Source organism: Leptolyngbya sp. 7M, from assembly GCF_018128485.1.
Window position 1 is genome coordinate 115,344 of record NZ_CP070897.1, and the last position, 115,343, is coordinate 230,686.

Below are 115,343 nucleotides of genomic sequence, written 5' to 3' on the forward strand. Positions count from 1 at the left end.
CGTGTTTATAAGGCGATGAAGCTGAATCAAAAGCGGCGAGCCAAGCGTCGCCTGCCTTATCGGGAGGCCGCACCGCTTGGCACGCCTGCCGCGGTCAACAACACATGGTCGTTCGATTTTATGAGCGACACGCTGTATTCGGGTACCCGATACCGCGTTCTGAACATCCTCGACGAAGGTGTCCGCGAGGCACTCGACATCGTCGTCGATACGTCGATCACCGCACAAAGGGTGGTTAGAACGCTCGAACAGTTAAAAAGCGAACGAGGAGCGCCGCAAGCGATCAGAGTAGATAACGGACCGGAGATGACTGCCAACGTCTTTGCCGAGTGGTGCTGCGAGAACAATGTCCGGATCGACTATATCCAGCCCGGCAAGCCCAACCAGAACGCTTACATCGAACGGTTCAACAGAAGCTTTCGTGAAGAGGTGCTCGATCCGCACATCTTCTCGACGCTCTCGCAGGTGCGAGACATCAGCTGGGCCTGGATGCTCAGCTACAACGAAGAACGTCCCCACAGCTCGTTGGGGAATATCCCGCCGGCCGAATTCAAACGCCGGCTCTTAACCGAAAACTCCAGTTTTAAGTTGTGACATTGACGGTGAGCTTACTGTGCCAGCACCGAAGAGCAGCCGCTTATTGGCGTGGAAGTTCAGGCCAACCGGATCAGTCGGCTAGTTAGTGATCTTTTGCTAACTGAGTTGTGCACAGATCGAACGTTTCAAAAATTTCGCTCTACTTACGAGCGTTTCGTCCAATCTTTGACGAATTCCGAATCTCGGAATCAGTCGATCCGATGAAGCGTATCAGAGCGCATTGACTTGGACTTGAAGTTTCTCCGCCGGGGAACGAGATCGATCCGATGAAACATGCTGAAGCAAATTGCAACGATCGTCGGCATGCGGGAGTCGGATTCATACAGAGCAGCAATGATATGAGGTATCTTTCCTCAGAAGCCGGCAAGGGAGAATCCCGGTTCTCTTTCAGGAAGCAGGATCCTCAATTTACCGAGCTAAACAGACCAGGGTATTCCCGATGAATATTCATCTGCTGTTGGCCGAGCATGAGTTTAAACTCATGCGGGCGATATAACCCACCTGACGGCTTTTGCACAATTCCCTAGCGGTGTTTGCAGCCCAGGATATTTTGATTATGGAAGGTACTGGTAAAATCGAGAACACGCTCCTTTTGAGCATAGCCGGGAAAGCCGTTTTTGAGTTCCGGATCGAGCTTGACAACGACAATCTTCAAAAAGCCGTTGAAGACAGTTTCCGGAGATTTGAACATATACATGAGCTGTATAAGATCCGGGTTTATAAGACGTCGGAATCGTTGACGGGAGACGGCGAGAGTGGCGAGATTTCCTTTTTAACGATTAGGATCGAGGCTCAGTCCTTTCGGGTTGCGGCTTTGAGAATGTCATGGGTTTTTAATTATCTTATGTTGCTTGACTATGGAAGCAGAACTGGACAGACCTTTGAGATTGCATCGGACGCCCGATCTCTTCGTCTTTTGGAAACCGGCGAGGTGATTCCTGTAAAGGGCCTACTTCGACGGCCTATGCCTGGTTTTTCTCCTGACGACGATTCGTAAAATTGTTCAAAACCACGTATAAGACGGTTAACCTGGTGTGTGGATTTTTTATCGCAACGCGATTACGTTATGTGAATAAAACAGTTGATTTAACTACCTTTCCACGAAAACGAGTTTCCTGAGAGAAGAGGCGAAATTTTCATGCACGATTTTATCGATAAGCTGAGAGAAACACTGGAGGAGCCAGTCAAACAGGCGGTCTTGGTCACATGTATCGCTGAGCGCACGGCTAGTTCCGGTTTTCACCATTTTCATAAGCCACCGGCTTGGGGAATCGTGTTTGAGGAGGTCCCTTCCCGACTGGTCAAAGAGATCGGTGAATCGCTGGGCTTGGTTTTTAGAGTGCGAGAATTGCCGGAAAAATACTGGCCTGAACACGGATTGTTAAAGACAGATCTCTATCTGCCTCACGTGCCGGAGAGTGAACCTGAAACTGCTAAGAATGTCTTTGATGAATTTGCAAGACGCTATGCTAAAGCCGTAGAGATGGAACCCGATTCATATGACGCACGGTTCAGGAAGGCCGCTGTAAAGTTGCCATATGCCGAAGAACCCGATTATCGGTATTACCTTATGCACCGGGACTATTATGAGAAAGGTATGAATGGCAAAATTGAGGTTGTTTGCTGTGAACTTGACCAGGCGATTGAATGTGCCGGAAGCAAGTTCATTGTTGTTGAATATAAGAAAGGTGAGATCGAAACGGTCGTCTTTGATCCTCAAAAGAATGCAGGTGTCGGGTCAGCCTCAGAATTTCGCTGATACGGTATTTTCAAAGCGTACCTGCGGCAGTTCTTTGTTCTGAAACAGGAGAAGCAATTCAGAGATATTTACTTCATCAGTAAGGAAGCATTTATGATCGTTACAATTAAAGGAACTGATACAAAAGATCGCTCTTTGCATGAGCCGATCTTTGACAAACTTTTGACTTTCGCAGTCGAGAAAGGATTTGAGAAGCCTGACGTAGCTTTACCAGTTATTGCTGACGGCCCTCTTGATGGCTGGACTATTGAAAAGTACGGTCCGGCGTATGGAAATGCTGAATTTGTTCTCGCTGTTACATCGCCCAAAGTACCGGGTATTTCGCCTATCTTCCCCGTCAGGAAGAGTATTGAAGGGCCGCTTTTTGCAGTAGTTGTCTTAGATTCTGCATTTGTGATTTATCGTGAAGATGCTGGTGATGTTATTGAGGTGCATGACATTGATTCCGTTTTGCAGAACTTTAAGTTATTTCTTGACAATTCTAGATTTTTTGGACAGTGAACGCATGAGCCAAACTCATCATGTACTACAACAAGAATATAGGCTGCGGCCTAATGATGGGCGAGAAATGAAATTTGGACAAAAACGTAGGCACTCACATCCGAGAATGACAGACACATTTGATCTAAAACGATTCATCGAAGCGCAAGTTGGCATATACGATGCGGCGCTTAGCGAACTGCGTACAGGGCGGAAGAGAAGTCATTGGATGTGGTTCATTTTTCCTCAGATTGATGGGTTGGGGACGAGTGACACGTCTCGCAGGTTTGCCATCAAATCTTTAGAAGAGGCTCGTGAATATCTGGGACATCCGATTCTCGGCAATCGTCTCAGAGAATGCGCCCAGGTAATGATTGACCTAGAGGGAAAATCCGCCTCCGAAATATTCGGTTACCCTGACGATTTGAAATTTCGATCTTCGATGACTTTGTTCTCATTCCTGGAAGGTAACGGGTCTATTTTCCGGTCGGTCATTGATAAGTATTTTGGAGGCGAGGCAGATAATCGTACGTTAGAGATCTTGAATCGTCTCGGGGCGGCAAGAATAAACACTGCACCCAGACTACCGGAATCACTTGATTTCAGGGTCTTTGCTGAACGTGTTGCTAAAGGAGGCAGGGAAAAGTGCGGTGACTCTTTCGCCGTCGAGTTCCTGGAACAAGATCAGATTCTCGTTCTTGCAGTCGCGGATGGCGTCAGTTCAAGTCCTTGTGATTGGAAGGCTTCTGAAACAGCTTGTGAAGCCATACTGGGACGCTTCAAATCGGCCGGCGGATCGATTGCTCAAAGAATGGAGAATGCTGCGTTAAAAGCCCACAATGCCGTTCTACAGGTGGGTGGCCGGTGTGCTGGTTCGATCACATCTTTAACCTTTGTTGTTTGGCCGATAACATCGGACGAGATTTACGTGCTTAATGTCGGGGATTCGCGGGTTTACGCTGGGCCTGATAATGCTCTTGAGCAAATCACATCCGACGATGTGCAGCCGGTTGTTCTTAAAAGAAATGGAGAGGTCGTTCTTCAAGCCGGCGTTCCGGTCTTTATGCGAGGCGTGACCCGAAGTGTTGGTCAAATCGAAGCGCTTGAATTTTCCGTACAAACTCATCCTTTTCGAAGCAACGATGTGCTTTTGCTTGTCTCAGACGGCATCAGCAAGAATGAAGCATTCACGTCGGGGTTCCCCAGAGTTTTTGGCTCGGCGAGCATCGGCCAGGGATTGTCGCAGTTAGTTGCCGAATCTGCTCAAAGAAACAAAGACGACGCAACCATGATAGCTGTCTGGCGTTCGCACGGAAACACAGCGGTCGGTTCTATCTACGAGGATTGTTTAGTTTCTAACTCCGATTTCAGATCAGCCGGTGTTTCGGCAACCCATATCGTTGAAATTATCAAATCTGACCTGTTAAACAAGATCGGTAAGAATAAAAATGACGAAGTGAATGTAGCCCTGGATTATGCCAGTAACTTTGGAATCCGGTTTGACCGAGATTTTCTCAGCGACCTTTTGAGAAAGGTGATCAGACAAGGAACTGATAGACCACTGATCGCCCGGCTTCGAGACTTGATCCGGAGGGCCCATACCGCTTGAAAGAGAGTAATCTCAAACTTGTCTTCTTCATTCTGGCAGCTTTGGTGTTGGGTTGCGCCGAGACATCACGTCAGAACACCGACGATGGTGTGATCCTGGGCGATTATCCAGAGGTGGAGACCACACTGAAACCTGCAAAGGTTGGCAAAGGCCGTACAGCCGATGAAAAGATCTACGAGTTTGATCTTCCGGCATCGCGGTGGATCGAAACCAGCGTAAAAGTGAAACCAAACCAGGAATTACTGGTTCATCATTTTACGTCCAGCGAACAAGTTAAGGTCAACTTCGGAGGAGTTACGGACACAAGACTTCGGGAACCGGGAAAGGTCATTCCTATATTCGTAGCCAGAAGTTGTGACGGATATCGGGGTATCAACGACAAAGTTGCTTATAGATGTATCGGCGTATCCGAGCCACAGGGCGTTAAACTTTACTCGGCAAAACCACAAAGAGTGGCGATAGCGGTTAAGGATCACTGAGGATTATCGGCGAAGGAAAATCTGCGACGTTCGCTGATCACTAAAGGTGATTTTTTCCTGTTCAACAAGTCCAAGTAAGCCAAGTTGACCCAGTGAAGGAGTGGCTGCCAATTTGCTAACATCGTCAAGATCGATTGGTGCGCCCTTCCACCTGCGACATGCAAATGGTGACCCTGCAAGGAACCAGGTTGAAGTTTCCTCGCGAAACCTCCCCATAGGAATTGCCCAAAGCGTAAATCGGTGATTTGTTACCCTTGTGTATAGGTAATAGTAATTACGATGATTCAGGGCGCGATTACCAGATACGAATTCACGGGTCCTCTTTTCCCAAACTACGCCTTCGAGTTGCTTCAGGGTTTCAGGGAAGACTCCCCGTTTCTCGTGGAAACTGAGGAGGTCTCGCATCATCGCTCCGATCGCCTCCACGGGAATGTCACTGGCTTTTTGTCGTTCGGCCGCCCATAAGGAATAAATATAGACCCCAATGACGAGTAGCAGAGCCAGCGGAGCCAATCCGAGAGAAAGTTTTAGTCGGTTTATCATCGCGGGTTAAATCATACTTCGGTTCATTTGGGAGACCGAATGATCGTATTGTTCAGCTAATATCAAGCGTAAATCAGCCGTCAGGTCGTCGAGAGCACCTGCAAAAGATGGATTCGATTCAGCGGAATGTTGATTTAACGGATCGCGCCGAGTTGAAAGGTTTTCCGGCACTGCTCCGAGCGCTTCGATGAGTGCCTGATCGTGAAATATTCGATCCACTTCCTCAGAGACCATCCTTTGAAGATCACGGTCACGATCTGCATTCTGCTCGTTGTTACAAAGCGAGCTTTTGAACTGAAATACGGGATCGATATCTCCGAGATGAATCTCACGCGGATCTCCTTTTCGTCCATTCATTTCTGAAGCCATCTCAGTTTCGATCAGCCCGAGAGCCAGTGCGTTCACTGTGATATTTCGACTTGCCAGCTCTTTTGCGAGAGCTTTTGTAAGGCCGATCATCCCCGCCTTTGATGCCGAATAATTCGATTGGCCAAGCATTCCGACGACTCCAGATATTGAGGCGATGTTCAATATCGAACCGCCCTTTCCGCTTTTCATCAATGGCCGTGCCGCCGCCTTACAGAAATTCCACGCGCCTTTCAAATTGGTATTGATGACCGCGTCCCACTCATCTTCCTTCATCCGCATTATCAACTGGTCGCGGGTTATGCCGGCATTGTTAACAAGAAAGTCGAGCGAGCCAAAGTCCGCAACGACTTGCTTCACAAACTCGGCACTAGCTTCAGTATTTGCGACATCACACAGAGCAGAATGAGCCTTTACACCAAGACTTTCCACCTCTGCTCTAAGCTTGTCTGCTTCTTCGGCACTTTTCGAATAATTGAAAGCTACATTCGCACCGCGGCGGGCAAGTTCCAGAACGATAGCTTTTCCTATCCCACGCGTTCCGCCGGTCACTATCGCCGATCTTCCCTCAAAGTCCTTATTCTGCATAATTCTCTAGCCTAAGATGCCCCGCTGAACCGCGAAAAGTTGATTTATACCTTTCTCGGCAAGCTCCATCATCGCGTCCATCTGCTCGCGCGTGAACGGCTCTCTTTCTGCGGTTCCCTGAATCTCAATAAATCGTCCGGCACCCGTACAAACGATATTCATATCTACCTCGGCCGTTGAATCCTCAGCATACGCCAGGTCAAGGATAGGGGTGCCATCGACCATACCGACGCTGACCGCAGCCACTTCACTAACGATCGGGTAGTTTTTGATCACGCCATTTTTTACGAGTTTTTGGCAGGCAAGAGCGAGAGCCACAAAGCCGCCCGTGATCGACGCACACCTTGTTCCGCCGTCTGCCTGTATCACATCGCAGTCAATATAGATCTGCCTCTCGCCCAATTCTTCCATATTCACCACGGCGCGAAGGCTTCTTCCGATCAAGCGCTGAATCTCTTGGGTGCGGCCCGAAGGTCTTTGAGTTTCACGCTGTGTTCGTGTGTTCGTAGCCCTCGGCAGCATTGCATATTCGGCGGTGACCCAGCCCGTTCCCTTATTTCTCAAAAATAAAGGAACACGATCTTCCACTGATGCGGTGCAGATCACCTTTGTTCCTCCCACCTCTATAAGCGCGGAGCCTTCGGCATAAGGGGAGATCTTTGGTGTGATCTTCACATTCCGCATCTGACTGAAAGTCCTATTATCTGTTCTGATATAAGTCATTGAAATTCATTGATTATGTTTATTTAAATCCGCTTTTCTGTTTCCAGCCAATCGGTCTGAACCGTAAACCTCGATCGCTTCCAGCTTAGAAGGTTTTGATCCAAGAAATCGTTCGGCAATATGAGCAAACCTTTCGGCGGCATCCGTTACATAAAAGTGATCAAGGTCGTCACAAAGCTTTCGTTCACCGTGTACGACATTTGGATTGGCAAGTCCCTTTTCTGCCAGCAGGGTCGCAACCTCATCTGCCGTCGCTTCTCCCGAATCGATTAGCTTAACATCTTTACCTACTGTCTGCTGAATCGTGTTCCTTAAGATCGGATAGTGTGTACAGCCAAGGACAAGCGCATCTGGTCTGAATTTACGCATCTCTGCCAGATACCGCTTTGCGATAGAGAATGTTTCCGGTTCATCGGTCCAACCCTCCTCTGCCAACGGAACGAAGAGCGGACATGCCGATTGAAGGACGACCGCAGATGCGCAGCTACGATGGATCGCCTCCGCGTAAGCATTGCTTTGGACGGTCGCCTCAGTCGCAATTACGCCAATGCGGGGATCATTGCACTTTGCTTCCTCTATCGCTTTCCGTCCTCCCGGGCCAATTACGCCGACAACGTCCAACCCTATGTGTGCGCGCATCGCGGGAAGGGCAAGGGCTGATGCGGTATTGCATGCAACGACAAGCATCTTTATACCTAGCGAAGCAAGAAATGCAGAATTTTCCAAGGCGTATCGCTCTATTGTCGCAAGTGATTTTGTCCCGTACGGAACACGGGCCGTATCACCGAGATATACGAAATGCTCGTTCGGCAAACGGTCATGCAAAGCTCGATAAACCGTCAGTCCACCCACACCAGAATCAAAGATACCTATCGGTAATGTGTTGAATTCGTCTTTTTCCATCAAAGGTAATAAATGCTACAAAAGTCTTGAAAGAACGGCAATTTACAAGGCCAAAAGTGTCAAACAATGGTGTTAGACCAATTGATAAATTCTGTATATGCACGGGTTATGATAATTTCTGGATTATGTGAATAATTATGGCTTTAATTAATCGTTGACTTTCTAAGTCAATTTGACAGACAATGTTCGTTACCGGTGGCCTCACCGCCAACAAATCAGCCGGTATTGATCTTTAACAATCTGCTTATTTAGGTTGCGGTAACGACATACGGTTACCAGAAACCGTTGTTCAAAGCCGGCTCCCAAATAAGCTTTTTCGGACAATTGCCCAGAACCAAAGGAGGATACTTCCATGATGCGTGCATCTATTCTTACTTTGTCGGGTAGGAGCGAAATAGTTTGCGGTCTATCTCTCATTCCTTCACCCACAAAAACACTAAACATTAGTCTTTTTCCGGTACTTTTACTAGTAGCCCTTTTTTGTGTTAATTCACAAGCCCAAACTTATAGTGGGCAATCGTATGCGGTAAAAGTAACTGAGACCAAAGTCGGCCAGCCTGTCCTTACCACTTCCATCGCTGACACGGGTGACTTGGCAACCACAGGTGGAAATATTAATTTGACAAGCGTCGGAGTGTCGCTGTTAGCTGGAGCAGTTTCCATTGGCAGTTCTACCACTTCAACCTCTGGTTCTGGGGCAGTCAGTCAGTCCGCAGCCAGCATAAACAGTATAAATATAGGCGTGTTGAGCAATACGATATCGGCCGGGGTTGTTTCGGCAAATACTACAGCCGGATGTCCAGGCCAGACCCTGCATGGGACCTCGAACGTCGCTAGTTTACAGATAAATGGCTCTGGGGTAACAATTCTTGGCACTCCGAATCAGACCGTCCAGATATTGCTCGGAGGTAATCCAGTAGGGACTCTGATCATTAATGAGGAGATAATTCATCCGCGAAGCATAACACGAAATGCCCTGCATTTGATCGTACAAGATCCTCTTGATCTTACGGTTACTGAGGTAATTGTGTCATCTGCCAGGTCGGGTATCAACTGTGCAATAGCTCCACAGTTCGACATTTATAGCGGTCGTGGCACAGCGCTTCAGGTTACCCAAGACGATAGATTATTAACGGGGCATATCACTACGCTAGTCTCGGATACTGGATGGCTACCATCGAGTGGGGGTTCTATCTCTGCAACTACTACCGGAGCGGGTGTTCTCGGTCTTGTGTCTACAGGTGTAACGACAGCTAACAGTATTGGCGGCAGCCCTGTAGGAACTACTGCTTCACAATCTCGTGTGGATAATCTTGGTGTAAATCTCCTAGGCGCCGTATCGATAACAGCGAATGTGCTGGAAGCGAATACATTTTGTTCATGTTCACTTTCGATCGGAACCTGTGGAGGTAATTCAAGTGTGGCGGGATTGGCCGTGAACGTTTTAGGCTTGCCGGTCATTATTAATATAACGGGTGCTCCAAACCAGGTTGTGAATATTCCAGTCCTCGGCTTGGGAAACGTGACGCTCGTGATCAATGAGCAATTTGGATCGCCAAACGGCAATCCGGCCCACTACAATGTGAATGCACTTCGCATCAATACTAACCTTTTAGGTCTGATTTCAACGCAAGTGATCGCAGCCAAGTCTCATTCTGGTATTGTCTGCGGAATAGCCCCCAGTTCGGCGAATGTGTCGATTGCTGGTAAGGTAAGTGATAGTCATGGCAATGGTATGGTAGGAGCGTATATTCGTGTAACTGACGCTGAGTCTAATATAATGACTGGAACTACCAACAATTTGGTAACTACTATATTGAAGGACTTCGAGCAGGAGAGACTTACATAGTCGAGGTCTTCGCCAGAGGTCTTCAGTTTCATCCTCGCAGCATTACTGCCGAGGACGACCTCAGGAATGTAGATTTTGTGCCGATCGCTTCCGGAAAACGGTAGGTGGATCAATATATTTATACTTCCTGATGAGAGAGCGGCTTGAAGAAGACGCTCTCTTTTTCATAAGCATCTTTCTCTTCGAAGAGAAAGTATAAACAATAAAAGCAGAGCAACAGCCTGACAGCTAATACGATTCTATCATTAGTTAACGGCGGTTCTAGGACGCCCCGCATATGATGTTTCCTTGCTCTGAGGCTTTTGGTAAGTTTCAATTTTCTCGCGTATTTTTCAATACGGCGGCAATGCGTTCCCTCTCCTCTGATTCAATCAGTAAACTTCAGAGTTGTCCCAGCTGACCTCCGCACGCGATCGGTCTTCGAAGGCTGGATGATTTGTAAAGAGAAGGTGGTGGAGGCGGCGGGAATCGAACCCGCATCCAAAGGTTGCGACCAGTGAACTCTACACGCTTAGCCCGTTTGCTCAGATCTTGTTTCCGGCAAGTAAGCAAACGAGCGAACCTTGCCGAAAACCAGCCTGACTAACGATTCAAGCCCGTCCGCAGGCGGTGGACGTGCCCTAGCCCAAACTGGGTTATGCCTTTACCGGTCGCATTGGGCAGACTTCCGGCAAGACATCGCTGTAGCTAAAGTTAATTAGGCAGCGAGAGCTAATTCTTGATTAGCATTTGTGTTTCTTTCAACGTTTTAACGAGCCGTCGAAAGCAAGCCCGGCGTGCATCCAAAGATCTATACAAGCCCCTGTCGAAGCCTGTCGCCCCCGTTGAGAGGAAAAGTCCACCTCGCGAGCGGACCGCTAGTTTACGAAATTTCGATGAAAATTGAAAGGTGTGCGTTGCAGCAAAAGGTAAGCAGGGTCTTGAGGTGGTCCGGGGAAAGAAGTTACCGGACCCCTCAAAAACTGATCAAAACTGCCTAACGAGAATAGAGTGTAATGGTTTCCTGAAACACTTTCGTTGCGGGCGGTATGTCCGCGATCGCCACCTTATTCACCCCGGTAAGGAGGTCTTTTGCGTTGAATCCGTATAACGCTTGATTTCGGTCGTTATCCGGGCTGATGACCGCTCCGGTAAGTGACACTCCGGCAAACAGGCCCCGGCTTCTTGAATAAGAAAGTATCGCTGCCTTTAACTGAGCGTCGGTAGTTGCTTTTGCTGTTCGCCCGACGGGCCCCGCAGCCGCCGATGCTTCACCGCCGATCTCAAATCTGTCCTCTAAAAGACTTTTAAGGCTGTCATCTGTCATAAACAGCATTACGTAATCCGTGGAAGATGCACCGATTTGGAATCCCACGCTTCCGCCGGCGATCTTGAACATAGCAGGTGCGCTCCAGCCGCTCTGCAATCGGCGGGAGATGAGTCCTTGCCCGCCACTGCCGCCGATGCCGAATGCTGCCTTGACCACACCGGGAAAAACAGCGATGGCTTTTGCGTCTTTTAGTAGTGCTTCAGGGATAGCATTCGCCGGAATACGCATTAGCTCATTCATTACCTTGCTGGCTTTCTGTGCCGTATCACCGGCACGCTTTACCTGGCGCTGCTTCTCTTTGTCGGACATCTGTGCGCGGGCTGTGAGTCCAGCACCAGTTACCACCAAGAACGATACTAATAAGAACGTCAAGATCTTTGGTTGTTCAAATCTCATAAAACCTCCTTGAAGATTCTCAATATGATCTGATCGATCAGCGAGTCGGGCACGTCATTAGGTGAAATATATCGCCAATATCTGTAGCAATAGACTGAGACTAGTTCAGCGAGGGGAGGGATGTCAATCGGTTGTTCCCGGCAAAACTAACAAACATTTAGGACTCAACGGGATGCGAATAAGTCATTTCAGGTGTTTATGTAGGAAACGTATTATTTTATAACCATCCAGATAAACCCAGGGCTTTTCTCCGAGTGTGTAGTGTCCGCACGGTATAGCGGCTTTGCTGTGCTTTATCTTGTAACTCCGAAGAGCATTCATTACGTCGCGTGACAAATTTATCGGGAAACTTAGATCGTAGATGGTGTAGATATACCGCTGAGGTCGCGAAGGCTGCGCGGCAAGTTTCTTCAAGTAAGCCATTGGAGAGACCGGAAGCCAAAATTCACGTAGATCGTCAAGTGTGATGCCTTGCTCCAAACCGGAACGAACATGGTAGGTCGAAAGTCCATGCCAGACCACGTCTGCCATATAGCCCGAAACGTGGTTGAAAACGGCAGCATTAATCCTTGCGTCGTGAACGAAGGCGAGAAACGCCACACAGGAGCCGATACTTGTACCGACGATGCCGACGCGTTCGTAGCCCTGCCGTTTCAACCAGCTAACAGCAGCTCTTGTGTCCAAAACTGCTTGACGGATCGATTGCAGCGAGCGGCCTATGTTCGGGGAAACCAGATGATCAGCGCGCTCTAGCTCAGGCGGCATCCTTTCTTCGTGATACGGAAGTGTGAGGCGAAGTGCGGAAAAACCAATTTTGTTGAAGAACCGACAAAGGTCAAAATATGTTCCTGCCTTCGCATTCCAATGCGGCAATACTATCACCGCAGCCCTTTTACTTTGGTACGGAAAATACGTCGCAACCGCCGTGTTATTTTCCAAGGATGGCGTGATCACACCGCTTTGCCATGTAAGCACGGGTATCTCGGTCTGTTCGATCGGCAGTTCATTCCCGGGAGGATTTATCGACGCAATTGCGGGATATAGGCGATCTTCAAGCGAGAACTCCGGTTCTGTTTCAAGAGAAAAATAAGAGTCAGTGTCTGCGAGTACGTCCTTGCTGTATCTGGAAAGAGCCTCTGCCGCGGTTTCTCCGGTCCGCCTTTCTGTGACAAACTCGTCCCCCCATTCGAACGGGCGGACGATCCGGTTGTCATTGAGCATCGCGAAGTGCCGTTCGCGATTGTGCATATAGCGTTTTAGCATTGCTAGGCGGCGGCTGAACTGGACTTATTCAAAACCCGTTCATAGTAAGCGATATATTGAGGGATTATCTTTTCAGTACTGTATCTTTCAACGGCGAGCTCACGACCACGTTTTCCGAATGCGAGCCGCATTTCCTTGTCGAGAACCAACTTCAAAGTATCTTCGGCCATTTTCGCGACATCGCCGATCTCGCTAAGAAATCCGCTTTCGCCGTCGTTGACCACCTCGGGAATGCCGCCTATCCGAGTGGCGATGACAGGCAACTCACACGCTTGGGCTTCCAGCGCGGCAAGGCCGAATGATTCCAGTTCGGAAGGAAGAAGAAAAATGTCTGAAACACCTAGATAATCCGGGATACGAGCCTGCTTGCCAACGAAAAGAGCCTTATCTTTTACGCCTAGTTGTTCCGCGCGGTAGGCGACGGCAGAACGCTCAGGGCCGTCCCCGACCATTATCAATCTTACGTTCTTCTCAGTTTCCAGCACCTTGGCCAATATCTCTACGCAGTCTGCCGGACGCTTGACTGACCGAAAGTTTGAAACATGTATTAACAGCGTTTCGCCATTCGGCGCAAGTTCGTTCCGCAACGGGGCATCAGGTGTTCTTTGGTAGTGTTGTGGACAGATAAAATTCGGTATTACCTCTACCTCATCAAAATCAAACGTTTCTATGGTTGCCTTTTTCAGAAATTTCGATACAGCGGTAACGCCGTCTGACTGCTGCAAAGCGTACCGCGTGATCGGCAAATAGCTTCGATCCGCCCCAACGAGCGTTATATCTGTTCCGTGCAGGGTAGTTATCACCGGAACATAGCGCTTTTCCTTGATCGATTCGCGGGCGAGGATCGCAGAAATCGAGTGCGGTATCGCATAGTGCACGTGCAGAAGATCTAGTTTCTCGGCCCGGGCAACCGTGGCCATCTTTGTCGCGAGCGCGAGGTCATAAGGCTGATGCTCGAATAATGCGTATGACATCATCTCGACCTCGTGAAAATGTACGCGTTCATTTAGCTCAGTTACACGGGTCGGCAGGACCGAAGAGATGAAGTGAACGTTGTGTCCACGCTCGGCAAGGTCGCGCCCTAATTCAGAGCCGACAATACCCGAACCGCCGTAAGTTGGGTAAACCGTTATCCCAATATTCATTAAATAAATGGTAGTTTTTGGCTGTTAAATAGTAAAGGCGATATTTGCAATTAGTTCAGTTACAAATAAGGTAAAATTAAAGCCGCTCAAAAGATCTGAGCGGCTCAGGCGAGTTCACCGACACAAATTATCCGCACATTCTTCAATCCAAAAGTTTTCATCGAAAACATTATCGACGGCGGTAATTACCCTAGTCGATTGTGGGATCGAGTATTTTGGATGAGATGCAGATAAAATATATGTACCTCCAGCAGGAACGCCACTGAAACTATAGTTTCCCAGGGAATTGGTAAAAGAATGTATAGTTGTGCCGTCAAAGCTCTGCAGCTGTATCCTAACTCTGCCTACGCCTGTATTTTCACCCTGCAATACGCGTCCTGAGATAGTTACAGTTGCCGCAGTCGGCCCCACCAGCGGTATTGTGGTGTCAACAAAATTTGTCGTCAGAGCCTGTGCGAGCCCATTCACTATCTCACGACGTACGGGAGCGTTGCCGAATGAAATAAGAGCGGTCGAAGGCATTGAAGGTGATACATCGAAATCTATCGTGAGGAGCCTAACCGTTCCGGCCGGAAATGGCTGTGTCGGGTCTCGGTCGATCACGATCCCTAACCTGCCGCTATTACTTTGATTTGCATTAATGGTCAGCGCGGAACCCGAGGCTCCCGTACCAAGAGTTACATTGCTGGGGTTCGATATCACATTCGGATCGAAACCAAGCGTGAATCCAACCGCAACCTCGTCACCTTGCGCCTCAAGATCGATCCCGACCGTTATCCTGCTTCCAGTCCGCACAACACGGACAGGGCGGATATCTCGGCTGCCATTCGTATGCATTTCTCCATAGATCGTCTTAATATTCAAAGGTGCCGACGCTTCATTGGGTCCGGATGCGAAAGCGACCTCATCGAGCCCGGCTGCATAACGACGTGTCTGAATAATGTCTGCTATCGAGAGAGAACCATCGCCGCCGGTGATGGCGGGAGCGGTATCGGCACGCTGAAATTCGTTGTATTCAAAATTCGTATCGAGTTCAGCTACAAAACGGCGGATCTGTGTCAGATCAGCAACCGAAATCGCTCCATCATTGTCGCCATTTGGCCGTGGTGCGACATCGCCCTCAAAGGCCCCGCCAAGAACAATGGTTTCGGCATCCCATGTTTCAGGTGCAGGCTCGATATTTCCTGCGTTATCAGCCGCAATTGAATAGAATCGATAACTTCGCCCCCAATTTCCGGTAAACTGGATCGAACCCGGTCCGGTGCTGCTCGTTAGAGTCCTGAATGTCCCGCCATCTTCAGAATAATAAATATCAATGCGTTCCAGGCCAGCACCACCGGCGGCGTCAGAACCAGTCCAACTCAAGTTGATCGTCGGTTCATTCGATGTAAGAGGCAATGCCAAGACACTACTCTCAGGAATATCTGCATCAAGAAGATTTGTTGTCGTGTTTGTAACGATCGGTTCATTCTCATCAAAGAAGATGGTTGCGAAATTAGCAAGGTCAGTTCCGGTTGGCTGCGTGGCTCGTGGCTTGATGGTAAACGTAACATATCCTTCGCCGTCTCCTTGCTCATTGTTTGGCGGAAGCAAACCAACTAGCGGATCTAACGGACGCTCATTCGTTTGCGGATCGATGGCTGTAAGGTTCCACGTTACTGTTCCATCCGTAATGTTCAAACCGGCTGAGATCTCGGCCTGGAGATTTCCCAGGTCCTCACCGAGCTGCAAACGGGTTTGATAAAATGCTCGGTTTTCCGGAACGACAATTCGGTATTGTTTAAAGCCGATCTCACGAAGCCTTAATGTGCGCGGATCAAGCGTAGGCGGCAATTGATCTACGATCCTGATCACTTGTGCCGGAGCCTCAGCCGATGCGAGATTCTCAAAGTTTATTCTGTATTCGATAGGCTGTTGAATACCCACAAATTTTTCTGGCCCAAATCCATCAGGTCCAAGTTTCTCATTAGGATCAAACGATGTTGGTTGGCGGAAAAGTACTGTGGTCTTGAAGTTTCCGTTAGTTAAACAGTCATCTAGCTGGGAAAGGATCTGAACTAATGTTACTGCAAGTGAAAACGCCTTGATCCATGGGATGGATTTGCCGGCGCACTCCACAGAGCTGATCGCAGCACTCGAAAACTTTTGGGCAAATGCCGATATGATCCCCCATGTGTTAAGACTGCCGGTTGCGGCGCCCAGAAACAGTCCAGACGCAGCATCTGCTAATCCGGTAACGGCAAGCCATCCGGCCTTGAGGCAATCACGGCCAAGCACTTCGCTCAATACAGCGAAGAATACTTGCCTGAAAAGCTCTACATAGCATGACGGATCTACAGGGGTTGGCGGGTTGAGAAAAGCACTTGCCGCTATCAATCCTTCAGGTACCTCACCAGGTCTGGGATCGAGCCCGTTCGCAAACTCGCTCATCGGCCGAAGTATCTGGACCGAAAGCGGAAATGCACCAAAGTTGAATGGGATATCAATGTCCAGCTGTATGTTTGTTGTCGAGCGGCTTCGTATTATAGGCGCATATAGCATTATCGTCCGGACGCCGTCAATATCAATGTGCAGCGGCACTTGTGATGGCGTGATATCCGGCGGAAGCTGTTCCTGAGGCAGATCAAGATAATTGGAACGATCCAGCTGATAGCCATAGATCGGCATCTGAATAAAGATCGGAACATTGAGTGCGTCGTTCAATCCATCATTTGCCACCGAAAAAACCACTCGTTTTTTTACACCACCGCGGGTTGCTGTCGGCGGAACAATGGAGACCCGCAGGTCATGACCTCCGCCCGCGACTATCTCAAAACCGTCGTCAAGAATCGCTGATTGCTGGTCGGGATTCGTTACGACAACGTTATAGCGACCGACCGGCTTATCAGTAAGATCAAAGATCGCCGCTATTCTGGAACTGCTGACTGATGAACCCGCCGGAACGATCTCAACCCCGCCTCCCCCGACAAGTTTTACGGATGCACCTGGTGCGAACTTTGCCCCATCTATTTGGATCCCGGCAACCCCCCGATTTCCAGCAGTTTCGGGTGAAACGCTCTGTATTGAGAACGGCAGTATATCGGCACGAATAGTAACTGTTTCAACTACTGATGAGTCACTGGTGCTTTTCGCCGCAACATCGTTTTTGCGTAGATCCTCGGCAAATGATCCAGGGACAAGGTCGCCGCGAATCATTGTGAAATAATCGCCTTCGGATGTTTCCCTTATGATGCTTCGCTGGTTTGCTTCCCCTGGGCGATCTCCCTGAAATTCAAAGTTCGCTCTCGAAACCATCGAACCGAACCGGGTGAACAGCTCGTTGCTGTTACCGATCTGGCCAAATAGCGACACTAGCATCGTTTCGTCGCCGCTTACATCTGAAATTCTATAGAAGCGTTCTTGCCCTGTGACCAAGGTAGTATCGATGGGCACACCTAGTGTAAGTTCCTGAACGGTTACGGTCGAAATACCTGCTGATGAAGCCACATTGTTAGTTTCATCCGACTCCCGAACCGTGTTACGTGAATCCGTTCTGATGATGATGTAATAGTTGCCCGGATCTACAGGAGGTATCACGGTTGTAATGTGTTCAGTGTATGTTGCAAAGGCCGCTAGGGTGCCGCTTCGCTGCTTTGAGGCAACAAAAATGTCCCCGCTGTCCCAGACCTGATCCGTTGAAAGATAGATCGAATCCTGCCATATGCCTGATGCGCTATTTGGGCTTGCATTTTGTACGGTCCATTCAAAAGTGGTGGGTTCGCCAAGCGATATCGTTGATGGCGGTGATATGTTTGTAATGTTCAGCTCAGCTGGCGGTGGCAACTGGAGGTTGAAATGCGCAGAGGAGATATTATTTGTCTCATTATTTTCGAAAACTTCATTATGCCGATCCGTTATCAGGAGTATTCGATAGTCGCCCGTCAGTCCGGAAGGCAATGGTACGATCCGGTTGTCGGAATAGCTCTCACCGGGACCTAGAGCCCCGTTGCGTCTTTGAAATGCGAGTACTACGTCAGTCGGATCAAACACCCCATCTCGCGAAAGCACAAGCCAATCTGTCCAGGCGGCGGACGCAGTGGCCTGTGAGCCGAGATTAGTGACGGTCCAGGAGATATTCGCAAACTGGCCGGAGAAGAGTATTTGGTCTGCAGTAAGGCTGGTTACTTGCAGATCGACCGGTGGCGTTGAGAGCAAGATCGGAATAGAGGCTGCATTGTTGTTTTCGTTCAGTCCTTCACTGACGTGCCCATTAGCGTCTGCAAGCACGATAAGAAAATAATTCCCGATCGGAACACTAGGGACCACAGCTTCGATCTGAGTCGAATAAGTTCCGTTGGTTGAAAGGGACTGATTTAGTATCACGCTGCCGAGAGGAGTATCGTGGGGTTCGAAAGTCGAGTTCGTAGAAAGATAAGCGCGGTCGATCCAACTGGTTTGCGGCATCGCTGACCCGAAATTCTGTCCGGTCCAACCGATATTTATTCTCGCTCCAAGGACAGCGGTTGACGGAGCTGAGATGGAGTTTATCCTCAGATCTGGGAGATCGCTTTGCAGTTGCGTGATCGCATTGTTTTGATTGTTTTCTTCAAAACTGCATTCGGGCACTACGTTTGTAGCATCGGTTTGAACATAGATCGTCACATCTCCTTGCAGAAAAAGTGGCACATTGACTACCTGATTCTGTGTGTATTCACCGTCAATAGATAGGCTTCCCTGCCTTTGGAAATTACCGAGGGTAATAATCTGGTTGTTGTTTATCAGATAGATTCGATCGGTCCATGAGGTCTGTATCGTCGCTGTCGTGCCGAAATTCCTGACCGTCCACGAGATCGGCATTGCGCCGTTTATCACAACTGGCGGAACGACAATGTTCGTTACACGCAGATCAGGAGCAAAAGTGCTGATCGCAATGGCTTTCGGCTGGCCTAGGTTATTGGCTTCGCCGTCGCCTTTCGGATCGAATTCAAAGATATTGTTGAAGGCGTCAGTAGCAGCGATGAGAAAGAAATTTCCATCTAAACAATTTGGGACCGTGACGTTCATCGAGGCTGCATAGCTTTGCCCTGCGCCTAGATTTGTTCTGGCCGCCGAACCTAGGAACAGATCGTTCAACGGATCAAGGTTTTGATCCGTCGAAAGATAAAGGGCATCACGCCACGTGCCCACAGCGTCAAAAGCACCTTGGTTTCGTACCGTGAAATTTGCGGTCAGTGGCTGTCCCGCGTTGATTGTTGAAGGGGCTGATATAGGAAAAGGTATGGTTAGATCGGGTGGGGTTCCTAAGACATTCATTGGCGAGCCAGGTTCGACCCGGTCGTGATCACTGTTATTGTTCTCGTTAGTGAATTCATAAACCTGATCTAGTGCATCAGTAACAACGAAAACATAGTATTCTCCGAAAGAGTCATGCGGTAGTTCAATTGAATAGTTGGAGACGGTATAAGATGAGCCTGGGGCTAAGGTGCCGGTTCGCTGGCGAATGCCGATAGCCCGATCAGAGCCATCAAATACAGCATCACGTGATATAAAGATGCGGTCGTTCCAAACTGATTCTCCCGGAGGCACAGCACCATCACCGTGATTCGTAACAGTCCACGAGACTTGGATCGGCGCTCCGGCAAAACCTTCGTCTGGTGCCTGTACGTTTGAGACCCTAAGATCGGGAAGGAGAGGAACGTTTAGCATTATTGGTCGCGTTGCGAAATTATTTGATTCATTTTCTTCGTTTACGGTATTGCCGGTATCCGTGCGTATGATCAAGAAGTAAGAGCCTGTGAACCCCCTAGGGATCTTCACGGTTGCTGAGGCAATATAGCTCTCACCGGCATTCAGAAAACTAACATTCGAACCGCTGGCCAGCCTCACACCTCCGGCTATGGTCTGGTTTGCGTTTAGCCAAACGTCATCTGTCCAATTGGGGGAATTTGTCGGACCGGTCCCATAATTCGTTACTGTCCACTGAACTTGGATCTCTTGATCGAAAAAAGCTGAAGCCGGAGCGGTGGTGTTAGTTACTTGAAGATCGGGTCTGAGCAGTCGGCGAACCTGTACGGGGGCGAAAGTTATATTGTTATTTTCATTCTCACCCTCGTTGATCTGATTGAATGCGTCTGTCTGAACGTATATGAAGTAGTTACCTGTCGCAGGGATCGAATTGGTCGGGATGGTTACATTTTGTATCCTGGTAATACTGGCTCCCGGCTGTATTGGGCTGTTGTAAATGAATTCGCCTAACTGCACATCATTACCAACCTGAGCATCGGTCGAGAAGAAGACGCGTTCCCACATAGGGCCTGACGCGCGCAGTCCCGCATTGGTAGTGGTCCATTCAATTGGGAACGAGGTGTCAGAATCAACCTCGGCAGGTGGCGTCACGCTTTGGACCTGAAGGTCGGGGACGCGATACTCAAATCGTGTTTGGATGCTTGTGGTATTGTTGGTTTCGGCCGGCCCACCTGGATCATCCTCGAACACTTGTCCGGCGGTATCGACAACGACATAGATCAACGCATCGCTCGAAGCACGAACCGGGAGCGTAGGAACGGTGTATTGCTGAGAAAAGGACTGGGTTTGGCCCGCTGCCATTGCGGCTGTATTTCTCTGTGTTATCGCAATGTCGTCTGCGTTTCCGATCGTTTGATCGAAAGAAATATAAACGATGTGACTAAAGCCAGACAGTGTCGCCGCATTTCCTGCGTTCCTTACGTCCCAGTTAATTGTGAATTGAACACCTGGTTCGATCTCAGTCGGGATCTGGACATTTTCGGCGATCAGGTCAGGCAGGTTTCGGCTTACCTGAATTGGAACGAACGCGTAATTATCCTGAAAATTGCCGTTACGCTCGGGAATATTTCGCCCGACACGATAAAAAAGGTAGTAGGTGCCATCAGTTGGGATCGCGGAGGATGGGATGTTGATATTCGTTGCCGCAAATACTTTTGATTGGCCCGGAGCGAGAATGCCAGAATTGTCGAACTTCAATCCAATGAAGGAATCGCCGGGATCATTGAATAGGATCGGGTCTTGCGAGATCCATATCTCATCTTCGCGGTAACTGCCGGTCGCGACCTGGCCGTTATTTGTAACCGTGATGTCCGCACTGAAGTTTTGACGTATGTTAACGGTTGCTGGAGCGATCAGATCCGATGCGGCGAGGTCTGCTGATGCCGGAGCTATAACGACTGTGGTTCTGGCCGTATGCGACCCCTCTGTGGCGATGATATCAGCACTGGAATAGGCTGTGGATGGCGGAACCGAGAGCATCGTCGTCGCATCAAAAAATGTGTTCATTTCTCCTTCTGGGATAATGACGCTTGCCGGAACGGTCATCTCTCCCGGATCTGTGGAGCTAAGCGAGATCGTGGTGCCCCCGACGGGTGCCGGATCGGACAAGCGGATCTCTACCTGAACTGAGCGTCCCTGCGCGACCGGCCAAAGGAACGGGCCGCCGATGGATATCCGCGATTTCTCAACAGTTGGGCAGTTCGACGAACCAAGCATCGCAGCGGACATATTGACGAGTGCCTGTATTTCAGATTGCGAAAGCGCTCGGTTGTAAAGCACGATCTCGTCGGCCATCCCAAATGCCGTCAGCTCCGGCGCGGTAACACCATCGCCTTTTCCGATGGTGAAAGGTGCGTCGTTCGTTCCGATGGGTTGGTTTTCGGTATGGGTTACGACGTGTTGGCCGTTCTTGTAGAGCCTGAACTCGTTGCCCTCTCTCCTGAGCGCAAGATGCGTCCAGGTGTAAAGATCCAGTTCGTGGCCAAAGGCCGTAATGCGGGAGCCGCCGGATTCGTGGCTGATATCAATGAATGGTCGATCGTTTTCGTCAACGCCGACGTAAAAATTCGATCCGGTGCAGCAGGCCCCTTTTCCGAAGAAATAATGCTCTCGTTGATCCGCTTGAATGTTCACCCAGCCGGCCAATGTGTAATTGCTGTTTTGAATATCCAGGGAGCTGTTGTCGGGAACCTCAACAAAATTGTCCTCGCCATTCCCATTAAAGTAAAAGGCATTCCCAACTCGCCCTTCTGTAACATAGGCAGGCTCGGCAAAACCTCCGTCGTTATCACCGGCCGAATCCAGAGGGTTGAACTCACCCCGCCACCAAGAAACGAGCCCATCCGTAATGATAGGTGGCTCGCTCGGTCCTCCGGTCTCGTTACACTCGGGCTGCCAAGCGAGTCGTCCGATGAACTGCGATGGGCTTTCGGTGTTAAACACCTCGAAGCGAGTGGTTCCGTTCGAACTCGCAATGGCGATCCGTTGGCGCCCATCTTGGCCGGTGCGAATATAAGCGATCTGCGAACCGTTCGGAGACCACACGGGTTTCTTAAGCGTTTCCCCTGGCTCCTCGATCAGGTCCAGCATGTTCGACCCGTCAGTCGGTGCAACGCAAATGCCAGACGTGGAAAAGCGTTCACACTCAAAGAGCAGTTTCTGTCCGTCAGGCGACAGGGTCGCTCCTCTGAAGTTGTCGTAGGAGCCATTGCTGCCATCAACCAACGTTTCTTCGTTTGAACCGTCAGGATCAGCACGATAGATTGCGGCTCCATTGATCCAATAGACCTTTTGACCGTCGTGTGAAAAGAACGGATATTCGCCCCCGCCTTGTGTTAGTTCTTGAATGTTTGTTCCGTCTGTATTGGCGATCCAAATGGTATAGTTGCGTTCGAACATGACCTTCGATCCATCAGGCGAGAGCGCCGGTCGTGAGGTCAGATCCTCTGATGGATTCGGGATCTCAGTCAGACCGGTTCCGTCGGAGTTAATAACCCAGATGCGATCTTCAAACATATGCTGAAACGTGATCTTCTGACCGTTGCGAGAGATCGAGAAATTTCCTTCCGTCGATGAATTAAAGGTTAAGCGGCGTTGGTTGAACCCCGTCGGGTCCATTATCCAAAGCTCACCCGGATTGCCCGGAGGAAAGTCTGCTGCACGCTGCGTCCGGAATAGGATCTTTGAACCATCAGGAGAAAATACGGGTTCAGAATCGGCGAGATACGTGAAGTTCGAAACATTGTTAGATGTGCCGATGTTCTCGAGTTTCTGGAGAGTATTATCCAACTCGAAAAGAAACAGGCCGGAAACGTCCTGTAGTTTGTATTCCTCACCTGCATTCTTCTCTCCTCCGGATGGCGAGAGTTCTGCTGCCGCAACACTGCTTTTTCCTACAACGAAGGCAACACCTGCACTGATACTGGATCGGACAACTCCCGAAACGACAAGCGTAAGCGAAGCAGCTGCGAATATTGAAAGTGCAGCATAGCGTAATATGGCACGATACCGACGATTCCTGAGGGACATCATTTGGTTTTCTCCTGAGTAATTCGATCTCTGGCCAATAAGGCGAAATTGAATGCAGATTTGGACCAAGAAGGCAAAATATTTTCGATTCCGCGGAGATTGGCTGTATAATCTTGGGAATCCTCCACCTATGCCTGAGACAAAGGACGTTACCGAACTCTTGAACCGGATACGGAGTGGGGACGAATATGCCCCAGATGAACTATTGCCGGTCGTTTATGACGATCTCAGGAGGCTTGCACGTGCCTATTTCACGAGGGAAAGACCGGAGCATACTCTTCAAGCGACCGCTCTGGTACACGAGGCGTATATCCGATTGGTCAATTGGGAACAAGTTAGTTGGCAGAATCGTGCACATTTCTTTGCGGTCGCTGCCGAAGTGATGAGGAAGGTGTTGATCGACCACGCACGTGCTCGAAAGGCTGAAAAACGCGAGGGCGGCGAACGCATTTTCCTTGAGGAGACAGTTAGTATCGCTGCTGAAAAGCCGATCGACCTGTTGAATCTTGAGGATGCTCTTTCTTCACTTGAGAGACTCGATCCGCGACAGGCAAAGATCGTCGAACTTCGTTTCTTCGGCGGGTTATCTATTGAAGAAACAGCGTATCTTCTAGGCGTATCGTCAACAACGGTCAAGCGTGAGTGGAGCTTTGCCAAAGCATGGCTACAGAGAGAATTGACCAGCAACTAGAGGGCGATATGAATTGGGAAAAATGGTCACAGATCAAGGCGATCTTTGCTGACGCTGAGGACCTTGAACCCGTGGAACGCGAAGACTTCGTCCGGAAGGCTGCCGGTGGTGATGCTGAGCTTGAAGCGGAGATAATGTCGCTCCTTGGCTCTCGAGACGTGACGGGAAATATTCTTGAAGCAAATGCCTTTGACCTGACAAGAAAGCTGTTCGAAGAAACGTCGCCGAAGGCCGGACGCACGTTCGGAAACTACCGCATCGTTAGCGAACTAGGCAGAGGTGGAATGGGTTCAGTTTTTTTAGTAGAACGGATCGACGGCGAGTTCAAGCAAAATGCAGCCCTTAAGGTGATACGAAACACCGTTGCCGATGCTGAAACCGAACGCCGATTTCGCATGGAACGGGAGATCCTCGCAACACTTCATCACCCTAATATTGCCCAACTTTATGACGGAGGTCTTTCTGATAATGGAGAGCCATTCTTTGTGATGGAGCACGTCGAAGGCCTTACTTTAAGCGAGTATGTCCGCACCGCGAACAGCCCGTTGAATGAGAGGCTTGGTCTTTTCCTCAAAATATGTTCCGCTGTAGATTACGCCCACCGGAACCTCACTGTTCACCGTGACCTAAAACCTAGCAACATCCTGATAACACCCGATGGCGAGCCAAAACTGCTGGACTTTGGCTTGGCGAAACTTCTTGATGAGCAGGGCGGCGAGAAGGATCAGACTGAGACAATGTTCCGAGCGTTTACACCGGCCTATGCTTCGCCGGAGCAGATCCTTGGCAAGCGGGTCACGATCGCATCTGACATTTATAGCCTTGGAGTGATACTGTACGAACTCTTGACCGATTCGAAGCCATTCGTATTTGACGGGATGAGCCTTGAGGAGATAGTTCGCACGATCACCGCTTCCGATCCCGTGCGTCCAAGTTCCGTCGGCCAAAAGGGAAGTTCGTCCGCTGTCTTGCGGCCGTCAGTTGCTTCCGATCTTGATACTATCGCAATGAAATGCCTTGAGAAGGAGCCCGAGCGGCGATATGCGACCGCGGCAGATCTCGCGGCTGATATTCAGCGTTTTCTTGACGGCATGCCGATCCTCGCCCGACCGAGCACTTTCTCATATCGAGCGTCGAAGTTCGTGCGTCGCAACTGGAAGTCTGTCGCGGCTGGAACGCTTGCGGCCGTCAGCTTGATTACGGGCCTTGGGGTGTCTATCTGGCAGGCGGAGGTCGCGCGGGCCGAACGCGACCGGGCCGAGCAGCGATTTCAGGACGTAAGAAAGCTCTCAAATTCACTTCTTTTCGAGATTACGCCGAAAATAGAGACCCTTGAAGGTTCCACCGAAGCCCGAGAGATCTTGGTAAAACGTGCTCTAGAATATCTGGATAGCCTCGCCGCAGAAGCCGCTGGCGATAATGAGCTTCAAAAAGAGCTTGCGGCTGCTTATGAGAAGATCGGTGAGCTTCAAGGCCATCCAAGCAAGCCGAATCTCGGCGATCTTGCAGGATCCCTTTCTAGCTATGAAAAGGCAAATGCCATCAGGCTTGCACAACCTGAAACACCAGAAAATCTTAAGTTGCTTGCTGAGAACTTCCGGCACCTGTCTGATGCCCGTTATTGGCAGGGTGACACTCAAGGGACACTTGCCGCGCTTGAGCGATCGAAGCAGATATATGAAGAGCTCCTGAATTCCCAGCCCGGCGAAGTTTCGTTTCGGCTGGCTTATCTTCGGATCCTGACCGAGCTTTCGCAATATCATCAAGCAAACAATCAGTATCCTGAGGCGATCTTATATGCCGAGAAAGCGATCGCTGGGACCGCGGATCTTTATGCCGACGCACGCGAAACCCGCGAGGTGTTTTTTGTTACGCATGCCGACCTTGGAAACTCTCTTTCATGGAATGGCGAGCAGGAGCGGGCCGAAGCGATGATGGCCGTCGCGGTTGGCGGAATGGAAAAGCTTCTTTCAGAGAAGCCGAATGATGCCCGAACGCGGCATTTGATGTGGCGGGTATATATGCTTGCCAGCGGGATTTTTGAGGAGATATCTAACGAACGTTCGCTCGAGTTTGCAGAAAAGGCGCGGGGGACTGCTCAAAAAGGCGTTGAGATCGACCCGGCTGACATTCAATTTCGGTATAACCTGGCCCGGACTAATTATCGGGTCGCGGTCGCTGCCGCAAACCTCAAGCGAAGCGACGAAGCATTGAACACGCTCAAGGTCGCCGAGACGCAGTTCCTTGCTCTGATCCAGCGCGAGCCGCGAAATAGGTTTTATCGAACGGATCTCGGCCGCATTTACACTCGTGCCGGACTTGCACGACGCTTAACTAACGACTTGGCAGGTTCGAATGCCGATCTTTTTCGGTCCATCGAAATTTGGCGGCAGGTGGCCGAAGCCGACCCAGGAAACAAGAATGCTCGCCGTGACATTGCCTTGTCGCATCGTTATCTTGCCGAAAACCTAATAAAGCTCGGTGAAAAAGTTCAGGCCCGCGAGCATTATCGGCTGGCTGTTGATATGCTGAACAGGCTAAAAAACGAGAATTCGCTGCCGGAGGTTGATCTAAAGCTGATCGCCGAACTTGAGACCGTAATGGCAAAACTTTAATTGCAGATAACGATTCAGATGAACACAGATCAATTCAGAATAGATTTCGGCAAAAAGGTTGACCTCTCAAAGTACTCTGCGAATTTCACCGATGGCTACACCGACAAAGATCAGGCCAAAGATGACCTTGCGAAGAACATCGAGCGGATGACGGAACTGCAGGATATGCTTTATGCGCAGGATGTTTATTCGCTGCTGATAATTTTTCAGGCGATGGATGCGGCCGGGAAGGATGGAGCGATAGAGCATGTAATGAGCGGGATAAATCCTCAGGGTTGCCACGTTACTTCATTCAAACAGCCTTCGTCGGAAGAGCGTGATCATGATTATCTCTGGAGGCATCAGAAAGCGCTGCCGGAACGCGGCAAGATCGGTATTTTCAACCGCTCACATTATGAAGAAGTGCTTGTTGTTCGCGTTCATCCGGAGATCCTGAAAAGCTCACAATTACCTTCCTCGGTCAAGAATGATCCGCAGATCTGGGCAAAGCGCTTCAAACACATCCGCGATTGGGAAACCCACCTTGCCGAAAATGGCACTCATATACTTAAGTTCTTCTTAAACGTATCAAAGGAGGAACAGAAGAAGCGATTTCTGTCGCGGATAGATGAGCCAGAAAAGAATTGGAAATTCTCAATGGCCGACGTAAAGGAACGCGAGCATTGGGATGAGTATATGAAAGCCTATGAAGAAGCTATCTCCGCAACCTCTACCGATCACGCTCCGTGGTATATAATCCCAGCGGACAAAAAATGGTTTACGCGGCTTGCGATCTCTGAGGTAATTGTAAATAAGCTTGGATCGATGGGCCTTCACTATCCGTCCATTAGCGATGAGCAGCGGACTCAATTGGCTGAAGCGAGAATTGCACTGGAAAACGAGGATCGAACTTCTGCACAGTAGATCACGTATGTGTAAGTTATCTTGAGAGGAACCATCTGATGTATTGTCCCAGTTGTGGTATCGAAGACACACAGGCGAATCAGTTTTGCCGTTCGTGCGGAACGGATATGCGGCCGGTCAGGACCGTGCTTTCGCGGCCGGACACGTTGACAGAAGCGGGAGCTCTTGCCCGCCATGAGATAAGCCGGGCGATCGCTGATAAGATCCGCGAGGCTCGTTCACCTGCCGAATTGGCGGTCGTTGCCGAAGATGTCGTTCCTGAGATCGAAAAATTCCTTGAATCGCCGGAAGAAAAGCGCTTACGCAGAATGCGCGTGGGTATGATCGTTACTGCCGCCGGATCTGGCGCTTTTTTGGCGATGCTTTTCGTCAGCGTTATTGCAAGGTTGTGGGATGAAGATATCGTCTATCTTCTTGGTATTGGCGGAATCATTACGATGTTCATTGGGATCGGGTTGTTCCTTAACGGTCAATTTTTAACCGTTCCTAAATTAGACATCTCCGATGAGACCAAAGAGGCAGATCGTCAACGCGAACTTGATTCCGGATATATTTCTCCTGCGGAGATCGGTCTCGCTGATGACAAAAGCCTGTTTCCTTCGGTTACCGAGAACACGACCCGTAGCCTGGATCGCGAGTCGTGAGCGTTTACCTTCACTCTATATCTTGGTGTATTCGCATTGGACCATTCCGCTCGGAAATTCTTTTACCCGTCCGAGTTTCCAGCGAATATCCTTTTCCGTCGGCCCGAAAAGCGGAATTCCCTCACCGATCAGGATCGGCAGTCGTGAAATGATCATTCGATCGATCAAACCCGCCCTCAGAAAACCCTGTACCGTTAGGCCGCCGTCCACATAGATGTGACGCCGGTCACGGGTTCCGAGTTCGGCCATGATCTCAGCTGGATCCCCCGACATTCGTTCAACATTCGCTCCTTTAGGTACTTTCTCAAGCTCGTGTGAACTTAGAACTATCACCGGCATTTCACATAGAACCAACCTCCGAATCCTAGTACCGTTGCGTATGTTTTTCGGCCAATGACTAAACAATCCACCGAAGCAACAAAATCGTTGTATCCATGGTCCTCAGGTGGTCCCCCATCCATCAACCAATCCAGGTCGCCATTTGGTCTGGCTATGTACCCATCCAAACTAACCCCGCAAAAAACCGAGCATCTTGGCATTTTTATTTCTCCTCAGACTGTCCTCTTAGCATTACATTTTTCTGTGTGGTCATCTAGCAAGCAGAACGTTAGAATATATGCACAAGCAAAAGTTTTCAGGGGAGCCATTGCGGCTGAGAGTTATGAATCGATCTTCATATTACCCTAAAAACCTGATGCGGATAATGCCGACGAAGGGAGAAAAACAATGAAAGAAAACACAGAAGCCAGAAGTCAGATCGCAGAAACAGGTAATGGACATTCGCATTTACCGGCTTCGAAAAAGATCTACGTAGAGAATAATGGTCTAAGCATACCGTTTCGCGAGATATCGCTGTCACCGTCGCGCGAGATGGACGGCACGCTCGTCGAGAACGCGCCCGTTCGCGTTTATGATACCAGCGGCCCGTGGACCGATCCGCAGTTCAAGGGCAGCGTCACCGAAGGTTTGCCCGCGCATCGCCGCGATTGGATACTCGCTCGCGGCGACGTTGAGGAATATGAAGGCCGCGAGGTTCTACCCCAGGACAACGGCTATCTGACGAAAGGCGCCGAGGAACTTGCCCGCGTAAAAGACAACGGTGCTTTAGAAGAGTTTCCGGGCTTGAAACGCAAACCGCTTCGCGCCAAACCCGGCCATTGCGTTACGCAGATGCACTACGCCCGTAAAGGCATCATCACGCCCGAGATGGAGTTCGTCGCGATCCGCGAGAATCTTGGCCGACAAGCCGGGATGCTTATGGAGCGATCGTCGCTGATTGACGTTACTTAGCCGCAAATGAGGCAGATAAGAAATTAAGTAGCCTCTTGGGGTCAGCTTTTTCCGCTTTACCTGCGGTTTCACTCGTGTATGACGAAAGAATTTTGCACACCTTTAGACGTCACACAGATCGAGCGCAACTTTGCCGAGATAGAGCCGCTGATGACGCCAGCGGAAGCTCTGGCCGAGGCAAATCGATGTCTTTATTGCTACGATGCGCCTTGCACGCGGGCGTGTCCGACACATATCGACGTGCCTTCGTTCATAAAGAAGATCGCGAGCGGAAATCTGACGGGTTCGGCGCGCGTGATATTTGATGCAAACCCGATAGGCTCAACCTGTGCGCGCGTTTGTCCCGTAGAAGTTTTGTGCGAAGGCTCCTGCGTTGAGAAGACACTTGTTCAGAAGCCAATTGAGATAGGCCGTTTGCAGCGGTATGCGACACAGCATGCTATTGACAACGGCAAACATATATTTGAAAGGGCCGAGCCAACCGGCAAGTCCGTCGGCATTATTGGTTCCGGCCCGGCGGGGCTCTCGTGCGCCGCATACCTTGCACGGCTCGGCTATGAAGTGACCGTTTACGAGCGCCGCGAAAAAGCCGGTGGCCTCGATACATACGGCATGGCCGAATACAAGATGACACAGGCTGATTCACTTGCCGAGGTACGATACATCACATCTCTCGGGATCGATCTAAAGCTTGGCGTCTCGATCATCGGTGATGAGCATCAAACTAATTCCTCAGAGCAGGGCGCTAACGGCCTTTCTACAAAACGATTTGCACAGCTGCAAAAAGCTCACGATGCGATCTTCCTCGCCATTGGTCTCGGCAGAACAAGGAAACTCAGTATCCCCGGCGAGGATCTCGACGGCGTGTTCGACGCTCTTTCATTTATCGAACGGGTGAAGACGCGAAACTGGGACCTGATTCCAGTTGGTAAACGGACGGTAGTCGTCGGCGCTGGAAATACTGCGATAGATGCGGTGACGCAGGCAAAACGCCTTGGAGCCGCACGGTCTATTTTGATGTACCGCCGAACCGAAAAAGATGCGTCAGCATATGATTACGAGATCGAACTTGCAAAGGCCGACGGCATTGAGTTTCATTGGCAGACAACGCCGGTCGAGATAATTGGCGAAGGACGCGTCCAGGCGATTCGATGTACCTCACCGGAGGGCGAGAAGATCATCGATTGTGAAATGATCATCATAGCTATAGGCCAGGATAGACAAAAATCGTTTCTGACCGATGTTGCAGGGATCGCAACCGATGATCAAGGCCGGGCCGTCGTGAGTGAGAATATGCAGACATCAAAGCCAAATATCTTCGCTGGCGGCGACTGCGTCAATGGTGGGGCCGAAGCAGTTGATGCCGCACAGATGGGCAAGCTAGCTGCAATAGGCATCCATCAACACCTATCAGGTGAGCGAATTGAGTTTGCGGGCTCGGCATTTCCAAAGTAAACTCTTCGAAAAGCTTTTCTCAAAACCAACCCCGCATTTGCAGACGTAAAGGAAACATTATGGACGAAAAAGATCCTATAACTGAAGCTCAACCTGAAGGATTCGTTGAAAAGGCTCTGAATCTCATAGAACGCGTCGGCAATAAGTTGCCTGACCCAGCAGCGCTTTTTCTGATCCTACTTTTTGTCGTTTGGATAATTTCGTGGATGCTGTCCGGAATTTCCTTTGCTGAGATCGATCCGCGGACCAGCAAACCGATAGTGATCAATAATCTGCTTTCCGGTACGGCGATCGCCTCGTTCCTCTCGACAATGGTAACGACCTTTACGTCCTTCCCTCCCCTAGGTGTCGTTCTGGTCGCGTTGTTGGGCGTAGGTGTTGCAGAACATACGGGGTTTATCAATGCGGCATTAAAAGCGTTATTGAACATAACAGCACCTTCGCTGCTGACTCCGATGGTGATCTTCGTGGGTATTATCAGCCATACGGCCGTAGATGCCGGTTATGTGCTGGTTATCCCGCTCGGCGGCGTGATCTTCTACACCGCAGGTCGTCATCCGTTAGCAGGCATCGCGGCAGCATTCGCCGGGGTTTCGGGCGGATTCAGCGCCAACTTTATCCCATCGAGTCTTGATCCGCTGCTTGCCGGCCTGACCCAATCGGGCGCTCAGATAATCGACGCAACGCGGGTCGTGAACCCGCTCTCAAACTGGTACTTTACCGCCGCATCAACTATCTTTCTCGTCGTCCTCGGCTGGTTCGTCACCGACAGGATTGTTGAACCACGATTGAACAAAACTACTGAGGTAGATGGCGACCCGGAAGAAATGCCCAAGATGGAAACGCTCGGGCCGAAAGAAAAAAAGGGTTTGATCGCAGGACTGGCATCTATGGCTCTTGGCATTGCGATACTCGTTGCCTTGTCCATCCCTGAAAATTCAATGTTTCGTTCACCGGCGGGGTTCAAGATAACTCAGGCGACCGTCCAGCAACTTAAAGCTGAAGGTATGCCGGAAGAGGGCGCGGCCAAACTTGGCCCCATTCTTGAACAGGAACTTTTTGGCAAGACGGCATTGGAAAACGCGCTCAAGGCAAGGCTCGGCGACGAGAACGCCAAAAAATTTGGCGAAGCGGTCGCAAAAAGCGCTGAACCGGTCGCACCGCAGCTGACTGCGAATACGGCGCCGCTTATGCTTTCGATCGTGCCGCTCATCTTTCTGCTTTTCATTATTCCGGGCATAGTTTACGGGTACGTTGCGGGGACGGTATCCAGTCATCGCGAGATCATTGCCGGGATGAGTAAATCAATGAGCACGATGGGCTATTACATCGTCCTTGCTTTTTTTGCAGCCTTGTTCATAGCTGCATTCGGGCAATCGAACCTCGGAGCTTTGATCGCGATCAAAGGTGCCAACGCTCTGCAGGCGATGGCCCTGCCGCCCCAGATCACGATCATCGGGATCATTTTTCTCACAGGTTTTGTCAACCTTCTGATCGGTTCTGCCTCGGCAAAATGGGCATTGCTGGCTCCCATTTTCGTTCCGCTGCTGATGCAGCTTGGACTGTCACCGGAACTCGCTCAAGCTGCCTACCGTATCGGCGATTCGACGACGAATATCGTTACGCCGCTTATGCCTTACTTCCCGCTCGTTGTCGTATTCGCTCAGCGCTATGTCAAGGGAACGGGCATTGGCACGCTGATCTCCGTTATGCTGCCCTTCACTGTCGTGTTCATGATCGGCTGGATCATTTTTCTGATCGTTTACTGGGCACTTGGTATTCCGCTCGGCCTGCAGGCTCCTTATACTTATCCGTAGTCGATGGCTGATCTGAGCATTAACTTCGCAGGGATATCGTCCCCGAATCCATTTTGGTTGGCGAGTGCACCGCCGACGAACATGGGTTCGATGATCGAGCGCGCGTTTGACGCGGGCTGGGGTGGTGCTGTTTGGAAGACGCTTGACAAGCCTATCTTTGAACCTGGATCACGCGGGCTGTGACGGATTTGTTTGAACTTTGGTTACCCCTGCAGGGTATGAGCGCAGCCCGAATCCAGTGTGACGAACCTCAAAAATATAAGAGACTTGGCAAAGACTGAATGAACTCCTTCCAAATTTGAAAAACACCTCCGTTGGGGTGAGAATACTTTTTATGTCTTCGCCAAACACTTCTTATCCTAAGTCCAAGATCAAGATACTGCTGCTTGAGAATATTTCTGATGCCGCCGTAAGAGAGTTTGGGGCAGGCGGGTATATGCAGGTCGAGCGGCTGGGTGGGGCTGTAAGCGAGGCTGAGCTGATTAAAGCGATCAAAGGCGTGCACGTGCTTGGGATAAGGTCGAAGACGCAGGTTACGCGAAATGTTCTCGATGCAGCCGACAAGCTACTAGCCATCGGGGCCTTTTGCATCGGTGTGAATCAGGTTGACCTAAAAGCAGCGACTGAACGGGGCGTTGCGGTCTTTAATGCACCTCACGCTAATACTCGGTCAGTTGCTGAACTGATCATCGGCCTATGCGTAATGCTTATACGTAAGATCGCCGATAAGAATTCGGCTGCCCACCGCGGCGAATGGTTGAAGGATGCGAAAGGTTCATTTGAGCTTCGAGGCAAAACGCTTGGCATCATAGGCTATGGCAACATTGGGTCGCAGGTATCGAACATGGCAGAAGCTCTCGGGCTTAATGTCGTTTATTACGATATCGCAACTAAATTGCCGCATGGCAATGCGAAGCAGATCCGTGATCTAAAAGAATTGTTGAAACGTTCTCACATCGTAACGCTTCATGTGCCTTCGGATGCCACCACGCGAAACATGATCGATACCGAAGCTATCAGGGCAATGCGTCGAGGTGCGATCTTGATCAATCACAGCCGAGGTGATGTTGTTGACCTTACGGCGGTGAAAAAAGCGTTGAAAACAGGCAAGCTCTCCGGTGCGGCTATAGACGTATTTCCGGAAGAGCCGGAGAATAACGGCGATGTTTTTGAGTGTCCGCTGCAGGGAATGTCCAATGTCATCCTAACGCCGCATATCGGCGGCTCAACCGAAGAGGCACAATCTAATATCGGTCTCGACGTAACGTCGAAGCTCATCAAATATCTCGATTACGGAACGAGCGAAGGGTCGCATACCGTGCCGCCCGTATCGCTTCCGCCGCAGGCCAGCACACATCGTATCTTGCACATCCACCAGAACATTCCCGGAGTTCTCGGTGAGATAAACTCGCGGCTTTCAAAGCGAGGCATCAACATCGTCGGTCAGTATCTGAACACAAACCCGGATATCGGATACGTAATACTTGATGTTGAATCACGCATCTCAAAAGAGGCATTTGAGATACTAAAGGGCATAAAAGGGACTATACGGGCACGCCTGGTTTACTAACTGGCATAATATCAACCGTTCAAAGTTGTAATAAATGTTTGTTGAACTAAACAGAAAAGGCTGCCACTGGTCAAAGCCGTAAGCAGCCTTTTGTACTCTAATTAACGAACAAACCAGTTCAGTTCAAATTGAAATTTTCTATCGGGCGAACCTTGATCTGTTCATCGACGGCATCAACAATGAAGCCGATTCCGGTCTTCCATTGATTTGTTAGCGGAAGCTTGACCTGTTGATCGATGTGCCTTTTAAGAAATCGTGCTCCATAAGCAGGGCTGTAGCCCTTTTCGGTCAAAAGATCTATGGCGGAGTCAGTAACCTCAACCTTCTTGCCCTGAAGTTCCATATGCCGCTGCATCTTTCGGATATAAAGCCTTGCTATCTCACGCACTTCGTCCATTGTCAGAGGCGAAAATACGATTATCTCATCAATACGATTCCTAAACTCCGGAGTAAATCGCGTTTCTGCAGCTTTCATTACATCGCTCTTGATCGCGGACATATCTCCGACCGATTTCATTCCAAATCCAAGAGGTTTTTCGTATTTCTTGAAGTTCTCAGAACCAAGATTTGAAGTCATTATGACTATCGCATCCGAAAGATAGACTTTCTTACCACGGCCATCTGTTATCCAGCCCTCATCGAATGCCTGAAGGAATATATTCATTAGATAAGGCGATGCTTTTTCTACTTCATCAAGCAAAAGCACCGTATAAGGATTGTCACGAAGCTGCTCGGTCAATATGCCGCCGCGTTCCGATCCGACGATTCCGCGCGGCATTCCTATGAGTTTCTCAATGCCAACGGTTCCGTCGCCGTATTCGGACATATCTATCCGGACCATTTTGCTTTCATCACCGAACATGAATTCGGCGACGGCCTTTGCAAGCTCTGTTTTTCCTACTCCCGTCGGGCCGAGGAATAGCAAAACCCCATCAGGGGCATAGTGATTTTCCTTTAGCGGGCCCTTATTAAGCCGAAGCCGTTCGGCAACTGCCCTGACGGCATCCCTTTGCCCAATGACACGTCGGCCAAGTTCATCCTCCATCGTCGCAAAACGATCCGAAGTGTCACGGTAGATCATATCTTTCGGGATCCGAGATTCCTGAGAAATGACATCAATGATGTGCTCCGGCATCACCACCAGGTGCTCCGGTTCATTGATCTCCACCTTGACCGAGGCTGTGTCCAACCAGCCGATCGCCTTATCAGGCAAGTGCAAATTCCTGATATATTTCGGAGACATCTCAAGAGCGGTGTTTATCGCCTCCTCAGAGATCGTAACCGAGTAATTCTTTTCCAAACGGGGCTTAAGGCCCATCAGTATCTGTCGTGTTTCGTCGATCGAAGGTTCTTCCACCTTTACGAGCCTGAAGCGTCTGGCAAGAGCCTCATCTTCACCGATGTATTCCTTATACTCGGTCATTGTTGTGGCACCGATGATCCTAAGCTCTCCACGTGCAAGTGCGGATTTGAACATATTCGCCGCGTCCGAAGTTGTTCCCATCGCTGCCCCGGCACCAATGATCGTATGGGCTTCATCGATGAAAAGGATGATATTGTCCTTCTCTTTTACTTCATCGATAATTCCCTTGATCCGCTCTTCAAACATCCCACGCAGCATCGTGCCGGCGACAAGTCCGCCCATCTGTAATTGGACAATGTGAGAGTCACGAAGGCGCGCCGGTATGTTTTCGGGTTCGAGTTCGATCAAACGTGCCAGACCTTCGACGACGGCCGTTTTGCCAACACCCGGTTCACCGACGAGCATCGGAGAATTTGACCTTTCGCGGTGTGAAAGTATCTCGATCATCTGCCGGATCTCTTTCTCACGGCCAATTGTAGGAGGAATCTTATCCTGGCGCGCAAGTTTGTTTAGCGAGACACCAAAATGGCGGAGAAAGCTGGGAAGCTCATATTTCTGGCGAACACGCTCCTCCTCTTTCTCACGCTTCCGTATTCTTGTTCGAGCGGTTTGTGCAACCTCGTCGGATGGAACGCCCAAATTCTGGAGAACGTCATTCAGTACGCTTCTCTCATCGTTTGAAAGTACGTAGAAGATATCGCTGGAATCGATAACGCGGCGACCCTGGGAACGAGCGCGGTCCATTGCTCGTTTAAAGAGTTCTGTTGTTTCCGGAGCGATTCGGAAACCCTTACCCGTATGCTGACGGCCAGATTCCATTCGCTTTTCGATCAATAATTTCACCGAACGCGGATCGACCGAAAGATCCCGCATTGTTGAACTAAAAAGATCGTCCTCTTCCTGAGCGATCGCATGAAGAACGTGTTCAATGGAAACGTAATTCTGATCACGTCTGCGCGAAGCATCCAGTGCCGTCTGGAGCACTCTTTGCCCGCTTTCGCTGAATTTATCTTTATAAGCGTCTATGTCTGCCATAATACCTGCCTGACCTTGAAGAGCTTAGGAGAGCGACCGATCCGGAAACCGCCAACTCCTATAATATCATTTACACATACGGAGCGTAAAAATATTATTATCTTAACCACGATCCGCAGTAACTACTCACCGGCCGAATGAGACATCGCCTTTCCGACTTGGACGCGGGCCGGACGGAGAAGTCGATCACCAAATTTATAACCCCGCTGATACTCGGCCACTATCTTCCCATCCTGTTCTTTATCGACCGAAACCATATCAACAGCCTCGTGAAGTTCGGGGTCGAATTCTGCTCCTATCGCCGCGACCGGCTCAACACCGACACTCGTTAAGGCGTGTTCAAAAGACCGTGCTACGCCTTTTACACCCTCTCGAAGATTTTCGACAGATGCATCATTCTCACTTGCCGAGACCGCAAGGTTTAGATTATCCAACACAGGCAAAAGCGTTTGTAGAAAATTGAACTTGCTCTGGCTTGCACGGTCTTCTAAGGTCCTGATCAATCTGGCACGCATCTCCGAAGTCTCTTTCTCCAGTTCTGCCTTAGCCTCGTCAAACTTCGCCTGAACGCCGACAAGCTTAGATTCGGCAGCTTCACGACGTTCAGTTTCAGCTTTTAATTTGGTCTCAAGCTCGATTTCTCTGGCGGAACGAACAGATTCGCTATTCTGCTCCCCTAAATCAGCATCGTCTCCGATACGCTCACCGTTTTCATTAAACCGGCGTTTGTCCTTAACATGAAAATCTTCGTTTTGGATATTTTTGGCCATGTAAATATTTAAAGCAGTAATAATGATAGTTGTAGGCTATAAAAAGTGCCCACCAAAATTATACATTTCCCTCAGTACTAATTGTAAGTGAAGAAGCCCCAAACAAACACGCTTGAAACAAAGCTGAGGTTATTTGCTAAGAAAATACTGGCCTGGCTGTTGCTCTCAGCAATTAAAACCAACTCCTTAATGCGGTCAACAAGTTAGCCAAACATATCTATCATTTGTCATACAAACTCGGCAGCACTTAATATCTGTGATACACAGTAAACATTCGCTTCCACTATCACACCGCTAATCGATATTTCTTTCGTTTCGGGACTATAGATGAGCTTGTGTATGCCGTGAGATTTGTATTTAATAGAGTATTTTGTGATATTTATAGCCTCGATTCTGCACTTAGAACCAATTCGATTTATTCCCTTTTATGTTAAGAAGGATTGATCACAATTATGATAATAGTAATTATTGGTGCCCAGTGGGGCGATGAGGGAAAGGGAAAAGTTGTTGATCTTCTTGCCGACCGCTTTGATGTGGTGTCGCGGTATCAAGGCGGTCATAATGCTGGGCACAGCGTATATGTTGGCGATAAGTCTTTTGTGCTTAGGCTTTTACCGTCAGGGATCATTCATCCCGACAAAACCTGTGTTTTGGGCAACGGCATGGTCATCGATCCGAAAGCTTTCTTTGAAGAGGTCGATCAGATCGCGGAACAAGGCGTATCTGTAAGCCCTGAGCGCTTAAAAGTGTCGTCGCGGGCTCATCTTATAATGCCCTATCACCGCGCACTTGACCATACGTCCGAAGAACGTCTCGGTAACGAAAAGATAGGCACCACGCTTCGCGGCATTGGCCCGGCGTATGAAGACAAGGCTGGCCGCCGTGGGATTAGAGTTGCCGACGCCCTTTCACCGGAGCTTTTGAAGCTTCGCGTTGAACGGAACCTTGAGGAAGCGAACAGAATCATTGTGCTATTCGGCAATCAGCCGCTTAGGGCCAATGAGATCCTGGAAGAAGTAAGTCCGCTTGTCGAGCGTTTGCGTCCGTTTGTTTGCGAGACGTCTAAATTTCTGGCCGACGCGCGTAGATCTGGAAAAAAAATACTTCTTGAAGGAGCTCAAGCTACCCTTTTGGACGTAGATCACGGCACGTATCCGTACGTTACCTCCTCGAATCCCACCGCCGGCGGAGCTTCCGTCGGGGCCGGCATCCCGCCACATCACATTACGGGAGTTCTCGGTATCGTACGTACTTATGCGACGCGAGTCGGCGAAGGACCCTTTCCGACTGAGATGTTGGATGAAGAAGAGAGCATCGCGCACCTGATCCGAGAACGCGGGAACGAATACGGCTCGGTAACTCGTAGGCCCCGCCGGTGTGGGTGGTTCGATGCTGTTTCAACACGATATGCCGCGGAGTTAAACGGCTTTGATTCGATAGCATTAACAAAACTCGACGTGCTCGATGAACTCGACGAGATCAAGGTCTGCATCGGTTACGAAGCGAATGGACAGCGAATAGACACCTTCCCGGCCGTTTCACACGATCTGCGGGCGATCAAGGCGATCTACCAAACGCTTCCGGGCTGGAAGACGGATACCGTCGGCACAACGGAATTCGATAAACTTCCGGAAAACGCACAGAAGTACGTGCGGTTTCTTTCAGAGCAGGTCGGCGTTGAGATCGGCCTGATATCAACCGGCCCGGAACGCGACCAAACGATAGTTTTGAAGAATTCGGTAATGGAGAAATGGTTCTCGGTTTAGCGATGCAATGCATGACGAGCTTAAGATAGTTTCCTTCGATCCTACATACGCAGCCGATTTTGCCCAACTGAATTATGCATGGATCGAAAAATACTTTGAGATAGAGCCCCACGATCGAGAGGTTCTTGATAACCCACAGCAAGTTATCATCGATACTGGCGGAGAAGTATTCTTTGCATTGATCTCAGGTCAGGCTGTCGGAACTACCGCAATGATACGCTCTGACCAAGCAACATTTGAACTTACGAAGATGGCGGTCGATCCAGACTATCAGGGCAACGGTATAGCGAATCATTTGATGGACGCCTGCATCAAATTCGCAAGATCGCAGAAGGCATCAACGATCTTTTTGGAAACGAATTCGAAGCTTTCCACGGCGATCGGGCTCTATCGAAAGTTTGGCTTTGTTGAAACTCCGCTTGACCCAAATTCTCAGTATTCACGAGCAGATTTACGTATGGAGCTTGCGCTTAAAGGAACCAATCTGTAGAATAGCGAATTCGGCCTAAGTCCGCTTAGGCAATGTGGTCCGATAGCTCAGTTGGTAGAGCAAATGGCTTTTAACCATTGGGTCCCAGGTTCGAGTCCTGGTCGGATCACCAATTTTACCTTATGTATGGAAATGACACCTGAATGGTGTCATTTTCTGTATAGGTCCGGTTTTGCTTGATAGTATTTTTACAATGCATTAAAGAAGCAGAGCTTATTGTTTCATAATACTAGCCTTTGTTGATTAATAACCTTACCGAACTTAGTATTAGGACGCTGAGACGCATCTCTGGTCTGTTTGGCTCCTTGACCGGAGTTTGTTGAAAATCTCGGACAGAGCTATGTTCTTTTCTGAGAGAAGGACAAGAAAATGATATAAAAAATCAGCCGTCTCGTCTGTAAACGCATTATCATCCGAATTGATTCCCTCGATCACAAGTTCAACCGCCTCCTCGCCAACTTTTTGAACGATACGGTTCAGGCCGGCGGCGAACAACTTAGATGTATAAGACCCTTCGACCGGATGTATTTTGCGGTCTTTTATGATCTCTTCAAGCTCGAACAAAAAATATGCCGATTCATTCTTCTCACCAAAACAAGTATAAGCTCCAGTATGACAGATCGGCCCGGAAGGAGTGGCCTTGATAAGGATCGTATCAGAATCGCAATCAGTGATGACTTCGCTTACTTCAAGCAAATTGCCGCTTGTCTCCCCTTTTGTCCAGAGACTCTGCCTGGATCGTGAAAAGAATGTCACTCTGCCCGTTTTTACAGTTTTCTCATAAGCCGCTTCGTTCATAAAGCCGAGCATCAGTACCGTCCGGGTCTTCGCATCTTGTACGACAGCGGGTATGAGACCATCTGAATATTTATTGAAGTCTAATTCCATATCTGTTCCAGCCTCATCGGTATATCGTGTTTGCCAAGCCATTTCTTAAGCTCCGGGATCTCGATCCTCTTAAAGTGAAATACGCTGGCCGCCAAAGCAGCATCAGCATCACATTCTTTGAATAGTTGCAGAAAATGCTTCTTAGATCCGGCTCCACCGGATGCGATCACAGGTACGGAAACCGCCTCGGCAATCGCCTGATAAAGTTCCAGGTCAAAGCCCTTATTTGTTCCGTCAGCATCCATCGATGTTAAGAGGATCTCGCCTGCGCCTGCACGGACCCCCAACTTTGCCCAATCGATAGCGTCAAGCCCGGTATTGGTACGCCCGCCGTTCTCGAACGCGATCCAGCCTTTTTCTGTTCGCTTTGCGTCGATCGCGAGAACGATGCATTGCGATCCGAATCGTTCTGCCGCTTCATTGAGTAGCTTAGGGTTCGTAATAGCGGCGGAGTTTATGGAGACCTTGTCCGCTCCAGCTTCCAAAAGTGCCGCGACATCCGCGACAGATCTTATGCCACCTCCAACTGTGAAAGGAATGTCTATTTCCTCGGCCACGGCAGCGACCAGGCTTATCAGCGTCGTTCGTTTTTCGTTCGTTGCCGTGATGTCGAGGAAGACAAGTTCGTCGGCCCCCTGATCACGGTAGATACGGGCAAGTTCGACGGGATCGCCGGCATCCCGAAGATCAACGAAGCCCGTCCCCTTGACCGTACGGCCATCCTTTACGTCAAGACATGGAATTATTCGTTTAGCGAGCATATCTATTCTGTGTTCTCTACAAATGCGGCAAGTTGACTTATGGCGATCTTTTCTTCATATATTGCCTTTCCAACTATCACGCCATGGCAGCCGATCTCTTCGAGTTGGTGTATATCGTCAATAGCGCTTACGCCGCCACTGGCGATCAACTTGAGACCTGGAAGCGATTCAAGAATGTGACGGTAGAGTTCAGTAGCCGGCCCCTTCAGAAGACCGTCTTTGGCTATATCCGTCACGAAAGCAGTGCTGACACCTTTGCCCAGATATTCTTGGAGAAAACTTGTTATTTCGACTTCGGTTACGGTCTGCCAACCATTGATAGCAAGGACACGTCCGCGAACGTCTGCTCCCAAGAGAAACCGGGCCGCGCCATATTTTTCGGTCCAGGAAAAGAACTTATCCGGTGATTTGACCGCGATGCTTCCAATGCTGGCCATCGAAGCACCCGCATCTAACACGGCCTTAACATCTTTTGAGGTTGTGATCCCGCCACCGAAATCGATCACCAGATCGCTACTGGAAGCTATTTCTTCTAGCACTCTCAGATTGACGATCCGCCCCTGTTTCGCTCCCTCAAGATCGACGATGTGAAGGCGACGCAGACCGGCATCCTCGAACCGGCATGCAATGTCAACAGGATCGTCGCTGTAGATCCTGATTTTAGAGAAATCTCCCTGGGAAAGCCGGACGCATTTCCCGTCGATCAGATCTATTGCCGGTATTATTTCGATCATAAAAAGGGGCAAAAAAGCTTATATGTTCAAAAAATTCTCAAGTATCCTCGCTCCTACCGTCCCAGATTTTTCGGGATGAAACTGTACGCCATAGAAATTGTCTTTATTGACAGCCGCGCTGAATTGCGATCCGTATGGTGTCTGGGCCACCGTATGATCGCCATTATCAAGAAAATAACTATGCACAAAATAGACACGCGCACCTTCCGGAATATTCTTGAAAAGATCCGATCCTAATCCTTCGATCGTGTTCCAGCCTATATGCGGAACTTTGAGTTCTTTGCCGAAAAATCGGCGCACACGGTATGGCAGGATCCCCAGACATTTCGTGTCGTTCTCATCGGAGAACTTTGCCATTAGCTGCATTCCGAGACAGATCGCCAGAAGAGGCTGTTTCAAGTTTTTTATTACGGAATCCAGTCCTCTTTTCTGTAGATGGTTCATTGCCGACGAGGCCTCGCCGACACCGGGAAAAATGACCTTGTCGGCCGTCTTAATAGTATTGGCATCATCTGTGATCTGCGGCTCAATGCCGAGGCGTTTCAGAGCATTTGCGACCGAAGCAACGTTACCTGCGTTATATTTGACGATAGCAACTTTCATAAAATTCCCTTTGTACTCGGAACGCTTTTATCTTCCACATTTCGTTTAACAGCCATTCTTATTGCCTTCGCAACTGCCTTAAAGATCGATTCGATCTTGTGATGTTCGTTCGTCCCTTCAGCCTTGATATTCAGATTGCATTTCGCATGGTCGGTGAACGACTTAAAGAAATGAAAAAACATCTCTGTCGGCATATCGCCGATCTTTTCCCGTTTGAATTCCACATCCCATACGATCCAGCTCCTTCCACCGAAATCCAAGGCCACCTGAGCGAGGCAGTCGTCCATCGGCAGCATGAATCCATATCGCTCGATCCCGGTTTTCCCCCCGAGGGCTTCGCTGAAAGCCTCTCCGAGCGTGATCGAAACATCCTCAATTGTGTGATGTTCGTCAATATGCAGATCTCCGTCAGCACGGATCATCAAATCAAGTGAGCTGTGACGGGCAAGTTGTTCCAGCATATGATCAAAAAAGGGTATGCCGGTCTTGATATCTGCGTAACCGGTCCCGTCAAGATTTAGTTCTATCCGAATATCTGTCTCTGAGGTCTTTCGGTGCTGGGACACGATCCGCGGTGTTAGCTTTAGAAACTTGTAGATATCCCACCAGCCATCGGCAATAAGCGACACTGAACGAGATATAGGTGGAAAAAAATTCTTGTTCTTGATAAAGATCGCTCTCGAACCAAGATTCTCTGCCAGCTCAATATCCGTCGCGCGGTCGCCTATTACGAACGAGTTTTCAAGATCATATTCCCCATTTAGATATTTGGTCAGCATTCCGGTATTCGGTTTTCTTGTGGACTTATTCTCATATTCAAACGAGCGGTCAATACAAACCTCTGAGAACCTGATACCCTCGTTTGCAAGCAGATCGAGCAGGAAATTATGCACAGGATAAAAAGTCTCTTCCGGCAGCGATCCAGTACCCAGTCCGTCCTGATTGGAAACCATCACAAGCTCGTAATCAGTCTCGGCGGCAATACGACCGAGACTTGTTATGACGCCGGGCAGCAGCTTCAGCTTTGCGAAACTGTCCACCTGAAAGTCCTCGGGTTCTTCAATAAGCGTCCCGTCCCGGTCAATGAATAAAACTCTTTTCATATATCCCAACAGCTCGGATTAGGTCTTGGTTTTCCTCCGGCGTACCAATAGTTATTCGCAGGCATTCTTCACACAACACCACATTGCTGCGATTTCTTACGACAATCCGCTCTGACAAAAGATAGCTGTACATATCAGCAGCGTTTGTAACCTTTACCAGCAGAAAATTTGCATCAGAAGGGTATATCTTCCTAACACACCGGAAACCTTTCAGGGCGGTTTCAAGTTTTTTTCGCTCAAAGATCGTTAGCTCTATCGTCTTCTGAACCATCTCTTTGTTTTGAAGAGCTTCAGCAACTGCGAGCTGAGCGAACTCACTCACGTTGTACGGTGGCTTCACCTTGTTTAAAAACGCCACTATCTCTTCGCTTGCGAAAGCGACTCCGACACGTAAGCCTGCCAGTCCCCAGGCTTTGGAAAATGTCTGGAGAACAACCAGATTCTGAAGATCCTTCAATTTCTCGGTCAGCGATGGCTTGCCGGAATACTGTATATAGGCTTCGTCAACAGCCACGATGCCCTGGAAGTTTTCGGTTAGTGCCAGGATCGCTTCGCGTTTCAGTAAATTTCCGGTTGGGTTGTTTGGCGAACATAGAAAAATAACCTTTGTGTTTTCGTCAATATGTCCAGTTATCGTCTCTGGATGCAGCTGGAAATCAGCTGTCAGATTTGCTTTTTTGACAGCGATATTGTTGATCCCGGCCGCAACCTCGTACATTCCGTATGTCGGCGGACATATAAGGATGTTGTCGATTCCCGGGCGGCAGAATATGCGGATCAACAGATCGATCGCTTCGTCGCTGCCGTTTCCGATGAATATTTGCGACGGCATTATATTGTTTGCCTCCGCAAGTCGATCCTTTATCCCGGTTTGCAGAGGGTCAGGATACCGATTGTAAAGATTGCCAAGGGGCGAGCCGAATGCATTCTCATTGGCGTCGAGAAAAATACGAGCATCCCCGCCGTACTCACCACGGGCAGATGAATACGGGATGAGCGACCGGATATTCTTGCGAACAAGGCTATAGAGTTCAAATGCCATTCAGTTCCTCCAGCCGAACGGATATTGCCCGTTTATGTGCATCAAGGCCTTCGGCAGCTGCCATGACTTCCACGGCGGGGCCGATATTGCGTATTCCTTCAGGGGTCAACTTTTGAAAAGTGATCTTCTTTACGAAGCTGTCCAAGGAAACACCACTAAATACCTTTGAAAACCCTCCAGTCGGCAGCGTGTGATTAGTTCCTGAAGCATAATCGCCGGCACTCTCACAGGAGTAATTTCCTATAAATACCGACCCTGCGTTTACAATGCGGTCGGCAAGTTCGTCCGCATTTCGAGCTGCAAGGATTAGATGCTCAGCCGCATAGTTATTCAGAAATTCGATCCCTTCATCAATACTGCCTACAAGGATTGTCTTAGAGTTTGCCAGAGATTTTTCGATAATCTCACGCCGAGATAAGCCAGAAATTTGTCTCTCGATCTCGTTAAGTGTTTTTTCTATGACTTCTTCATCCGGGCTGACAAGTACAGCCTGACTGTCCGGGCCATGTTCGGCCTGTGAAAGTAGATCTGTAGCAACAAAGATCGGATTACAAGATTTGTCAGCAAGAATAGCCACTTCCGAAGGCCCGGCGGGCATGTCTATCGCGACATCCATTGAGACGATCTGCTTTGCACAGGTAACATAATTGTTTCCCGGGCCGAATATCTTATTGACCGCAGGAACCGTCTCGGTTCCGTAAGCCATTGCAGCGATCGCCTGTGCGCCACCGACCTTGTAAACCGTAGAAATTCCGCAGATCTTCGCCGCGTAGAGGATCACATCCGCGGCCGAACCGTCTCGTAACGGCGGTGTACAGATGACAACCTCACCACATCCCGCGAGAACAGCCGGAACACCAAGCATAAGAACAGTGGAGAATAGGGGAGCGGTTCCCGCAGGTATATACAGCCCGACGCGTTCGATGGGTAGCGATTTTCGCCAACAGGTCACGCCTGGAGATGTTTCTATGACCTGAACGTGCTCACGCTGCATGGCGTGGAACTTCTTGATATTGACGTGGGCCAGATCTATCGCATTCGCAAGGTCGGGAGAAATACGTCGCTCAGCCGCCGCAAACTCCTCTCTGCTTACCCTAAGATCACCGATCTCAACACCATCGAACTGTTTCGTATACAGCCGCAAGGCGGCATCGCTCCGGGTACGTACGTCTTCAATGATCGACCTTACCAACGCTTCCATCTCTTTTGAGTTACTCGCCGGCCGTTTGATTATCTGCGGCCAGATGTCTCTTTTCGGATTACGAAATACTTGCATATATTTATTGAGTACTAAATGATGCGATATCTATCGGATCATCTGATCTATTGAAATAACCAAGATCCCTTCAGCCCCTGACGCCTTTAATTTTTCAACGACCGGCCAGTGATCGTCGTCGGCTATAACTGAATGAATCGAACTCCAGCCTTCCTGAGCTAGAGGCATTACGGTGGGGCTTTTCATTCCCGGTATCAAGTTCCTTATCTCACCGAGTCTTTCGTTTGGTGCATTTAGAAGGATGTATTTGTTTTTCCGAGCTTCACTTACAGCCTTTATCCGAAAAGTCAATGATTCAAAGATCTTCTTCAAAGGTCTCGAAAGGTCAGAACGAACAACAAGAACGGCTTCGGAGTTCATAACCGTCTCGACTTCCTCAAGGCCATTCGTAAAAAGCGTGCTGCCCGAACTCACGAGATCGCATATAGCATCAGAAAGGCCGACCCCAGGAGCTATCTCGACCGAGCCGCTAATTGTGTGAACATCGGCGAAAACGCCTCTTTCTTTTAAGAATCTCCCAAGTAAAAGTGGATAACTGGTTGCAATACGTTTACCCGCGAGGTTCTCGATGTTTCTGTATCTGAAGCCGCGAGGAACCGCTATCGACAACCGGCATCGTCCGAATCCAAGCCTCTCGACAATCATGAGATCCGATTCCGCCTCAGCAAGCACGTTCTCGCCGACGATGCCGCAATCGGCTACACCATCCTCCACATATTGCGGAATATCGTCATCTCTCAGAAAAAGCATCTCGAGCGGAAAATTGAAGGCGAGTGATCGCAACTTTCCATGCCCATTATCGAACCCGATGTCACATTTCTTTAGCAGTTCAACAGTCGCTTCGCTCAAACGCCCGGCTTTTTGGACAGCTATTTTCAAATTTCTGTTAAACATAAAAATAAATAGACGAGTACCTGAAAACTTGATTCTCAAGTTCGCGCCCTTTGTAGATCTATTGATTTTTTGAGACTTAAAGTGTCAGATCAGCAATCATGCGCGACTCGAGTGGTGCCAAGCATGATGATGGTGGTGGAAATTGTGGACAAAGAGTGTCATCGATAATCTCTATCATCCACAGATACGATAATTTTGCAAGTAAAAAGACCATAAAATGTGTCTATGACACCCGGGCCTTTGCTATAATGTTTGATCAATACTCTCCTCTATCCACAGTGAATGAAGGTAAACCCCTTATATCTTTGAATAATCGCTTGAATAGTCCCCACACAAGGTTTGTTGGTTCCAAAGGCGAATCGCTTGCGGCTGAATATCTGACGAGAGTTGGTTATCGACTTGTGATGAGCAATTTCAAAACACCGCTAGGCCGGAATGCAAATGGTGCAGAGATAACCGGCGAGATCGACATAATTGCTCTAGATGGAGATAATCTCTGCTTCATTGAGGTTAAAACTCGAATGCAAAATGATATTGCATCTCCCGCACAAGCAGTTACGCTGAGAAAACAGCGGCAGATAATCCGCACCGCAAAGATATATCGCCAGATCTTTGGTGTCCAGCAAATGCCTATTCGCTATGACGTGGTCAGTGTTGTCCTCGGACATTTCGATTCCCCGTCTATAGAGCTTATGAAAGGCTTTTTTGATGAATCCAAATTCAAGAAACGTTCCTGGTAATTTGAGGCATGGTATTGAACTTGGCCGGCGGATTATTTATTATCCGGACTTAGGAGCAACCTAACATACCTATGAAGAATACAAGATATCTAGCTTTCGCTTCAGCGATAATTATGGTTTTTGCCGCTTCGACGTCAACCACGGCAATGCCGGTAAGCATTGCCGATCGGGCTAATAACGATCCGATTTCTGCGGTGCTTGATGTAAGCATTGATGGTAAGTGGATCATCAACGTGGATGCCGGCGGCCAGACGGTCTCGCTCGCAGTCGAATTCAAGCAGAACGGTACGGAGTTTACTGGAACAATGGCATCGGAAGTAGGAAGCGGCTCATTTGAAAATGGGAAGATAAATGGGGATAAAGTAACCGCGAAGCTGAACGCCGATGTTCAGGGCAGTCCAACGACCATAGAATTTGAAGGCAAGGTTGATGGCGACAAAATGACGGGAACGATGAATGTCCCGGGATTTGGGCTTCTCTCATTTGCCGGGACACGTTCAAAATAAATTAGGCGGCGGTCATACATTAAGGGCCGCCCATTTACTGAATCGACGCGTCTGTCGAAAATTCCAAATCACCTGATCGTCCAGGTCGTACCGATGATCAATGAGCGCCCCCGTGCCGGAGCAAAAACAAATTGTTCTGAATAAAGTCGGTTCCCGATATTCGAAACGGCAACATTAATACCGAAATTAAACCTCTCACGACGGAACCGATATCCCCCCGACATATTATGTGTCACAAATCCAGGCTCAGGCCCCCCATTACCGCCCTGATTAACAGGAAGCAGAAAAGCGGGTGATAATCTTCGTTGCGTCACGACTATCCTGGTCGAATAATCAAAATAATAATTCTTCAAAAAATTTTCCCACCGCAATCCTGCATTGGTTCGGAACGGGCTGATTGTATCAAGTGGCACATCCCTGTCAATATCATCCCCCCGAAGATAGCTAAAGTTTCCATATGATGTTAGATACCCAAGTCTGATCTTGATCGGAACTTCTAATTCAGCCTCAAATCCTTGTATCTGAGCCCGACGAACATTCTGCGTTTGGAAGACCTGGATCCGATTTGCGGGAGAGCTCCCAGGCAGCGTTATCGGAACACCATTACGATCCATGGCAGTCTGTGTTGACAAAAAATTTCTGTAGTAATTGTTGAAATAGTTGGTCACCAGGCTAAATCTATCCGATCTGTATTTTGCGCTCATATCAAAATTCACACCGGTCTCAGGTTCAAGCCTCGGATTTCCCACCACAAATCCCGCAACAGAACCAAAATCCGTAAAAAATCGTTCAAAAATGTTCGGCGTTCGGAAAGAATTTCCGATACGTGCGGATAGTGTGAATTTATCAGTCATGCTCACGATCATGCCTGCCTCACCAGTTAGAGATGTGCTTTTTACATCAAGCCCAGACGTTAAGCCGGTCAAACCAAGATCCTCTATCTGACTTGGGGTCAGGGAAGGAGGTAAACCAAATTGAGTGGTAGGTTCAGCTTTCGTATAGAACCGATCAGCACGAAGCCCGCCCACCAATCTCACACGGGAGCTTATGCGAAATCCAGCTTGGGCGAATACGGCAATATTTGACAAGGTCGCATTGGGAACACTGCGTGAATTAGAGGTTCTTCGATTCGGATCCCACGGTGTGGTTGACGTAATGAGCAAGCGCTCATCCTGATTCTTGTCCCGGAAAAGACTTGCTCCTGCGATCAAATTCAGTCGTTTCCCAAGAATCCAATCTGTCTGTAAATCAAAACCAGTGGTATTGGTTCGCGTAATAGTTTCACTGAATTGATATTGCCCGGGGAAAAAAGGAAGGATAGGCTGTACCGTCAGAACATTGGTAAAGTTCCGATCTTGACCTTGATGAAATCCTGATACAGAAACACGAGCAAGTGTGTTTGTGATCGCTGCTGAATCAAATCGAACACTAAATTTATCACGGTTAGAAAACGGAAAAAATCCATTGAATACTCCTACCAGTGTCGGTGAACCTATGTTGGCTGCACGCCGACGCTCATAGCCTATTTTCAGTGTATTCTTGTCGTTGAGGAAAAATCTTCCGATGGCCTGTGTATTGCCACCATGGTGTTGTGAGTTCAAAACTTCCCCGTCCGAAGTAATTCCATCAATAATAGTTCCTTTAAGTTCTCCTATCTTATAGTTCCCAAACCGTTCAAGAGACTGCATCAAACGAAATGCAAATGATCTGCCCGCTCCGGTAAAGGCCAAATTTCCGCGACGGCCATGTTCATTCGTGCTAAAAAATGTATCGAGCGAACCCCCGAATCTAAAACCTTGATCGTGCCTTGGGGGCACATCCCTGGTAATTATGTTTATCGTCCCTGCCAATGCATCGGTACCGTAAAGCACCGAGCCGCTACCGCGGATCACTTCAACAGACTCTATCTGAGATATCTCAACCAGACCGAGTTCAATACCTGATTGCTGGGTGGAAGTACGCGAATGGTTCAGCCGCTCACCATCAACTAAAACAAGAACACGGTTGCTATCCAGCCCGCGAATTCGCGGACGAACCTGAAATCCACCCTCATTCACAGTCGAGGCTCCCGGTAGGGTCCGGAACAGATCTCCAACAGAACTGACAGCTTTGCGCTCCAGTTCTTCCCTGCCGACAACTGATACAGGTTTAGCCGTATCTACTGTGGAGACCTGCGTTCGTTCGGCCGTTACCGTAACTTTTTCTGCAATGTTTCCCGCCAATAAAACGACCGTGACCGCTGAATTGTTTTCAGTATTTGACACGATCACACTTTGGGAAGTGAAGCCTGGAGCGTCAATACGGACCCATAGCTCACCTTGCGGTATCCCAATCAAAGATGCCTCTCCATTTTCATTCGTAATAACAACCCGCTCAAGCAGATTGCGAGCGGATACGCGAACACTTGCCCCAGCGACAACGGATCCACTGGGATCGGTAACACTAATGATAAATCTGCCATTCACTTGTGCCTGTAGGCTATGCACTAAAACAAAAAGAAATGTGATTAGGAGGACCGCTCCTACAGCCTCTCCCCTGATAAAAGATGAATTAGTCATTAAACACCTCTGATGTTTATTCACACTGGTGATTGATTGTAGGGTAGATCCCTGCCCGTCCTACTTGAAGATAAAACCAACATCTCCGTTCTCTTCAACGTATCTCATACCGAGAGAATATGATGAATAAGATTTATTAAATAATAATTCTTCATTTAATAAGTAGTAATTATATTAGGTCTTGAAGCAGGCCTTTCCAAAAATTGACGAAATGAATCAAAGGTCGCTTTCGCGGCATCAACTATTTCGTCATCGACCGAATTTCTCTCAGCAAATATTGTGATAGCAGTCCCAAATTCCCTCCACATTTTTCCTACATTTGGGCCATAGCTGCTAAAAAAAGCGGCACCGGATTCCGTATCCACACTGAGTGTTGAGCGCAAATGTCTTAGGATGATTTGTCCGCCTAATGTTGAGCCCTCAAGAACATAAGCCGCGCCAAAGCCCTTTCCGGCCGTGTTAAGTAGTGGAATGTCTGGGGAGCCTATACCTGTTTCCGCTTTAGGATCAAAAACACCTAAAACCTGCATATCCTTCTCCAGGGCAGGCAATTTACGCCGCTCACATAGCTCAAGCCCATTCCTTCGCAGAAGTTCCTCAGGTAGAGCGGCTTCGATCGCAGCATAAAATATATAGAACTTGGTAAGTAGTCGCCGGTACTGTGCCAGCGTCAGATCAGGCCGCATTATATCTACAACAAATTCAAGGGCTTTATGTTGCTCTTTGGTCGATTCTTTCAGTTTAGTAAGTATCATTATATTAAAAATGAAATTCGTTTTCAATTGCAAGAATAAATCAAAAACACATTGTGGTCAAATATGGAATTTTATTGGCTTATTCATCTATCGAGCACTTCGGGGCTGTGTGGAATCCGTGAGGATTACAAAATCTCCGAGGCCTTTGTGTTTCTGAGCATCGAATGACATGAAATCCTTTTCATAACGCATTGTTACGACTAGGATCCGGGCATCCGGTTTATATTTTTGAAGGTGTTCCACCGTACCCAGTCGCTGTTCTGTGTGAAAGCCGCCATTCAAATGTACTACTAGGGAGCCTTTGTTTCGTTTGAGGCTGTCAGCGACCCAATAAGCCATTGTCGCATCCCACAAGGATTGCGAACTCAGGATATTATCCAGGCCCATTGCAGCCTCAGTTTCCTTCGGCATTTCGTTTGAGACAACCGAGACCAGCCCATCGCCGCCGAGCGAGATAAACGGCACGGCGGTCGCATCGTCACCGGAGAATACCTTAAAATTCTTCGGCCGCTTAGCCAATATCTCCATAACCTGCGATAGGTTCCCCGAAGCTTCTTTGGTCGCGACAATATTCTCGTGTTTATCGGCCAATCGCAATGTCGTTTCCGCCGAAATGTTCGAAGCTGTCCGCCCGGGCACGTTGTAGAGCATTATCGGAAAACCCTTAACGCTTTTCGCGATCTCGCCAAAATGTGCGAAAAGCCCTTCCTGGGTCGGTTTATTGTAGTACGGAGCAACGATCAAGGCCGCATCTGCACCTGCCTCGCGTGCTTTGCGTGTAAAGTCGATCGTCGCTGCGGTGTTGTTGCTTCCCGTCCCAGCAATGACCTTGGCACCTAGTTTGTGTGCAACTTCGACGGTCATCCTGATCAAGTGCAGTCGCTCTGCCTCGCTCATCGTAACGCTCTCACCTGTCGTCCCGCACGGCACCAATATTTTAACGCCGCCTTTTATCTGCCGCTCTGCCAAATGCCGAAAGCATTCTCTATCAACAGACCCATCCCGCAAGAATGGGGTAACAAGTGCCGTCCCCACCCCGCTCATCCAATCCACTCGCATTGTCATATGAATATCTTATAATATCCATCATTCGGAGATAGCTATCAAGGTATTCTGTATATATTTATTATGTTCGACAAAAGAGCGTCGAACCTTAGGTCTTAACGCGGATCCATTCCGACGCCCGATTGAGAATTTCAGTGTCCGAACTCTCCTGCTCTAATTGAACTCCTCGACTCTAACAGTAAGAGTCCACTTCCGTAACACAGACATATGAATTCTTATTATGAGTACAAAAATTTAGTCATCCATGAATGACATTTTCTGTCCTAGATCTAGATCATCTTTAGTGTTGAGCTTATAAAATAGCTGCATTGGCCTTCATCTCCATTTAGCAAACAATGTATGGCTGACAGATCAGACTTAAATGAAAGATTGATAATTAAAATTATTTGACAATATATGCATATAGCGATATAGTTATATACATGGAACATGAGATGTCCTACGAAGCACTTGTGATGATCGCGGAAAGATTCAGGGTATTGGGTGAGCCGATCAGGCTGCGTCTTATAAACCTGCTTAGGGATGGTGAAATGAGCGTGACGGAACTGACTCGGGCGGCAAACACTAGCCAGCCAAATGTAAGCAAGCATTTGCGTCTTTTGACCGATGCCGGTGTGCTTCGTCGCGATCAAAGAGGAAATACCGTGTTTTATTCAATAGCGGATCAGAGCATTTTTCGGCTTTGCGAAGTAGTTTGCGATTCGCTCGACGAACAGTTGAGGACTAAGGCGAGTATTTTTGCCGGTATTTAAGGGAGATATTTATGAGTGAATGTACAGTTTTAGGACTTAGAGAACAGTTAGAGAATGGTGAGATACATTTGGTCGACGTACGAGAAAAGATGGAATTTGCCGGCGGAAGGGTTTCGGGAGCCAGTCTTATCCCGCTCGGTGAATTGGAGAAACGACACAAAGAATTGGATCATTCCAAACCGATCTATGTTATGTGCCGAACAGGCCGTCGTTCCTCAGAAGCTCAGCGGAAACTTCAAGCTTTGGGATTCACGAACGTCGTTAACGTATCAGGCGGCATTGAGGCCTGGAAAAAAGAGAGTTTGCCGCTCGAAAAAGACGAATATGCACCGTGGTCGATTGAGCGTCAGGTCAGGTTCACAGCCGGCCTGTTGGTCTTGACCGGAGTCTTGCTGAGCCTTTTCGTTCATCCGTATTTCATTGCCATACCCGGTTTTATCGGATTTGGCCTTGCATTCACGGCAACTATTGATTGGTGCGGAATGGGGCTGCTTATAGCGAAAATGCCCTGGAACAAGAGAGTGGCTTAACGAAGTGAAAGAGAGGATAAGAAAATGATATTCAAACAGTTTTACCTAGGCTGTTTGGCCCATGCGTCATACTACATCGGCTCCGGCGAGGAAGCTGCGATCATCGATCCGCAGCGCGATGTCCAACAGTATATCGATGAGGCTGAGGCCAACGGCCAGAAGATCAAGTATGTAATTGAGACTCACTCACACGCCGATTTTGTTAGCGGGCATCTGGAGCTGGCTGCAAAGACCGGAGCTCAGATAATCTATGGCCAGCGGGCAGATACCGAGTTTCCTACCCTAAAGGTAAAGGATGGCGACACACTGAGCGTTGGCTCGATCGAGCTAAAGTTCCTTGAAACTCCGGGTCACACCCCCGAGGGAATAACGATCCTCGCAAAGAACACGGACGCCCCCGATGCTCCGATAAAGATGTTCACCGGTGACACGCTATTTATAGGCGATGTTGGACGCCCTGACCTGATCGGTTCAAAAGGCTTCACTGCCGAGCAAATGGGAGGAATGCTTTACGATTCCCTTTACGAAAAGATACTTCCGCTCCCGGATGAAACGGAGGTTTATCCGGCTCACGGAGCAGGCTCGCTTTGCGGAAAATCGCTTTCAAAAGAAACGTGGTCAACACTCGGTGAACAGCGCAAGTTCAACTATGCCCTGAAACCGATGACCAAAGAAGAGTTCATCAAGGTAGTGGCATCTGAACAGCCGGAGGTGCCCGCGTACTTTCACGTAAGCGCCTCGCAAAATCTGAAGGGTTCAGTGTCGCTTGAGGATCTGCCAAAGCCGGTTGCTTTATCTACAGAAGAGATACTGGCATTTGACGGTATCGTGGTCGATGTCCGTCAAAACACCGAATATGGTGCGGGCCACGTCCCGAACTCGATCAATATTGGACTCGGTGGGCAGTTCGCATCTTGGGCCGGAACATTGATACCGATCGGAACTCCTGTTGCTATCGTTGCCCAAACACAAGAACAGGTCGATGAAGCATTTATGCGTCTCGCCCGCGTCGGCATTGAGACCGCTACGGGATCGATGCTGATCGGAGATTTCAAGGGCGAAAAGAAGACAGTCGCACAGGTTCCGGTTGAAAAAGTTAAGGACGCGGTTGCGGGTGAAAGTGTTCAGTTCGTTGATGTCCGACGTGCGGCGGAGCACGCCAATGGTCACGCTGCCGGCACGATCAACATACCGCTCGATCGGCTTTCGCGTGAGATCGATATGCTCAACCCAGATCTTCCGACCTATGTGATCTGCCAGAGCGGATACCGCTCAAGCCTCGGAACCAGCCTCCTCGAAAACGCAGGATTCAGGCAGATCTTCAATGTAACGGGTGGAACAAAAGCTTGGATGGATGCAGGGCTGGAGATCGAAATTTCGGCTACTGCATGCGCAGCTTCTTGATCGATCATTCCTTTGACCGGACGGCTCGATGAATTCGGCCGTCCGACCTCCATCGAGAGAGAGAGTATATGGAATTCTTGGCGTATATTTTCGCCGCAGTCATAGGTGTGTCTTTAGGATTGATCGGAGCGGGTGGCAGTATCTTAACCGTCCCGGTTCTCGTTTATCTCGCCGGGGTCGATCCAGTGCTGGCGACTGCTTACTCGTTATTTGTTGTTGGTTCAACTGCGCTGGTAGGCGGTATCCGCAATACATTCAAGGGCCTTGTTGACCTGAAAACAGCATTCCTTTTTGGCATCCCATCGATCGCATCAGTCTATGCGACACGTGCATGGATAATGCCTGCGATCCCTCTAGAATTAGGCTTTGCAGGGCTTAGCATCGCAAAAGGAACCGCGATACTCCTGCTCTTTGCCATTCTTATGGTCGCCACTTCTGTTTCAATGATCCGCGAAAATGGGGCGAAGCGTGATCTTGAGCTGGTCGGTGAAAAGGTCCACTCACATCATTTTGGTTTGGTTTTGTTGGAGGGTATAGGAGTCGGGGCCTTGACGGGTTTGGTCGGTGCCGGAGGCGGATTCCTGATAATCCCGGCGCTTGTTTTGCTTGCAGGACTTGAGATGAAACGTGCCATCGGCACTTCCCTACTGATCATTGCGATGAAATCGCTGCTGGGCTTCACGGGTGATATTCAAGCAGGTATGCCAATCGACTGGAGCTTTATGTTCGCGTTCACGTCTTCTTCTGTTGGTGGTATCTTTTTGGGCACATGGCTAACGAACTTTATTGATGGACAACGGCTCAAAAAGGGATTTGGCTGGTTCGTTCTTGCAATGGGGGTCTATATGATCGCAAGAGAAACGGTATTTGCTTAGACATTTGCAGAAGATTCATATTTTCTTTCTTCGTCAGAGCTAAAGCTTCTTGGTATCTGATCAAGGTTCGGGCTGAATTGATCGGAGCGATTTTAGTTTAAGGCGTGAATCGTTTATTCTGTAGTTTGGCCTCAGGCTCCGCACAAGGGCTGTGATGTGAACTCCGCTAGGCGAGGAATCGAGCAACGGTAGCATTTACACCCTGTGTTGCGATCAAGTCTGGGGCCATTCGTTTTACCCATTCTGTAATGGCCCCTGAGTTCTTGCTGGATCGTAAAATTGCATCAGTCAGGCCGCTGCAGCGACCACCTTTTGAGCGGCATCGTTCATCCCGTCGGCTGCGATAATGCCGATACCTGAATTATTGAGTATCTCTTTCCCGGCATCAACGTTCGTGCCTTCAAGCCTGGCAACGATCGGGATCGAAACCCCTAGGTTCTTCGCGGCGGCTACCACACCGCTGGCAACCATGTCACAGCGAACGATACCGCCAAAGATATTGATCAGAACGGCCTTTACGTTGGGGTCGGCGAGCAGGATCTTGAAAGCCTGCTCGACGCGCTCTTGTGATGCACCGCCGCCAACATCAAGGAAATTCGCGGGTTCGCCGCCGGCGAGCTTTATGATGTCCATCGTCGCCATCGCCAGCCCGGCACCGTTTACCATACAGCCGATATTGCCATCGAGCTTGATGTAATTGAGGTCGTATTTTGAGGCTTCGATCTCAAGCGGTTCTTCTTCATCAAGGTCGCGAAGTTCGGCATAATCCTTGTGGCGGAACATGGCGTTATCATCAAAATTGACCTTTGCATCAAGAGCGATAAGGCGATTGTCCTTGGTGAGCAGGAACGGATTGATCTCTACGATCGATGCGTCCATTTTTTCATACGCCTCGTAAAGCGACAGCATGAATTTAGCTGCTTGATTAACAAGATCCGAATGAATACCAAGGCCAAACGCAAGTTTGCGCGCCTGAAAAGGACGCATTCCGACCGATGGATCGATCGTCTCTTTCAATATCAATTCCGGCGTTTCCTCGGCGACCTTTTCAATGTCCATTCCGCCGGCGGAAGATGCCATAAATGTGTTGCGGCCGGTAACACGGTCGAGCGTGATACCAAGGTAGAATTCTCTGTCGATCGGCAATCCTTCTTCTACAAGAAGAGTTTTTACTTCGCGACCCTCAGGGCCGGTCTGGTGCGTAACAAGCATCATTCCGAGCATTTCAGATGCGATCTGTTTGGCTTCCACAGGCGACTTTGCAAGCTTTACGCCACCGCCTTTGCCGCGGCCGCCGGCATGTATTTGTGCCTTGACGACAACAACGTCCGTGCCCAGTTCTCGTGCTGCCGCCTCAGCTTCTTCGGGGCTGCGTGCAACGATCCCGCGTGGTACCGGAACTCCGTACTCCTTCAATAGGGCCTTGCCCTGATATTCATGGATCTTCATAAGCGTAATTTAATAATGAGTCTAGCTTTCGACTGATGAAAAATCAAAAAGCCCCTTTATCGGGGCTTTCGTCGTGTTTAATCGAAAAAAACGGCTTAACGGATATACACCTTAAGAACCAGAAGCTTCCAGGTTCCGTCCCGCTTTACGTATTCATATCCGAACGTTACCGGCATTGGTTTCGTCGGATATTTCCCATCGACCACCAGAATCTTATGTCCCTTCTCCGTTCGAAACTTTGGTTCGCCGTCGTAAACAGGATCTGAAGTTACTGCTCGCGAAAGTATGGGCAATAAGGTGCTCTTTTGTCGCGTGAAATCACTGAACGTATCTTTGAACTGCTGCTCAGTATAGGTCTTCTGCAGCTCCGGGGCAGACTTGCCATAGATCTTGGAGAAATCATCTTCGCTGATCGCGTAAGCAAAATCTGCGGTCGTTTCCTTTACGATCGCTTTTAACAGATTCTCGTCCGGCATTGCTTCTTCCTTTCCGCCGAACGGATCGTTCCTGTCGCTTCCCGTACCGTTGGCTTTATTGGAAAGTTCCGATAGATCAAAGCCTTTATTACAGGTACAGCCAAGTGCGATCGCGGCAATTATTCCCATCGCCAACATTCCGCCTAGAGCGTTTCGGTAATTGTGTCCATTTTTGATCATTTCTTTCTCCAGGGCTCCAATAGACTCATCCAACTGTCAACTGTTTTTTGAAACTCGTTCGGACAACGCAATGCACGTTCTTTTGGCAGCATGCCTTCGGTCAAGATCCGGGAATACTTTGTCGGATTCGAACCATAGATCATACAAAGCGAATTGTAAAAACGCTGTTCCGAAAGCAAATGCTCGTCCGCCAGATTACGTCTTGACGATGAAGATCGTCTCGACTCGATCGCAAATGCCTCTGCCGCCGCAAACACCGCATCAACACCTTCTTCACCCAACTCCTTCAGGTTTATAAATGCTGAACACCGGTCTGCAGCGTCTTCTTCACCGCCCATTATCGGAAGTTTATAGGCGTCGATTAGGGCATGTCCGATCTCGTGAAGGAAGACAAATCTGACCGCTGCAAACATTTTTTCCCAAGACTCGTCGTCGCTGCGCCCATCACTTTTGAATGTTTTGTAGAAATATTCCATTAGCTCATAACACATCGTGATAGAACGTTCACGCGGATCGTAGAACGCATTTACTTCCTTACAGTCCTTAGTCCGAAGGAAAATATCATGTGGCAAACTAAGTGCACGATTAAGCCTTTCAGCAGCATCCGGCAGTAGCCGTTCTTTCTTTACCTGTTCGTCGATCTCAACATACCTCGGCGTTGTTACATCCAAGTGTTCGACAATGAAGTCCCCGTTATCAGGTTTTGAACTTGAACGCCTCTCTTCTTGTGGCGTGCTGCTTCTGGCCGTGTTAGATGGCGGATCATCAATTGGAAAAGAGCGCCCTTGCCTGTCCGAACGGCAAAAGCAGCCGGCAACTAGAGCAAGGGCCGCGATGGCAATGATCAGATTTGTTAGATTTCTCCCCATTCGGATCATGAGCATTGTATGTCGAAATCAAAAATATCCCTTGGCCCTGAGAGGAAAAGACGCATTTTTTGGAAAAAAATTGCCGTAAAAAAGGCTGGCATCAGAATACCAGCCCATATTAGTGTGATTCTTTAGAATTGTCTATTGAGAACGTTCGACAAGCTTTATCAAAGAGCGGATAGCAACACCGGTCGGGCCCTTTGCCTGGTGCGGTTTAACCCCGTCCGCCCATGCCGTTCCGGCAATATCCAGGTGAGCCCATTTAGCTTTATCCACGAATTCCTGAATGAAGACGGCTCCCATAATGGTTCCTGCTTTGCCTCGTGGTCCAATGTTCTTGATATCAGCAATGTCAGAGCGGATCTGTTTGCTGTATTCACCCCCCACCGGCAATTGCCAGAACCCCTCGCCGGCTTCCTTTCCACAGGAAATGATCTCATCGATCAGCCCCTGGTCGTTGCCCATGATGCCGGTATTATGTTCTCCGAGAGCAATGATGACCGCGCCGGTAAGCGTTGCCATATCGACGATCCTGTTTGCTCCCTGCTTTTCTGCATACGCGACCGCATCAGCTAGTATGAGGCGTCCTTCAGCATCGGTATTAAGTATCTCGATCGTCTTCCCGTTCATTGCCGTAACGATGTCGCTCGGCCGAGTAGCTCGACCGTCAGGCATATTTTCAACAGCGGCCACGATACCCAAAACCGGGATCGAAGGCTTGAGCAATGCGATGGCCCGCATCGTCCCAAGAACGGTCGCCCCGCCGGACATATCGTATTTCATGGCGTCCATCCCGTCACCCGGTTTAAGTGAGATACCGCCTGTATCGAAAGTTATCCCCTTGCCTACAAATGCAAGTAAGTCACCTTTTTTAGCGGTGCTCTTGGTCGGCGTATAGCGAAGAACAATCAGCTTTGCCGGCTGTTCGGATCCGAGGGAAACGCTTAAAAGCGAACCCATACCCAATCGCTTCATCTTCGCCTCATCAAGGATCTCACATTTTAGGCCGGTCTCCTTTGCCATTACCTGAGCCCGCTTTGCCATTTCGGTAGGGTGGAGGATGTTCGGCGGTTCATTCGCGAGGTCGCGTGTAAAATTCATTGAATCACCGATGATCCGCCCACGTTCAATTCCTTTGTTAAGATCTGCGGACTTGGCTCCGGCGACGTAAACAACAACCTTGTTTACGGCCTTATCATTCTTGTCCTTGGTCTTATACTTATCAAGTTCGAACTGACTGGTTATTGCTCCCTGGACTGCATTCTGAGCCACCGTTACAGCATCTGAATTCGATCTAGCGTCAAAAGCAAATGACTTTACATTGCATTTCCGCAAATAACGCGTTGCCGCGCCGCTTGCTACACTGATCGCGGATTCGCGCTGGTCCGATCTGTCACCGGCTCCGACAAGCAAAAGTTTTGAGGCTTTCAATTTCCCTTTTGGGGTAAGACGAATAAGCAGGAATTCCCCGGCATCGCCTTTGAATTCGCCAGCTTTCATAGCCGCAGCGATCTGTCCACTAGCAACCAGATCCAGATCTTTGAACTCTGAAGCCTTTTCACCCTTATAGGCTGCGACAGCCAGAGCCTCCACATTACCTTCCGTGAATCCGGAAGTAATTCCTTGAAATTCCATTAAATACCTCTGTTATCAATCCTTAACTGACGGGAAAATAGTTGTAATACCTATAGCCTATCTTAAACGTTCTTTCAACTGTTGCCTAGTCTCCCGATCTACGGTCTTCCTCATTTCGGATTCGCGCTTATCGTATAATTTCTTGCCCTTCGCCACACCGATTTCAAACTTAATGCGGCCATTCTTCCAGTAGATAGATGTAACGACAAGAGTCATCCCCTTTTGTATCGTTTCTTTTTCCAGCTTTTCTATCTCGCGTCTGTGCAATAGCAGCTTTCTTGGGCGGAGCGGTTCGTGATTCTGTCTGTTCCCGTGCGAATAGGGCGATATATGTGCGTTCAGAAGCCAAACCTCGCCATCTTTGATCGAGACATAGGAATCTTTTAACTGGATCCGGCCGGCCATTATACTCTTCACCTCGGTGCCCACAAGCACCGCACCGGCCTCGACCTTGCTGAGGATATGATACTCGTGAAAGGCTTGGCGATTATTGATTATCTCCTTGACCGCGGACATAACCCTTTATATTGCACTCCGTTAGCCTTGTCTGCAAGCATACGTATTTGACAACCATGCAGAAGGCCACTTAAATTATTCGTAACGCTGGGAGATCGTCTAATGGTAGGACTCCAGATTCTGGCTCTGGCTATCGGGGTTCGAATCCCTGTCTCCCAGCCAACTTGATCTGGTCAGGGCATGTGCAGTCTGGCATCAGCATTTCTGGCCGTCAACCCATGCCTGTGACCTCTTCCTATGGATTGGCACGAGACTGAGATCCGAGTTCGTTACGCTGAAACGGATAAAATGGGCATTGCTCATCATTCGAACTATCTTATTTGGTTCGAAACTGGTCGCAGCGACCTCTGCCGTGCACGGGGTTTTTCCTACAATCAAATGGAGAATGATGACGCCCTAATGGTCGTCGCGGAGTCTTATATCAGGTATCAGTCTCCGGCATTCTACGAAGATTTACTCACCATCAGGACAAAGATCGCGGAGGTCCGCAGCCGTTCAGTCCGTTTCATTTACGAGATCGTCCGACGCTCGGACAATGCTGTGATAGCCGAAGGCGAAACCCTGCACCTTGTTACCGATCAGCAAAAGAAGGTGAAGACCATCCCGGAGCTTTATCGAAGACTCCTTGTTGGCAACGAAGGAAAAGAAGCAATCCCCGCAGGACAAGCTCCAAGCTAATTGGTCTAGAAAGTTCTTTAGAGTGCTTCCTTGCCACTTAAGCATCCAGCACTTTAGAATTCGGTAATGCCTGGTTCAGCTGACGCAGAACTTTATTTCATCGTGGGGATGATGGTCTTGATCCTCATAATATGCGGCGTGGCAGTTTACGTTTTCTTTAGACAATACCGCAAAGAAATGCGGGAGAAGCAGCGAAAAAGCACACTAAGCCAACAGGTAAATGATGCTAGTTCCGAAGTAGCGGAAGCCGCAGAAGAGGAATCTGATGCTTGAAATTGACAGGTGCTCATTGGTAGTGGTTGACGTTCAGGAGGCATTTCGTTCGGCTATACCGGAATTTGCTTCGATAGTGTCGCGCATATCCATCGCCATACGCGGTTTTACATTGCTCGGCCTCCCGATGATCGTTACTGAACAGTATCCGGAAGGACTTGGCCGGACGATTGAAGAGTTACAGCTTGCCTTGCCCGACAAATATCATCTAATAGAAAAAAGCACTTTTAGTGCATGGGGCGAGCAAAGGTTCCGCTCTGTTTTGTCGTCGTTGGCTCGAAAGCAGGTGGTTGTTTGCGGAATTGAAACACACGTTTGTATTGTTCAAACGGTTCAAGACCTTCTGGCTGAAGGATTTGAAGTACATTTGCTTACGGACTGCGTCGCCTCCCGGTATAGGCATGATCGCAAAGCCGGAATTCAACGGATGGTAGAGAAAGGTATCACCTCCTCTTCAATGGAGATGGCCTTGTTCGAACTGATGGGCGATTCAAGACATCCGCGATTCAAAGATGTACAGGCCCTTATCAAATAACAATCTTTTAAATGGAAGTTTTATCAACCCTTAACCCTCAACAACTCGAGGCAGTAAGATCGACCGAAGGGCCACTGCTGATACTCGCTGGTGCAGGTTCCGGCAAAACCCGGGTCATAACAGTTCGGATCGCTTATCTTATTGCAGAAAAAGCAGTTGCCCCGCACAATATTCTTGCTGTAACGTTCACGAATAAGGCCGCCGGCGAAATGCGCCAGCGCGTTCAGCAGCTATTGGCGGATATCAAGCTTGATTCATTTCCGTTCATATCCACCTTTCACAGCCTTTGTGTTCGAATGCTTCGTCAGGACATCGAAGCCCTTAACGAAGGATATAAACGCACCTTCACGATATATGATACTGACGACTCTAATCGAGTAATCAGAGCTTGTATAAAGGATCTGGGACTTGACGAAAAGCAGGTTCAGCCAAGAACAGTTCGAGCAGCCATAAGTTCGGCAAAGAATCGGGGAGAAAGTATTGATGCATTTGCTTCACGGATACAACAAACGGACGAAAAACGGGCAGCGACGGCGAAGATCTATCGTATGTATGAAGAACGCCTTCGGCTCGCTAATGCATTGGATTTTGACGATCTTCTTATAAAAACGGTCCGCTTACTAAGACAGTGCCCTGAGATACGAGAAAAGTATAATGACCGATTCAAATACATCCTTGTAGATGAGTATCAGGATACGAATCCACTTCAGCTTTCATTGATCAAATACCTGACCGAAAAGCAACAGAACATCTGTGTCGTCGGCGATGATGCTCAAAGTATTTATGGTTTCAGGCAAGCTGATATACGGAATATTCTTGAATTTGAGCAGCATTTTCCGGCTGCACGAGTTATCCTTCTTGAACAAAATTATCGCTCGACACAGACGATCCTTGATGCCGCCGACGCGATCATCGCTAATAACATCAATCAAAAAAAGAAAAAGCTCTGGACATCAAATCCCGGCGGAGAAAGAATATTCTACTTTCAAGCCTCAGATTCAGACGGCGAAGGTCGATTCGTCGCTTCACGTATCGAAGAACACTTAAATAGGGCTCCTGAAGAACGCATCGCCATTCTTTACAGAACAAATGCCCAATCCAGAATTTTCGAAGAATCCTTGAGGCGGCTTCGGATCGACTACAACATAGTCGGGGGCTTTTCGTTTTATGAGCGCCAGGAGATCAAGGACATCATTGCATATCTTAAGCTTGTTCTTAACCCAGATGATGACATTGCATTCCTGCGAGCAGTAAATACACCGCCGCGAGGCATCGGCAAGACCACACTTGATGAGTTGATCGCCCGATCTAGGGATCTCGGCACATCACTATGGCAGACCATTGAGCTCTTGACCGAGACGACGTCACATTCATCCGCCTTGACCCAACGAGCTAAAGATGCTTTGCGCGGGTTCAGAAAAATAATCACGGAGATCAGGAATACCCTTGACGAGCCGAACGATCCCTCTCGCCGGGTCTCCGGAACCGTCATAACAGCTATAGATAGAAGCGGATATTCTCTGATGTTATCTTCTGAAAATTCCGATGAAGCCGACACGCGTTTGGAAAATCTCGAAGAACTTGTAAACGCTGCCGCAGAATATGACGCAATGCCCGAGGCCACTCTTCGAGATTTCATAGATCATGCGGCACTAACCTCTGATACTGATAGTCTAGACAGTAATGCACGTGTAACGCTGATGACGGTTCATTCTGCGAAAGGGTTAGAATTCCCCATCGTCTTTCTCGTGGGTCTTGAAGATGGTATATTCCCGCATTCACGTAGTATCAATGACGTTAAAGAGCTTGAAGAAGAACGCCGCTTGGCATATGTCGCAATAACCCGCGCTGAAAAAGCGCTTTACCTAACTCACTCTATGCGACGCCGATTTTACGGTGAAGAGATGGCGGCGGAGCCTTCTCAGTTTCTTAATGAGCTTCCGCACGAACTGCTTGAGGATATTTCTTACGGGGCATCTTGGCTCTCATACGCCAAGGGACCTCAGACCCAGAGATCACGTTCAGCAATAGCTGCTTTGCGTGGAGAATCATCACCAACTACCCGCCGAACGACGTACACCGGAAAGACATACAACAGCGCCGATGCGGTTATGGAGTTTTTCCAAAAGCGCGGATTAGCCGCAGGTCACGCCTCATCGGAAAATGCCGGACTGAATACGAACCATGCCAACGAAAGCATATCCGAATCGCCGAGTCCGCTTACTGATTTTGGCCGTTTGAAAGCAGCATCATCCGGACAGGATCCTGCCGAAAAATCCGAGACCAAGGGCTTACTACCCGGAACTCATGTTCGTCATGATAAGTATGGAAAAGGCTTGGTACTGCGCCGGGAGGGCAATGGTGATAATGTAAAGCTTACGATCAGTTTTCCAGGATTTGGCCAAAAGAAGCTTATTGAGAAATATGCAAATCTGCAAATCGTGTAGCTAAACTGCGTCTATCATTGGACGACTTCTGCCGTCATCAGAAAAGGTTATGAAAAATCTGAACTCATTTATATTTGCACTTCTAATGTTTATTCCCGTGATCCTTGGTTGTGGTAGTATCAATCCCTTCTCCGGAGGCTCGAGCGGTTCGGGAAATCCAACGGTTGCGGATAAAACTGTTGATACGGTACTTGGCGATCAAAAGATTGGCATTCCAGAATGTGATGAGGTAATGGACATGATAGACCGAGAATTGAATAATCCCGACGACGGGATGATCGCAAAAGCCGCGAAAGCTACATTTCTCAACAAGATGAAAGAAAGCATCCGTAACAGCGTTGAACAAAATAACGATAATAAAACGGAGCTTGCAAAGACCTGCGGCGAGTTCAAACGAAACCTCGAACGCTTCCGATCGGAACAAAAATAGGTTGTATTCATATTGACAAAAAACCCGCACGCTATAAAGTGCGGGTTTTTAGTATTATTACGTACAAACCAATGATCAAACGCTCATTATCTCCGCTTCCTTATTTTTGGCAAGTTCGTCTATCTTTGCCACATAGGAATTGGTAAGTTTCTGCACCTCTTCAAGCCCGCTGCGTTCGTCATCTTCAGAAACAAGCTTTTCCTTCAATAATTTTTTCAAAGCGTCGTTCGATGAATGCCGGACATTTCGTATAGCAACACGGTGGTCTTCGGCTATTTCGTGGACCTGTTTAGCCAGCTGTTTTCTACGTTCTTCATTTAGCGGTGGCACGGGGAGTCGGATGATCTTACCGTCGTTCGAAGGATTCAAACCTAGATTAGCGGCAATGATCGCTTTTTCTACCGCTCCAAGCTGGGATATATCCCAGGGCTGCACGGTTATCAATTGCGGTTCGGGTACAGCGACAGACGCCATCTGGTTCAGCGGTGTTGGAGTTCCGTAATAATCGACCGAAACCGAATCCAGCAACCCGACCGTAGCTCTGCCGGTACGGATGTTTGCAAGTTTACGCCCGAGGTCTTCGATGACCGACTCCATTTTCGGTTTTGTTTCGTTCAAAACGTCTGAAACGCTCATCAGATCTCTCCTTTTATTTCCTTTGGATCAGTTTGCGCCGGTTGCGGAGCTGTTAAGCGAAACAAGCGTCCCGATGCTAAGATCACCGCTTACCGCTTTTATAATATTTCCCGGCTCTTTCATATTAAAGACCATTATCGGAAGGTCATTGTCCATACACAGCGAAATAGCCGATGAATCCATCACTTTTAAATGTTTCTCAAGAACCTCTTGGTAGGAGATCCTTTCAAAACGTTTAGCTGTCGGATCCTTCATCGGATCGGCTGTGTATATGCCATCAACCTTGGTCGCCTTGAAAATAACATTCGCCCCGATCTCACAGGCGCGAAGAGCCGCCGCTGAATCCGTCGTAAAATAAGGATTTCCGGTTCCTGCAGCAAATATAACAACTCGCTTCTTCTCAAGATGTCGGATAGCTCTACGTCGGATAAACGGTTCTGCCAATTGCGGTATGTCGATCGCCGACATAACACGGGTGTAAACACCTAGCTTTTCCAGCGCGTCCTGTAAAACCACGGCGTTCATCACCGTTGCAAGCATACCGATATAATCAGCAGCTGCTCGATCCATATTTCCCGCAGATTTGGAAACCCCTCGAAAGATATTTCCACCGCCGACCACGATCGCAACCTCAACGCCTAACTCGTGTACTGCCTTTACCTCACGAGCGACCGATTCTGCCACCGCGGTGTCAATGCCGTAGCTTTGGCCCCCCATCAGGGCCTCGCCGGAGAGCTTAAGGAGAATGCGATCGAATACGGGTTTCATCTTGGCTCATAGCTCCAGGTTTGCGATCTCATTCCAAATTCCAGATCGAAGACCGCAAACCTTGGATCAATACTGCTATCCAACCATCGAGGCAACTTCAGCGGCAAAGTCGTCCTGTTTCTTTTCAATACCCTCACCCATTTTGTAACGGGTAAAGCGGCGGATAGTTATGTTCTCCTTGATCGATGCGATCTTTTCGGTAACGAGTTCACCGATGGTTTTCGAAGGGTCCTTAACAAATGGCTGATCAAGCAGGACTGCCTCTTCATAGTATTTGTTAAGCCGTCCTTCAATGATCTTATTCAAAACGTCCTCCGGCTTTCCCGCATTCTTCGGATCGTTCTTAAGCTGCTCCATTAGGATCTCTCGTTCCTTATCGAGAACTGAGGCCGGAACTTCTTCCCGAGTAACGTATTTTGGATCAGACGCGGCGATATGCATCGCAACATCCTTAACCAGATTTTGAAACTCGTCTCCACGGGCCACAAAATCGCTTTCGCAATTAACTTCAACCATCACACCGACCTTTCCGCCCATGTGAATATATGACCCTACAACGCCTTCTGCGGTAACTCGGCCCGCCTTTTTACCTGCAGTGGCCATTCCCTTTTTTCGAAGGATCTCGACCGCCGCCGCCTCATCTCCATTCGCCTCAATAAGCGCGTTCTTGCAATCTACCATTCCGGCCCCGGTCTTCTCTCTTAAAGACTTGACCGCACTTGCTGTGATCTCTGCCATATAATGCTCCAATAAAATTACTTTCTCTTATGAAAAGGCGTGGCTTCGTTGCCGACAACGGAAAAGCCACGCCAAATACCAGAAGTCAAAAATACTAGCTAGCCGTTGCCTCGCTGCTCTCTTTCATATCACCTTCATCCTCATCCGGTTTGGCAGATGTAGCCTCCGGCGAAGGACTCTCTTCTGCGGTCGGCTCTGGGACAACAGGTTCAGAGGTTATCGTGGTATCCTCATCAGCGACTCCGAGGTCGGGACTGACAGTTTCTTCCTCTTCTTCGATCTCTATCCCGCCATCGTCCTCATCAGGATCTGTGATGCCGGCTTTTGCTAGAGTTGCAGCAATATCTATCTCGTCCTCAATTATCTCTTCGGGTTCTGATATCGTAACTGTTCCGCCTTCCGTACCGATCTGTTTGCCTTCAAGAATAGCGTCGGCTATCCTCGAAGCGAAAAGCCGGATCGCCCGAAGTGCGTCGTCGTTCCCGGGAATTACGTGATCGATACCTTCGGGTGAACAGTTCGTGTCAACTACAGCGACGATGGGGATACCAAGTCTATTTGCCTCTTTGACCGCTATATCTTCCTTTCGAACATCGATAATGAACATCAGATCGGGAACCCCGCCCATCTCCTTGATACCGGCAAGATTCTTCATCAGACCCTCGTGTTCACGGTCGAGTTTGAGCCGCTCTTTCTTCGTCAGCATCTCGTAACGGCCGTCCTCGCGCATCGCCTCGATGTCCTTCAGCTTTTTGATCGATTTTTGAACCGTCTGGTAGTTGGTCAGAAGTCCGCCGAGCCATCGATTGTTCACATAAAATTGCCCGCAACGTTCAGCCTCTTCCTTTATGGCGTCCTGAGCTTGTCGCTTTGTGCCTACAAATAAGACCTTTTGATTTGGCCGCTCTGCTAAGGATTCTTGGACGAACGCCAGTGCGTCACGAAACAATTTCTGCGTTTTCTGCAGATCAATAATATAAATGCCGTTGCGCTCGCCGAAGATGTATTCCTTCATCTTCGGGTTCCAACGGCGTACCTGGTGACCAAAATGAACCCCTGCTTCAAGGAGTTCTTTCATTGTAACTGTAGCCAAAACTTATTCTCCTATTTCTTCTGGTTTCTGTACTCGCCGGAAACTTGTTTATAAACCAAGGAGCTCCGGCAATGGATTATCTGATCGTGGACTGTAAAACGACCCACAACCAACGAAATTAACGCTTCGAGAATTGGAACCGCTTTCTGGCTCCTTTCTGTCCGTACTTCTTACGTTCCTTTTGCCGCGGATCGCGAGTTACCAACCCCGCTTTCTTGAGCGTCGGACGCAAATCTGCATTAAACTCCATCAATGCCCGCGTTATGCCGTGACGAACAGCTCCGGCCTGACCCGCCGTGCCACCGCCATCTACATTGACGTAAATATCGAATTTGCCGATCGTGTCCGTCAATGAGAGCGGCTGCCGGATTATCATGCGCAGCGCCTCATTCGGAAAATATGACTCAAACGAGCGGCTGTTTACCTTTATCTCGCCTGTTCCCGGTCTTAGGTAAACGCGCGCGGTCGAGGTCTTTCTGCGGCCAGTTCCGTAATATTGAATGTCTGCCATACTATTTTCTAACTATATAGGTTGATGCTGTGCTGGTTATCGTCGATCGAAGATCAAACTCTACAACAGACCGTGGCCTATAACTCGACCGCCTCCGGTTTTTGTGCCGCGTGGCGATGATCTGAATCAGCGTAAACCCTAAGCTTCTTGGCCATAGCCTTTCCGAGCTTTGATTTTGGAAGCATTCCTTTTACCGCAAGCTCAACTATTCGCTCGGGATGCTTTTCACGCATTTCCTTTACACTGAATTCACGCAAACCGCCCGGAAATAGTGTGTGATGGCGGTAAAGCTTTTGCTCTTCTTTCGATCCGGTAAACTTTGCGTGACGTGCATTTACGATCACACAGTGGTCACCCATGTCCATGAACGGCGTCCAAGCTGGATTGTTCTTGCCCGAAAGTATGCGTGCCACTTCGGTCGCTAAACGCCCAACGGTTTTACCGGTTGCGTCCACCACGAACCATTTGCGGTTATCTGCCAGTTCCTTTCCGCTCGGGAAATATGTACTCATAATAGCCTGCACCTTATAGGTATTCTCGCCAAAAAGCGAACTTATAGAGTATACAAAATCAATAGAAGGGTCAAGAATTGGAGAGACGATTTCGGCGGTGCTTAAATATGCAATAAAAGTGGGCTAAAGCCCTAAAGCTTAATAAGGATACCTCTTCTAAAGAGAAGCCACATTAAAAATAGCCAAAAAAGCACAAAGGTAATGGCGTATGCAAGTGAGGCATTGACCGGTTCGGCCAAAGTTAGGAATATATTTTGAAATATCCACTGCTGCAGTGAGATCTCCTTTCCGTCGGGAACGGCTACGCGAATTATTCCCAACATGCGGGCCATAATCCCCGAAAAAACAAAAAGGGCCAATGCATTTACTCCAAAAATGACGAATGGCTTTGCCCAGCGTTTGTGTCCTTTTATGTCGATCAGGTAGTAACACACACCCAAAGTAAGGAGAGCCAGCCCCGATGTATAAACCGCATAGGAACTTGTCCAAAGCGACTTATTCAGCGGAAATATAAGACTCCAACTCCATCCGATCGCAAGAAGTATCGTGCCACCGAAGAACAGGCCGGCAACGGTCTCCATTTTGAAATATGCGTCTCTCGGCGTTGAATGCTCTTCGTTCGGACGCACTTCGATATTTCGCCTACGCTTTAGCCAGCTTCCTGCAAGACTTCCGGAGATAGTGGTTGAAATAGCCGGCAGGGTTGACAAAATACCCTCAGGATCAAAAACCTTTCCCGCTTTCCAAATATGGTCAACGCCGAGGATCAGACGGTCAAGAAAAGCGGCGAAGTTACATTCCTTGTCGTCGATACTCGTTATCTCACAGGCAGGAACCGGTACTTTTGTCATCAACACCCAGTAAAAAAGCAGTAAAAATGTCCCGATCACTGCTTGCTGCTTCCAAGTTGTATGCAAATAAATAAGCGACACGACCAGATAACAGACGGCTATCCGCTGCAAAACGCCCGGAATTCGCATCGTGTTAATGTTGTATGGAGTTATCTGGTAGCCGGCGAAGTATGAACCGATCAGGATAATAGCCCAAACTCCGATCAGCACGCCTGCTATGCGAAAACTTCGTACATAGAGAAAGTAGAGAGCCGCAATGATCGATATTGCCGCGAGCCACTTGAGCGGCGAAGGTATGGTCGTTTCGTTTATTATGAAAAGCGGAAGCGCCGAGATCGCCAAGCCGCTGGCGAAGATCGCCGCCGATCGGATAAATATCTTCGTATAAACTTTTCGTGTAACACCTTCAGCAATGCGCTTGTCTAGCGACATCGGAATCGCAATACCAACAATAAATAAGAAGAACGGAAAGATATAATCTGTCGGGGTAATGCCGTGCCACTCCGCATGTTTCAATGGTCCGTAGATCGCCGACCACGTCCCCGGATTATTGACCAGCACCATTCCGGCGATGGTCATTCCACGAAATGCATCGAGAGAGATTAAGCGTTCTTGATCAGAGCCGGTTTCCAAAATTATCAAATTAAACTAAAAATCTTCATTTAGCGAGAGCGAGCCTCAGTTTTTTCCTATGTTTTCTGTTACTCCGCAAATATCCAATCAAAGCGTTCTCGTGTTGACGTGATATGAGCAGTGTGGTGACGCGAGTGCCAAGCATAGAGTCCCGTCATCTGTTCCAGTGTCCATTGACCAGTTTCGGGATGCAGCAGGCGTCTCGCAAAATCTTCGTCCGACATAGTTCTTAGCAGTTCACCCCAGCGTGTATGAACACCCTCGATGATCGAAAGCGACACATCGATAGAGAGTTTACTGTCCGAAAGCTCGGCCCACTTATCCTCCAGGTAAGGGCGAATCGTCGGCATTTCCTCAGTCAATGCAAGCTTAAAACGGCAAAAAGAGTTAATGTGGCTGTCAGCGATATGATGCACAGTCTGCCGAAGCGTCCACCCACCGTCCCGATAAGGCGTATCAAGCTGTTCATCCGATAGGTCTCGCACCGCGATCTTAAGGTCTGCGGGGAGATTTGCAATGGTATTGATATTCTCCGCCCGCGATGCGTATGCCGCCGGGTCAAACTTGCCGATCGGGAATCTTAGATCTGTCGCTGTTTTTTCCGCACTCATCTTCCAACTCCTATGGTAAGGGCCTAATGCAATCTGCCTATCCAAGATAAGCATCTTCGAATCGCGTAAAAGGCTTAAGGAACGCCAGCTTGATTGTCCCGGTAGGCCCGTTTCGCTGTTTCGCTATAATAAGCTCCGCGATGTTCTTTTTATCATCCGGGAGCTCATCCAGATTCTTCGCGTAATAATCTTCACGGTAGATAAAGGCGACGACATCTGCATCCTGCTCGATCGAACCCGATTCGCGAAGGTCAGACATCATCGGCTTTGGCGGATTGCGGGCCTCCGGCGCACGCGAAAGCTGCGATAAAGCGATAACCGGTACCGAGAACTCCTTGGCAAGAGCCTTCAGATCACGCGATATCTGCGAAACTTCCTGTTGCCGGTTCTCCGTACGGCGCACGCCGCCGCTCATCAACTGAAGATAATCCACCACGATCAGATCAAGCCGTTTTTGCTCGACCGCCAATCGCCGGAGCTTCGCGCGCATCTCAAGAACCGAAATACCCGGCGTATCATCTATAAACAGCTTCGAATCCGATAATTGGCCGATGGCCTCTGCCAGGCGCGGCCAATCACGGTGGGCAAGATGCCCATTTCGTAATTTGGTTGCATCGATAGATGCCTGTGCGCTCAGCATTCTCATCAACAATTGCTCTTTGGACATTTCAAGCGAAAAGAATGCGACCACGGCACGTTCCCTAACCGCTGCCTTTTGTGCGATGTTCAGGCATAGCGCTGTTTTGCCCATTGATGGGCGGGCAGCTATTATCACAAGGTCGCCTGCTTGCAGCCCAGAAGTCATCGTATCAAGATCGCGAAACCCAGTTGCCAGTCCCGTCAGAGCATGCGTCTCACGTTTGTAGAGTTCCTCTATCTTCCTGAAGACTGATTCGGCGATGGGCTGAACCGGTACGAAGCCTTCTCGTTGCTTCTGTTCTGCGATCGAGAAGATCATCTGCTCTGCGCGGTCAAGTATGAGCCGCGGCTCGTCCTCTTCTTCGAGAGCTTCGCCGGTGATTAGATTGCAGGTCCGAATAAGCTCGCGCATCGTCGACTTTTCTCGGACCACAGTGATGTAATCAGTTACGTCCGTAAAATGCGGCAGGCCATAGGTCAGATTCGTGATGGTAGAGACTCCGCCAAATGCCTCAACGTTCCCTTCCTTCTTCATCTCCTCAACGATCAGGATCGGGTCAATGTTCTTTGAGGCTTCAAACAGCGAGATCATTGCCGCAAAGACCCTACGATGGAGCGGCGAGTAAAAGTCTTGCGGTGAAAGATGTTCCAGAGCCTGCGTGATCAGCTTGTTATCAAGAAGGATAGCTCCTAGGATTGCACGTTCGCTCTCTTCGCTTGAGGGCAAAGGGCGTTCGAGGAATTGCTCACGTCGTTGTTCCGGATATGCTGCCATGTCGTGCAAATACAGTAAATACAGGCTTTATCAATTCGCCTCTAAATAATCAAAGGAGAAAATTTGGTGAAAAGATCGCCCGGAGCGGGCATCAAGTAAGAGAGATGATACACGTTAAGAAATACGCCGACAAAGACCAGATTACAAATTTTTTATTGGGGGTTTTCGAATATATTGCGCAAAAAATTACCGCATCCGGTTATCCCGAATGCGGTCAATGACTTGCGAAAGACAAGAAATTTTACTCCGCTGACGGTCTATTGTTTTCTGGATCCTCCGCTGAATTTTCTTGTGCCGCCGGCTCTTGCTCGGCAGTTTCAGCATTAGCTTCAGTTTCTGATTCAGCTTTTGCTTTGCGCGCCTTTCTGGCCGGTTTTTCCTCCGCGAGCTCGCCGCCTTCTGCCGTAACTGTGACCGGAACATCAAGCGTAACCTCGCGGTGCAGTTTTACTTTAACTGTATATTCGCCGGTCTCCTTTATAGCATCGCGAAGGACTATCTTCTTACGGTCGATCTCGTAACCCTTTGCCTGAAGAGCCTCGGCGATATCCATTGAAGTTACAGAGCCGAACAAGGTGCCGCCTTCGCCTGCTTTTCGTTCAAAGGCAAGTTCGATCGCTCCCATTTGCTCTTTTTGCGCTTCAGCAGTAGCCTTTTCGGCCGCCGCCTTTTTCAATAACGCAGCCCGCTCCTGTTCGATCTGCTTGACATTTCCTTTAGTTGCAAGTGTCGCCAAGCCCTGCGGAAGCAGATAGTTTCGGGCATAGCCGGCCCGAACCTTGACTATCTCACCCCGTCCGCCAAGGCTGTCAATGTCTTCTCTTAAAAGTATGGTTGTCGTTGCCATGATACTTATCCCTCAAATACTACGGGCATTTGTGCCCTCTCAATAAAGCGCCGCTTTCTCAAGTCAGATATTTTTGCGAAAGAAACTGCTGATGCTTGGTATGCGCGCCCGGAAAGCGAGCTTCTTCCCAACGGCTTTGTTTGTCCGAAATGCAACAGCTCGGATTTTCGTAAAGAGACGGACATTCTAGACGTTTGGTTCGATTCAGGTTCGAGCTGCGTTGCAGTGTTGGAAACACGCGGCGACACGCTAAGATTTCCGGCGGACGTCTATTTCGAGGGCGGCGACCAATATCGCGGCTGGTTCAATTCATCGCTGATGTGCGGGCTTGCCGCACATGACGCCTCTCCGTATCGCCAGATCATAACACACGGCTGGGTCGTTGATGGCGAAGGGAAAAAGCAATCTAAGTCTCTGGGGAATGTAACCGCACCGCAGGAGATAATCGATAGATCGGGTGCAGAAATATTACGTCTCTGGGCGGCCGCGGTCGATTATACCGAAGATGTTCGTTGCTCAGACGAGATCTTGCAGCGGGTTATCGATGCCTATCGCAAGTTTAGGAACACGTTAAGATATGCTCTCGGAAATTTGGATGGTTTTGATCCTAAGACTCATTCTGTTGCGGAAGCGGATCTGCTTGAGATCGACCGCTGGGCGCTTGCCGGGCTGGATGAAGTTACCGCAAAGGTATTGGAGGGCTATAAGACATACGATTTTCAGGCGGCGTATGCGTCGCTTTATCACTTCTGCACAGTAACGCTGTCGGCGCGGTATTTCGACATTATAAAGGACAGGTTATATATTTATTCGCCTACGTCTTTTGAGCGACGCTCCGCCCAGACCGCTCTGTATAAGATCGCAGATACGCTTTGTCGCCTTCTTGCACCACTGCTTGCGTTTACTGCCGACGAGGCTTGGGAGAATTTGCCCGGCCAAAAGCTTGAATCTGTGCATTTGGCTGAATTCCCCGGAGTTTCAGTTGCAGCCGATCAAAAGTTGACGACGAATTGGGAACGGCTGTTCGCGATCCGCGACGACGTTTTAAAAGCGCTCGAAACCGCCCGCGGTGAGAAAGTTATCGGTTCCTCGCTCGAAGCAAAGGTAATAGTCTCCGCGGATAAGGAAACGACGCTTTTCCTGTCGGACTATTTCACGCAGCTGCGGTATTTGTTCATTGTTTCGCAGGTTGAAGTCCACGAAGCTGACGGCTTCGGAATTCGCATCGAAAAAGCTGACGGCCAAAAATGCGAACGCTGCTGGAACTATTCGATCCGCGTCGGTGAGTTTGAAAATTATCCAACCGTCTGCGAACGCTGTAATGAGGCACTAAAAGACATTGAAAAAGCTGCTGTAGCATAATAGGTGAAAGTATGAATCAAGAATTGAATCCACTAGGACTGAAGAAGATACATCACGTTGAGTTTTACGTCGGCAACGCGAAGCAGGCGGAGTTTTATTACCGCAAGGCTTTCGGGTTTTCGCGTGTAGCTTATTCGGGACTGGAGACGGGGAACCGCGAGACAACGAGCTATGTGCTGAGGCAGAACCGCGTCAATTTTGTACTGACGACGCCGCTTGTTCCGGAGCACCCGGCGGCCGAGCACATCAAGCAGCACGGCGATGGCGTCCGCGATATTGCGTTCCAGGTGGAAGATGCCGACCATGCGTATAACGAGGCCGTCAAACGCGGAGCTAAAGGCGTGATCGAACCTCGCGATCTGACGGACGAGAACGGTTCTGTTCGCCACGCGGCGATCGCGACCTATGGCGACACGATCCATTCGTTCTATTCGTATGTGGCAGGTGGCAAAGCGACTGGCAACGGGAATGTGAGTGTCGCATCAGATGGTGCGGCGACCGCCGCACAGCAAGAGCGTGTTTACGCCTACTCCGGTGCATTCCTGCCGGGCTTCATCGAGCAGCTTGTCCCGGGAGAAGATGTCGGCATCCAGCTCGTCGATCACATCGTCGGCAACGTCGAGCTCGGCAAGATGAACTACTGGTGCGATTTCTATCGCGATGTGATGGGCTTTGAGCGCTATATCACGTTTGACGACAAGGATATCTCGACCGAATATTCGGCTTTGATGTCGATCGTGATGAGCGACGGGCAGCACAACATCAAGTTCCCGATCAACGAACCGGCCGAGGGGAAAGGCGGTAAGTCGCAGATACAGGAATACATCGATTTCTACGGCTCTGCCGGTGCCCAGCACATCGCCCTGCTCTGCAAAGATATATTGCACACCGTCGGCAAGCTGCAGGCGAACGGGATCGAGTTTCTTCGCGTGCCGGACACCTATTACGAAGAGGTGCTCGACCGCGTCGGCCCAATTGATGAGGACATCGCAGACCTGCAGCGGCTCGGTATCTTGGTTGACCGCGACGACGAAGGCTATCTGCTGCAGATCTTCACAAAACCTGTCGAAGACCGCCCGACCGTCTTCTTCGAGATCCTCCAGCGCAAAGGCTGCAAAGGTTTTGGCAAAGGCAACTTCAAGGCGCTGTTTGTTTCGATAGAGGAAGAACAGCGGCGGCGTGGCAACCTGTAAATTTTCTGTTAACTTTCGAACGCTCCACCCGTTTTTCGCGTATTTCCATGTACGGGAGGAAGTGTTCGAGAGATGGCAGACTTTATTGTCACGAATGAAGCAAGCACTGGTGTCATACATAGCGGCCACAAGACCGAGCGTGTTCTGAAGGGGACTTTGCCGGCCGTTCGAACTGCTCTTATTGAAGCGTTAGAGAAGCTCGGCTATCACGTTCTTAGCGAACAACCGCTTGTGGCCCGCCGGCGGGCGAGCCTCGATAGTCTTGCAAAACTGCAAAGATCGGTCGTAACCGTCACTATAACCTTAAAGACAGCGTCCGAGCGGGTGACGACGGTAGTGGTCGATTATGAGGTCGCAAATACCGGCATGTATGAGGGCGACCATGCGACGATCGAGCGTGAAGTGGATGCCCTGGTCGCTCTCGCAAGACAATCGATCGATGGCGAGGGCCACTGCTCGACCTGTGAAACGCCACATGTCAGCGATTCTTCGTTTTGCCGAGGCTGCGGCAGTCCGAAAGGGCGCAGGCAGCTGGCCGAACTCGAACTGCTTCGATTGGATGGCGAAACCAGGTTCGGACATCGTGCCAATTTAGGTGGTTTGACCGTTGCGATCCTTGCTTTAGTGGTAGGCTTGCCAATGATCTTTTTCGGCACTGACAAGGTCGTAAATGCGGGTTGGGTGCTGCTGTTAATAGGAGAAGCGATAAGCTTGATCTTGCTTATCGTTGGTACGCATTCTGTACACAAAGCCCTGAACCCGGCACCCGGATCATCACCTCACGCTTTCGAAACTCGTTATCGTGGCTCGATATCGGAGTATAATGCTGCTAGGGCAACGATGGCGGACGAAATGACAGCGCGGCCGATCCATTCTGCGTCACAAACCTATCCTCCTAGCGTGGTTGATGGGACGACCGAGCTGCTTCCGAGTGATGACCACACCTCGAGATCGCGACCGGATTGATAGATAAACTTCAAAAGGCCGCCCGCGAACGCGATCGCAGGGTTATCTATGTGCAGGCAGACCCGCCCGTTGAATCTGCAGTTAGATCATGCGAATCGCGGGGAATGGGCGAAGATCAACTGCGTTTCGATATCGAACCATGAACGTTTCTGATCCGTCAATTCGCGAGTATCGTCCGCGCGACATCGAGAAGGTTGCCGCACTTCTGCGTTCGAATATCCCGAAGTATTTCGTTCCCGCCGAGGAGCAGGAGCTTCGCGACTATCTAATCGAGCATCCAGAGGACTATTACGTTATGGAATCGGGCGGAGAGGTCGTTGGAGCAGGCGGATTTGCAGGCAATAAGGATGGCTCGATCGGCCTGTGTTGGGGGATGGTGCGAAACGATCTGATAGGTACTGGCCTCGGTAAACGATTGACGCTTTTTCGCATGGAGAAGGCACGCGAGAAATTGGGCGACCGGCCCTTTATGATCAGCACCTCGCAGCATACCGAAGGGTTTTACCAAAAGTTGGGATTTGAGACCATCGAGCATATCCCGGACGGCTTCGCCCCTGGCATTGATATCTGTAAAATGGTGGCTGTACGAGAATGATAATGTTCCGAACACGTCGTACATTTTCAACATTCGTTTTTCCTGTAATTATTCTTGCAATTACGGGTTCTTTCAGCTTTAGCCAAGAAATCCGTGATCAAAAAGAGGCAGAGCGCATTTATCGGCTCTCGTTGGAACAAAGCAAGAATAACAAGCTTTTTTTCGACGAGATGAGCCGATGCCGGCAGCTTAATCGGGAACAGAAGTATGATCTCGCTATTGTTTCCTGTAAGCGGTCAATTGTGCTCTCGGAGAAATTGCCCGCTAACCAAATACTTGAAAGGCAATCCGGATATATCCAGGTCGGGCTCGCTTTTCTGCGAAAGAAACAGCCAAAGGAGGCTCTGACATATTTTGAGAAGGGCCTGGCGATCGGAAGGGCGATCTTGGAAGAGGCTGATGTCGACACTGGGGAGATCTACTTTCTTATTGGTCAGGCGTATCACATAGATAATGATACCGAATGCGCGAGTGTTTTCTATGATCGAGCGGAGAGGTCAATCCGGTCGCATTTGAAAACATGGGCGAAGATGGGGAGGAACTAAGAGAACGTTACCCGAAGATAATCAGGCTTGTTCTCGGAGCTCACCTGAGCCTCTTTGAGGAGAGTGAAGAGTTCGGAAAGGCTGACGCGATCAGGCGGCGAATTCTGGAATTCGAGACCGCTTTCCAAAAATACTTAGAGCATTGAAACGAAATGAAACTAAAGTATCAATCCGGTTTTGGGAACGAGTTTGCGACAGAGGCGGCCGAGGGAGCGTTGCCGGTTGGGCGCAATTCGCCGCAGCGTGCGCCGCTTGGGTTATATGCCGAGCAGTTTTCGGGAACTGCGTTCACTGTTCCGCGGGTTCATAACAGGCGCACGTGGACGTACCGCATTCGGCCTAGCGTGACGCACAAGCCTTTTGAACGCGTTGACAACAAGGCAGTTCGGTCATCGCCGTTCAACGAGGTCGAAACGACGCCGAATCAACTCCGCTGGGATCCGCTTCCTGTGCCAAGTGAGCCGACCGATTTTATCGACGGCATTACGACCATCGCCGGAAATGGCGACCTGTTCTCGCAGATAGGCATCGGTATTCATATCTACGCTTTTAACCGAGGCATGGATGGCCGCTATTTCTACAATGCCGACGGTGAGATGTTGATCGTGCCCGAAAAGGGCGGGCTTAGGATATACACCGAGCTGGGTGTGATCGAGGTAACGCCCGGCGAGGTCTGCTGTTTGCCGCGCGGGCTAAAGTTTAGAATAGAGCCATTGCCTGTCAGCTCTGATCCGGCGGCTTGTCGCGGATACATCTGCGAGAACTACGGAGCGCAGTTCCGACTGCCCGACCTTGGGCCGATAGGTGCGAACGGTCTGGCAAATCCGCGTGATTTCGAGACGCCGGTCGCTTGGTTCGAGGACGTTGACGGTGAGTTTGAACAGGTAGCAAAATTCGGCGGTAATCTGTGGCGTTGCGATATCGATCACTCGCCGCTCGACGTGGTCGCATGGCACGGGAATTACGCCCCATATAAATATGATCTAAGGCGTTTAACACCATCGGCTCGATATCGTTCGATCACCCCGATCCGAGCATTTTCACTGTCTTAACATCGCCTTCGGGTGAGCCGGGCGTCGCGAATTGCGATTTCGTCATCTTCCCCGACCGCTGGCTCGTCGCCGAGGACACATTCCGTCCGCCGTGGTACCACCGCAACTGCATGAGCGAATACATGGGCCTGATCTACGGCCAATACGACGCCAAGGAAGAGGGCTTCGTGCCCGGCGGCGGCTCGCTGCACAACCAGATGTCGGCACACGGCCCGGACATCGATGCGTTCGAGAAAGCTTCAAATGCGGAGCTAAAGCCGCAGAAGCTATCGGGTACCATGGCGTTCATGTTCGAATCGCGATACATCATCCGCCCGACAAAATTCGCAATGGAAACCGCAAGCCTGCAGCACAACTACAGCGACGTCTGGCAGGGGCTGAAGAAGAACTTCTCGGCATAGTTTGCTGCTTAGTATATAATCAAGGCCGATGCCGACGATCGAACGACTTCAGGGCTATCGGTTTTATTTTTACAGTCACGAGCCGAACGAGCCGCCGCACGTACATGTCGATCGATCGGGGATGTCGGCAAAATTTTGGATCGAACCCGTTGCGTTCGCGAGAAATCGGGGATTCTCGCCTCGTGAACTTAGGGATATTGAGCGTTTGGTTTCAGAGCATCAACAGCAGTTTTTGGAGGCGTGGAATGAATTCTTTGGCGATAGCGGCAGATGAACGCGTGGCTTCAGTTGAGATAACTGAGGACGAGATTGCCGTCCGCCTGATGGACGGCCGCAGAATTTCGGCTCCGCTTGCGTGGTATCCGCGACTGCTTCACGCAACCGATGAGCAGCGGCAGAACTTTGAGGTCGCGGGCGGCGGCTACGGCATCCATTGGCCCGACATTGACGAGGACCTCAGCACCGAAGGCCTTCTCCGCGGTGCTCCTGCTCCCGAACCGTCGCTGGCAGTCAGGCCTTAGCGATCTTAACGGCGTTACCTCCCGAGAACTAGGTTTCCATCGCGACGCTCCTTGCAATGGAAACCGCAAGCCTGCAGCACAACTACAGCGTCGTCTGGCAGCGGCTGAAGAAGCATTTTCGGTCCTGACCGGCTATTGGACTTGATGGTTTTGTTCTGTTTTGGGAACACATTAAAATAGAATCTTATGTCAATAAAGCGAACAGCAGAAGCAAAATGGAGCGGTAGTATTACCGAGGGCAAGGGCAGCGTAAAGCTTGAGAGCGGTGCATTCGAGGGGCCGTATTCGTTCAACGCGCGGTTTGGCGATGATACGTCGATGACAAACCCTGAGGAATTGATCGCCGCGGCGCATGCCGGGTGCTTTACGATGGCGTTTTCGGGCTTTTTGGGACGAGCGGGCTACGAGGCGACGAGCATCGAGACCAAAGCGGTCGTCCACGTTGAAAAGGAAGAAGCGGGGTTTTCGATCCCGCGCATCGACCTGATAACCGAGGCCGTCGTGCCGAATATCTCGGACGAGGAATTTCAGGAAGTCGCGAAGAACGCGAAAGAGAAATGCCCGGTCTCGCGTGTGCTCGCCGGTGCGGAGATCACGCTCGATGCTAAACTGAAATAAGTTTTGCGGTAGTTCGAAGCCTTGTGCCGAGTATTCTTGTTCTATCGATCAGGTTTGGCGGACCGATTCTCGCACTTGCTAAAAGGTTTGATACCCAGACCACGAATGTCACCTCGCATTGAGTGGAAACTTCCGGCAATCATCGGACTTGTCTGTTTTGCGGCATTCGCAAACTCGCTAGGTGGTGAATTTGTATATGATGATCTAAGACAGATCGTCAGGAACCCGCTTATCCAAGACAATGCGTTGATCTGGCAAGCTCTTTCATCTGATGTATGGGCGTTCAAGGGTGACGGGACGCGGGTAGCCAGCAACTATTGGCGACCCACCTTCACGCTCTGGCAGATCCTCAATTTTAGACTCTTCGGTCTTTCACCATTTGGTTGGCACATAAGCAACGTTCTCCTTCACGTCGCCATTTGTCTTCTGGTATTTGCCCTGCTTCGGCGATGGTCATTTTCCGAGCTTGCATCATTTTCGGTGGCTCTTATATTCGCTGTACACCCGGTCCACGTAGAATCAGTTGCGTGGATCTCGGGTTCACCTGATCTTTTGTTCTCGCTCGCATTTCTAGGTGGACTTTGGTTCACACAGAGCTATGCGGAAACCGCTTCGACACGGTATCTTATATTTTCCTTACTTCTTTATGCTGTGGCTCTAGGTGCGAAAGAGGTCAGCATCTTTTGTTTCCCGATATTTTATCTTGTTTTGGTTAGCGGTGGGCAAAAAGGACGACTAGCAAGGTCGGGGATGTTCCTGTTTCTTGGTGTGGCTATTGTTTACTTCATTCTCCGACTTTTTGTCTTGGGCGCGGTTTCCCGTCCTCCGGAGAACGCAGTAGGGATGAGTGAGGCCATTCTAAGCTTTCCGACGATCTTTTTATTTTATTTGCGGCAGATCTTTTTTCCTTATTGGCTTGGTGCAAACTATCCCATCGAACCCGTCGTAAGTGTTGATCTCGGGAACGTTATTATTCCGCTCGTCATCTCGGTCACCATATTGTCAGGGTTATTCTACTTAGCGGCCAGATCTGATCGGATACGACTCGCTGCAGGACTTTTCCTTCTTCCTCTGCTCCCAACAATGAATGCCACTTTATTCGAGCCGGAACAGATCGTTCATGACCGATATCTTTATCTCCCATTGCTCGGTGTTCTGATGATTCTCGTCATCATCTCCGAAAGATTTATTGGCGACAAGAAACTGATCGCTCTCGTTCTGGTTCTTTGTATCCTGCTTTCAGTTCAGACGATAAGCTACAGTTCCGCATGGAAAAATGACCTTACGCTTTGGAAGCACACCACATCGATCGATGATTCTGCATTCACACTCTCTCAATATGGGAACGAATTGATCAACATTGGTCGGTATGATGAGGCCGTAAGCGTGCTTTCCAGATCAATTGCCAAGCGCCCGAAAGCAAGGGCTTATCTTTCCCGGGCACGAGCCTATCTTGTGCAGAAAAGATACTCAGATGCAGAGACGGACCTCCAGGCCATCATCAATCTGCCCCTAGATAAACTGGAAGCATACGTTCTTTATCAGGCATATAGTCTTAGGGCGATAGCCTTGACCGAGCAGGGCAGATTGGACGAGGCTGAGAAGGCATTTCGTGAAGCAAGGACAAAGTTACCAATATATACCGCCTCGATCACCGCGGACCTGGCCGTTGTCTTGTATCAGAGGGGGCGAAAAGAAGAGGCTTTAAGAGAGCTTGAGAATTCGCAGAACCAGGCGCGCCGTGAGTTACTGCCCGAATCGAAGCGAGTTTTCTTAAGACTAGGAATGCTTTACACAGAGATGGGACGATCCGCTGAAGCTAGAGGTGCACTAGCGGAGTTTCTCGCGTTTGCCTCCCACGACCGTAGCGATCAATTTGCTGTTGAACGTCAACACGCGGCGGCTGAACTACGACGCCTAAATACGGAAACTCAACCTTAGTTCTGACAAAAGAGAAACGGCATCCATAAAGGATGCCGTTCGAAGCGGATTTTGAATGATCCGGTTAATCTGTAATGTCTCCAATGGAATTATTTATCATAATATCACCCCCAGTACCGCAAGTATCTCACATATCGGGGTTTGTAAGTCAAGGAAAATTCTATTCCATCTCGCTTTCGTCTATGTCAAAGTTTGCCCAAACCTTTTGAACATCATCATTATCGTCAAGGGCATCATAAAGCTTCATCATTTGTTTAGCGTCAGTCCCTTCCAATTTGATGTAATTTTGAGGGACCATTGAGATCTCAGCAGCCTGCGGTTCGATACCCGCAGCCTTGATCGCATCATTGACCGTTTCGAAATTCTCCGGCGCAGTGAATATCTCAAAAACATCGCCGTCATCCTGCATATCGTCCGCCCCTGCTTCGATCGCGAGCTCAAAAAGTTCTTCTTCACTTTGGGCGGCCTTATCAACGACGATGTAGCCTTTCTTATCGAACATCCACGCGACCGAGCCGGATTCACCCATATTGCCGCCGTTCTTTGAGAAAATGTGCCGTATCTCTGCAACGGTTCGGTTACGATTATCTGTCATCGCTTCGACCATGATAGCTACGCCATTTGGGCCGTATCCTTCATAAACGACCTCATCGTAGGACGCACCTTCAAGCTCACCCGTGCCGCGTTTTATAGCGCGTTCGATGGTGTCGTTAGGCATGTTCTGAGCTTTGGCATCGGAGACGGCTTTTCTCAGACGGGCGTTCGAATCAACATCGCCGCTGCCACCCGTGCGTGCCGCAACAGTTATCTCTTTGATCAGCTTGGTAAAGATCTTGCCGCGTTTGGCGTCGAGAGCACCTTTCTTGTGTTTAATTGTGTGCCACTTACTGTGTCCTGACATCTTTGAATTCCCTAAAAACTAGTTGTAGAAATGTGGATCGCGTGAAACTAGCGGCAACCTGAGCACCGGCCCACAGCTCGATGTTCGATGAAGACGCTGCCCTTGTACCAGCGAAATCAAACTATAACACGCTGAATTTTCCGCTCAAAACAATGTGTGTTGTCACAATTTATTGAGTTTTCCTTCACAACAAATTCACTTAGGCAGTTTCTAATTGATATCTGTATGAGTAGAAACGCTACTGTTCTGTCTCTTTTCGTACTATTCCTGGTTGCTACGGCTCTTACATTGGATCAAACCATCGCACTTCGAACTAAGTTGGGCGAAGCAACATTCTGGTCGGCGGCGATCGGTGAAGCTATCGCAATGGCGGTTATCACTGCGGTTGCGATCGCTGTGTTTCGCAAAACCTATCGTCGACAGAAAAAACCGATCAGCCGAGAACAGCCAGTACGCTTCCAGCCGTTGCGCCGATTATTCGTATCCGTTTGGTCTTAGAGTGCTGACCCGACAAGATCACAACCGACGAGCGGGGGACGCCGAATGATCTCGCAAACAGCTTTACTATGCTCCGCGTTAGCTACTCCATCCACCGGCGGTGAAGCCATCCTCACCTTCACCGTCCCGTCCATTTCACCGATGATCTGTGTTTTTGACGCACGCGGCAGGACTTGTATCGTGATAATGACACCCTCAGCTATTTCCTTGACCGCATATGTGCGCATTACCCAATGATCAAAGTCCGCATAACGATCGCCTGGATAATAAAGATCACGATGAGCACGACCATTGCCGAGAGATCAAACATCCCGACGGTTGGGATCAGCCGCCGAGCCGGAAGCAGCAAGGGATCGGTCACTTTCTCAACAAATGCCAGGAACGTATTGCGTGCAAAGACAAACCATTGCGAGACAAAGCGAAGAATTATGAAGAGTATCAATAGAGCAAGCAGGCCGTAAAGAATAAACCCGATCGTTGCCTTTATGTTTCCGGCCGATATCGCGCTTGACAGTCCATCGATAACAAAAAATGCCGTTCCAAGAAAGGATAGAGAAAAATAGGTAAGTACTAGAGCGATAAAGATGACTACTAAAGGGGCAAGTCGCAGATCTACACGGAAGTTAGCAAGAAATCTGGAAGCTGGATAAACAAATCTTTCGGTCATCTTCCTAATGCGAAAGCCAAAGCGTCCGATCTTTCCGAATGGGTTCGGGTCAGAATAATTGAACACCAACCGGAGTATCAAAAGCGTTAGAAAAACTAGGAAAACTAGCCAGCCAATCAGCCAAAGTATCGGATAAACCGTTGAAGTTAGCATAACTATCTTGAACCGAATATCGCCGTACCCACACGGACGATCGTCGCTCCCTCCTCGATCGCAACCTCAAGATCATGGCTCATACCCACCGATAAATGCCCAAAACCGTTTGCAAAAACACCTTCTGCAGCAAGGCGGTCGCGGATCGCTCTTAATCTTTGAAAATACGGTCGCGTTGCTTCCGGATCCGCAAAATATGGCGGCAACACCATCAGGCCGTCGAGATTAAGACGCTCGCATCTTTTGAGCATTTCTACCAATAATTGCAATTGCGTCTCCGGAACACCGGATTTGGTCGTTTCCCCGGCGATATCAACCTGAACGAACACGGACAATCTTTCACGGCCTTCTTCTTCACATATGCGCTCAAGTCTGTGGGCGAGCTCAGGTGAATCGACTGAATGTATAACGTCAAAAAGCTGAACGGCCTTGCGAGCCTTGTTTTTCTGCAAATGGCCAATAAGATGCCATTGAGCCGGATCCCTTCCGATCTCCGATATTTTTTCCTCTGCTTCCTGTACCTTGTTCTCGCCAAATATCGTGCAGTTCGCATCGATCGCCTTTCGGATCGACGCAGGTGGGTGTGTCTTGCTGACTGCAACCAGAATTATTTCTGAAGGGTCACGGCCGGCACGTTTTGCCGCCGTTGTTATTCGTCGGCGTACTTGATGTAAATTTGATCTAATATCAACCGGCACAAGCCTGACTATAGCAAAACTCGGGTCGAATCTTGAATTTCGACTGTCGAATTAGTATTCTCATTGTTCGCCCGTGCGGACGTGGCGGAACTGGTAGACGCGCAGGTCTCAGAAGCCTGTTCCCGCAAGGGAGTGGAAGTTCGATTCTTCTCGTCCGCACCAATTTGATAACTTACCTAGAATCAATATCTAACGAACATTTCTTTGGACGAAAAGCAGGGCTAATATTAGCCCTGCTTTTCGTCCTTTCTTTTATTTCGGGTACCATTTCGGGTACCAGACCTCAAAAACCCTCTCTCGCAAAATGGAAATTCCAGCATCATACCTTTCTACTCCTAACCCAAAGTGAAGCCAACGTTAGCAATAAAAACCACCTGGAAATTTTTAGCACGCTGCCGGTATATATATCGGAGTGACTATGAGAAGGTCGGTGTAAGTGAGGATGTAATCGATGCTGGGCAAGTTTTGTTTCTTCAGCTGTCCGATCTTATCTCCTGAATAAACTGCGATGTGAAACCCAACCCAATCGAGTCTTGATTCACTTTCTGACATAAGAGCGGACTGATCGAATGGTTCATAACCCCAAGTTCGCGGGTTTGCCCACCGCGACCACTAAAATGGGGCGTTAGCAAAATCCCGTTGGAGCCCCTTTCATAGTTGGTTGCAAGTTTGGGTTTGAGTTTTGAGTCCCGACTTTGTCGTGAAGAGTTTTTTAAGGCATTCTATTGTTGGAAATCAAAAAGGCACAGGTCTTGCTCCGCTTTGTTTGAGAAACGAAATTGGAGAGCCTATGAACCAAGAGATCCTTGATAATTATCAGTTGGCAGAGAGATGGAAACTTAGCGGGACGCCTGATGCAATAGCCAAGAGATTTCAGCGGCTCAGAGCACTACCTAAATCAAGCGCACGGCATCTAAAAGCATTCAAGATCGGGAATCAGGCTCGATATCGGCTCGCAGACATCTTGGAGTACGAGGATCGAAACGCCAGGCGGTCGCGATGAGACGTTGAAAGAGGGATAGCAAGGTTCACTCAGCTTGGTTTGGCTGCTTGAGCATTTTTACACCATTGGCTAATTTTTGCGCCACGGGTTCCAAGTTGAGTATTCCTTAAGCTCTTATTCGGAAAGAGCCGTCGCCCCTAACGTCCAATCAATTGCTGATTTCGCGAGCCGCGATACTCACCTGCGCCCTCGCGCATATTGTTGATGAAAGGACCCTCGATCAGTAAGTCGATATTCACGAGGATATAATCTACACTCGGCACCTTTCGTTGAATCAATTGCTCGATAGTAAATCCGGAATAGACGGTTATATGCATTTGGTGTCGCTTCAGCCTTGAAACAAGTTCCGCAATAGGTCCGGGTTGATCGAACGGTTCGCCGCCCAAGATAGTTACGCCGTCGTGATGTATGCGTTTCGAAAGCACCTCATCAACGATAGACGTGATCGAAACGAGAGTTCCGTTCTCACGTTCGTGCGTCTGGGGAACGAAACACCCGACGCAACGAATTGAACACCCCGCGGTTTGAATTACACTGCGACGCCCCGGACCATCTACAACCGAGTTGTGATAAAGACGATAGAGCCAGATCGAGAAAGGATCAGATTCGGCTCTATTGAATTCTGTTGTTCTGGATTGCACAACAGGGAAGTATCGTTCCTTTTCGGCTGGTCTTGAACAGTTCAAATTTACTCGTGTACCAAGGTCTGCAGAAAGCTCGTCGATAGTTTGTTTTGATGGCTTTGAGACCTCAACCGTTACCCGTCCGACATCTGGTTCGAGGACAAATACTAATTCCTTATTCATGGCCAACCCTCCTCTTTGTTTTCGGTCTTACATGAAAGTCGGCGGTTTTCCGATCAGTTGTCGGTGTTCCGAGAACCTGCTTAAGCTGTTTCGCGGTTTGCTCGCACGCCGGGCCTTGAATACCGTTTATCTTCGTTTCGCAATTTCCCGTCTCGGTATCGATAGTGAATTCAATCTCAGCCATATCACTCCTTCAGAACTTGACTCGTATCTTGATCTTCTTCCCGACACGCTCTTTAACAAGGGTCCCACCGAGCTTCTTTGCCATCTTTCTTGCCGCTGCCTCGTGATATTGATTCTGAAGCCTGACAACAAAGTCCTTGCCAAGGCGGTGATCAAGGTCCATATCGTCGATGACGGCAACATATCCAGACGACGTGCGCTGAAAACCAATATCAGCCAGGAGATGGTGGGTCTTAACATCCCGACGAAGGATGATAATATCCGCTGTGCGGGCGCTTCGTTTATCCCAACCGTCAAGTGGCAAATCTTTCCCTTGAGTTACTGTCGTAAAGCCGATATCCGATAGGGCCTCTAACAGCAACTCTCCGTTCGCAAACGACTGCGACTCAAATGTCATATACTTACTCACAAGCGGTCTTTTCCTCCCTGCAGTTTAGAATTCGTAGATCCGGTCTCCTCGGTTCCCAGCAATCCCTGAGTTGTCGATCCGTGTCCCGACCCCTTTTATATTGTTCCGAGCCCATTTCCGGATCTCCTCAATTTTCTCGCTCATCATCTGGGCTGTGGGGGTGAGCTTTTCGGCAGCTTTAAGAACATCGCGTGTTTCGGCCTCGCGGTCGCCGTCGATGAACGCTTCGAGGACGCCGTCTTTTACTGTTTCCTCGATCTCCGAACCTGAAAAGTCCTTGCTCTTTTCTACGAGCTTTTCAATATCGAATCGGTCGGGATCAAGCTGTCGTTTCTTGATGTGGACTTTGAAGATCTCTGCCCTATCCTCAGAATCGGGCAGATCGACGAAGTGAATGTAGGAAAACCTTCCGATACGGAACTGCTCGGACTCAAGTTCTCGAACGTCATTGGCGGTAGCAAAGACAAGAACATCTCGATTGTCCTGCATCCAATTGAGCAGATAAGAGATCGTGCGGGCAGTTTCGCCGCCGTCGGTCTTGTTTGAAGACTTCATCCCTGATACCGCTTTCTCGAATTCGCTTATCCCCAGAATTCCTTTTATCGTTCCCGCGATCGACAAGGCGCGTTTTATAGACATCGCCGAAGAGCCGATCACGCCGCCGCCCTCGCCCATGATCGAACCGAAATCGAGATCAAGCAGTGCTCGGTTGGTAATGCTTGAGGCGACCCGCTTACACAAGTCTTTGCCGCAGCCCGGCAGGCCGACAAGCAGGATTCCCTTGCATGGTTCTACGTGTCGGGCTTTAGCTCGTGGGCTGAATGTATATGCGGCACGTTCAAGAATTGCTCTCAACGATTTGTAACCACCGAGATTGCTTGCCGGTTCGGGATGAACGTAAGTCAACGATCCGCTGCCGCGGATCACATTCTTTTTCTCTTCGAGAATGACTTTTATCGAATCCTGATTGAGGCCGTTGCAGCTGATAACGGCTTTCGCGATCACGTTGCTGATCTCGCCGGCGGACAACCCAAGGAGTGATTGGAGCAATGCGGTCTGCGTCTCCTTAGTTAAGTCGATATCAAGACCGCTCGATTTAAGGTTCTCAAGCTGAAGTTCGATCGAGTCTTCGATCTCCGTCTCCTTCGGTAGTTCAAGTTCGATCTGAGTGACCTCCTTTTCGAGAGTTTCCAGATCGGGAAAGCTCGGACCGACGAAAAGGACAGTCGCCTTTGTAGATTTAAGCTTCCAGGCTATTTCACGCAGCCTCCGAACCAGCACGGCGTCTTCCTGTCCATAGGGAGAAATATAAGGAGCATAATCACAGAGCAGAAAGATGCCCGCCTTCTGCTCGGCGATAAACCCAAGCACGCTCTCGGGATCCTCAGTATCTCCGATCGTGGTCGGATTCTGCTGCAGTCCCTCTTTCGGATCGACAACCGTTTGCAGACCTGTCGGACGGCTCCAGAAATAGAGAGGCTTTTCCTTGTGCCGTTCCTGGAATAAAAGATCGAGCAGAGCTTCACGGACACGATCTTCTTCGTAGGTGTTGATCGCGATCAGTGGGTAACGTGCCCGTATGCGAATATCGAGTTCGCGCAAGAATTTTTCGATGCTATTCGCGTCGGATGTTTGGTCGGCCATAAGAGTCTATTTGGTAAGTTTCAGAACTCCAAAGAGTCGATCTGTCCCTGATTGAGAATTCCATTGATCCTCATTCTTCTATCTGCCACTTGTTTTCGTGTTTCAGAAAAGTCTACGGTTTTCGGCAAAGCGACCCGATTCGCCGGTGCCTGTCCGAAGGCATATTCTTTTGCGAGCGGGCTTTGGTCCGGACCATCAGGAGAGTCCCGGTAAGGGGTCAAGCGATGATTCCTCTTTGCTTCAAGCTTTTTTCTAAAAGCACTTTCGGCGATCGGTCGCGGATTCTTGGAGCAAACGACTACTCGGATAAGCGAGGTTCCTCGACGCCCATATTCCGAGATGCATGTATAACTTACGTCATCCTCTTCGAGAAGAAAGATATTGAAGACCTTATCGCTGTTCCGAGACGGGTTGCGGTAGTGCAGATACTCTGCTTCGACTATTCGGGATGACATTGGAATATGTTTTTTCGATGGGAATCCGCTGTCTGACGAGCGATGAAAGCGCTACCACAGATCATTTGGTTCAAAGCTCCAGCGCCGACAGGCGATCTTCGTCCAGAAGTTTCTTCGATTGAACCGAGGTTAGGCGAAGCAGATCGGTTATCGCCGTTCGCATTTCTTCGGGAGATCTTTGCTTTACTTCGCGTCCGGCCGCACTTTCGAGTTTGCCCAGCACTTCTTCGAGCGAGGTGTCGCCGGTAAAATTCATCAGCTGATACCACTCGCACATCTGTCTTGCTCGCTTCGCAAGAGATCCTGGAACGAATTTAGCGTCTTTCATCCTTTCGGCCATTTCCGTGGCTGCCTCGAAAAGCTTCGCAGTGATCTGAGCAAACCCTTCCTTGACCGGAGACACGGCTTCTTCGGCCTCCCGTCGGGCAGCCTCGATCTTCATATTACGGATGCGTTCCTTTACTTCACGCTCTCGACGGGTTTCGTCTGCAAATTCATCGACCTTCAGTTGCTCGATACGACGTTTTGAATCAAGCTCAAGCTCAAGAGTTGTGCTCTCAGCATCAAGTTTTGCAGTTTCGAGCGCCAGGTTTCGGGCAAAGTTACGCTCGGCGATCATTTCCGAGCCGAGTACGATGACTTTCGGCTTCATTGTTATCACAAGGCCGTCGCGGATCATTTCCTTGGTCGGCACGATGCCAAGTGCTTGTGCTCTCACTGCTTCGATGAACTCATTTCTGTTGAATGGTTCCGAAACCGTCGCCTGAAATCGATCTGCCGAGTCTTCTGCAAGGGCGTGAAAACTGTCGGTCAAAAGAGCGAGTATTTCGTCGTATCTTTCGAGAACTTCCGCCTTTGCAGCGGAGAGCGTTTCGCATGCCCGAAAGTATGCGTGCTCGAACTGCTCGAATGCTGTCCACGGAATCCATTTATACTCGCTTGTGCCCCAGACGGTCTCGCATAGAGTGAAACGAAAGCCATATCTATTGAGAGCGTTGTGGGCTTGTGCCGCACCTCTCATCAGCTTGTTTCGATAAACGTCCGGCAGCAATCCGGCTCTTGGCGGACTGACACGAACGGCAGCATTCTCAGGCAGCTGAACTCCGAGCGTTTTCCATTCAAGTTGCCGGACGAGACTGCCAAAACCCCGGCAGTCGATATTCATAAAGATGCCTTCGCTCTCAAGCGTTGAGAGATCGAAAGGCAGCGATTCGACTTCACCCGCTTCGATCCCCAGTTCTACCGCCGCTCTTTCCTTTCTTTCATCAAGCCGGCTAAGGACATTGCGAACGATGTCCGATCGTGAGGGAACATGAACGGACGGTATGCTTTCAGGAGTCTCCGAAACATCCGGCACTTCAGAACTGTTGGATGGGGCAGAAGCCGGTAGTATATTCGGCTCGACACGTTCGCTCGGACCAAAGATATTCTGTAGAACCGACGACGCCAGCGAATTCCGGTCTGAAACCGCACCCGGACTGTTTGTACTCTGGTTGTATAGGTGAGTTTCCATGTTAACACCTTCTGCCAGCCGCCTGTTTCCTGATTGCCTGCGTAGAATTAGAAATGACATTTGCTAAACGGCACTGGTTCGAAATATATGTCCCGCTCGACCCTGAAACCGCTTACTTCCACTTCTTCGAGTTCGCTCAGCGCAAAGTATCCCCATTCACGTTCGAAACCGGCTACATGGCCATAGAACAAGAAGTCATCTCCTTCTGGCCCGCCTTCGGTGACGAACCAGGTCCATCCGGAAGCCGTAAAGAAAAACCTGGCAAATACTATCGGATCGGGAACGTCTGCTTGCTCGCGCAGTTTGGGTAATGCACTCCTGAGAGCGTCATCGAGAAGTCTTGGCATTTTGCTCATTCTCCGTCGGAACTGCGGCTGCGATCTGATCCGGTGTGCAGTACAGTGAACGGCTGGTACCGGTTTCAAGATCGAAGTAGCTCGCGAATCGCTTTAGAGACGTGGTAAGAAACATCTCGGTCAGCATTTCGGCGATCTCGATGGCGACACGCTGATTTATGTTCAGACTCTGCTCGCCGAGGCGAACTCGATCAGGGCAGGAAAGTCTTTCACGATCCTGTGACGTAAGAGTCGTCTCTGCTTCAAGAAGATCGGGATGGACAAGCGAGGGAGCGGGAAGAGAATGACACAGACTAGTTCCCGTGAAATGCTGATCCGGTTTTGTCCGCTTTGTATTCGAGCCTAGCAATACTTGGCCCGATGATCGTCCATTGCCACCATCTATCCACCATAAGTTTGGAGTATCCGATGAACCGTATCTCCGATTCATATCGATCGCGTTATGAATATCACGTCGGGCGAAATGGTTATCGACACAGCCGACGATCATCGTAAGAGAACGGTAATCGTTCATCGACGGTTTAAGATGTTTCTCGGCGTCAAACGGTTCGGCCGCATAGTGGCACTCGATTCCCCATGCAAGCGCTATCCGCGTCGCCAGTGTTTGAGCCTTGAACCTTCCGATCTCTGCCGCACAGAAATTGCTTCGCGGGATGTTGCCGCCTTCTACTACATCGGGATCGACTATCAGCATGTCGACCGGCTTGCTTTGCTGCTGCTTTAGTTCGAACATCAGTCTTGCGATAGCCGGGATCGCAAAAGACCCTGTTCCGCCCGCTCCGACTACGACAAATCGTAAACTGCTGTACTCTCTCGGCATCACTACGGCGGCCTGAGAGAAAGTAAGATCGATACTAGTCACGACAACATCTCCGCAAGCGCGTCTATCTCATTCAGATCGATGATCCCTTCGGGAATCTCTCCGACCCAGACGGCCGGGATCGGGACAAGGTGGTTATACACCCCGCAGCGGAACCTTATCTTCGGCTTATCGTGAACATCGATCAGGATGGCAAATATTCTGAACTTGCCCAGTTCATCCTTATCATCCGCAGAACTAAAGTTAAGTGCTCCGGGCGGATGCGTGTGAAGTTCGATACATGCCTCGGTATATTCGGGCAAGCTGTCGTCAGCGATGGTTGCGACGGGGCTTGAATTGCGGCCGGCAGGCTGCCATTTCCACTCACGCTGCGCATCATCCCAATAGACCAGATAAACTCCCTCCTTGAATGCCGAGTATGGATTCTCGTTTTGAGCGTGTAAAAGAACCTCCTGCCATAGCGCATTCGGAACACGTGGTTTGTTCCATGAGATACCTATCGACGCATTCGGCAGCCCCCATATCTTTTGCAGGCTTAGCGGTAATGAGACCGAGAACTCACGGCGTTTCGCACGGATAAACAGACCGTTCCCGGCAAGCAAATACTCGTAAAGAGCCGCATCGATGGGATCGTTCTCACTTACAGCGATGCGATGCCCGACCAGTTTTGGCGGTAAATGAGGGTTCGATGACATAGATGAAAAACTGAGGTTAGAAACGACCGTCGTATCGCCGCTGCTCGACGATCGACTCCCATGCATTTGCGATTGTATTGTGCGACGTAATAAGTTGGGGCGTCGGAAACTTCTTTACTTTGTCCGCCGCCAGTTTTATAAGCAGATCGCGAACATCACGAGGCTCAGTTTGACATCTGTTGCTCGTATGATCGCCATTGAACGGGGCATCAAAAATTAGGTTCCACACCCTCTGAAGGGTCGATGGATGCGTCTTGGGAACCTCGTTCTTACCAAAACAGATCTTCCCGGCACCGATATTCGGGAGCGGTGCAGCCGCGAGCCGGGTCTTTTCGGAAATGTTCATTGCGGACGTTGCCCAGAGATAGTAGTCCCTGCCTTTGCCGAGAAGGATCAGGGTGGGCAGAGGAACCGCGATGTTTTTTACGACCCCATCCGAAAATGCAACTGTAATGTTCCGCTTGCCCGCCGGGAGATAAGAGAGAATGGCATTCCCGTCCACGGCTTCGCGATATCTGAGCAGTCTTCTATCAAGCCATCCGGTATCGGTTTGCAGGTCCCGAAATGCACGAGTCACCTGCACACTCGACAAAGCCTTCAGGCCGTGCCGGTTCTCGCCAAACGTCTCAAACAGATATTGCCCGGGAAGAAAATAAAGCGCTGCCGAGGCATCCGGAGGGATGACATTATTTTCCATAACTCATTTAGTTCCTGTTAGGATCTGAAACGGCGGCGTTTAACGAACATTCACGGCACTGTGGCTTGGCTGATTCAATGCGACCGGTCGCCCGTTTTGCGTTATGGGTCTGACATTCCCGTTCTTTGCCGAGGCAGCATTGCCATCGTCATCGGCATCCGCCACGATCCCGACAATAGCGGCAAGGCCGTATCTCCTGCCGTAGGTCATCGCCGAGCCTACGCCTTGCGGATCGTTCTTGGAGAGAGGCAGACACAACTCGCTCTGGATCCACTGGCCTGATTCGTGGATAAGGATCGTCTCGACTATGAGGGTATTCTCCGCCCCGACACTGTTGCCCTGGATCACGCATAGCCCGTTTTTAGCAAGAAGTTCCCTGCAGCTTTCCCAAACGGAACTGAGATCGGCGTATGTAGAATTGAAGTACGGGTTTGTCGAATCGCGTTTTGCAGGCGTCAGTTCGGCCTGTACCAACATTAGGGCCTTTGCGAGATCGCAGATGCTTTCGCTTTTGTTCATTGAGTTATACTCCGTTTTGTAAGGGTGAGAGTAGTGTCGTCAGGAAGATTCCCGTTGTTCCAGAAGTCGATGAGTGCCGACAGCATCTTTTTCGGATCGGCCTCGATCAATACGTCGAGAGTGTCAAGTCGGTCGAATGCTTCAAGCGCGGCTTTGTATTCACGGCTCAACTCTTCTATCGTTTCGCGGTTGAATTCGTACCAATCCGCCATCTGGCAGTAATCGCTGTCAAGCCATGGATTCCCGGTCGAATGGTCAACCAGTCTCAAAAGACCGCCAAGAACGCAGTCGTCTCTTTGCCAGATGCTTTGGTGGGGCGCTTCTTCAATTGCTTGGAAATCGCCCGCGGACACTCCGAAGTTTCGTTTGAAGAAACCCCAGGCATCATCCCGAAGAGCGGCACGGTTATTGAGGCACCACCGGAATTCATGCTAGTTGTCAGCTACAATCCGGGCTACCAATCGATCCTGAAAGACCTGAAGCAATCGACCCGGCAGCGTTTCGTCGCAATGGAATTTGACTATCCGGACGCGGAAGCGGAAAGAGAGATCGTTGCAAAGGAAGGCGGTGTTGATAACGCAACAGCTGCGGATCTTGTTCAGATCGGCCATAAAGTTAGAAATCTACGCGGGCACGGGCTTGAGGAAGGTGTTTCAACGCGTCTGCTCATCTATGCCGCGCAATTGATAGCTAAAGGAATATCGCCCATTGATGCTGCGGAGGTCGCGATATGTTCACCGATAACGGACGACCGGGAGCTTCAACGCTCGATCCGGGAGATCATTACTACCATAATTTAAAATTTAATGCCAAATCTGTTCGTAGTCGCACATTTGATATCAAAAAAAGATACTATCAGCAAAACGCACGAGACTTTGCTAGGCCTTTTAGAGCCGACACGTGCGGAAGCAGGGTGTATCCGATATGATCTTCATCACAATACTTCGGATCCGACCGACTTTACTTTCATTGAGGAATGGATCGATGACGCGGCGCTTGATGCACATCTTGCGTCGGAGCATCTACTCACAGCACGTGAGAAACTTGCTGACCTATTGGCCGAACCGGCAGACATACGGCGGTATCGAAAGATAGGCTAAGCAGCTCTTGCTTTTTATCTTTCTAAGAGTTCGACACCAAACAACTAAGAAGATGACGAACCGCAGAGAATTTCTCAAGACGATCGGTGCCGCTTCGCTTGGTATCGCGCTTGCCCCGAATGTTTTCACGCAGCGACGGCGTTCGTGCGTGGTCGTAGGGTCGGGACTTGCGGGACTTTCTGCGGCCTTGAGACTTAGAACGGCCGGCTGGAGTGTGACGGTACTTGAGGCACGCAACCGCATCGGAGGCCGTGTCTTCTCACACGTGATGCCGGAAAGCGGCGGGCTGATCTGTGAACTCGGGGCGGAATGGGTCGGAGAAAGCCACGAACGCATTATTGAGCTGTGCAGAGAATTTGAGATACCGCTGCAGAAACATCAATTCGAAGACTATCTTCTAAGAAACGGAAAAGTGTCGCGGCCCGGTGAATGGGACTTTTCGCCGCAGGCAAAAGCGGCATTCGAAAAAATGATCGCGGACTATGAACGGCTCACGGCTTTGCAAAAGCAAAGGCTTGACCGGACCGATTGGTGGACACACCTCTCAGATATCGGCTTCACGCGTGATGATCTACTGCTTCGTGACCTGGCGGACAGCACCGATTTTGGCGAATCGATCCGCCATGTTTCGGCATTCTCCGCTCTTGCGGAATATGCGGAATCCAGCCCGAAGAATGAGATGGACTATAAGATGACGGGTGGGAACTCGCGGCTGGTTGATGAATTTATCAAACGTATCGGCAAGGAGAATATACGGACCGGAATGAAGGTCTCGGAGATAAACCAGCGTGCAGGGACAGTTACGGTAAAAGCGGGTGAGGAGAGTTTTCGAGCCGATGCGTGTATCTGTACGGCGCCGGTTGCAAGCCTACGCAAGATCAAATTCAACCCGCCGCTCCCGGCTGCACAGCGCGAAGCTGCTCAAAGGCTGAATTATTCAAGGATCATCAAGAATTCCGTGCTTTATGAAGAGAGATTCTGGAAAGACGATGATTTTTCTATGATCACCGATACCACCTCACACTATTATTTTCACTCTACTCAAAAGCAGCCCGGAACACGGGGGATCTTGACTGCCTATGCCATCGGTGAAAAGGCAGACGTGCTTGCTTCGCAGGATGACCCACGGCGTAAAAATGTGATAACGCGTGACCTCATCGACTTTGATCCGAAAGCTCCTCGTCTTGCAAAAGGTATCGCATCATACGCATGGCAGCGTGACGAATACACAGAAGGTGCGTACGCACTTTATCGGCCGGGACAGTGGTTCGGCATTCGTCCCGTCCTGGCTCGGCCACATCTAAAGGTGCTCTTTGCGGGCGAACATATCGCTGATTGGCAAGGATTTATGGAAGGCGCTGTTAATACCGGAGAAGATGCTGCCAATGCTTTGATCAAGTAAGGATGCGACCCACCTATCTGTTAACTACAATTTAACACTCCTTTCACGCGCAGTTAACCCCGACGGCATATTCTCCCTCTTGCTATCAAGACATTCAAAATATCTGGATCTCTGGCGGTCCGCGCTCTCCGATCAAGGGAGAACGACCGCCACAACACATTTCCATTAAAGAAGTAAAAACTAAGGAGCAACGATGAAAACGGAATCTATCGCAAAAATCCTTTTAGCGATCTTCGTCCTTTTCGGCACACCAACGGTGTTCGCACAGGCGACCGGCGGTTTGGCTGGAACCGTCCGCGACCAGAGTGCGGCGGTGATTCAGGGAGCAACTGTAACGGTCAGGAATACCGCAACTAATTTTACACGCACGGTCGTTACCAACGATGACGGAAGATGGTCACTGACGCTTTTGCCCGTCGGTGTCTATACGATCGCCTACGAAAAAGACGGCTTCAAAAAGAGCATTAGCCAGCCGACCGAGGTAGAGGCTCTGGTTACACGTACGGTCGATGTAACGCTAGAGGTCGGGGCAACCGACGTATTTGTTGACGTAACAACGGATCAGCCACTTGTGCAGACGGAGAGTGCCGCAGTAGCACGGCAAATATCTGGCGAACAGCTGATCAGAACGCCAACCTCAGTACGAAGTTTCACGGGTTTGCTTTCCTCTGAAGCCGGCGTATCTTCCGGACTTTCACCTGTCGGAGTTGCGAGCAACGGAAACATTTCACCTTCGGTCAACGGAACCAGAACGACCTCGACCAGCTTGTTCTTTAACGGCATCGACGCGACGAATATCACCAGCAATGAGGGCTCGTTGACCGATAATATCTCGCCCGCTCCGGAAACGCTTCAAGAAGTAAAGCTGCAGACATCTCTTTACGACGCATCGACCGGAAGAAGCGGAGGCGGAAATTTTCAGCTTGTAACTAAATCAGGCGGAAATCAGCTGAGCGGTTCGGTTTACTATTACATGCAGCACAAAGCATTGAACTCAAACGAATTCTTCCTAAAAGAAGCAGGAGAGGAAAAGCCGCAGGCAGATCGCCTTGAGACCGGATTCACGATCGGGGGCCCGATAGTAAAGGATAAGTTCTTCTTTTTTGGCGGGTATCAGTTTACAGATGCGAAAACAGGTCTCGTTCCAACAGCACGGACTCGCACAGTGTTGCCGCTCGCACTGAGCGTGCTTGGCGAAAATCGCTCGCGGGAAGCGATCGCTGCCGCCTTCAACCAGTTCAACGGTTGCTCCGGAGCGAACTGTCTTACAGCGGCTGATATCAGCACTGTCGCGTTCAATATCTTTAATCTCCGCAATCCGGTCACAGGCGGATTCGTGCTGCCTTCTATCTCAAATTTCCGTCCGCTTGGGATAGTTGATCAGGCCGGTACCGGAACATTCCAATTCGGCAACTTCCCAGGTGTGAGCAGCCGAACGATCCAGCGCAACAATCCGCTTGTCGAGGTGATCGACGTCATTCCGGCAAAGTTCCGGCAACATCAGTTCACAACGCGGCTCGATGGGCAGCTTTCAAAGAACAACACGCTTAGCGGAACACTCTTCTGGGCGAATTTTCCGGGCCTCGATCCGTTCCCGGATCCAAGCAGCTTGGCCTCGCCGTTCACACTTCGCCGGGCGGACCGCAACCGAACACTTTCGATCGGGAACACACACGTATTTTCACCGAATTGGATCAACGAGGTTCGTTTTGGTTATTACTACCTGAACAATACGCGTCGACTTGATGACCCATTTCTCGCACCGGAGCTGAGCAATGCGGCGATCGGCGTGAACAATCCGGCATCAACGTTCGATCCAAGTCCTGCAACGACACGGCTTGGCCACTACATTGGCCGCAATAACATGGCGAATTTTTCGTTCGGCGGCCCTAATGATTCCTTCAACAAAAGAAAACAGGTTACTTACAGCATTGGTGATAACGTTACGTGGAATCGCGGAAATACCACGTTCAAGTTTGGCGGCGAATACAAATCGCATCAGTATGATAGTGATTTGCCTGAAGAGCAGGCGACAGAATTCGAGAAATTCGATTCTTTCACACAGCTTTTGACAGGCAACGCCACCGAAGCCGACACACAGTACGGCATCACCTTCAAGGAATTTAGATTCCAGGACGTAGGGCTTTACTTTGCTTCAGACTGGAAGATCAATCGCCGCCTGACGATGAATCTCGGCCTTCGTTATGAACTCTTTATGTGGCCGACCGAAAAGAACGGCTACATGGGTAATTTTGATCTTGAACCCTGGTTACCTTGCTTTACCAAGAGCGGCGGCACCAACGCTCTTTGCGACAATCCGGCTCCCGGTTTCCTTGTTCCGAGCAATGCAAAGCTCACAGGAAACCCAGTGGTAGATGGCGCGATAGACGTAACGCAGCGTGCGAGCACCAAGCATACGCTCAAGAGCCAAGACACTAACAATTTCGCACCGCGTATCGGGATCGCATATGCCGCGACCGATAAACTCGTGTTTCGCGGCGGCTACGGCCTGTTCTATGACAGACCGTCTGCTGCATTCATCAACACGATATTCTCGAACTACCCGCATCTTCGTGAGGTAGAGATAACCGTACCGAGCGGAAACGTGCCGATCGCGACGGCGTTCTCTGGTGTCCCGACCAATATACCGCTGAGTGCGTGGCTGCCGTTCCGCATCATCCGTTCGGCAGGTGCGAACGGAACATATCAGATCCGTGACAACACGCCGGTCTTTGTGGATGCTCGAGGAACACCGCAGGGCGCAGGATGCGTCCCGGCTACCGGCTTGAATTGCATCCGCGGAAATATCGCTGAGACCTTCGAGTTTCGTGCGATAGATCGCAACCTGCGTACGCCGTATGTTCACCAGTGGAACTTCGGTATGCAGTATGAGCTGATGCGAGACCTGATGTTCGAGGCACGCTACGTCGGCACAAAAGGCAAGAACCTTTTGATCGCACGTGCATTGAACCAGGGTTTTGATATGAACGACCCGAACAATCCGGATCACATCTACGAACGCTTCAATCAAGCATATCTCGCAGCCGGCGCTCCTAATGGTCCATTGAACTCGGGCTCGACCGCACGCGAACGCGGTATCGGGCGTGCGTTCGGTTTTCTTAATCCGGTAACCGGCCAGATCGACCTGAATCTTGCGAATGCCGCCGGAGCCGTGATCGGGTTCGAGGCAAGGGTTCCGATCCTTGGGTTCAATGTTCCTGAAGCTCTGCTTCTTGAATCAAAGGGCTATTCGGATTACCACGGTGCCCAATTCGGCCTTACGAAGCGTCTGTCACGCGGGCTGCAATTCAACGTTGCTTACACGTTCTCGAAATCGATCGACATAATGTCGTCCGATCCGGGAAGCACAGCCGGCGGCGGAAAGCCCGACGTTCCGAATACAGGGTTCATCGCTCAGGGAAGTTCGTATGATCTGAGAAATAATCGAGGGGTTTCTGATTTTGACCGCACACATCGTTTCAGCACGAACTTCGTATGGGACATCCCGACCGGCGGTTCGAACAATGCCTTCGTTAAGGGCTGGTCGATCTCCGGGTTCTTCCAAGCCCAATCGGGCACGCCGTTCACGGTGTTTGCCTCTGAGCCCGAGATCGCAAATGCTTCGCAATACACGAACCTGACCAGAGGGTCGGGCGGGCTTCTGCGTCTTGGCTTTGGCCGACCGAACATCGTTTGTTCGACCAAAGATGCGATCCGTGAATACAGTACCAGCAACCTGAATGTGATCAACAGTTCGTGTTTCACATCGGCATTAGGGTTGTTCGGAAATCTTGGTCGGAATACGTTCCGCGGCCCGCTTCAGAGCCGATTTGATATGAGCTTTGCCAAGAGTACGAAGATCAACGAAAGGATGAGCTTCGAGCTTGGCTTTGATCTGTTCAATGTGTTCAATCGTGTGAACTTGGCGAATCCGAACAGCGATCTTCAGGACGCCACCGATTTCGGTACCATTACCGAATCGCTGGGCGGTCCCAGGGTCGGGCAATTCCGGGCAAAGTTCCGCTTCTGAGACTCAATTGACGAACGAAGGGTAGGCTTTGCGAGGCTCGAAAGAGCCTCGCGTTTTTATTATTGCTTTGCAGATTCAGCGGTTTATAGCGGTCTGCCGGTCGCGCGGATCGTAAGGGGTTGCCTGATATCGCTTTATTGCTTCCTGGGCATTATCGTAATCATCACCAAGTTTTTCGGCACGCGAATAGGCTGCAACGGCCCGCGTCCTATCGCCTTTTGCGTCGTATGCGTTGCCCATCTTTATCTCCGCCCAGACGTGCAGCCACGCAGGCCGTGCAGAGCCCTGAACGCCGAGGTCGCGAGTAGCTTTGAAATTATCTATTGCAAGGTCGTAATTACGCTGTTCAAGGAAAAGCAGTCCAAGGTGATAGTAAACCCAAGCATTCGAACGGTCGAGCTTAAGGGCCTCTTCGAACTGCGTTTGGGCATCGGCATAATTGCCGTCCTTCATCTGTTCGATGCCGCGTCTTGCGATCGCAGAAACACGCAGATCTGGTGAGATGCGAAGCAATTTATATCCAGGATCTATTACCACCTCAAGCGGCTTGCCGTCAGATTCAATATTGAAATCAGCGCTCGCCTCGTCCATCTGTAAGGTAACGACCTTGCTTCCGCCTTCACCCTCATATCTAAGCTGGACCTCAACGGGAAGCCGGAGATTATCATAATTCTGTTTCACGGTTCCGCGGGCAACGAACTTCCCTCCGCGTGTTCGTATGATCAAATAATCAGCGGTGAATTCAGGCACGCCGGTGCTTTCGACCCAGCGGGCAAAAAAGTAGCGCATATTCTCGCCGGAGATCCGCGAGACAAGCCTTTCAAAATCATCGATCGACACATTCTTGCCTCTGTTTTCGTTCAGATGGGTTCGAAGGAGTTCGCTGAATTTCTGGTTCCCGAGCGTATCGCGCAGGAGTTTGAACACAAAGGCCCCCTTTCCGAACATGATGTATTGATAGGCGGTTGATTGATCGTCCAGATTCGCCGGGGTTCTAAGCAGCGAGGCTGTTTGTTCAAAGGTGAGTGCTTTTTCCAGGAATTCACGGCGAAGATCATCCAGCCGTGCGCCCGTCAGCATACTTTCCCGAAGTGCAAAAGCAGAATACTCTGCAAGTCCCTGCGAAAGCCAGACATCATCGAACGACTTTAGCCCAACGGTCTGTCCCCACCATTGATATGCCGCCTCACGCTGCAGGCGCTCTTCTGTAACGCCGCGAGCCTGCTCAAATTGCCTTGAAGAAATGAAAAGCATTCCTGGAGCGGAGTAAAAATCAAGGCTCTCATCATCGATCTGGGCTACAACGAAGCGGTTCCCCATATCCGGGCGCCCAAAGGTGCGTGTGTAAAATTCCAATGCCTTGCCGAGCGTCTCAGCATATGGCTGAATAAGCGAATCGCTGCCCGGACGTGTGTTGAACTGAATCTCATATTCGCCGAACCGCAATTCACGGGAAAGAAACTTGCCGTAGGCGAGGTTTCCGATAAGCCCGGGGCGTGTATTGACGAAACGATATTTTCCGCCTTGCAATGTAACGGGAAGATCGCTTGACCCGACAACCTGAAGTCCGGAAGGGATCGCGATGTTGATGTCCGCAGTGGAGCGGTCAGCAGCATAATTATGAAACGGGAACCAGCGTGCCGCATACATCAAATAACCTTCTTCTGCTCCAATAAATGCAAGTCGGCGATTGAGCAAAGGGCCTCCCGCCGGCGTATTCAGCACACCGCTATATTTGAATCGCAGCGTTACCGGCGCGCCGCCCGGCACCGTTTCACCAAGATCAATACGGACGTTTGGCCCAAGATCGGATACACCAACCTGGTCCTGCACGAAATTTATCTGCGGTCCTGAAGGTGTTGGCGTAGGCCGCGGCGCCGGACGTCTTCCGGCAGGTGTCGGCGCCGTGATGGGTTGGCCCTGGCTTTCGTTTAAGCGCGTGATCGATTCGACCTTCAGCGATCCGTTTAGCTCAAAGGCTACCGACCGAGTATCTTCCTGCGGCGTGAATGTAACATCCGCAGTTGCCGAAAGCTTGTTCTCGATCGGCATTAGCTCGACATCGATCCTGTAATGGGAAACGTCAAAAGGCGTCCGCCTTGCCTGTTGCGCTAAGGCTGAAAGGCCGAAAGCTCCTGACGAGATGGCCGCGATGACGACGGCGGAAATGATCCTGGACATTTTATTCGATGTAAACACGTTAATTTATATGGTGCGAAGGTTTGATGTTCGCGCCCGTATATACGTTCGCTTAGCGAACATATATCGGATTTGAAAGTATCCAAGGCATTTTATCAAATGGCGGCCCAAGCTTGTCTAAGTAAACCTCCAGCCGATAAGCGCCCGGCTCGCCCCCGATCGTAAATGAAAACTCCGAAGAGTTCGCAGATTCAGCGATCTTTTCACCATTCCTCAGGAGCAAAAAACGGGCAATTTGCGGTGAAAAAGCAGCAAAAGTATATTCCTTACCGGAAGGGATCTCAGACCCCATTACGTACGATGATCCGTCCTCCGCGGCTGCGGTAAAGGAGAAACCGGACGTGTCGCCAATGATATCCATTCCGACAAACGCTTTTCCTTCTTTCAAGGATCGAAGAAGGGCAGCTTGCGATAATTCTGAGCCCTCTTCGATCAATACGTGAAGTCTTACAACTGAAAGCGACATCTGATATGGGTCCAGCTTGATATAGCCAAATCGGTGGCCGGTATCTGTCCCAAAAAATGTGATCCCTATGTTTGAATGAGCATCGGTGCCGGCAAAGAGGAGCGTCCTGCGTTCAGCGGCCATCGCATCGTAGATATCAAGTTCTTTATCGGGCCGCTTGAATGAAGAGGCGAATAAGAGCGCGGGATATGATGGGTAAGTCCAAAAGAGATCAAAAAATGACAAAAACGGGTTCATTTGCTTGGCCGCGGTGTGCAGGCTAAAGACCTCTATGCCGTCAATACTGGACCTTAATATTCTTTCGCGCTCCGGATATGCGGCGAAGACAAGCCCATCTTTGCTGGAATTGTTGCGAATGATCTCGTCCGTAGTGAAGGATTGTGGTTCATCAACGTGACTGATGCCGGGTATGGTCAAAAGCTTATCGCCGTCGCGCGAGCGCATCTCGCTTCCTGCCACAAAAAGCGTTCCTTGATGTACGCCTGAAAGAGTAAGCGCGGCCGTGTCCAGATCACTTTGGACATGCTCCGTCATTATTACAAAATCTAGAGAATTGGCATTTGCCGCCTCTATTAGTTCGCGGAATGATCCAGTGCTGTGTCCACCTAAACTGGTATGTATATGGAGAACACCTTTGTATTCGCGGTATCCTGCAATTTCTCGAGCCGTTCGTTCAGAATTGTTCCTTTCTATGTCGGCCCCCAAACGTGCAGTCATTATACGGCGGACAACGAAGGGGACTTGGATCGCCATAAGCAATACAAGCAGCGCGATCGCGATTCTTTTTGAAATAACAGACATTTAGATAGGGTCGATCGGACGAGCGAGACCATCAGACGGATACTCTTCTGTCTCAAAATCCACTGAGACCGCTTGTTGCGCTAATTCACGGCCAAGTTCAGCGACTTTTTGATGTTCCGGATGCACAGAATAAGCCTCAAGTGCGGTGCGGTCAGGAAAAACGGCGACAAGACCGGTATCAAATGAACGGTCAAGCTGCAGAACATCGCTGCCTACCTGAAAGCTGATGATTCGCGGGATCACGTCCCGCAAGGCGTTCAAACGCGAAATATGCTCCGCACGCTCCGCAGCCGACGTTTCGGCCTTATATTTCCAGCAAACTATATGAACGATCATTTAGGTCACACGAATGATATACCAGTTTGTGCCTTCCCGCCGAAATTCTCTTGCATATTGAAACCTAAAGTTCATTTTCGCACCATTCGCGAGTTACCTTGTGACGAAAATCGAACATCTTGTCAATGCGCGGCAGAATGAACACAGGTGCAGCAAGGTCTCCGATGATCGACATAGGTGGTTCGAACTCGATCTCGTCTCTAAGGATAGCGCCATCAGGGTGAGGTTCGACAATATGTCGATGCCGCCAGGACGCAAAAGGCCCTTCTATCTGGACATCTTCAAACATTCGGGGCGGGTCATAGGCCGTATGCTCGGCGATCCATTTTGATGGCAGAAATCCAAATATCTTTTGTTCAATTATTGCACGCGAACCTATTTCCGAAATATTCGCCCTTTGTATGATCTGTGCATTCTCCCAGGGCGGAACAAGCCTTTCGAAGGCGTCTGGTAACTCGTGGAACGAAAAAACGCGTTCCGGAGAGGCTCTGATGACAGATTCTTTTACAAACTTCATAATTTTAAAGAGCGATCTTTTGCAACCGAAATAGCGGTTTCGGACGAAACACAAGGTAAGCGAGATCCTCTGGGAAAATCGACTTCTCTCTTATGATAATAAACGAACTTATTGGGCCAATAGGCAATTTTGCCGAATCTTCGCTGAAAGGCATCGCAGACTACTTTAACACCGCACCCGAATTGAGAAAGCATTTTGACGGCGGTCCGGTTACGCTTCCGGACGCGTTTTTTGCACAGCCGGAGGCACAGACCGAGTGGTGGTATTACACCGGCCATTGCAAAACGGCAGGCGGGCGACGGTTTGGTTTTGAGCTTGTCTTCTTTAAACGGCGTACCGACCTGGACAAGCTTGGTGCGGTTCCGATGTCATTGCTGGCAAATCCGATCTATGCGGCACATTTTGCAATATCTGATGTTTCACGCGGTATTTTTCGTTATGACCATATTCGCAGCTTTGGCAGTGCGTTGGATATACCTGTCGCGATGAGCGAACGTTCGTTCGACGTCCAAATGGGCGATTGGTCTGTTCGTGAGGTCGGCGGAAAACACGTATTGCACGCGACGCTCGACGGGATCGTTTTCGATGTCATTCTCGAACCGTCAAAGCCGCTTGTGCTGAATGGCGATGACGGCAACGGGATAAGTCGCAAGATGTCCGGCGTATCGAGGCATTTTTCATACACCAGAATGGATGCCGTCGGCACCATAACTGCAATGGGTGAAACGGAGAAATTTGCCGGCACGGCCTGGATGGATCGCGAGTACGGAGCATGGGACCAGGGCAACTGGGATTGGTTCAGCATTCAGTTCGATGACCGGACAGAGCTGATGATCTATCAGTTCAGTTCCGGAGAAGGCAAGATGAACGGTGATTCTACAGGCACGTATGTTGATGCCGAGGGTAATTGTACATACCTAAAGCGCTCTGACTTTCAGATCGAGGCAAAAGGACAGTGGAAAAGCCAGGCAACCGGCGTGGAATATCCTAGCGGATGGCGCGTTCGAGTTCCAAGGATAGACACAGACATCGATATAAAGCCGCTGCTCAAGGATCAGGAACTTGATACACGCGGCACAACAATGGTTATTTATTGGGAAGGGGCTTGCAGTGTTGCAGGGCAGAAAGCGGGCCTTGATATTGCTGGAAAAGCCTATGTAGAATTGGTCGGCTATGACCGTACGCATGAGGAGCTTGACGTGATGACGTTTCTATTCAAAGATCCGGTCCGGCGGCTATCAAGGCTTTTCCAGCTCTGAGGTAAAATGTTCATTCAAAAGACGCCAAGCCTTTTCGAGATGGCGTTCCTCGACGCGGATGCTGCCGACCGAAAGCCGCAGCGTGTATTTGCCGTTGAGCTTTGTGTGCGACAAATAGGCTTCGCCAGAGGCGTTGATGGCGTTCATTATGCGTTCGTTGAGCGCGTCGATCTCTACATCTGACATTCCGGCCTGTTTTGCTCGGAAACAGACGAGTGAGAAAGTCACCGGAGCCATCATCTCAAAATCGTCGGAGGCCTCGACCCACGAGGCGAAAAGTTGGGCGAGCCGGCAGTGTTCACGGATGCGTTCAGCAAGGCCGTTTACTCCGAAATAGCGAATCACGAACCATAGCTTCAGTGCACGAAAACGCCTTCCAAGCTGAATTCCGTAATCCATACCGTTCTTTACGGTCGGCTCGTCATTTGTTTTCAAATACTCGGCGACGAGCGAGAAAGCACCTTTCAGCTCGTCCAGGTCGCGGCAGTAAAGCACCGAGAGATCGAACGGTGTAAAGAGCCATTTGTGAGGATTCAGAACGATGGAATCGGCACGTTCCCAACCGCGGAATAGCGGCCGTTTTGCTTCGAGCAATGCCGCGGGCCCGGCATACGCAGCATCAACGTGCAGCCAGACGCCGTATTTCTCGCAAATATCAGCTATAGCATCGACCGGATCGATGCTCGACGTCGATGTCGTGCCGATGGTAGGCATCACACATATAGGGACACGGCCCAACTCAATATCCTCTTCGATCGCATCGGCGAGAAGTTCGGGGATCATTTCAAATCGTTCGTTGCAGCCGATCTTTCGCAGGCTCCTGAGGCCGAGGCCGAGCGTGATGCAGGATTTGTCGATGGACGAATGAACATGTTCCGACGTGTAAACACGGAGCAATGGCAGATCAGAGCGGCCCGACATACCGAGCTCTCGAATCTGCAGGCCGGCTCGTTCGCGTGCGGCGGCCATGGCGTGCATCGTCGAAACCGACGCCGTATCGTAGATGATGCCTTCGAATCCCGCCGGCAATCCGAGCATCTGCCGTAGCCAATTGAGCGTTACATCCTCGAGCTCGGTAGATGCCGGCGAGGTTCGCCAGAGCATCGCCTTCATATCGAATGTCGCTGCAAGCATCTCTCCAAAGATACCTACAGAGCTGGTCGAGGTTGAGAAAAGACCGTGAAAATTCGGATGATTCCAGTGCGTAATGGCGGGCAAGATGAGTTTATCGACATCAGCGAGAGCATTTGCAAAATCCTCACCTTCTTTGGGCGGCGACGTCGGCAGGCTTTTCTCTAGCCATCCCGGCTCGATCTGTGACAGAACGGGAAACCCCTCCAGATGCTCAAAATAATCAGCGATGCGGTCTATCAGCGCATAGCCGTACCGCCGAAATTCTTCCGCCGGCATATCTCCAAATGTGGGCAAGTTATTGGTTTTCATAAATAAAGGAACTGGGGGGAAGCTAAATATAATGCGAATTTTAGCCGATGGACGTTAGACAAGCCAACATATTCGGGTATAATGCACGTCTATAAACATTTACACGCTTTGCGCCATATCTCCAACGCAAACGTTAAGTCCTGTTCCGGGCGGTCAACGCCAGCTAAAGTTAAAATTGAATCTGTTCGTATCCTCGAGGTGAAGATGAATCACAAAGCGTCAAGATACTTGTTCATTGTCGCAGCGTCGCTGCTATTCCCTGCTCTTACATTTGCACAGGAAAAAGGTATTGATCAGCGAATCGATGAGGCATTCAAGCCGGTTGCCGATGCATGGGAATCGCTCGTTTTCTATCCCGCCCCGTTTCCCGCTCCGTTCGATCTGCCGATAGTGCTTTATTTATTGATATTTGGCGCCACGTTCTTCACAGTGGCATTTGCATTCGTCAATATCCGTCGATTCCCATTAGCTCTTGAGGTTGTTCGCGGAAAGTATGACGACATTGAGCTTGCGGCAGACCCGGAGCATTCCGAACCGCACGCTGATATGTCGGCTGAGGTGAAGATAACTGAAGAAGGCGACGTTGCTCGCACGATCAAGGACGAAAGCCAACACGGTGAGGTCAGCCATTTTCAGGCCCTTGCTACAGCCGTATCCGGAACTGTCGGATTGGGAAATATCGCTGGTGTGGCGATCGCGGTAGGCATCGGCGGGCCCGGTGCGACGTTTTGGATGATCGTTGCCGGACTTCTTGGTATGTCGTCAAAGTTCGTTGAGTGTACACTCGGTGTTAAATACCGCGATATAGATTCAGACGGAACGGTTCACGGCGGCCCGATGTACTACCTTTCACGCGGATTCGCAGAGCTGAAGCTTGCGCCGGTCGGCAAAGTGCTGGCGGTCATCTTTGCTATCTTCTGCGTCGGAGGTTCGCTCGGCGGCGGAAATGCCTTCCAGGCTAATCAGGCAACCACGCAAATAACAACGATGCTTGGTATCGGAAGCGGCGGTGCTGCCCGAACGCTGATAGGTATCGTTATGGCGATACTTGTGGCGATCGTTATCATCGGCGGGATCAAGCGAATCGCGAAGGTTACCGACAAGCTCGTTCCTTTGATGGCGATCGTTTACATCCTGGCTTCGCTGGTCATCATCTTTGCCCACTTTACGGAGATACCGGCGGCGATAGGTATGATCATCTCAGGTGCCTTTACACCTGAGGCCGGCGTCGGCGGCGTGGCGGGAGTTATCATTCAAGGCTTCCGGCGTGCCGCTTTCTCGAATGAAGCCGGTGCCGGTTCCGCTGCCATTGCACACTCCGCGGTGAAAACGAAGTATCCGGCCAGCGAAGGCCTCGTTGCCCTGCTCGAACCGTTCATCGACACGGTCGTTATCTGTACAATGACTGCCGTTGTCATAGTTCTGTTCAATATGAAGGGCGATTTCTTTATGTATGGCGGCGAGATGCTTAATGGTGCCCGCAGCGTCGTTATCGAGGGCCAGGCGGTGAACGGCGTCGATCTAACGGCTCGTGCATATAACGATGTGTTGCCCGGCTTCAACATCGTATTAACGCTGGCCATAGTTATGTTCGCTTTCTCTACGATGATCTCGTGGTCTTACTATGGGCTACAGTCCTGGAAGTATCTCTTCGGCCGATCGGCAGCTTCCGACCTTACGTTCAAAGTACTTTTCTGTGTCTTTGTTGTGATCGGAGCGGCGGCCTCGCTCGGTTCGGTTCTTGCGTTCTCTGACGCCATGATCCTGGCGATGGTGTTCCCGAATATGATCGGTCTGCTGTTCCTGTTCCCGAAGGTGCGTGAAGAGCTGAACCGATACCTTTCGGCAATTTCTAAGTCTTAGCATAAACAGGAGTTACCACACTGGATCAAGGCCCTCGCAAATATTTTGCAGGGCCTTGTTTTTTTGTTGCATTGCAAAAGAAACTGTGCATAATTTCCTCTGATTCGAGCCTTTCGGCGCGTGTACAAATCTGTATTGCGTTAACGCTGTGGTCTACGTCAAAGCTCATATGCCGGCGTAGATAGTGCCATATCCTAAACGCATTCAGTGCCGATCACCTCCACCGAATTCCCCGAAATCAATCCTAGATATCTGAGGCGACTATGTCACTCTTTGCAACAAAATCTATCGATAAGATCATCGCCGAAGCTAAAGAGACCGGCGAACATACGCTAAAAAAGACCCTAAGTGCGATTGACCTTACCATGCTTGGAATAGGAGCGATCATAGGGACAGGAATTTTCGTTTTGACCGGGCAGGCTGCAGGCAAACATGCGGGGCCTGCCGTCGTAATTTCGATGATCGTTGCCGGCATCGCAAGCGCGTGTGCCGCTTTATGTTATTCGGAGTTTGCATCCAGCATCCCTATATCGGGTTCAGCTTACGCATACGGCTACGGCACGTTGGGTGAGTTCATTGCCTGGATCATCGGTTGGGACCTAATACTTGAATACGCATTTGGCGCCGCCACGGTTGCCGTCGGCTGGTCCGGCTACGTCGTCAGTCTTTTCCGTGACACGATCGGCATCAACTTTCCGCTTGCTCTCAGCGCACCGCCCGGAGCACCGATACTGGATTCGTCCGGCAACACCATTGCGACGGGTGTTTTCAATCTACCAGCATTTCTGATCGCTATCGCGGTCACCCTACTGTTGATCCGCGGCATAAAAGAATCCGCAAGCTTCAACTCGGTGATAGTTGTGGTAAAGGTTCTCGTCGTGGTGCTCTTCATTGTTGCCGGGATCGGATTCGTCAGCACTGAAAATCTCGGGATAGGCTGCACGGTCGGATCACCGGGCTGTGCGGAGTTCATGCCGTTTGGTTTTAGCGGCGTTATCACCGGTGCTGCGGTCATTTTTTTCGCCTATATCGGATTTGACGCCGTTTCGACTGCTGCACAGGAAGCCAAGAACCCGCAAAAAGATATGCCAATAGGTATACTCGGTTCACTTGCCATATGTACGGTTCTATACATCCTGGTCGCCGGCATTATGGTTGGGCTCGTTGATTACAAACTGCTTACCAATGCTGCTGCTCCGATCGCTACTGCGATTGACGCCGCCCGCGATCAGGCAGAAGGGACGACCATGGGCTCTATACTTATCGCATTTCCGACGATCATAAAGGTCGGTGCGGTCCTAGGCCTGAGCTCAACGATGGTAGTGATGGTAATGGGACAACCGCGGGTCTTTTATTCGATGTCCAAGGATGGTCTGCTTCCCGCATGGGCTGCCAAGGTCCATCCTAAATTTCAGACGCCGCATATCACCACGGCGATCACAGGGACTATCGTCGCCCTTCTCGCCGGATTTGTACCGATACATCTGCTTGGCGAGCTTGTCTCTATCGGAACCCTGTTCGCGTTCGTCATTGTAGGTACCGGCATTATCATCCTGCGGTCATCAAACCCGGCTCTTCACAGACCGTTTAAGCTTCCCTTCTCACCGGTCATCCCTATAGCCACGGTATGGATAGCGGCCTTTTTGATGAATAACCTTCCGCTTGACACATGGTTGCGTCTGATCGTATGGATGTCGATAGGACTGGTGGTCTATTTTGCGTATAGCTATAAGCACAGCAATCTAGCAAAAGTGACCGATGCAGAAGCGGCCGTGGCGACGCCTGCCGACTACAAACCGCCGTTGGCGGCTATGGTGGCTATCGGCGGTGCGGTTTTGCTGACGGTGTGGCAGGTTGAGTTTTTCCTTCCAAATACGACTTGGCTAGATACCGCCGTGCGTTCCTTTGCGTGGCTGACAACCGGAGTGTTGGTCACTCTGATGATGTACGGCAAGGCAAGCAGACGGGGCGGCCGAACAGAATCGGTCAGGAATATCGGCCTTATTGCATCGGTTGTAAACTTGGTGGCATGGGTGGCAATGTTCTACTGGTTTCTGACCCACTGGGCTGATTTTCACACGAAATAATGTCCTGATGCATAAATTTCCCGGATGCCGCAGGGTTCGCAGAGAGACATAATTTCTATATACTCTGTGGCATTTGTTTATGCGGAAGACGTATTTTAAGTGGGTCATCACCGTCGCATCAGGTCTCCTTATCGTCGCTTTTCCGGCACCTGCGGGCATCACACAGGAGGCGTGGACGCTGCTGGCCGTTTTCATAGCGACCATCGTCGGCTCGATAGTTCAGCCGCTCACCGGTAGCGCGATGGTGCTGTTGGGTGTTGTCGCGGTCACATTTTTTCAAGCCGTACCCATTGAACGCGCCCTTGCCGGCTACGCGGACAAATTCGTGTGGCTGGTGCTTGCAGCGTTCTTTATCTCGCGGGCGATGATCAAGACCGGACTCGGACAGCGCATCGCGCTTATTTTTGTCCGGCTTATTGGGCGAAAAACGCTTGGACTTGGCTATTCGCTCGTTTTCACCGATTTTATCCTTGCATCGTTCATTCCTTCCACAGGCGCACGCTCCGGCGGCATCATTCTGCCGATAGCAAGAAGCGTTACGGAAACTTATGATTCGCGTGCCGATGACGGTACGGCTGGCCGGCTCGGCACGTTTCTGATGACGATGCTATATCAGTGTGAGGTGATACTCTGCGCCACTTTCCTGACCGGGCAGGCCTCGAACGTAATAATAAGAAGGCTTGCACTTGAACAGACAGGTATCGATCTTAACTATGGTGTTTGGTTCCTGTCGGCAATAGTTCCTTCATTGGTTGCCCTTACCATCATACCGGTCGTTCTATACCGGCTTTTCCCGCCCGAGATCAAAGAAACGCCGAACGCCGTTGCTTTCGCTCATGAACAGCTTGAACGGCTCGGCCCGCTGAAGCGGTCGGAAAAGATATTGCTGTGCGTATTCGTGGCGGTGGTCGCTCTTTGGATCTCGGCATTCTGGCACGGGATCGACCCGACTGTCATTGCTCTGGTATGTATTTCGGTCCTTCTGGTCTCCGAAGTCCTTGTATGGCGCGATCTTATAGATGAGACGCATGCTTGGGAGGTTTTTATCTGGTATGGCGGCCTTGTGATGATGGCTTCCGAGCTAAGCAAGACGAACATAACATCCATCTTCGCAAACGCGGTCGGTTCGATGATGGGCGGTTTTGGATGGCCCTTAGCATTGGCAATGCTCGCACTAGTTTTCTTTTACGCGCATTATGCCTTCGCATCGATAACGGCTCACGTTATGGCGATGTTCGTTCCGTTCCTCGTGGTAACTATTGCCATCGGCGCGCCGGCGGGACTTGCGGTCTTGTTGCTTGCATATTTTGCGAACCTTTCTGCAGGCCTTACGCATTACGGCACGACGCCGGCACCGGTCTATTTCGGGCTCGGATATGTAAGCCAAAGGCGATGGTGGACTGCGGGCTTTATTGCCTCTGTATTAAACATTCTTCTCTGGTCAACTATCGGCGTTCTGTGGTGGAGAGCGATCGGCTGGTGGTGATCCGAAAAAGGAAAGGCGACCGCAAAAGAACATTAGATACACTTTTGCGGTCGCGTTGAAATATAATACCGGCGCTACTGCGGCGGGAGACCGGGGAAACCCTGCGGCAATCCTGTCGGCGTGTTAGCAGCATCGGCCGCATCGATCCTTTCGATAGCTTCGTTGTAGATACGGATCTGGCCGGAACTTTCCATTCGCTGCCGCGTCGCAGCAAGAAATTCTGAGAATACCTCGTTGCGTTTTGTAGAAAGCTTTTGCTCCATCAGGGTTGTACGCTGCTTGGCAAAATCATCCATGCTGGCGTCCTGCCGCGAGACCGCGCCGACAATATAATAATTCTCCCCGATCTTTATCGGTGTTTTTGTTACCTCACCGGGTTTTAGCGCAAAGATCGCGTCCTCCAATTCTTTGTTTGTGGTCGCGGTTGGGCCTTCACCAAGCGGCGAACCTATGGTAAACGCCTTTGCCTCATTAGCTTTTACATTCTGCCCGCTGGCCAGCGCGGCAAGCGCAGCGGCATTGGCCGCACCGGATGCGATGCGGTTGGCGATCTCTTCCACGCGGTTCCGAGCTTGTTCCAGCTTTACAACCTCAACAAGCTGTGTCTTTACCTCTTCAAACTCAGCATCGCGCGGCTCTTTGCGGTCGATTAACATCGGAACGGCGAATCCATCCGGAATAGGCACTTTATCACCGACGTCATTAACATTTTCCAACGGTGCGATGCCGTCTTCGAATTGCGGCGAGACGCCGATATTCTCAACCGTATCGCCGGGCTTGATATAACCGGTCTCGCGTACCATTGCCGCAACCGAATTGTTTGCC

The 115,343-nt window shown here is 49.8% G+C and carries 109 protein-coding genes, 3 tRNA genes, 2 other RNA genes, 2 pseudogenes and 1 riboswitch (2 of these 117 cut by a window edge); of the genes and pseudogenes, 54 read left to right on the top strand and 62 right to left on the bottom strand.

From position 1 onward, the window contains the following. From JVX88_RS00475 to JVX88_RS00500, 6 genes and pseudogenes are all read left to right on the top strand, one after another. Window positions 1-594, top strand: a pseudogene (locus JVX88_RS00475) (IS3 family transposase) (it extends 521 nt beyond the left edge of the window). 559 nt (window positions 595-1,153) lie between these two features. Then, window positions 1,154-1,594 (top strand): hypothetical protein, encoded by a 441-nt coding sequence (locus tag JVX88_RS00480; protein ID WP_211624728.1) that lies wholly within the window; start codon window positions 1,154-1,156, stop codon window positions 1,592-1,594. Between the two features lie 141 nt (window positions 1,595-1,735). Next, entirely contained in the window at window positions 1,736-2,356 is a 621-nt protein-coding gene (locus tag JVX88_RS00485; protein WP_211624730.1) for a hypothetical protein, read from the top strand. Between the two features lie 93 nt (window positions 2,357-2,449). After that, a complete protein-coding gene (locus JVX88_RS00490) occupies window positions 2,450-2,857 on the top strand; it encodes a hypothetical protein (RefSeq protein ID WP_211624732.1) in 408 nt (135 codons plus the stop codon). Between the two features lie 106 nt (window positions 2,858-2,963). Further along, window positions 2,964-4,445: a DUF1810 family protein gene (locus JVX88_RS00495; RefSeq protein WP_211624734.1), complete on the top strand. Its 1,482-nt coding sequence runs from the start codon at window positions 2,964-2,966 to the stop codon at window positions 4,443-4,445. Further along, a complete protein-coding gene (locus JVX88_RS00500) occupies window positions 4,442-4,924 on the top strand; it encodes a hypothetical protein (RefSeq protein ID WP_211624736.1) in 483 nt (160 codons plus the stop codon). The genes JVX88_RS00495 and JVX88_RS00500 overlap by 4 nt, the downstream gene beginning before the upstream one ends. A gap of 3 nt (window positions 4,925-4,927) precedes the next feature. On the opposite strand, the gene JVX88_RS00505 is transcribed toward JVX88_RS00500, so the two are convergent. The 5 genes from JVX88_RS00505 to JVX88_RS00525 form a co-directional block, all read right to left on the bottom strand. Next, window positions 4,928-5,467, bottom strand: coding sequence for a hypothetical protein (locus JVX88_RS00505; protein WP_211624737.1), 540 nt, complete (start codon window positions 5,465-5,467; stop codon window positions 4,928-4,930). A gap of 6 nt (window positions 5,468-5,473) precedes the next feature. Continuing rightward, entirely contained in the window at window positions 5,474-6,421 is a 948-nt protein-coding gene (locus tag JVX88_RS00510; protein ID WP_211624739.1) for a 3-oxoacyl-ACP reductase family protein, read from the bottom strand. Window positions 6,422-6,427: 6 nt separating this feature from the next. Continuing rightward, window positions 6,428-7,144: a ribonuclease PH gene (gene rph / locus JVX88_RS00515; protein ID WP_211624741.1), complete on the bottom strand. Its 717-nt coding sequence runs from the start codon at window positions 7,142-7,144 to the stop codon at window positions 6,428-6,430. A gap of 6 nt (window positions 7,145-7,150) precedes the next feature. Next, window positions 7,151-8,047, bottom strand: a complete 897-nt coding sequence (gene murI / locus JVX88_RS00520; RefSeq protein ID WP_211624743.1) for a glutamate racemase — start codon at window positions 8,045-8,047, stop codon at window positions 7,151-7,153. 201 nt (window positions 8,048-8,248) lie between these two features. Then, window positions 8,249-8,491: a hypothetical protein gene (locus JVX88_RS00525; protein WP_211624745.1), complete on the bottom strand. Its 243-nt coding sequence runs from the start codon at window positions 8,489-8,491 to the stop codon at window positions 8,249-8,251. Between JVX88_RS00525 and JVX88_RS00530 the strand changes: the two genes are divergently transcribed. Beyond that, the gene (locus JVX88_RS00530) at window positions 8,403-9,896 is read left to right on the top strand and encodes a choice-of-anchor P family protein (RefSeq protein ID WP_315875395.1); all 1,494 of its coding nucleotides are present in this window, start codon (window positions 8,403-8,405) and stop codon (window positions 9,894-9,896) included. The genes JVX88_RS00525 and JVX88_RS00530 overlap by 89 nt on opposite strands. Before the next feature lie 450 nt (window positions 9,897-10,346). Here JVX88_RS00530 and ssrA read toward each other — a convergent pair. From ssrA to JVX88_RS00555, 5 genes are all read right to left on the bottom strand, one after another. Continuing rightward, window positions 10,347-10,719, bottom strand: a transfer-messenger RNA (tmRNA) gene (gene ssrA / locus JVX88_RS00535). A 153-nt stretch (window positions 10,720-10,872) separates the two neighbouring features. Beyond that, window positions 10,873-11,601 (bottom strand): lipid-binding SYLF domain-containing protein, encoded by a 729-nt coding sequence (locus JVX88_RS00540; protein WP_211624749.1) that lies wholly within the window; start codon window positions 11,599-11,601, stop codon window positions 10,873-10,875. 183 nt (window positions 11,602-11,784) lie between these two features. Continuing rightward, window positions 11,785-12,864, bottom strand: a complete 1,080-nt coding sequence (locus tag JVX88_RS00545) for an RcgR family putative quorum lactone hydrolase (RefSeq protein ID WP_211624751.1) — start codon at window positions 12,862-12,864, stop codon at window positions 11,785-11,787. Window positions 12,865-12,866: 2 nt separating this feature from the next. Beyond that, window positions 12,867-14,009, bottom strand: coding sequence for an N-acetyl-alpha-D-glucosaminyl L-malate synthase BshA (bshA, locus tag JVX88_RS00550; protein WP_211624753.1), 1,143 nt, complete (start codon window positions 14,007-14,009; stop codon window positions 12,867-12,869). Window positions 14,010-14,123: 114 nt separating this feature from the next. Then, window positions 14,124-23,324 (bottom strand): CARDB domain-containing protein, encoded by a 9,201-nt coding sequence (locus JVX88_RS00555; RefSeq protein ID WP_211624755.1) that lies wholly within the window; start codon window positions 23,322-23,324, stop codon window positions 14,124-14,126. Between the two features lie 49 nt (window positions 23,325-23,373). Between JVX88_RS00555 and JVX88_RS00560 the strand changes: the two genes are divergently transcribed. Genes JVX88_RS00560 through JVX88_RS00575 form a run of 4 tightly spaced genes read left to right on the top strand, consistent with a single transcriptional unit; the run spans window position 23,374 to window position 28,174 of the window. Next, window positions 23,374-24,012, top strand: coding sequence for a sigma-70 family RNA polymerase sigma factor (locus tag JVX88_RS00560; RefSeq protein WP_211624757.1), 639 nt, complete (start codon window positions 23,374-23,376; stop codon window positions 24,010-24,012). After that, window positions 23,982-26,627, top strand: a complete 2,646-nt coding sequence (locus JVX88_RS00565) for a serine/threonine-protein kinase (protein WP_211624759.1) — start codon at window positions 23,982-23,984, stop codon at window positions 26,625-26,627. Before JVX88_RS00560 ends, JVX88_RS00565 begins: the two co-directional genes overlap by 31 nt. Before the next feature lie 18 nt (window positions 26,628-26,645). After that, complete coding sequence (locus JVX88_RS00570) at window positions 26,646-27,530, top strand: polyphosphate kinase 2 family protein (RefSeq protein ID WP_211624761.1); 885 nt, start codon at window positions 26,646-26,648, stop codon at window positions 27,528-27,530. A 38-nt stretch (window positions 27,531-27,568) separates the two neighbouring features. After that, window positions 27,569-28,174 (top strand): zinc ribbon domain-containing protein, encoded by a 606-nt coding sequence (locus JVX88_RS00575; RefSeq protein ID WP_211624763.1) that lies wholly within the window; start codon window positions 27,569-27,571, stop codon window positions 28,172-28,174. 15 nt (window positions 28,175-28,189) lie between these two features. Here the strand turns inward: JVX88_RS00575 and JVX88_RS40355 are convergent, their stop codons facing one another. Continuing rightward, window positions 28,190-28,513 carry a dihydrofolate reductase family protein gene (locus tag JVX88_RS40355; protein WP_211624765.1) on the bottom strand — a complete coding sequence of 108 codons (324 nt, stop codon included), beginning with the start codon at window positions 28,511-28,513 and terminating at the stop codon, window positions 28,190-28,192. Between the two features lie 287 nt (window positions 28,514-28,800). After that, window positions 28,801-28,909: riboswitch (TPP riboswitch) on the top strand. Here JVX88_RS40355 and JVX88_RS00585 point away from each other — a divergent pair. The 5 genes from JVX88_RS00585 (at window position 28,901) to serA (ending at window position 34,306) form a co-directional block, all read left to right on the top strand. Then, on the top strand, window positions 28,901-29,464 hold the full coding sequence (locus JVX88_RS00585; protein ID WP_211624767.1) for a hypothetical protein: 564 nt from the start codon (window positions 28,901-28,903) through the stop codon (window positions 29,462-29,464). (Overlaps the previous riboswitch by 9 nt.) A gap of 78 nt (window positions 29,465-29,542) precedes the next feature. Further along, window positions 29,543-30,919, top strand: coding sequence for an NAD(P)-dependent oxidoreductase (locus JVX88_RS00590; protein WP_211624769.1), 1,377 nt, complete (start codon window positions 29,543-29,545; stop codon window positions 30,917-30,919). A 59-nt stretch (window positions 30,920-30,978) separates the two neighbouring features. Continuing rightward, complete coding sequence (locus tag JVX88_RS42920) at window positions 30,979-32,736, top strand: AbgT family transporter (protein WP_211624771.1); 1,758 nt, start codon at window positions 30,979-30,981, stop codon at window positions 32,734-32,736. A 3-nt stretch (window positions 32,737-32,739) separates the two neighbouring features. Then, window positions 32,740-32,919, top strand: a complete 180-nt coding sequence (locus tag JVX88_RS00600) for a hypothetical protein (protein ID WP_211624773.1) — start codon at window positions 32,740-32,742, stop codon at window positions 32,917-32,919. A gap of 151 nt (window positions 32,920-33,070) precedes the next feature. After that, window positions 33,071-34,306 (top strand): phosphoglycerate dehydrogenase, encoded by a 1,236-nt coding sequence (gene serA, locus JVX88_RS00605; protein ID WP_211624775.1) that lies wholly within the window; start codon window positions 33,071-33,073, stop codon window positions 34,304-34,306. Between the two features lie 118 nt (window positions 34,307-34,424). Here the strand turns inward: serA and JVX88_RS00610 are convergent, their stop codons facing one another. Both JVX88_RS00610 and grpE read right to left on the bottom strand, forming a co-directional pair. Further along, complete coding sequence (locus JVX88_RS00610; RefSeq protein ID WP_211624777.1) at window positions 34,425-36,704, bottom strand: AAA family ATPase; 2,280 nt, start codon at window positions 36,702-36,704, stop codon at window positions 34,425-34,427. A 122-nt stretch (window positions 36,705-36,826) separates the two neighbouring features. Further along, window positions 36,827-37,474: a nucleotide exchange factor GrpE gene (gene grpE, locus JVX88_RS00615; RefSeq protein WP_211624779.1), complete on the bottom strand. Its 648-nt coding sequence runs from the start codon at window positions 37,472-37,474 to the stop codon at window positions 36,827-36,829. A gap of 452 nt (window positions 37,475-37,926) precedes the next feature. On the opposite strand from grpE, the gene JVX88_RS00620 reads away from it, so the two are divergent. From JVX88_RS00620 to JVX88_RS00630, 3 genes are all read left to right on the top strand, one after another. Next, window positions 37,927-39,240, top strand: a complete 1,314-nt coding sequence (locus tag JVX88_RS00620; RefSeq protein WP_263975457.1) for an adenylosuccinate synthase — start codon at window positions 37,927-37,929, stop codon at window positions 39,238-39,240. Window positions 39,241-39,247: 7 nt separating this feature from the next. After that, window positions 39,248-39,730, top strand: coding sequence for a GNAT family N-acetyltransferase (locus tag JVX88_RS00625; RefSeq protein ID WP_211624780.1), 483 nt, complete (start codon window positions 39,248-39,250; stop codon window positions 39,728-39,730). Window positions 39,731-39,766: 36 nt separating this feature from the next. Beyond that, a tRNA-Lys gene (locus JVX88_RS00630) sits at window positions 39,767-39,842 on the top strand. A gap of 155 nt (window positions 39,843-39,997) precedes the next feature. On the opposite strand, the gene hisIE is transcribed toward JVX88_RS00630, so the two are convergent. Genes hisIE through hisG form a run of 8 tightly spaced genes read right to left on the bottom strand, consistent with a single transcriptional unit; the run spans window position 39,998 to window position 47,031 of the window. After that, window positions 39,998-40,660 (bottom strand): bifunctional phosphoribosyl-AMP cyclohydrolase/phosphoribosyl-ATP diphosphatase HisIE, encoded by a 663-nt coding sequence (gene hisIE, locus JVX88_RS00635; RefSeq protein WP_211624782.1) that lies wholly within the window; start codon window positions 40,658-40,660, stop codon window positions 39,998-40,000. Then, a complete protein-coding gene (gene hisF / locus JVX88_RS00640; RefSeq protein WP_211624784.1) occupies window positions 40,609-41,379 on the bottom strand; it encodes an imidazole glycerol phosphate synthase subunit HisF in 771 nt (256 codons plus the stop codon). Before hisF ends, hisIE begins: the two co-directional genes overlap by 52 nt. Window positions 41,380-41,381: 2 nt before the next feature. After that, on the bottom strand, window positions 41,382-42,113 hold the full coding sequence (hisA, locus tag JVX88_RS00645; protein WP_211624786.1) for a 1-(5-phosphoribosyl)-5-[(5-phosphoribosylamino)methylideneamino]imidazole-4-carboxamide isomerase: 732 nt from the start codon (window positions 42,111-42,113) through the stop codon (window positions 41,382-41,384). 18 nt (window positions 42,114-42,131) lie between these two features. Beyond that, window positions 42,132-42,716 (bottom strand): imidazole glycerol phosphate synthase subunit HisH, encoded by a 585-nt coding sequence (hisH, locus tag JVX88_RS00650; RefSeq protein WP_211624788.1) that lies wholly within the window; start codon window positions 42,714-42,716, stop codon window positions 42,132-42,134. Further along, on the bottom strand, window positions 42,713-43,819 hold the full coding sequence (gene hisB / locus JVX88_RS00655; RefSeq protein WP_211624790.1) for a bifunctional histidinol-phosphatase/imidazoleglycerol-phosphate dehydratase HisB: 1,107 nt from the start codon (window positions 43,817-43,819) through the stop codon (window positions 42,713-42,715). The genes hisH and hisB overlap by 4 nt, the downstream gene beginning before the upstream one ends. Further along, window positions 43,797-44,861, bottom strand: coding sequence for a histidinol-phosphate transaminase (gene hisC / locus JVX88_RS00660; RefSeq protein WP_211624792.1), 1,065 nt, complete (start codon window positions 44,859-44,861; stop codon window positions 43,797-43,799). The genes hisB and hisC overlap by 23 nt, the downstream gene beginning before the upstream one ends. Continuing rightward, window positions 44,851-46,137: a histidinol dehydrogenase gene (hisD, locus tag JVX88_RS00665; protein ID WP_211624794.1), complete on the bottom strand. Its 1,287-nt coding sequence runs from the start codon at window positions 46,135-46,137 to the stop codon at window positions 44,851-44,853. The genes hisC and hisD overlap by 11 nt, the downstream gene beginning before the upstream one ends. Before the next feature lie 30 nt (window positions 46,138-46,167). Continuing rightward, complete coding sequence (hisG, locus tag JVX88_RS00670) at window positions 46,168-47,031, bottom strand: ATP phosphoribosyltransferase (protein ID WP_211624796.1); 864 nt, start codon at window positions 47,029-47,031, stop codon at window positions 46,168-46,170. A 305-nt stretch (window positions 47,032-47,336) separates the two neighbouring features. Between hisG and JVX88_RS00675 the strand changes: the two genes are divergently transcribed. Together JVX88_RS00675 and JVX88_RS00680 are read left to right on the top strand one after the other, a co-directional pair. Continuing rightward, on the top strand, window positions 47,337-47,771 hold the full coding sequence (locus tag JVX88_RS00675; protein ID WP_211624798.1) for a YraN family protein: 435 nt from the start codon (window positions 47,337-47,339) through the stop codon (window positions 47,769-47,771). 71 nt (window positions 47,772-47,842) lie between these two features. Continuing rightward, window positions 47,843-48,277, top strand: coding sequence for a hypothetical protein (locus tag JVX88_RS00680; RefSeq protein ID WP_211624800.1), 435 nt, complete (start codon window positions 47,843-47,845; stop codon window positions 48,275-48,277). Between the two features lie 68 nt (window positions 48,278-48,345). Here JVX88_RS00680 and JVX88_RS00685 read toward each other — a convergent pair whose 3' ends face one another. From JVX88_RS00685 to dapA, 3 genes are all read right to left on the bottom strand, one after another. After that, window positions 48,346-50,835 (bottom strand): TonB-dependent receptor, encoded by a 2,490-nt coding sequence (locus JVX88_RS00685; protein WP_211624802.1) that lies wholly within the window; start codon window positions 50,833-50,835, stop codon window positions 48,346-48,348. 155 nt (window positions 50,836-50,990) lie between these two features. After that, window positions 50,991-51,617, bottom strand: coding sequence for a biliverdin-producing heme oxygenase (locus JVX88_RS00690; RefSeq protein WP_211624804.1), 627 nt, complete (start codon window positions 51,615-51,617; stop codon window positions 50,991-50,993). A gap of 60 nt (window positions 51,618-51,677) precedes the next feature. Further along, window positions 51,678-52,655 (bottom strand): 4-hydroxy-tetrahydrodipicolinate synthase, encoded by a 978-nt coding sequence (gene dapA, locus JVX88_RS00695; protein ID WP_211624806.1) that lies wholly within the window; start codon window positions 52,653-52,655, stop codon window positions 51,678-51,680. 434 nt (window positions 52,656-53,089) lie between these two features. On the opposite strand from dapA, the gene JVX88_RS00700 reads away from it, so the two are divergent. From JVX88_RS00700 to ffs, 5 genes are all read left to right on the top strand, one after another. Beyond that, entirely contained in the window at window positions 53,090-53,407 is a 318-nt protein-coding gene (locus JVX88_RS00700; RefSeq protein ID WP_211624808.1) for an ArsR/SmtB family transcription factor, read from the top strand. A gap of 11 nt (window positions 53,408-53,418) precedes the next feature. Next, complete coding sequence (locus JVX88_RS00705) at window positions 53,419-53,937, top strand: rhodanese-like domain-containing protein (protein WP_211624810.1); 519 nt, start codon at window positions 53,419-53,421, stop codon at window positions 53,935-53,937. Between the two features lie 24 nt (window positions 53,938-53,961). After that, window positions 53,962-55,341, top strand: coding sequence for an MBL fold metallo-hydrolase (locus tag JVX88_RS00710; protein ID WP_211624812.1), 1,380 nt, complete (start codon window positions 53,962-53,964; stop codon window positions 55,339-55,341). Window positions 55,342-55,409: 68 nt separating this feature from the next. Then, window positions 55,410-56,216 carry a sulfite exporter TauE/SafE family protein gene (locus tag JVX88_RS00715; protein ID WP_211624814.1) on the top strand — a complete coding sequence of 269 codons (807 nt, stop codon included), beginning with the start codon at window positions 55,410-55,412 and terminating at the stop codon, window positions 56,214-56,216. A gap of 129 nt (window positions 56,217-56,345) precedes the next feature. Beyond that, an RNA gene (gene ffs, locus JVX88_RS00720) (signal recognition particle sRNA small type) lies at window positions 56,346-56,444 on the top strand. 60 nt (window positions 56,445-56,504) lie between these two features. Here the strand turns inward: ffs and sucC are convergent. The 5 genes from sucC to smpB form a co-directional block, all read right to left on the bottom strand. After that, window positions 56,505-57,665, bottom strand: coding sequence for an ADP-forming succinate--CoA ligase subunit beta (gene sucC, locus JVX88_RS00725; protein ID WP_211624816.1), 1,161 nt, complete (start codon window positions 57,663-57,665; stop codon window positions 56,505-56,507). A 95-nt stretch (window positions 57,666-57,760) separates the two neighbouring features. After that, window positions 57,761-58,321 carry a hypothetical protein gene (locus JVX88_RS00730; protein ID WP_211624818.1) on the bottom strand — a complete coding sequence of 187 codons (561 nt, stop codon included), beginning with the start codon at window positions 58,319-58,321 and terminating at the stop codon, window positions 57,761-57,763. Further along, entirely contained in the window at window positions 58,318-59,190 is an 873-nt protein-coding gene (locus JVX88_RS00735; protein WP_211624820.1) for a DUF4344 domain-containing metallopeptidase, read from the bottom strand. The genes JVX88_RS00730 and JVX88_RS00735 overlap by 4 nt, the downstream gene beginning before the upstream one ends. A 141-nt stretch (window positions 59,191-59,331) precedes the next feature. Next, complete coding sequence (locus JVX88_RS00740) at window positions 59,332-60,825, bottom strand: leucyl aminopeptidase (RefSeq protein WP_211624821.1); 1,494 nt, start codon at window positions 60,823-60,825, stop codon at window positions 59,332-59,334. Window positions 60,826-60,882: 57 nt separating this feature from the next. Continuing rightward, window positions 60,883-61,341: an SsrA-binding protein SmpB gene (smpB, locus tag JVX88_RS00745; RefSeq protein ID WP_211624824.1), complete on the bottom strand. Its 459-nt coding sequence runs from the start codon at window positions 61,339-61,341 to the stop codon at window positions 60,883-60,885. A gap of 88 nt (window positions 61,342-61,429) precedes the next feature. On the opposite strand from smpB, the gene JVX88_RS00750 reads away from it, so the two are divergent. The 6 genes from JVX88_RS00750 (at window position 61,430) to JVX88_RS00775 (ending at window position 65,704) form a co-directional block, all read left to right on the top strand. Beyond that, window positions 61,430-61,503, top strand: a tRNA-Gln gene (locus JVX88_RS00750). A gap of 75 nt (window positions 61,504-61,578) precedes the next feature. Beyond that, complete coding sequence (locus tag JVX88_RS00755) at window positions 61,579-62,019, top strand: acyl-CoA thioesterase (protein ID WP_211624826.1); 441 nt, start codon at window positions 61,579-61,581, stop codon at window positions 62,017-62,019. 66 nt (window positions 62,020-62,085) lie between these two features. Next, window positions 62,086-62,292 (top strand): hypothetical protein, encoded by a 207-nt coding sequence (locus tag JVX88_RS00760; protein WP_211624828.1) that lies wholly within the window; start codon window positions 62,086-62,088, stop codon window positions 62,290-62,292. Beyond that, window positions 62,285-62,827, top strand: a complete 543-nt coding sequence (locus JVX88_RS00765) for a hydrolase (protein WP_211624831.1) — start codon at window positions 62,285-62,287, stop codon at window positions 62,825-62,827. Before JVX88_RS00760 ends, JVX88_RS00765 begins: the two co-directional genes overlap by 8 nt. 11 nt (window positions 62,828-62,838) lie before the next feature. Further along, window positions 62,839-65,274, top strand: a complete 2,436-nt coding sequence (locus tag JVX88_RS00770) for an ATP-dependent helicase (protein ID WP_211624833.1) — start codon at window positions 62,839-62,841, stop codon at window positions 65,272-65,274. 49 nt (window positions 65,275-65,323) lie between these two features. Next, window positions 65,324-65,704 (top strand): hypothetical protein, encoded by a 381-nt coding sequence (locus tag JVX88_RS00775; RefSeq protein ID WP_211624835.1) that lies wholly within the window; start codon window positions 65,324-65,326, stop codon window positions 65,702-65,704. 75 nt (window positions 65,705-65,779) lie between these two features. On the opposite strand, the gene frr is transcribed toward JVX88_RS00775, so the two are convergent. From frr to rplI, 10 genes and pseudogenes are all read right to left on the bottom strand, one after another. Then, entirely contained in the window at window positions 65,780-66,340 is a 561-nt protein-coding gene (frr, locus tag JVX88_RS00780; protein WP_211624837.1) for a ribosome recycling factor, read from the bottom strand. A gap of 27 nt (window positions 66,341-66,367) precedes the next feature. After that, complete coding sequence (pyrH, locus tag JVX88_RS00785) at window positions 66,368-67,108, bottom strand: UMP kinase (protein ID WP_211624839.1); 741 nt, start codon at window positions 67,106-67,108, stop codon at window positions 66,368-66,370. Between the two features lie 75 nt (window positions 67,109-67,183). Continuing rightward, window positions 67,184-67,846 carry a translation elongation factor Ts gene (gene tsf / locus JVX88_RS00790; protein ID WP_211624841.1) on the bottom strand — a complete coding sequence of 221 codons (663 nt, stop codon included), beginning with the start codon at window positions 67,844-67,846 and terminating at the stop codon, window positions 67,184-67,186. A 349-nt stretch (window positions 67,847-68,195) separates the two neighbouring features. After that, window positions 68,196-68,939: pseudogene (gene rpsB, locus JVX88_RS00795) on the bottom strand (30S ribosomal protein S2); the annotation flags it as partial. Window positions 68,940-69,057: 118 nt separating this feature from the next. Further along, window positions 69,058-69,450: a 30S ribosomal protein S9 gene (gene rpsI, locus JVX88_RS00800; protein ID WP_211624844.1), complete on the bottom strand. Its 393-nt coding sequence runs from the start codon at window positions 69,448-69,450 to the stop codon at window positions 69,058-69,060. 77 nt (window positions 69,451-69,527) lie between these two features. Then, entirely contained in the window at window positions 69,528-69,962 is a 435-nt protein-coding gene (rplM, locus tag JVX88_RS00805) for a 50S ribosomal protein L13 (protein ID WP_211624846.1), read from the bottom strand. A gap of 131 nt (window positions 69,963-70,093) precedes the next feature. Continuing rightward, window positions 70,094-71,446, bottom strand: a complete 1,353-nt coding sequence (locus JVX88_RS00810) for an acyltransferase family protein (protein WP_211624848.1) — start codon at window positions 71,444-71,446, stop codon at window positions 70,094-70,096. Window positions 71,447-71,514: 68 nt separating this feature from the next. After that, on the bottom strand, window positions 71,515-72,057 hold the full coding sequence (locus JVX88_RS00815) for a YfiT family bacillithiol transferase (RefSeq protein ID WP_211624850.1): 543 nt from the start codon (window positions 72,055-72,057) through the stop codon (window positions 71,515-71,517). 37 nt (window positions 72,058-72,094) lie between these two features. Next, a complete protein-coding gene (gene dnaB, locus JVX88_RS00820; RefSeq protein ID WP_211624852.1) occupies window positions 72,095-73,471 on the bottom strand; it encodes a replicative DNA helicase in 1,377 nt (458 codons plus the stop codon). Between the two features lie 241 nt (window positions 73,472-73,712). Next, window positions 73,713-74,318 (bottom strand): 50S ribosomal protein L9, encoded by a 606-nt coding sequence (gene rplI / locus JVX88_RS00825; RefSeq protein ID WP_211624854.1) that lies wholly within the window; start codon window positions 74,316-74,318, stop codon window positions 73,713-73,715. A 69-nt stretch (window positions 74,319-74,387) separates the two neighbouring features. Here rplI and JVX88_RS00830 point away from each other — a divergent pair, with 69 nt between their 5' ends. The 12 genes from JVX88_RS00830 to JVX88_RS00880 all read left to right on the top strand — a co-directional run bounded on the left by JVX88_RS00830 (window position 74,388) and on the right by JVX88_RS00880 (window position 83,512). Continuing rightward, complete coding sequence (locus JVX88_RS00830; RefSeq protein ID WP_225931445.1) at window positions 74,388-75,680, top strand: class I tRNA ligase family protein; 1,293 nt, start codon at window positions 74,388-74,390, stop codon at window positions 75,678-75,680. A gap of 11 nt (window positions 75,681-75,691) precedes the next feature. Continuing rightward, window positions 75,692-76,873 (top strand): 4-hydroxyphenylpyruvate dioxygenase, encoded by a 1,182-nt coding sequence (hppD, locus tag JVX88_RS00835; RefSeq protein WP_211624858.1) that lies wholly within the window; start codon window positions 75,692-75,694, stop codon window positions 76,871-76,873. A gap of 72 nt (window positions 76,874-76,945) precedes the next feature. Continuing rightward, window positions 76,946-77,839 carry a hypothetical protein gene (locus tag JVX88_RS00840; protein WP_211624859.1) on the top strand — a complete coding sequence of 298 codons (894 nt, stop codon included), beginning with the start codon at window positions 76,946-76,948 and terminating at the stop codon, window positions 77,837-77,839. Then, the gene (locus JVX88_RS00845) at window positions 77,836-77,982 is read left to right on the top strand and encodes a hypothetical protein (protein ID WP_211624860.1); all 147 of its coding nucleotides are present in this window, start codon (window positions 77,836-77,838) and stop codon (window positions 77,980-77,982) included. The genes JVX88_RS00840 and JVX88_RS00845 overlap by 4 nt, the downstream gene beginning before the upstream one ends. Next, window positions 77,979-78,434, top strand: coding sequence for a GNAT family N-acetyltransferase (locus JVX88_RS00850; RefSeq protein WP_211624861.1), 456 nt, complete (start codon window positions 77,979-77,981; stop codon window positions 78,432-78,434). Before JVX88_RS00845 ends, JVX88_RS00850 begins: the two co-directional genes overlap by 4 nt. Window positions 78,435-78,436: 2 nt before the next feature. Beyond that, entirely contained in the window at window positions 78,437-78,979 is a 543-nt protein-coding gene (locus tag JVX88_RS00855) for a tetratricopeptide repeat protein (RefSeq protein ID WP_211624862.1), read from the top strand. Between the two features lie 152 nt (window positions 78,980-79,131). After that, window positions 79,132-80,031, top strand: coding sequence for a homogentisate 1,2-dioxygenase (locus tag JVX88_RS00860; RefSeq protein ID WP_317134612.1), 900 nt, complete (start codon window positions 79,132-79,134; stop codon window positions 80,029-80,031). Further along, window positions 80,016-80,432 (top strand): homogentisate 1,2-dioxygenase domain-containing protein, encoded by a 417-nt coding sequence (locus tag JVX88_RS42925; protein WP_317134654.1) that lies wholly within the window; start codon window positions 80,016-80,018, stop codon window positions 80,430-80,432. The genes JVX88_RS00860 and JVX88_RS42925 overlap by 16 nt, the downstream gene beginning before the upstream one ends. Before the next feature lie 28 nt (window positions 80,433-80,460). Then, the gene (locus tag JVX88_RS00865) at window positions 80,461-80,706 is read left to right on the top strand and encodes a DUF4160 domain-containing protein (RefSeq protein ID WP_211624863.1); all 246 of its coding nucleotides are present in this window, start codon (window positions 80,461-80,463) and stop codon (window positions 80,704-80,706) included. Continuing rightward, entirely contained in the window at window positions 80,678-80,953 is a 276-nt protein-coding gene (locus JVX88_RS00870) for a DUF2442 domain-containing protein (protein WP_211624864.1), read from the top strand. Before JVX88_RS00865 ends, JVX88_RS00870 begins: the two co-directional genes overlap by 29 nt. Window positions 80,954-81,139: 186 nt before the next feature. Next, window positions 81,140-81,571, top strand: a complete 432-nt coding sequence (locus JVX88_RS00875; protein ID WP_211624865.1) for an OsmC family protein — start codon at window positions 81,140-81,142, stop codon at window positions 81,569-81,571. Window positions 81,572-81,676: 105 nt separating this feature from the next. Then, the gene (locus JVX88_RS00880; RefSeq protein WP_211624866.1) at window positions 81,677-83,512 is read left to right on the top strand and encodes a tetratricopeptide repeat protein; all 1,836 of its coding nucleotides are present in this window, start codon (window positions 81,677-81,679) and stop codon (window positions 83,510-83,512) included. Window positions 83,513-83,672: 160 nt separating this feature from the next. Here the strand turns inward: JVX88_RS00880 and JVX88_RS00885 are convergent, their stop codons facing one another. From JVX88_RS00885 to JVX88_RS00905, 5 genes are all read right to left on the bottom strand, one after another. After that, window positions 83,673-84,413, bottom strand: coding sequence for a YebC/PmpR family DNA-binding transcriptional regulator (locus JVX88_RS00885; protein ID WP_211624867.1), 741 nt, complete (start codon window positions 84,411-84,413; stop codon window positions 83,673-83,675). A 433-nt stretch (window positions 84,414-84,846) separates the two neighbouring features. After that, window positions 84,847-84,933, bottom strand: coding sequence for a hypothetical protein (locus JVX88_RS43815; protein ID WP_410503773.1), 87 nt, complete (start codon window positions 84,931-84,933; stop codon window positions 84,847-84,849). Then, window positions 84,908-85,138 (bottom strand): DUF167 domain-containing protein, encoded by a 231-nt coding sequence (locus tag JVX88_RS00895; RefSeq protein ID WP_211624869.1) that lies wholly within the window; start codon window positions 85,136-85,138, stop codon window positions 84,908-84,910. The genes JVX88_RS43815 and JVX88_RS00895 overlap by 26 nt, the downstream gene beginning before the upstream one ends. Beyond that, complete coding sequence (locus JVX88_RS00900; RefSeq protein WP_211624870.1) at window positions 85,138-85,731, bottom strand: YggT family protein; 594 nt, start codon at window positions 85,729-85,731, stop codon at window positions 85,138-85,140. Before JVX88_RS00900 ends, JVX88_RS00895 begins: the two co-directional genes overlap by 1 nt. Before the next feature lie 2 nt (window positions 85,732-85,733). Beyond that, window positions 85,734-86,429: a YggS family pyridoxal phosphate-dependent enzyme gene (locus tag JVX88_RS00905; RefSeq protein ID WP_211624871.1), complete on the bottom strand. Its 696-nt coding sequence runs from the start codon at window positions 86,427-86,429 to the stop codon at window positions 85,734-85,736. Window positions 86,430-86,504: 75 nt separating this feature from the next. On the opposite strand from JVX88_RS00905, the gene JVX88_RS00910 reads away from it, so the two are divergent. After that, window positions 86,505-86,591: transfer RNA gene (locus JVX88_RS00910), tRNA-Leu, on the top strand. 628 nt (window positions 86,592-87,219) lie between these two features. Then, the gene (locus JVX88_RS00915) at window positions 87,220-87,432 is read left to right on the top strand and encodes a hypothetical protein (RefSeq protein WP_211624872.1); all 213 of its coding nucleotides are present in this window, start codon (window positions 87,220-87,222) and stop codon (window positions 87,430-87,432) included. 137 nt (window positions 87,433-87,569) lie between these two features. On the opposite strand, the gene JVX88_RS00920 is transcribed toward JVX88_RS00915, so the two are convergent. The 12 genes from JVX88_RS00920 to JVX88_RS00975 all read right to left on the bottom strand — a co-directional run bounded on the left by JVX88_RS00920 (window position 87,570) and on the right by JVX88_RS00975 (window position 95,798). Then, entirely contained in the window at window positions 87,570-88,238 is a 669-nt protein-coding gene (locus tag JVX88_RS00920; RefSeq protein ID WP_211624873.1) for a 4Fe-4S cluster-binding domain-containing protein, read from the bottom strand. Next, complete coding sequence (locus tag JVX88_RS00925; protein ID WP_211624875.1) at window positions 88,231-88,422, bottom strand: DUF2997 domain-containing protein; 192 nt, start codon at window positions 88,420-88,422, stop codon at window positions 88,231-88,233. Before JVX88_RS00925 ends, JVX88_RS00920 begins: the two co-directional genes overlap by 8 nt. A 9-nt stretch (window positions 88,423-88,431) precedes the next feature. Then, window positions 88,432-88,818 (bottom strand): DUF1257 domain-containing protein, encoded by a 387-nt coding sequence (locus JVX88_RS00930; protein ID WP_211624877.1) that lies wholly within the window; start codon window positions 88,816-88,818, stop codon window positions 88,432-88,434. A gap of 36 nt (window positions 88,819-88,854) precedes the next feature. Beyond that, complete coding sequence (locus JVX88_RS00935) at window positions 88,855-90,474, bottom strand: AAA family ATPase (protein WP_211624879.1); 1,620 nt, start codon at window positions 90,472-90,474, stop codon at window positions 88,855-88,857. Window positions 90,475-90,494: 20 nt separating this feature from the next. Then, window positions 90,495-90,929 carry a hypothetical protein gene (locus tag JVX88_RS00940; protein WP_211624881.1) on the bottom strand — a complete coding sequence of 145 codons (435 nt, stop codon included), beginning with the start codon at window positions 90,927-90,929 and terminating at the stop codon, window positions 90,495-90,497. 70 nt (window positions 90,930-90,999) lie between these two features. Next, window positions 91,000-92,442 carry a hypothetical protein gene (locus JVX88_RS00945; protein WP_211624883.1) on the bottom strand — a complete coding sequence of 481 codons (1,443 nt, stop codon included), beginning with the start codon at window positions 92,440-92,442 and terminating at the stop codon, window positions 91,000-91,002. Between the two features lie 47 nt (window positions 92,443-92,489). Continuing rightward, window positions 92,490-92,789: a DUF2958 domain-containing protein gene (locus JVX88_RS00950; RefSeq protein ID WP_211624885.1), complete on the bottom strand. Its 300-nt coding sequence runs from the start codon at window positions 92,787-92,789 to the stop codon at window positions 92,490-92,492. Beyond that, a complete protein-coding gene (locus JVX88_RS00955) occupies window positions 92,770-93,660 on the bottom strand; it encodes a ThiF family adenylyltransferase (protein WP_211624887.1) in 891 nt (296 codons plus the stop codon). The genes JVX88_RS00950 and JVX88_RS00955 overlap by 20 nt, the downstream gene beginning before the upstream one ends. Then, window positions 93,657-94,313, bottom strand: a complete 657-nt coding sequence (locus JVX88_RS00960; protein WP_211624889.1) for a hypothetical protein — start codon at window positions 94,311-94,313, stop codon at window positions 93,657-93,659. The genes JVX88_RS00955 and JVX88_RS00960 overlap by 4 nt, the downstream gene beginning before the upstream one ends. A 16-nt stretch (window positions 94,314-94,329) precedes the next feature. Then, window positions 94,330-95,010, bottom strand: coding sequence for a hypothetical protein (locus tag JVX88_RS00965; RefSeq protein WP_211624891.1), 681 nt, complete (start codon window positions 95,008-95,010; stop codon window positions 94,330-94,332). Window positions 95,011-95,049: 39 nt separating this feature from the next. Continuing rightward, entirely contained in the window at window positions 95,050-95,529 is a 480-nt protein-coding gene (locus JVX88_RS00970) for an ERF family protein (RefSeq protein WP_211624893.1), read from the bottom strand. Then, on the bottom strand, window positions 95,526-95,798 hold the full coding sequence (locus JVX88_RS00975) for a hypothetical protein (protein WP_211624895.1): 273 nt from the start codon (window positions 95,796-95,798) through the stop codon (window positions 95,526-95,528). Before JVX88_RS00975 ends, JVX88_RS00970 begins: the two co-directional genes overlap by 4 nt. Here JVX88_RS00975 and JVX88_RS00980 point away from each other — a divergent pair. From JVX88_RS00980 to JVX88_RS00995, 4 genes are all read left to right on the top strand, one after another. Next, on the top strand, window positions 95,781-96,329 hold the full coding sequence (locus tag JVX88_RS00980) for a CbbQ/NirQ/NorQ C-terminal domain-containing protein (RefSeq protein WP_211624897.1): 549 nt from the start codon (window positions 95,781-95,783) through the stop codon (window positions 96,327-96,329). The genes JVX88_RS00975 and JVX88_RS00980 overlap by 18 nt on opposite strands. Before the next feature lie 6 nt (window positions 96,330-96,335). Further along, entirely contained in the window at window positions 96,336-96,629 is a 294-nt protein-coding gene (locus JVX88_RS00985) for a putative quinol monooxygenase (RefSeq protein WP_211624899.1), read from the top strand. Window positions 96,630-96,681: 52 nt separating this feature from the next. After that, a complete protein-coding gene (locus JVX88_RS00990; protein WP_211624901.1) occupies window positions 96,682-98,031 on the top strand; it encodes a flavin monoamine oxidase family protein in 1,350 nt (449 codons plus the stop codon). A gap of 193 nt (window positions 98,032-98,224) precedes the next feature. Continuing rightward, window positions 98,225-102,061 (top strand): TonB-dependent receptor, encoded by a 3,837-nt coding sequence (locus JVX88_RS00995; protein ID WP_211624902.1) that lies wholly within the window; start codon window positions 98,225-98,227, stop codon window positions 102,059-102,061. Window positions 102,062-102,136: 75 nt separating this feature from the next. On the opposite strand, the gene JVX88_RS01000 is transcribed toward JVX88_RS00995, so the two are convergent. The 4 genes from JVX88_RS01000 to JVX88_RS01015 all read right to left on the bottom strand — a co-directional run bounded on the left by JVX88_RS01000 (window position 102,137) and on the right by JVX88_RS01015 (window position 106,380). After that, the gene (locus JVX88_RS01000; RefSeq protein ID WP_211624904.1) at window positions 102,137-104,242 is read right to left on the bottom strand and encodes a M1 family aminopeptidase; all 2,106 of its coding nucleotides are present in this window, start codon (window positions 104,240-104,242) and stop codon (window positions 102,137-102,139) included. A gap of 70 nt (window positions 104,243-104,312) precedes the next feature. Further along, window positions 104,313-105,527, bottom strand: a complete 1,215-nt coding sequence (locus JVX88_RS01005) for a hypothetical protein (RefSeq protein WP_211624906.1) — start codon at window positions 105,525-105,527, stop codon at window positions 104,313-104,315. Continuing rightward, the gene (locus JVX88_RS01010; protein ID WP_211624908.1) at window positions 105,528-105,863 is read right to left on the bottom strand and encodes a Dabb family protein; all 336 of its coding nucleotides are present in this window, start codon (window positions 105,861-105,863) and stop codon (window positions 105,528-105,530) included. Between the two features lie 64 nt (window positions 105,864-105,927). Next, complete coding sequence (locus JVX88_RS01015) at window positions 105,928-106,380, bottom strand: SRPBCC family protein (RefSeq protein ID WP_211624910.1); 453 nt, start codon at window positions 106,378-106,380, stop codon at window positions 105,928-105,930. A 92-nt stretch (window positions 106,381-106,472) separates the two neighbouring features. Between JVX88_RS01015 and JVX88_RS01020 the strand changes: the two genes are divergently transcribed. Continuing rightward, window positions 106,473-107,639: a lipocalin family protein gene (locus JVX88_RS01020; RefSeq protein ID WP_211624911.1), complete on the top strand. Its 1,167-nt coding sequence runs from the start codon at window positions 106,473-106,475 to the stop codon at window positions 107,637-107,639. On the opposite strand, the gene JVX88_RS01025 is transcribed toward JVX88_RS01020, so the two are convergent. Then, window positions 107,619-109,082, bottom strand: a complete 1,464-nt coding sequence (locus JVX88_RS01025; protein ID WP_211624914.1) for a pyridoxal phosphate-dependent decarboxylase family protein — start codon at window positions 109,080-109,082, stop codon at window positions 107,619-107,621. The two genes, JVX88_RS01020 and JVX88_RS01025, sit on opposite strands and share 21 nt — an antisense overlap. 204 nt (window positions 109,083-109,286) lie before the next feature. Here JVX88_RS01025 and JVX88_RS01030 point away from each other — a divergent pair, with 204 nt between their 5' ends. From JVX88_RS01030 to JVX88_RS01040, 3 genes are all read left to right on the top strand, one after another. Continuing rightward, window positions 109,287-110,945, top strand: a complete 1,659-nt coding sequence (locus JVX88_RS01030; protein ID WP_211624916.1) for an alanine/glycine:cation symporter family protein — start codon at window positions 109,287-109,289, stop codon at window positions 110,943-110,945. 263 nt (window positions 110,946-111,208) lie between these two features. Continuing rightward, window positions 111,209-113,032 carry an amino acid permease gene (locus JVX88_RS01035; protein ID WP_211624918.1) on the top strand — a complete coding sequence of 608 codons (1,824 nt, stop codon included), beginning with the start codon at window positions 111,209-111,211 and terminating at the stop codon, window positions 113,030-113,032. 79 nt (window positions 113,033-113,111) lie between these two features. Next, window positions 113,112-114,518, top strand: coding sequence for a DASS family sodium-coupled anion symporter (locus JVX88_RS01040; protein ID WP_211624920.1), 1,407 nt, complete (start codon window positions 113,112-113,114; stop codon window positions 114,516-114,518). Window positions 114,519-114,592: 74 nt separating this feature from the next. Here JVX88_RS01040 and JVX88_RS01045 read toward each other — a convergent pair whose 3' ends face one another. Then, window positions 114,593-115,343 carry the 3' portion of a peptidylprolyl isomerase gene (locus JVX88_RS01045; RefSeq protein WP_211624922.1) on the bottom strand. The gene runs 1,259 nt beyond the window's last position, so only the last 751 of its 2,010 coding nucleotides appear in the window; its start codon lies off the right edge, out of view; its stop codon occupies window positions 114,593-114,595.

Coding starts and splice junctions, on each gene's coding strand:
- JVX88_RS00480 (WP_211624728.1), top strand. CDS start 1,154: ATGGAAGGTACTGGTAAAATCGAGAACACGCTCCTTTTGAGCATAGCC.
- JVX88_RS00980 (WP_211624897.1), top strand. CDS start 95,781: ATGGTCAACCAGTCTCAAAAGACCGCCAAGAACGCAGTCGTCTCTTTG.
- JVX88_RS00705 (WP_211624810.1), top strand. CDS start 53,419: ATGAGTGAATGTACAGTTTTAGGACTTAGAGAACAGTTAGAGAATGGT.
- JVX88_RS00855 (WP_211624862.1), top strand. CDS start 78,437: ATGTTCCGAACACGTCGTACATTTTCAACATTCGTTTTTCCTGTAATT.
- bshA (WP_211624753.1), bottom strand. CDS start 14,009: ATGAATATTGGGATAACGGTTTACCCAACTTACGGCGGTTCGGGTATT.
- JVX88_RS42920 (WP_211624771.1), top strand. CDS start 30,979: ATGGACGAAAAAGATCCTATAACTGAAGCTCAACCTGAAGGATTCGTT.
- JVX88_RS00970 (WP_211624893.1), bottom strand. CDS start 95,529: ATGAACAAAAGCGAAAGCATCTGCGATCTCGCAAAGGCCCTAATGTTG.
- JVX88_RS00540 (WP_211624749.1), bottom strand. CDS start 11,601: ATGAGATTTGAACAACCAAAGATCTTGACGTTCTTATTAGTATCGTTC.
- murI (WP_211624743.1), bottom strand. CDS start 8,047: ATGGAAAAAGACGAATTCAACACATTACCGATAGGTATCTTTGATTCT.
- JVX88_RS00740 (WP_211624821.1), bottom strand. CDS start 60,825: ATGGAATTTCAAGGAATTACTTCCGGATTCACGGAAGGTAATGTGGAG.
- hisC (WP_211624792.1), bottom strand. CDS start 44,861: ATGGCATTTGAACTCTATAGCCTTGTTCGCAAGAATATCCGGTCGCTC.
- dnaB (WP_211624852.1), bottom strand. CDS start 73,471: ATGGCAGCATATCCGGAACAACGACGTGAGCAATTCCTCGAACGCCCT.
- JVX88_RS00990 (WP_211624901.1), top strand. CDS start 96,682: ATGACGAACCGCAGAGAATTTCTCAAGACGATCGGTGCCGCTTCGCTT.
- JVX88_RS00945 (WP_211624883.1), bottom strand. CDS start 92,442: ATGGAAACTCACCTATACAACCAGAGTACAAACAGTCCGGGTGCGGTT.
- JVX88_RS00570 (WP_211624761.1), top strand. CDS start 26,646: ATGAACACAGATCAATTCAGAATAGATTTCGGCAAAAAGGTTGACCTC.
- JVX88_RS00885 (WP_211624867.1), bottom strand. CDS start 84,413: ATGTCAGGACACAGTAAGTGGCACACAATTAAACACAAGAAAGGTGCT.
- JVX88_RS00685 (WP_211624802.1), bottom strand. CDS start 50,835: ATGACTAATTCATCTTTTATCAGGGGAGAGGCTGTAGGAGCGGTCCTC.
- rph (WP_211624741.1), bottom strand. CDS start 7,144: ATGACTTATATCAGAACAGATAATAGGACTTTCAGTCAGATGCGGAAT.
- JVX88_RS00555 (WP_211624755.1), bottom strand. CDS start 23,324: ATGATGTCCCTCAGGAATCGTCGGTATCGTGCCATATTACGCTATGCT.
- JVX88_RS00860 (WP_317134612.1), top strand. CDS start 79,132: ATGAAACTAAAGTATCAATCCGGTTTTGGGAACGAGTTTGCGACAGAG.
- hisIE (WP_211624782.1), bottom strand. CDS start 40,660: ATGGCTTGGCAAACACGATATACCGATGAGGCTGGAACAGATATGGAA.
- tsf (WP_211624841.1), bottom strand. CDS start 67,846: ATGGCAGAGATCACAGCAAGTGCGGTCAAGTCTTTAAGAGAGAAGACC.
- JVX88_RS00560 (WP_211624757.1), top strand. CDS start 23,374: ATGCAGATTTGGACCAAGAAGGCAAAATATTTTCGATTCCGCGGAGAT.
- JVX88_RS01030 (WP_211624916.1), top strand. CDS start 109,287: ATGAATCACAAAGCGTCAAGATACTTGTTCATTGTCGCAGCGTCGCTG.
- hisB (WP_211624790.1), bottom strand. CDS start 43,819: ATGAAAAGAGTTTTATTCATTGACCGGGACGGGACGCTTATTGAAGAA.
- JVX88_RS00995 (WP_211624902.1), top strand. CDS start 98,225: ATGAAAACGGAATCTATCGCAAAAATCCTTTTAGCGATCTTCGTCCTT.
- JVX88_RS00575 (WP_211624763.1), top strand. CDS start 27,569: ATGTATTGTCCCAGTTGTGGTATCGAAGACACACAGGCGAATCAGTTT.
- JVX88_RS00715 (WP_211624814.1), top strand. CDS start 55,410: ATGGAATTCTTGGCGTATATTTTCGCCGCAGTCATAGGTGTGTCTTTA.
- JVX88_RS01025 (WP_211624914.1), bottom strand. CDS start 109,082: ATGAAAACCAATAACTTGCCCACATTTGGAGATATGCCGGCGGAAGAA.
- JVX88_RS00850 (WP_211624861.1), top strand. CDS start 77,979: ATGAACGTTTCTGATCCGTCAATTCGCGAGTATCGTCCGCGCGACATC.
- JVX88_RS00865 (WP_211624863.1), top strand. CDS start 80,461: ATGCCGACGATCGAACGACTTCAGGGCTATCGGTTTTATTTTTACAGT.
- JVX88_RS00620 (WP_263975457.1), top strand. CDS start 37,927: ATGATAATAGTAATTATTGGTGCCCAGTGGGGCGATGAGGGAAAGGGA.
- JVX88_RS00880 (WP_211624866.1), top strand. CDS start 81,677: ATGTCACCTCGCATTGAGTGGAAACTTCCGGCAATCATCGGACTTGTC.
- JVX88_RS00680 (WP_211624800.1), top strand. CDS start 47,843: ATGAAGAATACAAGATATCTAGCTTTCGCTTCAGCGATAATTATGGTT.
- JVX88_RS00710 (WP_211624812.1), top strand. CDS start 53,962: ATGATATTCAAACAGTTTTACCTAGGCTGTTTGGCCCATGCGTCATAC.
- JVX88_RS00585 (WP_211624767.1), top strand. CDS start 28,901: ATGAAAGAAAACACAGAAGCCAGAAGTCAGATCGCAGAAACAGGTAAT.
- JVX88_RS00940 (WP_211624881.1), bottom strand. CDS start 90,929: ATGTCATCCCGAATAGTCGAAGCAGAGTATCTGCACTACCGCAACCCG.
- JVX88_RS00925 (WP_211624875.1), bottom strand. CDS start 88,422: ATGGCTGAGATTGAATTCACTATCGATACCGAGACGGGAAATTGCGAA.
- JVX88_RS00765 (WP_211624831.1), top strand. CDS start 62,285: ATGCTTGAAATTGACAGGTGCTCATTGGTAGTGGTTGACGTTCAGGAG.
- hisD (WP_211624794.1), bottom strand. CDS start 46,137: ATGCAAGTATTTCGTAATCCGAAAAGAGACATCTGGCCGCAGATAATC.
- rplM (WP_211624846.1), bottom strand. CDS start 69,962: ATGAGTACATATTTCCCGAGCGGAAAGGAACTGGCAGATAACCGCAAA.
- JVX88_RS00610 (WP_211624777.1), bottom strand. CDS start 36,704: ATGGCAGACATAGACGCTTATAAAGATAAATTCAGCGAAAGCGGGCAA.
- JVX88_RS00895 (WP_211624869.1), bottom strand. CDS start 85,138: ATGCGCACATATGCGGTCAAGGAAATAGCTGAGGGTGTCATTATCACG.
- pyrH (WP_211624839.1), bottom strand. CDS start 67,108: ATGAAACCCGTATTCGATCGCATTCTCCTTAAGCTCTCCGGCGAGGCC.
- JVX88_RS00965 (WP_211624891.1), bottom strand. CDS start 95,010: ATGGAAAATAATGTCATCCCTCCGGATGCCTCGGCAGCGCTTTATTTT.
- dapA (WP_211624806.1), bottom strand. CDS start 52,655: ATGACAATGCGAGTGGATTGGATGAGCGGGGTGGGGACGGCACTTGTT.
- hppD (WP_211624858.1), top strand. CDS start 75,692: ATGAATCAAGAATTGAATCCACTAGGACTGAAGAAGATACATCACGTT.
- JVX88_RS00950 (WP_211624885.1), bottom strand. CDS start 92,789: ATGCCAAGACTTCTCGATGACGCTCTCAGGAGTGCATTACCCAAACTG.
- JVX88_RS00510 (WP_211624739.1), bottom strand. CDS start 6,421: ATGCAGAATAAGGACTTTGAGGGAAGATCGGCGATAGTGACCGGCGGA.
- JVX88_RS00815 (WP_211624850.1), bottom strand. CDS start 72,057: ATGAGTGCGGAAAAAACAGCGACAGATCTAAGATTCCCGATCGGCAAG.
- JVX88_RS00960 (WP_211624889.1), bottom strand. CDS start 94,313: ATGTCATCGAACCCTCATTTACCGCCAAAACTGGTCGGGCATCGCATC.
- hisG (WP_211624796.1), bottom strand. CDS start 47,031: ATGTTTAACAGAAATTTGAAAATAGCTGTCCAAAAAGCCGGGCGTTTG.
- JVX88_RS00775 (WP_211624835.1), top strand. CDS start 65,324: ATGAAAAATCTGAACTCATTTATATTTGCACTTCTAATGTTTATTCCC.
- JVX88_RS00530 (WP_315875395.1), top strand. CDS start 8,403: ATGCGTGCATCTATTCTTACTTTGTCGGGTAGGAGCGAAATAGTTTGC.
- JVX88_RS00495 (WP_211624734.1), top strand. CDS start 2,964: ATGACAGACACATTTGATCTAAAACGATTCATCGAAGCGCAAGTTGGC.
- JVX88_RS01005 (WP_211624906.1), bottom strand. CDS start 105,527: ATGTCTGTTATTTCAAAAAGAATCGCGATCGCGCTGCTTGTATTGCTT.
- JVX88_RS00600 (WP_211624773.1), top strand. CDS start 32,740: ATGGCTGATCTGAGCATTAACTTCGCAGGGATATCGTCCCCGAATCCA.
- JVX88_RS00930 (WP_211624877.1), bottom strand. CDS start 88,818: ATGACATTTGAGTCGCAGTCGTTTGCGAACGGAGAGTTGCTGTTAGAG.
- JVX88_RS00915 (WP_211624872.1), top strand. CDS start 87,220: ATGAACCAAGAGATCCTTGATAATTATCAGTTGGCAGAGAGATGGAAA.
- sucC (WP_211624816.1), bottom strand. CDS start 57,665: ATGAAGATCCATGAATATCAGGGCAAGGCCCTATTGAAGGAGTACGGA.
- rplI (WP_211624854.1), bottom strand. CDS start 74,318: ATGGCAACGACAACCATACTTTTAAGAGAAGACATTGACAGCCTTGGC.
- JVX88_RS01035 (WP_211624918.1), top strand. CDS start 111,209: ATGTCACTCTTTGCAACAAAATCTATCGATAAGATCATCGCCGAAGCT.
- JVX88_RS00525 (WP_211624745.1), bottom strand. CDS start 8,491: ATGTTTAGTGTTTTTGTGGGTGAAGGAATGAGAGATAGACCGCAAACT.
- JVX88_RS00875 (WP_211624865.1), top strand. CDS start 81,140: ATGTCAATAAAGCGAACAGCAGAAGCAAAATGGAGCGGTAGTATTACC.
- hisH (WP_211624788.1), bottom strand. CDS start 42,716: ATGAAAGTTGCTATCGTCAAATATAACGCAGGTAACGTTGCTTCGGTC.
- JVX88_RS00700 (WP_211624808.1), top strand. CDS start 53,090: ATGTCCTACGAAGCACTTGTGATGATCGCGGAAAGATTCAGGGTATTG.
- JVX88_RS00625 (WP_211624780.1), top strand. CDS start 39,248: ATGCATGACGAGCTTAAGATAGTTTCCTTCGATCCTACATACGCAGCC.
- JVX88_RS00870 (WP_211624864.1), top strand. CDS start 80,678: ATGAATTCTTTGGCGATAGCGGCAGATGAACGCGTGGCTTCAGTTGAG.
- JVX88_RS40355 (WP_211624765.1), bottom strand. CDS start 28,513: ATGCCGGTGATAGTTCTAAGTTCACACGAGCTTGAGAAAGTACCTAAA.
- JVX88_RS00935 (WP_211624879.1), bottom strand. CDS start 90,474: ATGGCCGACCAAACATCCGACGCGAATAGCATCGAAAAATTCTTGCGC.
- JVX88_RS00760 (WP_211624828.1), top strand. CDS start 62,086: ATGCCTGGTTCAGCTGACGCAGAACTTTATTTCATCGTGGGGATGATG.
- JVX88_RS00485 (WP_211624730.1), top strand. CDS start 1,736: ATGCACGATTTTATCGATAAGCTGAGAGAAACACTGGAGGAGCCAGTC.
- JVX88_RS01040 (WP_211624920.1), top strand. CDS start 113,112: ATGCGGAAGACGTATTTTAAGTGGGTCATCACCGTCGCATCAGGTCTC.
- JVX88_RS00755 (WP_211624826.1), top strand. CDS start 61,579: ATGGATTGGCACGAGACTGAGATCCGAGTTCGTTACGCTGAAACGGAT.
- JVX88_RS00730 (WP_211624818.1), bottom strand. CDS start 58,321: ATGATCAAAAATGGACACAATTACCGAAACGCTCTAGGCGGAATGTTG.
- JVX88_RS00505 (WP_211624737.1), bottom strand. CDS start 5,467: ATGATAAACCGACTAAAACTTTCTCTCGGATTGGCTCCGCTGGCTCTG.
- JVX88_RS00985 (WP_211624899.1), top strand. CDS start 96,336: ATGCCAAATCTGTTCGTAGTCGCACATTTGATATCAAAAAAAGATACT.
- smpB (WP_211624824.1), bottom strand. CDS start 61,341: ATGTCCGCGGTCAAGGAGATAATCAATAATCGCCAAGCCTTTCACGAG.
- grpE (WP_211624779.1), bottom strand. CDS start 37,474: ATGGCCAAAAATATCCAAAACGAAGATTTTCATGTTAAGGACAAACGC.
- JVX88_RS01015 (WP_211624910.1), bottom strand. CDS start 106,380: ATGAAGTTTGTAAAAGAATCTGTCATCAGAGCCTCTCCGGAACGCGTT.
- JVX88_RS00735 (WP_211624820.1), bottom strand. CDS start 59,190: ATGGGGAGAAATCTAACAAATCTGATCATTGCCATCGCGGCCCTTGCT.
- JVX88_RS01010 (WP_211624908.1), bottom strand. CDS start 105,863: ATGATCGTTCATATAGTTTGCTGGAAATATAAGGCCGAAACGTCGGCT.
- JVX88_RS00545 (WP_211624751.1), bottom strand. CDS start 12,864: ATGCTAAAACGCTATATGCACAATCGCGAACGGCACTTCGCGATGCTC.
- JVX88_RS01000 (WP_211624904.1), bottom strand. CDS start 104,242: ATGTCCAGGATCATTTCCGCCGTCGTCATCGCGGCCATCTCGTCAGGA.
- hisA (WP_211624786.1), bottom strand. CDS start 42,113: ATGATCGAAATAATACCGGCAATAGATCTGATCGACGGGAAATGCGTC.
- hisF (WP_211624784.1), bottom strand. CDS start 41,379: ATGCTCGCTAAACGAATAATTCCATGTCTTGACGTAAAGGATGGCCGT.
- JVX88_RS00490 (WP_211624732.1), top strand. CDS start 2,450: ATGATCGTTACAATTAAAGGAACTGATACAAAAGATCGCTCTTTGCAT.
- rpsI (WP_211624844.1), bottom strand. CDS start 69,450: ATGGCAGACATTCAATATTACGGAACTGGCCGCAGAAAGACCTCGACC.
- JVX88_RS00900 (WP_211624870.1), bottom strand. CDS start 85,731: ATGCTAACTTCAACGGTTTATCCGATACTTTGGCTGATTGGCTGGCTA.
- JVX88_RS00920 (WP_211624873.1), bottom strand. CDS start 88,238: ATGAATAAGGAATTAGTATTTGTCCTCGAACCAGATGTCGGACGGGTA.
- JVX88_RS00590 (WP_211624769.1), top strand. CDS start 29,543: ATGACGAAAGAATTTTGCACACCTTTAGACGTCACACAGATCGAGCGC.
- JVX88_RS01020 (WP_211624911.1), top strand. CDS start 106,473: ATGATAATAAACGAACTTATTGGGCCAATAGGCAATTTTGCCGAATCT.
- frr (WP_211624837.1), bottom strand. CDS start 66,340: ATGAGCGTTTCAGACGTTTTGAACGAAACAAAACCGAAAATGGAGTCG.
- JVX88_RS00840 (WP_211624859.1), top strand. CDS start 76,946: ATGGCAGACTTTATTGTCACGAATGAAGCAAGCACTGGTGTCATACAT.
- JVX88_RS00565 (WP_211624759.1), top strand. CDS start 23,982: ATGGCTACAGAGAGAATTGACCAGCAACTAGAGGGCGATATGAATTGG.
- JVX88_RS00770 (WP_211624833.1), top strand. CDS start 62,839: ATGGAAGTTTTATCAACCCTTAACCCTCAACAACTCGAGGCAGTAAGA.
- serA (WP_211624775.1), top strand. CDS start 33,071: ATGTCTTCGCCAAACACTTCTTATCCTAAGTCCAAGATCAAGATACTG.